Annotated in this window: 85 protein-coding genes and 2 pseudogenes; 32 read left to right on the top strand and 55 right to left on the bottom strand. The window is 47.3% G+C overall.

Annotated elements, in window-relative coordinates; all coding sequences use genetic code 11:
• Positions 1 to 44: 44 nt before the first annotated feature.
• The 3 genes from QMD03_01435 to QMD03_01425 all read left to right on the top strand — a co-directional run bounded on the left by QMD03_01435 (position 45) and on the right by QMD03_01425 (position 2,572).
• Positions 45 to 338: a 4Fe-4S binding protein gene (locus QMD03_01435; protein MDI6775900.1), complete on the top strand. Its 294-nt coding sequence runs from the start codon at positions 45 to 47 to the stop codon at positions 336 to 338.
• Complete coding sequence (locus tag QMD03_01430) at positions 331 to 1,554, top strand: transketolase C-terminal domain-containing protein (protein MDI6775899.1); 1,224 nt, start codon at positions 331 to 333, stop codon at positions 1,552 to 1,554. Before QMD03_01435 ends, QMD03_01430 begins: the two co-directional genes overlap by 8 nt.
• A 121-nt stretch (positions 1,555 to 1,675) precedes the next feature.
• Complete coding sequence (locus QMD03_01425) at positions 1,676 to 2,572, top strand: thiamine pyrophosphate-dependent enzyme (protein MDI6775898.1); 897 nt, start codon at positions 1,676 to 1,678, stop codon at positions 2,570 to 2,572.
• A gap of 54 nt (positions 2,573 to 2,626) precedes the next feature.
• On the opposite strand, the gene QMD03_01420 is transcribed toward QMD03_01425, so the two are convergent.
• The 5 genes from QMD03_01420 to lexA all read right to left on the bottom strand — a co-directional run bounded on the left by QMD03_01420 (position 2,627) and on the right by lexA (position 8,169).
• Positions 2,627 to 3,937 carry a 3-deoxy-D-manno-octulosonic acid transferase gene (locus tag QMD03_01420; GenBank protein ID MDI6775897.1) on the bottom strand — a complete coding sequence of 437 codons (1,311 nt, stop codon included), beginning with the start codon at positions 3,935 to 3,937 and terminating at the stop codon, positions 2,627 to 2,629.
• A gap of 150 nt (positions 3,938 to 4,087) precedes the next feature.
• Complete coding sequence (locus tag QMD03_01415; protein MDI6775896.1) at positions 4,088 to 4,384, bottom strand: hypothetical protein; 297 nt, start codon at positions 4,382 to 4,384, stop codon at positions 4,088 to 4,090.
• 32 nt (positions 4,385 to 4,416) lie between these two features.
• On the bottom strand, positions 4,417 to 5,796 hold the full coding sequence (locus QMD03_01410) for a DNA methyltransferase (GenBank protein ID MDI6775895.1): 1,380 nt from the start codon (positions 5,794 to 5,796) through the stop codon (positions 4,417 to 4,419).
• A gap of 13 nt (positions 5,797 to 5,809) precedes the next feature.
• Positions 5,810 to 7,525 carry a hypothetical protein gene (locus QMD03_01405; GenBank protein MDI6775894.1) on the bottom strand — a complete coding sequence of 572 codons (1,716 nt, stop codon included), beginning with the start codon at positions 7,523 to 7,525 and terminating at the stop codon, positions 5,810 to 5,812.
• Between the two features lie 26 nt (positions 7,526 to 7,551).
• Complete coding sequence (lexA, locus tag QMD03_01400) at positions 7,552 to 8,169, bottom strand: transcriptional repressor LexA (protein ID MDI6775893.1); 618 nt, start codon at positions 8,167 to 8,169, stop codon at positions 7,552 to 7,554.
• Between the two features lie 392 nt (positions 8,170 to 8,561).
• On the opposite strand from lexA, the gene rpe reads away from it, so the two are divergent.
• Positions 8,562 to 9,218, top strand: a complete 657-nt coding sequence (gene rpe, locus QMD03_01395; GenBank protein ID MDI6775892.1) for a ribulose-phosphate 3-epimerase — start codon at positions 8,562 to 8,564, stop codon at positions 9,216 to 9,218.
• A gap of 94 nt (positions 9,219 to 9,312) precedes the next feature.
• Here the strand turns inward: rpe and QMD03_01390 are convergent, their stop codons facing one another.
• Positions 9,313 to 10,455, bottom strand: coding sequence for an acyl-CoA dehydrogenase family protein (locus QMD03_01390; protein ID MDI6775891.1), 1,143 nt, complete (start codon positions 10,453 to 10,455; stop codon positions 9,313 to 9,315).
• A 42-nt stretch (positions 10,456 to 10,497) separates the two neighbouring features.
• Positions 10,498 to 11,355 carry a 3-hydroxyacyl-CoA dehydrogenase NAD-binding domain-containing protein gene (locus QMD03_01385; protein ID MDI6775890.1) on the bottom strand — a complete coding sequence of 286 codons (858 nt, stop codon included), beginning with the start codon at positions 11,353 to 11,355 and terminating at the stop codon, positions 10,498 to 10,500.
• Between the two features lie 312 nt (positions 11,356 to 11,667).
• Between QMD03_01385 and QMD03_01380 the strand changes: the two genes are divergently transcribed.
• Positions 11,668 to 12,198 carry an NYN domain-containing protein gene (locus QMD03_01380; GenBank protein ID MDI6775889.1) on the top strand — a complete coding sequence of 177 codons (531 nt, stop codon included), beginning with the start codon at positions 11,668 to 11,670 and terminating at the stop codon, positions 12,196 to 12,198.
• Between the two features lie 157 nt (positions 12,199 to 12,355).
• Here the strand turns inward: QMD03_01380 and holA are convergent, their stop codons facing one another.
• The 6 genes from holA to QMD03_01350 form a co-directional block, all read right to left on the bottom strand.
• Positions 12,356 to 13,738: a DNA polymerase III subunit delta gene (gene holA, locus QMD03_01375; GenBank protein ID MDI6775888.1), complete on the bottom strand. Its 1,383-nt coding sequence runs from the start codon at positions 13,736 to 13,738 to the stop codon at positions 12,356 to 12,358.
• Between the two features lie 364 nt (positions 13,739 to 14,102).
• Complete coding sequence (gene rpsU, locus QMD03_01370) at positions 14,103 to 14,294, bottom strand: 30S ribosomal protein S21 (protein MDI6775887.1); 192 nt, start codon at positions 14,292 to 14,294, stop codon at positions 14,103 to 14,105.
• Between the two features lie 211 nt (positions 14,295 to 14,505).
• A complete protein-coding gene (hisC, locus tag QMD03_01365; GenBank protein ID MDI6775886.1) occupies positions 14,506 to 15,588 on the bottom strand; it encodes a histidinol-phosphate transaminase in 1,083 nt (360 codons plus the stop codon).
• On the bottom strand, positions 15,578 to 16,414 hold the full coding sequence (locus QMD03_01360) for a lipoate--protein ligase family protein (GenBank protein MDI6775885.1): 837 nt from the start codon (positions 16,412 to 16,414) through the stop codon (positions 15,578 to 15,580). The genes hisC and QMD03_01360 overlap by 11 nt, the downstream gene beginning before the upstream one ends.
• 37 nt (positions 16,415 to 16,451) lie before the next feature.
• Positions 16,452 to 17,558 (bottom strand): Xaa-Pro peptidase family protein, encoded by a 1,107-nt coding sequence (locus tag QMD03_01355; protein ID MDI6775884.1) that lies wholly within the window; start codon positions 17,556 to 17,558, stop codon positions 16,452 to 16,454.
• Positions 17,530 to 18,093, bottom strand: a complete 564-nt coding sequence (locus tag QMD03_01350; protein ID MDI6775883.1) for a hypothetical protein — start codon at positions 18,091 to 18,093, stop codon at positions 17,530 to 17,532. Before QMD03_01350 ends, QMD03_01355 begins: the two co-directional genes overlap by 29 nt.
• 338 nt (positions 18,094 to 18,431) lie before the next feature.
• Between QMD03_01350 and QMD03_01345 the strand changes: the two genes are divergently transcribed.
• From QMD03_01345 to QMD03_01335, 3 genes are all read left to right on the top strand, one after another.
• On the top strand, positions 18,432 to 19,694 hold the full coding sequence (locus QMD03_01345) for a CBS domain-containing protein (GenBank protein MDI6775882.1): 1,263 nt from the start codon (positions 18,432 to 18,434) through the stop codon (positions 19,692 to 19,694).
• A 114-nt stretch (positions 19,695 to 19,808) separates the two neighbouring features.
• The gene (locus tag QMD03_01340) at positions 19,809 to 21,086 is read left to right on the top strand and encodes an Nramp family divalent metal transporter (protein MDI6775881.1); all 1,278 of its coding nucleotides are present in this window, start codon (positions 19,809 to 19,811) and stop codon (positions 21,084 to 21,086) included.
• A gap of 68 nt (positions 21,087 to 21,154) precedes the next feature.
• Complete coding sequence (locus tag QMD03_01335; protein MDI6775880.1) at positions 21,155 to 23,149, top strand: APC family permease; 1,995 nt, start codon at positions 21,155 to 21,157, stop codon at positions 23,147 to 23,149.
• A gap of 46 nt (positions 23,150 to 23,195) precedes the next feature.
• On the opposite strand, the gene lepB is transcribed toward QMD03_01335, so the two are convergent.
• The 8 genes from lepB to QMD03_01295 form a co-directional block, all read right to left on the bottom strand.
• The gene (gene lepB, locus QMD03_01330; GenBank protein MDI6775879.1) at positions 23,196 to 23,807 is read right to left on the bottom strand and encodes a signal peptidase I; all 612 of its coding nucleotides are present in this window, start codon (positions 23,805 to 23,807) and stop codon (positions 23,196 to 23,198) included.
• 201 nt (positions 23,808 to 24,008) lie between these two features.
• Complete coding sequence (locus QMD03_01325) at positions 24,009 to 24,521, bottom strand: DUF456 domain-containing protein (protein MDI6775878.1); 513 nt, start codon at positions 24,519 to 24,521, stop codon at positions 24,009 to 24,011.
• Position 24,522: 1 nt separating this feature from the next.
• Entirely contained in the window at positions 24,523 to 25,437 is a 915-nt protein-coding gene (gene secF, locus QMD03_01320; GenBank protein ID MDI6775877.1) for a protein translocase subunit SecF, read from the bottom strand.
• Positions 25,438 to 25,458: 21 nt separating this feature from the next.
• Positions 25,459 to 27,057, bottom strand: a complete 1,599-nt coding sequence (gene secD, locus QMD03_01315) for a protein translocase subunit SecD (GenBank protein ID MDI6775876.1) — start codon at positions 27,055 to 27,057, stop codon at positions 25,459 to 25,461.
• A gap of 19 nt (positions 27,058 to 27,076) precedes the next feature.
• Positions 27,077 to 27,400 (bottom strand): preprotein translocase subunit YajC, encoded by a 324-nt coding sequence (gene yajC / locus QMD03_01310; protein MDI6775875.1) that lies wholly within the window; start codon positions 27,398 to 27,400, stop codon positions 27,077 to 27,079.
• Between the two features lie 34 nt (positions 27,401 to 27,434).
• On the bottom strand, positions 27,435 to 28,592 hold the full coding sequence (gene tgt, locus QMD03_01305) for a tRNA guanosine(34) transglycosylase Tgt (GenBank protein ID MDI6775874.1): 1,158 nt from the start codon (positions 28,590 to 28,592) through the stop codon (positions 27,435 to 27,437).
• 45 nt (positions 28,593 to 28,637) lie between these two features.
• Positions 28,638 to 29,675 (bottom strand): tRNA preQ1(34) S-adenosylmethionine ribosyltransferase-isomerase QueA, encoded by a 1,038-nt coding sequence (gene queA, locus QMD03_01300; protein MDI6775873.1) that lies wholly within the window; start codon positions 29,673 to 29,675, stop codon positions 28,638 to 28,640.
• 1 nt (position 29,676) lies between these two features.
• Complete coding sequence (locus QMD03_01295) at positions 29,677 to 29,862, bottom strand: DUF2065 domain-containing protein (protein MDI6775872.1); 186 nt, start codon at positions 29,860 to 29,862, stop codon at positions 29,677 to 29,679.
• 519 nt (positions 29,863 to 30,381) lie between these two features.
• On the opposite strand from QMD03_01295, the gene QMD03_01290 reads away from it, so the two are divergent.
• Entirely contained in the window at positions 30,382 to 30,798 is a 417-nt protein-coding gene (locus tag QMD03_01290; protein ID MDI6775871.1) for a VOC family protein, read from the top strand.
• On the opposite strand, the gene QMD03_01285 is transcribed toward QMD03_01290, so the two are convergent.
• Complete coding sequence (locus tag QMD03_01285; GenBank protein ID MDI6775870.1) at positions 30,787 to 31,953, bottom strand: IS4 family transposase; 1,167 nt, start codon at positions 31,951 to 31,953, stop codon at positions 30,787 to 30,789. The two genes, QMD03_01290 and QMD03_01285, sit on opposite strands and share 12 nt — an antisense overlap.
• 271 nt (positions 31,954 to 32,224) lie before the next feature.
• Here QMD03_01285 and QMD03_01280 point away from each other — a divergent pair, with 271 nt between their 5' ends.
• The 6 genes from QMD03_01280 (at position 32,225) to QMD03_01255 (ending at position 35,787) form a co-directional block, all read left to right on the top strand.
• Complete coding sequence (locus QMD03_01280) at positions 32,225 to 32,500, top strand: BrnT family toxin (GenBank protein ID MDI6775869.1); 276 nt, start codon at positions 32,225 to 32,227, stop codon at positions 32,498 to 32,500.
• A complete protein-coding gene (locus QMD03_01275) occupies positions 32,484 to 32,732 on the top strand; it encodes a hypothetical protein (GenBank protein MDI6775868.1) in 249 nt (82 codons plus the stop codon). The genes QMD03_01280 and QMD03_01275 overlap by 17 nt, the downstream gene beginning before the upstream one ends.
• A gap of 409 nt (positions 32,733 to 33,141) precedes the next feature.
• Positions 33,142 to 33,399 carry a ribbon-helix-helix protein, CopG family gene (locus QMD03_01270; protein MDI6775867.1) on the top strand — a complete coding sequence of 86 codons (258 nt, stop codon included), beginning with the start codon at positions 33,142 to 33,144 and terminating at the stop codon, positions 33,397 to 33,399.
• Positions 33,393 to 33,746, top strand: coding sequence for a type II toxin-antitoxin system PemK/MazF family toxin (locus tag QMD03_01265; protein ID MDI6775866.1), 354 nt, complete (start codon positions 33,393 to 33,395; stop codon positions 33,744 to 33,746). The genes QMD03_01270 and QMD03_01265 overlap by 7 nt, the downstream gene beginning before the upstream one ends.
• A gap of 71 nt (positions 33,747 to 33,817) precedes the next feature.
• Entirely contained in the window at positions 33,818 to 34,219 is a 402-nt protein-coding gene (gene mce, locus QMD03_01260; protein MDI6775865.1) for a methylmalonyl-CoA epimerase, read from the top strand.
• Between the two features lie 20 nt (positions 34,220 to 34,239).
• Positions 34,240 to 35,787 carry a carboxyl transferase domain-containing protein gene (locus tag QMD03_01255; protein ID MDI6775864.1) on the top strand — a complete coding sequence of 516 codons (1,548 nt, stop codon included), beginning with the start codon at positions 34,240 to 34,242 and terminating at the stop codon, positions 35,785 to 35,787.
• A gap of 196 nt (positions 35,788 to 35,983) precedes the next feature.
• On the opposite strand, the gene ppdK is transcribed toward QMD03_01255, so the two are convergent.
• Complete coding sequence (gene ppdK, locus QMD03_01250) at positions 35,984 to 38,692, bottom strand: pyruvate, phosphate dikinase (GenBank protein ID MDI6775863.1); 2,709 nt, start codon at positions 38,690 to 38,692, stop codon at positions 35,984 to 35,986.
• A 465-nt stretch (positions 38,693 to 39,157) separates the two neighbouring features.
• Between ppdK and QMD03_01245 the strand changes: the two genes are divergently transcribed.
• Complete coding sequence (locus QMD03_01245) at positions 39,158 to 39,343, top strand: CooT family nickel-binding protein (protein MDI6775862.1); 186 nt, start codon at positions 39,158 to 39,160, stop codon at positions 39,341 to 39,343.
• A gap of 128 nt (positions 39,344 to 39,471) precedes the next feature.
• Positions 39,472 to 39,747, top strand: coding sequence for a 30S ribosomal protein S20 (gene rpsT, locus QMD03_01240; protein ID MDI6775861.1), 276 nt, complete (start codon positions 39,472 to 39,474; stop codon positions 39,745 to 39,747).
• 32 nt (positions 39,748 to 39,779) lie between these two features.
• On the opposite strand, the gene QMD03_01235 is transcribed toward rpsT, so the two are convergent.
• Both QMD03_01235 and QMD03_01230 read right to left on the bottom strand, forming a co-directional pair.
• On the bottom strand, positions 39,780 to 40,919 hold the full coding sequence (locus tag QMD03_01235; protein ID MDI6775860.1) for a hypothetical protein: 1,140 nt from the start codon (positions 40,917 to 40,919) through the stop codon (positions 39,780 to 39,782).
• 312 nt (positions 40,920 to 41,231) lie between these two features.
• On the bottom strand, positions 41,232 to 41,669 hold the full coding sequence (locus QMD03_01230; GenBank protein MDI6775859.1) for a helix-turn-helix transcriptional regulator: 438 nt from the start codon (positions 41,667 to 41,669) through the stop codon (positions 41,232 to 41,234).
• A 231-nt stretch (positions 41,670 to 41,900) separates the two neighbouring features.
• Between QMD03_01230 and QMD03_01225 the strand changes: the two genes are divergently transcribed.
• Positions 41,901 to 42,233 carry a hypothetical protein gene (locus tag QMD03_01225; GenBank protein ID MDI6775858.1) on the top strand — a complete coding sequence of 111 codons (333 nt, stop codon included), beginning with the start codon at positions 41,901 to 41,903 and terminating at the stop codon, positions 42,231 to 42,233.
• A gap of 45 nt (positions 42,234 to 42,278) precedes the next feature.
• Entirely contained in the window at positions 42,279 to 42,485 is a 207-nt protein-coding gene (locus QMD03_01220) for a hypothetical protein (GenBank protein ID MDI6775857.1), read from the top strand.
• Positions 42,486 to 42,986: 501 nt separating this feature from the next.
• Here QMD03_01220 and QMD03_01215 read toward each other — a convergent pair.
• The 12 genes from QMD03_01215 to QMD03_01160 form a co-directional block, all read right to left on the bottom strand.
• Positions 42,987 to 43,811, bottom strand: a complete 825-nt coding sequence (locus QMD03_01215; GenBank protein MDI6775856.1) for a site-2 protease family protein — start codon at positions 43,809 to 43,811, stop codon at positions 42,987 to 42,989.
• A gap of 189 nt (positions 43,812 to 44,000) precedes the next feature.
• Positions 44,001 to 44,279, bottom strand: coding sequence for an HU family DNA-binding protein (locus tag QMD03_01210; GenBank protein MDI6775855.1), 279 nt, complete (start codon positions 44,277 to 44,279; stop codon positions 44,001 to 44,003).
• Between the two features lie 118 nt (positions 44,280 to 44,397).
• Positions 44,398 to 45,126 (bottom strand): pseudouridine synthase, encoded by a 729-nt coding sequence (locus QMD03_01205; GenBank protein ID MDI6775854.1) that lies wholly within the window; start codon positions 45,124 to 45,126, stop codon positions 44,398 to 44,400.
• Positions 45,123 to 46,112 (bottom strand): tryptophan--tRNA ligase, encoded by a 990-nt coding sequence (trpS, locus tag QMD03_01200; GenBank protein ID MDI6775853.1) that lies wholly within the window; start codon positions 46,110 to 46,112, stop codon positions 45,123 to 45,125. The genes QMD03_01205 and trpS overlap by 4 nt, the downstream gene beginning before the upstream one ends.
• A gap of 84 nt (positions 46,113 to 46,196) precedes the next feature.
• Entirely contained in the window at positions 46,197 to 46,469 is a 273-nt protein-coding gene (locus tag QMD03_01195; protein MDI6775852.1) for an HU family DNA-binding protein, read from the bottom strand.
• 367 nt (positions 46,470 to 46,836) lie between these two features.
• Entirely contained in the window at positions 46,837 to 48,045 is a 1,209-nt protein-coding gene (locus QMD03_01190; GenBank protein MDI6775851.1) for an MltA domain-containing protein, read from the bottom strand.
• A 97-nt stretch (positions 48,046 to 48,142) separates the two neighbouring features.
• Positions 48,143 to 48,373 carry a type II toxin-antitoxin system HicA family toxin gene (locus tag QMD03_01185; GenBank protein ID MDI6775850.1) on the bottom strand — a complete coding sequence of 77 codons (231 nt, stop codon included), beginning with the start codon at positions 48,371 to 48,373 and terminating at the stop codon, positions 48,143 to 48,145.
• Positions 48,370 to 48,594 (bottom strand): type II toxin-antitoxin system HicB family antitoxin, encoded by a 225-nt coding sequence (locus tag QMD03_01180; protein ID MDI6775849.1) that lies wholly within the window; start codon positions 48,592 to 48,594, stop codon positions 48,370 to 48,372. Before QMD03_01180 ends, QMD03_01185 begins: the two co-directional genes overlap by 4 nt.
• A 59-nt stretch (positions 48,595 to 48,653) precedes the next feature.
• Positions 48,654 to 49,034 carry a helix-hairpin-helix domain-containing protein gene (locus QMD03_01175; GenBank protein MDI6775848.1) on the bottom strand — a complete coding sequence of 127 codons (381 nt, stop codon included), beginning with the start codon at positions 49,032 to 49,034 and terminating at the stop codon, positions 48,654 to 48,656.
• A 186-nt stretch (positions 49,035 to 49,220) separates the two neighbouring features.
• A complete protein-coding gene (locus QMD03_01170; GenBank protein MDI6775847.1) occupies positions 49,221 to 49,685 on the bottom strand; it encodes an N-acetyltransferase in 465 nt (154 codons plus the stop codon).
• Positions 49,686 to 49,851: 166 nt separating this feature from the next.
• Positions 49,852 to 51,549 carry a DNA repair protein RecN gene (gene recN / locus QMD03_01165; GenBank protein ID MDI6775846.1) on the bottom strand — a complete coding sequence of 566 codons (1,698 nt, stop codon included), beginning with the start codon at positions 51,547 to 51,549 and terminating at the stop codon, positions 49,852 to 49,854.
• Positions 51,509 to 52,432 carry an NAD(+)/NADH kinase gene (locus tag QMD03_01160; GenBank protein ID MDI6775845.1) on the bottom strand — a complete coding sequence of 308 codons (924 nt, stop codon included), beginning with the start codon at positions 52,430 to 52,432 and terminating at the stop codon, positions 51,509 to 51,511. Before QMD03_01160 ends, recN begins: the two co-directional genes overlap by 41 nt.
• Before the next feature lie 366 nt (positions 52,433 to 52,798).
• On the opposite strand from QMD03_01160, the gene QMD03_01155 reads away from it, so the two are divergent.
• Positions 52,799 to 55,147: a CHAT domain-containing protein gene (locus QMD03_01155; GenBank protein ID MDI6775844.1), complete on the top strand. Its 2,349-nt coding sequence runs from the start codon at positions 52,799 to 52,801 to the stop codon at positions 55,145 to 55,147.
• A 13-nt stretch (positions 55,148 to 55,160) separates the two neighbouring features.
• Here the strand turns inward: QMD03_01155 and QMD03_01150 are convergent, their stop codons facing one another.
• The 10 genes from QMD03_01150 to QMD03_01105 all read right to left on the bottom strand — a co-directional run bounded on the left by QMD03_01150 (position 55,161) and on the right by QMD03_01105 (position 61,963).
• Positions 55,161 to 55,790 (bottom strand): ribonuclease HII, encoded by a 630-nt coding sequence (locus tag QMD03_01150; GenBank protein ID MDI6775843.1) that lies wholly within the window; start codon positions 55,788 to 55,790, stop codon positions 55,161 to 55,163.
• 27 nt (positions 55,791 to 55,817) lie between these two features.
• Complete coding sequence (rplS, locus tag QMD03_01145) at positions 55,818 to 56,162, bottom strand: 50S ribosomal protein L19 (protein ID MDI6775842.1); 345 nt, start codon at positions 56,160 to 56,162, stop codon at positions 55,818 to 55,820.
• Positions 56,159 to 56,914 (bottom strand): tRNA (guanosine(37)-N1)-methyltransferase TrmD, encoded by a 756-nt coding sequence (trmD, locus tag QMD03_01140; protein MDI6775841.1) that lies wholly within the window; start codon positions 56,912 to 56,914, stop codon positions 56,159 to 56,161. The genes rplS and trmD overlap by 4 nt, the downstream gene beginning before the upstream one ends.
• 20 nt (positions 56,915 to 56,934) lie before the next feature.
• Positions 56,935 to 57,069 carry a hypothetical protein gene (locus QMD03_01135; GenBank protein MDI6775840.1) on the bottom strand — a complete coding sequence of 45 codons (135 nt, stop codon included), beginning with the start codon at positions 57,067 to 57,069 and terminating at the stop codon, positions 56,935 to 56,937.
• A 3-nt stretch (positions 57,070 to 57,072) separates the two neighbouring features.
• On the bottom strand, positions 57,073 to 57,303 hold the full coding sequence (locus tag QMD03_01130; GenBank protein MDI6775839.1) for a KH domain-containing protein: 231 nt from the start codon (positions 57,301 to 57,303) through the stop codon (positions 57,073 to 57,075).
• A gap of 121 nt (positions 57,304 to 57,424) precedes the next feature.
• Positions 57,425 to 57,676, bottom strand: a complete 252-nt coding sequence (rpsP, locus tag QMD03_01125; GenBank protein MDI6775838.1) for a 30S ribosomal protein S16 — start codon at positions 57,674 to 57,676, stop codon at positions 57,425 to 57,427.
• 215 nt (positions 57,677 to 57,891) lie between these two features.
• Positions 57,892 to 59,229 carry a signal recognition particle protein gene (ffh, locus tag QMD03_01120; protein MDI6775837.1) on the bottom strand — a complete coding sequence of 446 codons (1,338 nt, stop codon included), beginning with the start codon at positions 59,227 to 59,229 and terminating at the stop codon, positions 57,892 to 57,894.
• A 34-nt stretch (positions 59,230 to 59,263) separates the two neighbouring features.
• Entirely contained in the window at positions 59,264 to 59,980 is a 717-nt protein-coding gene (locus QMD03_01115) for an SPOR domain-containing protein (protein MDI6775836.1), read from the bottom strand.
• A gap of 58 nt (positions 59,981 to 60,038) precedes the next feature.
• The gene (gene argS / locus QMD03_01110; protein MDI6775835.1) at positions 60,039 to 61,703 is read right to left on the bottom strand and encodes an arginine--tRNA ligase; all 1,665 of its coding nucleotides are present in this window, start codon (positions 61,701 to 61,703) and stop codon (positions 60,039 to 60,041) included.
• 89 nt (positions 61,704 to 61,792) lie between these two features.
• Positions 61,793 to 61,963 carry a hypothetical protein gene (locus QMD03_01105; protein MDI6775834.1) on the bottom strand — a complete coding sequence of 57 codons (171 nt, stop codon included), beginning with the start codon at positions 61,961 to 61,963 and terminating at the stop codon, positions 61,793 to 61,795.
• 498 nt (positions 61,964 to 62,461) lie between these two features.
• Here QMD03_01105 and QMD03_01100 point away from each other — a divergent pair, with 498 nt between their 5' ends.
• From QMD03_01100 to QMD03_01090, 3 genes are all read left to right on the top strand, one after another.
• Positions 62,462 to 63,232 (top strand): electron transfer flavoprotein subunit beta/FixA family protein, encoded by a 771-nt coding sequence (locus QMD03_01100; GenBank protein MDI6775833.1) that lies wholly within the window; start codon positions 62,462 to 62,464, stop codon positions 63,230 to 63,232.
• Positions 63,233 to 63,316: 84 nt separating this feature from the next.
• Positions 63,317 to 64,297, top strand: a complete 981-nt coding sequence (locus QMD03_01095; GenBank protein ID MDI6775832.1) for an electron transfer flavoprotein subunit alpha/FixB family protein — start codon at positions 63,317 to 63,319, stop codon at positions 64,295 to 64,297.
• Between the two features lie 157 nt (positions 64,298 to 64,454).
• Complete coding sequence (locus QMD03_01090; GenBank protein ID MDI6775831.1) at positions 64,455 to 66,479, top strand: (Fe-S)-binding protein; 2,025 nt, start codon at positions 64,455 to 64,457, stop codon at positions 66,477 to 66,479.
• Here the strand turns inward: QMD03_01090 and QMD03_01085 are convergent.
• The 4 genes from QMD03_01085 to QMD03_01070 all read right to left on the bottom strand — a co-directional run bounded on the left by QMD03_01085 (position 66,459) and on the right by QMD03_01070 (position 71,041).
• Positions 66,459 to 67,667, bottom strand: coding sequence for a 2,3-bisphosphoglycerate-independent phosphoglycerate mutase (locus QMD03_01085; GenBank protein MDI6775830.1), 1,209 nt, complete (start codon positions 67,665 to 67,667; stop codon positions 66,459 to 66,461). The genes QMD03_01090 and QMD03_01085 overlap by 21 nt on opposite strands.
• Before the next feature lie 168 nt (positions 67,668 to 67,835).
• Positions 67,836 to 68,984 (bottom strand): acyl-CoA dehydrogenase, encoded by a 1,149-nt coding sequence (locus QMD03_01080; protein MDI6775829.1) that lies wholly within the window; start codon positions 68,982 to 68,984, stop codon positions 67,836 to 67,838.
• Positions 68,985 to 69,123: 139 nt separating this feature from the next.
• On the bottom strand, positions 69,124 to 69,465 hold the full coding sequence (locus QMD03_01075; protein MDI6775828.1) for an enoyl-CoA hydratase-related protein: 342 nt from the start codon (positions 69,463 to 69,465) through the stop codon (positions 69,124 to 69,126).
• 121 nt (positions 69,466 to 69,586) lie between these two features.
• Positions 69,587 to 71,041 (bottom strand): long-chain fatty acid--CoA ligase, encoded by a 1,455-nt coding sequence (locus QMD03_01070; GenBank protein ID MDI6775827.1) that lies wholly within the window; start codon positions 71,039 to 71,041, stop codon positions 69,587 to 69,589.
• Positions 71,042 to 71,302: 261 nt separating this feature from the next.
• On the opposite strand from QMD03_01070, the gene QMD03_01065 reads away from it, so the two are divergent.
• From QMD03_01065 to QMD03_01025, 9 genes and pseudogenes are all read left to right on the top strand, one after another.
• Complete coding sequence (locus QMD03_01065; protein ID MDI6775826.1) at positions 71,303 to 71,542, top strand: nucleoside-triphosphatase; 240 nt, start codon at positions 71,303 to 71,305, stop codon at positions 71,540 to 71,542.
• A gap of 102 nt (positions 71,543 to 71,644) precedes the next feature.
• Complete coding sequence (locus tag QMD03_01060; GenBank protein ID MDI6775825.1) at positions 71,645 to 72,400, top strand: glycosyltransferase family 2 protein; 756 nt, start codon at positions 71,645 to 71,647, stop codon at positions 72,398 to 72,400.
• Between the two features lie 121 nt (positions 72,401 to 72,521).
• The gene (locus tag QMD03_01055; GenBank protein ID MDI6775824.1) at positions 72,522 to 73,337 is read left to right on the top strand and encodes a glycosyltransferase family 2 protein; all 816 of its coding nucleotides are present in this window, start codon (positions 72,522 to 72,524) and stop codon (positions 73,335 to 73,337) included.
• A gap of 37 nt (positions 73,338 to 73,374) precedes the next feature.
• Positions 73,375 to 74,427: a glycosyltransferase family 9 protein gene (locus QMD03_01050; protein ID MDI6775823.1), complete on the top strand. Its 1,053-nt coding sequence runs from the start codon at positions 73,375 to 73,377 to the stop codon at positions 74,425 to 74,427.
• Positions 74,428 to 74,458: 31 nt separating this feature from the next.
• Positions 74,459 to 75,442 carry a glycosyltransferase family 2 protein gene (locus tag QMD03_01045; GenBank protein MDI6775822.1) on the top strand — a complete coding sequence of 328 codons (984 nt, stop codon included), beginning with the start codon at positions 74,459 to 74,461 and terminating at the stop codon, positions 75,440 to 75,442.
• A 219-nt stretch (positions 75,443 to 75,661) separates the two neighbouring features.
• On the top strand, positions 75,662 to 76,534 hold the full coding sequence (locus QMD03_01040) for a class I SAM-dependent methyltransferase (GenBank protein ID MDI6775821.1): 873 nt from the start codon (positions 75,662 to 75,664) through the stop codon (positions 76,532 to 76,534).
• 51 nt (positions 76,535 to 76,585) lie between these two features.
• Positions 76,586 to 77,362, top strand: coding sequence for a glycosyltransferase family 2 protein (locus QMD03_01035; protein MDI6775820.1), 777 nt, complete (start codon positions 76,586 to 76,588; stop codon positions 77,360 to 77,362).
• 5 nt (positions 77,363 to 77,367) lie between these two features.
• Positions 77,368 to 78,282, top strand: coding sequence for a glycosyltransferase family 2 protein (locus QMD03_01030; protein ID MDI6775819.1), 915 nt, complete (start codon positions 77,368 to 77,370; stop codon positions 78,280 to 78,282).
• Positions 78,283 to 78,421: 139 nt separating this feature from the next.
• Positions 78,422 to 78,581: pseudogene (locus QMD03_01025) on the top strand (IS3 family transposase).
• A gap of 48 nt (positions 78,582 to 78,629) precedes the next feature.
• Here the strand turns inward: QMD03_01025 and QMD03_01020 are convergent.
• From QMD03_01020 to QMD03_01005, 4 genes and pseudogenes are all read right to left on the bottom strand, one after another.
• Positions 78,630 to 79,280, bottom strand: a pseudogene (locus tag QMD03_01020) (acyl-CoA dehydratase activase).
• Positions 79,281 to 79,450: 170 nt separating this feature from the next.
• Positions 79,451 to 80,323 (bottom strand): acyl-CoA dehydratase activase, encoded by an 873-nt coding sequence (locus QMD03_01015; protein ID MDI6775818.1) that lies wholly within the window; start codon positions 80,321 to 80,323, stop codon positions 79,451 to 79,453.
• A gap of 83 nt (positions 80,324 to 80,406) precedes the next feature.
• On the bottom strand, positions 80,407 to 81,723 hold the full coding sequence (locus QMD03_01010; GenBank protein ID MDI6775817.1) for a 2-hydroxyacyl-CoA dehydratase family protein: 1,317 nt from the start codon (positions 81,721 to 81,723) through the stop codon (positions 80,407 to 80,409).
• Between the two features lie 80 nt (positions 81,724 to 81,803).
• Positions 81,804 to 82,967, bottom strand: coding sequence for a 2-hydroxyacyl-CoA dehydratase family protein (locus tag QMD03_01005; protein MDI6775816.1), 1,164 nt, complete (start codon positions 82,965 to 82,967; stop codon positions 81,804 to 81,806).
• Positions 82,968 to 83,333 lie beyond the last annotated feature (366 nt).

Below are 83,333 nucleotides of genomic sequence, written 5' to 3'. Positions count from 1 at the left end.
ATGACTGATGTTTTAATGACTGATGTTTTAATGAGGGGTTTCTGATGGAAAAAAGGGACGACAATATAACCGCCATGTGCAGGCCGGCAGTGGGAGAGGCAGGGAAAACCGGTGACTGGCGGGATATGAAACCGGTTATTGATCAATCAAAGTGCATTCCGGCAATCAAGAACAGGGCTGCCTGCCTCCTCTGCTGGCTTTACTGTCCCGATGGCGTGGTCATTCCAACGATCCCGGTAGGTATTGATCTCGAATACTGTAAGGGATGCGGTATCTGTGCAGAGGAGTGTCCTGCCAAGGCAATTACCATGGTGCATGAGGGGGCAAAAAATGAGTAATGTGCAGATTATGACCGGCAATCAGGCAGCCGCCATGGGAGTCAAACTCAGCCATGTCCAGGTGATTTCCGCCTATCCCATCACCCCCCAGACACCGCTGACGGAGACTATCTCGCAACTTGTCGAGGGGGGAGAGCTCAAGGCCGAGTATATCCGAGTGGAGAGCGAACATTCGGTCCTTGCTGTCTGTATCTCTGCCTCAGCCGTTGGTGCAAGGGTTTTTACCTCTACCAGTTCTCACGGACTCCTCTACATGCACGAACAGCTCCACTGGGCCGCGGGCTCCAGGTTGCCGATCGTGATGTGCTGTGTAAACAGAGGGGTAGGCGCCCCCTGGTCCATCTTCAACGACCAGCAGGATGCAGTGGCCCAGCGGGATACCGGATGGATTCAGATTTACTGCAGGAATAATCAGGAGATTATTGATACCGTGATCCAGGCCTACCGGATTGCCGAAGCGGTCTATGTACCGATCATGGTCTGCTATGATGGCTTTGTCCTCTCCCACACCATGACGCCCGTGGAAGTACCTGATGCCGACCTCGTCAGGGATTTTTTACCACCCTATAAGCCGCACATGATTCTTTCCCCGGAGGATCCGAGAAATATAAATCCCGTTATCTTTCCCTGGAGGCGGCAGGACCCGGAGGGTGTCCTCCGTGACGGTTATATGGAACTCCGCTACAAGCTCCAGAAGGCCATTGAGGGTGCACGTGAGGCAATCGTTACCACCAACCGTGCATACGCCGAAGTCTTCGGGCGGGACCACGGCGGGATGCTCTGGACATACAGGGCAGATGATGCCGAGGTGATCCTGACGGCAATGGGCTCCCTCGCCTCGGAGGCTACCGTGGCTGTGGATATACTGAGGGAGCAGGGAATAAAAGCGGGTGTCGTCGGCATCCGGGTTTTCAGGCCCTTCCCGAAGGAAGAGGTGAGAGAGGTCTTTGTAAATACAGGGGCCATCCTCGTCTTTGAAAAAGACATCAGTTACGGGTACGAGGGGGCACTGTGTTCCGATCTCAAGGCCGCTTTTTACGGTACCGGCAACAGGGCGCCGATCCATAATTATATCGTTGGCCTTGGTGGCAGGGACGTAAAGGCGAGGGAACTCGCCGAGGCGACCCTTTCCTCCCTTGAGGCAATTGCCTCGGGAAACACGGAACCGAAAACACAATGGCTTAACTGTGATACATACCTGCCGGAGACAGGTTAAGTGCCTAAAGTGCACTAAAGTGGGAAGTGCCTAAAGTGATCTAAAATGTAATCTTTGGTGAATTTAAAGAGTTATAGAATTTCCGAGATGGGAAGACAAAAAATAGAGTGGGGTAAAAGAGATGCCGGATAAACTATTCAAAGTAAACAGAGAGGAGTATATGCTGCCGGGGAACAGGTCCTGCCAGGGGTGTGGTCTCTCCCTGGCCTATCGTTACCTTTTGAAGGCGCTCCGGGAAAACACCATCCTCACCATACCGGCAAGTTGTCTTACGGTGCTCCACGGGTTGTATCCCACAACGTCTGTGGCCATCCCCTGTCTGAACTGCACCTTCCCCAGTACGGCGGCCTCCGCTTCCGGCATTGTTGCCGGCTTGAACGCCTTAAACAGAACCGATATCACGGTAGTCGCTGTTGCCGGCGATGGAGGAACTTACGATATCGGCATTCAGGCCTTGAGCGGCGCTGCGGAAAGGGGGACGGATTTCATCTTCGTCTGTTATGACAACGAGGCATATATGAACACGGGTACCCAGCGTTCCAGCGCCACCCCGATGGGTGCCCTGACCACCACGACACCGATCCTCACGAAACAGCAAAACAAGAAAGATATGCTGAAGATCATGGAAGCCCATGACCTCCCCTATCTGGCCAGTACCTCTGCCGCCTTCCCCCTTGACCTCTACGATAAATTCGTCAGGGCGAAGCGTATTAAAGGAACCAGATATATTGAGATATCTGCTCCATGTCCCCCGGGCTGGATATATCCCCCGAAAGATACGGTAAAGATAGGAAGACTTGCCGTAGAGACGGGGATTTTTGTCCTCTTTGAGATCGAGGACGGAAAGTTTCGCTTTACTGGACGGAGTAAGACCCTGGTGGAAAAAGGCAGCAGACTTCCCGTTATCAATTATCTGGAACGACAGGGGCGGTTTAGAAAGATGAGCATCGAACAGTTGACCCAGCTCCAGAAGTGGGTTGACACCAAGTGGAATGAGTACGTAAGACGGGCAGAATAAGGGTCGTAAGTCGGGGGTCAGGGGATAAAATTGCGGAAAAGGTCGCTCCTTAGCTCATTTCATGCCTTTCAGGCTCAATAGGGCCTTTCTTATCAATGCTGCATATCTTTCTGCGGCACCCACGTTTGCGGCCACCATCTCCTTTCCCTTCTTTCCTTTCCTGGTAAAGGTCTCGGTATCACCCATCAGTTCCAGGATGCCCTCGAGTAATTCTCTGTCACTGCGGATGGTAATCCCTGCCCCTGTCTGCTCCAGGAGGGCCTTTTCATCCCTGAAGTCTTCCATAGATGGACCGTAAAAGATAACCTTCCCCCAGGCAGCAGGTTCGAGGATGTTCTGACCGCCCCTCGGTACGAGACTGCCCCCGCAAAAGACCACCGTAGCCAAGCTGTATACCTTGAAGAGTTCGCCAATAACATCAATGATAATAACCCGCTCGTTAAAACGCTTTCTGCCCATTATGATTTCTGTCATCGTGATACTGTCCTCAAACCCCTCCTTTTTCACTAAGGCAAAGACTTCCTGAGATCTTTCCACATGGCGGGGAATGATAATCAGTTTGAAATCAGGGTAGGTCTTAAGTAGCTTCTGATAGACCCGGAGGATGATCTTTTCTTCTCCCTCATGGGTACTACCGGCCACAAAGACCTTCTCCCCCGGCGTGATCTTTAACCTGCGGGCAATGTCCGCCTGCAGATTCGGAGATACCTTTGCCGCCAAGCTATCATACTTGGCGTTACCAAGGATGTGAACCCTCGAAGGCGGCATCCCAAGGGTTTTCACCCGTCGGGCGTCAACCTCGGAGATCACCCCAATTTCTTCAATCGCATTCAGGATGCCCTTCCAGAAGAACCGCGTTATGGCGTATCCCCTGAAAGAGCGTGGAGATATCCGCCCGTTTATCACGACAATTCTCACGCCCCTCTCCTTGCAGGTCCTGATAAAATTGGGCCAGAGTTCTGTCTCCGTGGGGACAAACAAATCCGGTTTCACTAAACCGATAACCTTCTTCGTAACAAACGGAATATCGAGGGGATAGTAGATATAGGATGTGGCGGCAGGGACGAACCGGCGGGCCATTTCCTGGCCCGTTTCCGTGCTTGTGGAAAGAACGATACAGGCCTCAGGGAAAATATCCCTGAGAGAGACGATAACCGGGGCGGCAGCCGTCACCTCGCCTACCGATACGGCATGCACCCAGATCCTGGGGCTGCCTTTCATGCCAGAGATAACATCAGGTGAAATGAACCCGAATTTCTGGCCGAGGCTTTTCCTGTACTTTCCTGTCAACGTCATCTTCGCCAGATAATAGGGAACGGCGAATATGGTAACTATCCATAACAAAATATTGTATAATGCAAACATGTATCATCCCGACCAGTACAGTAACCACGGACTACGGTTCTACGGTGCCGGAAAAAGATTCAGTCATTAGTTTCTCAAGAGACTTCTGAAAAAGTATGATCCAGTGCGGATTAAGATTTTTGGTTCTTTTATAGATAAAAAGTAATCTATTTATGAACTCTTACGTTTAGTCTTAGACAAGTTCGTAATAGTGACATTCATTCCTTTTTCTTTGGCAAGGCCAACTGCCTTATCTATATCATTCTGAGGAACACGCAGTATTTTGCTCGAACTTTTCTGTGTTTTGAGCCTGTCAAGAGCTTTGTTGATAGCTAAGCTTGTGCCTCCTCGCTCTACTTCGATTGCATAATGTCCTCTTTTTGCGTCTAGTCTTTTACCGCCACCAATGGGAACCTCAGTTCTACTGGCAGACCCCTTACCTCTTTTGTGAGAACGACTCTCTACCATTTCATCCTCCTCATTCACTAAAAAAGTTTCTATCAATTCCTCTTTCTAAAAACTATCAACCATTCTACCTCTATTAATCCTGCTGTATGGTGACGTTTTGGTGCAAGTCCCCTTGCCTTTATACGGTCATACCCTACCTCAACGGTTTCAAATCCAACACTTTCAGCTATATCAATGATATATTTGTGGGTATAAACCGGAATCTTCCTAATTACATTATCGCCAACCAAGATACAGAAATGTTTGCCTGGTCTAAGAACCCCGTAGTTCTCTTCAATGTTTTTCTTTATATCTACAAAATACTTATAGACAATGTATGAACGCCTCTGATCAACTTCATAAATCTTCTTCAATGCTCTGTCAAGATCGGCAATACCGAACTGCTGTAATTTACTATATTCCTTTGCTGATACCCTTTCTGTTCCAACAAGCTGTTTTTTTAAATCTAATAGCTTTCCGTTATTTGCCAGTCCTAACCAAAAGAGCTCAAGCTTTATTGATCTAAAATATTCCTGGGCATTGGCATAAGGGGGTGAGGTAATGATTAAATCAACAGTATTATTCTCAAGTCGGATAGAACGGGCGTCTGAGTTTTTCAGCATTACTGCTTTAGGGCGCATCTTTGTTAACGATTCGATTTCCTTAATCCTGTTAGAATAATCCAAGAGACGTTTTGAGTAATCGTTCAGAGCTTCATCTAGAAATTTAAAGGTATTCAAATCCCTCTTTCCATTTGCAATAGCATCTCTCATATATTTGGATATGAAGGGCTTGCTTATTTTAGGATCTGCATTTGCCACCTTTCTGATAACAGAGGAGATACAGACCTTGAAAAATCTATAGATGGGTTCTGATAAATCGGGTTTAAGCTGTTTAAGTACAGCAAGGATTATACCAATCTCTTTCTGAACCTTCTTTTCAAACCAGTAATCCTTATTAGGGAATTCCACAGTTAATGGATCACCATTATACTCCTTTATGGCTGCCTTAAACTTTTCAATGAGCTTTGAAAATTGAAAATGGGATAAATCTATTGGAGTCGTCTTTACCTCTGTTATAAGCTGACCTAAGGGGTTGATATCTATACCATAGGAATGTCTTCCTAACAGAGATGCCTCCACAAGGGTCGTTCCTGAACCACTAAAGGGATCTAAAATATAATCTCCTGGTTGAGTAAGATTCCTAATTACATACTTAGGTATCTGAGGGATAAATTTAGCTGGATAAGAATGGATAGCATGGGTCAAATAGGTTGTGTTAGGTACTTCGGGGCAGAGTTTCCTAAAATTATATTCCTTGTCCCCATTTCTATCTTCTATAAAAATCTGGAAAGGACGTTTATCGTGAAAAAGGTCTGTCTGATATAAAACGGAAGGCTCTTTTATTAAAAGGTCTTGTCCCTCATTCTCCATTTTTCCTACCCCCTCAAATCCTTTCTATATCAGAAACCGTAACCTCTCTATCTATACTGAAGATTTCTCTGAACTTACCTTGCGAAACGGGAGATTGTTTATGCCTTTTCAACAGCCTGACAATATTTTCAGATGTAATATATGCCCCTTGAATACCTGTGAGGTTTGATATCTTTCTTACAATGTTCATTCTTCCCTTAAACCCACCAGCCAAGTATAAATAAAAGGCTAAGTCCAGAATCTTGCCTTGATGGTTGTATTTCTTATATTTCTCAATGTATTCACACATCTTAGGCCGGACAGGTAGAGAAAATTTAGGTTGTGCTTTTACATCAATAATAGCCACATACTCATCATCAATTATGGCTATTATTAAAATATCTGGTTCTCTCCCTTCATGGCTTATATTTTTAGCAATGAAACCAAAACCATCCTCTCCAAAAAGGTTTGTTGATACCTCCTGAAATTTATTCCAGCCTTTCAGTCCAGAAACGGAAAGTTCAAGAAACCGTCTTTCAAATGCCTCTAAAGAAGGAGGGAAAACTTCTTTAGAAATAATCTCCTCTACTTGTTTAAAGGGACACCCTGCTCTTTTGGATATTTCACTAAAAAGCTCTGTTGATAAATCTGTAGTTGGTTTGCGTGCCTGAATGTCTTGGTATACCCTGATTATCTTCCTCTTGGCTAATTCTCCCCTGGGAACTACAGGGACCTGCGTAAGCTTTCTTGTGTCCTTCCTTCTGAAGAGATCAAGGCCATATTGTCTCAGATAAAGCTCTTCAGATTCTAAAGGGTTTGTTCTTTCATGGATAGGGATAAATCTCTCTGGATACCTTTCAAATAACTCTTTAACAGCTTCCTTATCCTTATCCTTGATATAGAAACAGCTTTCAGTCCCCCTTTCTCTTTCAATTGATTGGGTATACTCTAAGTGGTTCACCATGGTATTAGCAATGCTTTCTCTTTCCTCAGCAGTACCAAAGTCCTTTTCAAACTTTGCTTCTTTTTCGATGACCGTTTGTATTACATCCCTTGAATATCCGATGTCTCTTGCAATGGCATCAATTATGTCTCTCTCTATCCTTTTATCTATCCCTATAATTCTTTTAACTCTTCTATCAAGTCCATACATCTCTTTACTATACTTGTAATAAAGGACTGTCACCTCCCGTAGTATAGGATTTTTTCTGAATCTAAGTATCTCTTTGACTTTAGAGAACATTTCTTTCTTGGTTTTCGTAAAAATAACGATCCTTGAAAGTTCCTCTTCTGTTAGTATATTTACTTTCTCATTTAGCAAAAGCTCCAGAATGAGCCTATAGGGATGAATACGAAAATCTGGATTTATGGTGGCCCTTCCTTCCTGAAAATAGGGAGCGGGATACTGGAAAGTAAGAACCTGCTTTGTCAATAATGGAACAGGGTCTTGTCCCCTTACCAAGGCTTCCCCGCATATGGTCAATTGGATTGTTCTGGTCTGGTGTTCTCTGAACCATAGTCCCCACATCTTTAACCAGGCTGCCCAAGTCCTTGCTCCACTCCCTCTCTTGTCTCTCTTACCCCCTGTACCCTTTAGTCCTGCTTTAACAAGTTCATCTTCAAAATCCAATTGCACTGCCGAGCCAGTCAACCATTCCTCACCTACATAATTGGCAAAGATTTTGATAGCTTCAGGGACAGGATTCAGATATCTCCTCGGTCTGGTAACCCACCATGTGTTATAAGACATACCATTTATCCTTATTGCCTGTTACTTCATATCCTGATCAAACCAATTACTTTACCCTGAATCTTAAAATCCCTTTCCACATAGATTGGCTTATAAAGAAGATTTGCGGGTTGAAGCTTGATCCTGGTTTTCTCTCTGTAGAAGCGTTTTATAGTAGCCTCATCGTCGACTACGGCAACAACAATTTCTCCATTATCTGCTGTCTCCTGAGGTCTCACGATAGCAAGGTCTCCCTCCAGGATATGATCCCCTACCATACTATCCCCTTGCACCTTTAAAAGAAAGCACCCTTCGAGCCCTTTTTTTAAATCCTTTGATAAGGATACCTCTCCTTCAATGTTTTCAACGGCCAAGATAGGCAAACCTGCCTGGATTCTTCCAACAATAGGCAGGGTAACCACATTTCCATTTCTACTAACAGAGGGTTTCTCTTCTAAGAGCTTTATTACCCTGATACCCCTGGCTATAGGGTCTCTTTCAATGTAACCCTTTCTTACAAGAGCATCTAAGTACCCCTTGACTGCATTAGGGGTTATCTTCATCACAGCCCCAATCTCTCTCAGGGAAGGAGGATACCCCAATTGCTCAATGTTTTCTACTATAAAATTGTAGACCCCTTTTTGTTTCTCTGTAACTGTTTCCATACCTTTTCCTTTCCTTCTAAAGTATACAGTTGTTATCTTTACAAATGTATACTACACATACATAACCATGTCAAGAACTTTTTTGCTACTGGTAGAATTTTTTTAAAAGTGCTAACAGATTGATATAGGAGGAGGTAGTCTTGTAAATGACACCGTTTAAGGTCTACCACTCTATTTTGAAGGGTATCGCCTGAATGCTGGTTAAAGGCTGAAGGGAGAGAATGCCTTTGAGTGCGGAGCGGAGGGAAACACTGAAGGGCATTCTGGACCCCTTGAATCCTTATAATCTTATTAACTTTTGGGGAGATGATCTACATTTTTAAAGTTGACAGGCCCAGGGCAATGGGAGTAAAAGTATCTATCCCAGATACCGAGTGAAAAAAGGGCTTACCATGGGGAAAATCGCTCCCTCTATACTTTCTGCAGATTTTAGCCGGCTGTGTGAAGAAATTGCCGCCGTGGAGGCAGGGGGAGCCGACTGGATCCACATTGATGTTATGGATGGTCACTTTGTCCCGAATATCACAATTGGTCCCGGTGTTATTACCTCACTGAGAAAGACTACCAAACTACCCTTCGATGTGCATCTGATGATAGAAAATCCCTACCGGTATGTCGAGGACTTCGCCGCTGCGGGAAGCGATATCATCACCGTTCATGTTGAAGCGACCGAGCACCTCCACCGTACCTTAACCATGATCAGGGATATGGGGATCAAGGTCGGTGTTTCCCTCAACCCCGCAACCCCCCTTATTCAGGTTGAACCGGTCCTCGCCGATCTGGATCTCCTCCTTATCATGACTGTTAACCCCGGTTTTGGTGGACAGGAGTTCATCAGCAGTATGCTGCCGAAGATCAGGAAGGCAAGGGAAATGATCAATACCATTTCTCCCGCTGTTTCTCTCGAAGTGGATGGTGGGGTAAACCTTGAAAATATTAAGACGATTGCCGAAGCTGGTGCAGATGTTGTGGTTGCCGGTACGTCCATTTTTGGAAGCAAGGATTACCGTTGTACCATCGCGGCCATGAAGACCATTTTAAATTCCTGAGTTGTCAGTTGCCAGCGATTAACTGTTCTTTCTCTCCTCCTGTTCCCCGATTCTTAACTTACTACGACTTACGACTTACGACTGATGTTTACTGTTATCTGGCCTGTAACATCCTGCCGATGGTCATTATTTCCGCTTCCTTTGTACCTTCGTAGAGCTCGAGAATCTTGGCATCGCGGTACCACTTCTGGACAGCGTACTCATCAATGTAGCCATAGCCGCCGTGGAGTTCCACAGCATAATTGGCGCAGAAAACAGCAGTTTGACCGCCAAAAAACTTCGCCATGGCAGCAAGAACATAGTCTGGCTGTCCCTGATCAATCAGGCAGGCTGATCTGTATGTGAGGCCTCTTAAGGCTTCTATCCTGATTGCCATCTCGGTCAGTTTCAACTGCGTCATCTGGAAGGAGCCAAGAGGGGCGCCGAAAGCCGTTCTCTCCTTCACATACTTGATGCTTGTCTCGAGACATGCCTCCGACAAACCGAGGGCCTGACCAGCGACTCTCACCCTGGTGGTATCAAAAAAGTGCATCAACTGGCGGAAACCATTACCCTCCTTGCCGACCAGATTGCTCCGGGGAACCCGGACATCCTCAAGGGCGATTTCGGCGGTATCACTGGCCCGGATACCCAACTTCCCGTGAATCTTATTCTTCGTTACCCCCGGGGCATCGGCGGGAACGATGATAAGGCTGAAACTGTTGTGTTTCTTCTCCTCCGGGTTGGTAATACACTGGGCTACCATGAAATCACATACGGTGCCGTTCGTGATGAACATCTTGTTTCCATTTATGACGTAGTAATCTCCGTCTTTCACAGCCCTTGCCTTGTACCCGGCCACATCGGTGCCGGCATTGGCTTCCGTAAAGGCCCCGGCGCAGACCGCCTCACCCCTGCACACAGGAGGGAAATAGGTTTTTTTCTGTTCTTCCGTTCCGTACTGAAAGATCGCCTCACAACCAAAGGGGGCAAAAGTGACATTCACCTCGATCCCCATGTCCACCCGGGCCATTTCTTCCGTAATAATGGCATCACCGAGGAAGCCCGCTCCGGCGCCACCGTACTCTTCCGGTATCCAGGCCCCGACAAGACCGTTTTCCGCCGCCTTCTTCCGGATCTCCGGCGTGTACATCTCCTTTTCGTCACATTCATGGGATACCTTGGAAAACTCGGCCACGGCAAATTTGTACGCCATCTCCTTTAACATTTTCAGTTCTTCCGTCAATTCAAAGTCCATCTTTTTTCTCCTTTTACCTTTCGGCTGCGCTCAAGGCATGCCTTATCTGTTGCTGTAATCGTAAACTCCTTTTCCGGTCTTTCTGCCATAGCATCCTGCCCTGACCAGTTTCCTCAGAAGGGGGGCGGGTCTGTACTTATCCCCCAATTCCCTGTGAAGCCCCTCCATGACGTGAAGGAGTGTATCGTTCCCCACCAGGTCGGCTAAGGCCAGCGGACCGATGGGGTGATTGCAACCCAGAACCATTCCCTTGTCAATATCCTCGGCAGTGGCGATACCCTCGTCCAGGGCATAGAACGCCTCATTGATCATCGAGCAGAGAAGCCTGTTCACCGCAAAGGCAGGGGCTTCCTTTACTACAATGACCTCCTTGCCGATCTTTGTCCCCCATTCTTTTGCTATCTCGAGGGTTTCATCGGATGTCTGGTAACCCCTGATGATCTCCAGGAGACGCATGACCGGCACGGGGTTAAAGAAATGCGTCCCGATAAAGCGATCAGGCCTTTTTGTCGCTGCAGCCATCTCCGTGATAGAGAGACCTGAAGTGTTGGTAAAAAACAGGCAATGGGCAGGCACAATTCCTTTCAGTTCGGTAAACACCTTCCTTTTGACCTCCATGACCTCAATAACCACCTCCACCACGACATCGGCGTTTCCGGCAGCCTCTTTCAGATCAAGGGTCGGCTTTATCCTGGACAGAATGCTATCCATCTCCTCCTGGGTCTTCTTTCCCTTTTCCACATCCCGGCCCAGGTTTTTCCTGATCATGTTCATCCCGTTGTCAACGAATCTCTGTTCAATATCCCGCAGGCTAACCTGATAACCTGCCTGAGCACAGACCTGCGCGATACCGTTACCCATCAGACCGGCACCCAGCACACAAATGTTCTTGATCTCCATCACTTAACTCCTCCCTGTTTCTTATTTTCTCTTTGCTGGACCTCTAACTTCAATGGCAGAATAAACTAACAAATTTGCCAAATTGAAGTCAAGCGAAAACAGGAGATACCCCGGGACGGGTAGAAATTTGAACGATTCCGTGATTTATGATATAAAAAACATATCAGCTATCAGCGAAAACAAAAAAATACCAGGGGAAGTCTACAACTCCTAAGAAATGTTCTCATACGTAGGTTTTTGTTTTGACCTGTCTTACTGATAGCTGACAGCTGAACGCTTACAAATAGGGGGCGCCAGACAAGGTTTCTGACCGTGCATATCATCATTGATGGCTACAACTTAATTAGACAATCCGACTCATTGAGGAGCTTTGAGAGGATAAACCTGGAAGAGGGACGTAAGGCTCTCGTTCGCAGCGTGTCACTCTACAGGAGACAGAGGGGACACCGGGTAACCATCGTCTTTGACGGTTGGGAGAACGGTCCTCCGGAAGAGGAAAGGGATCGGGAGGAAGGTATCCATATCATTTATTCCCGGAGGGGTGAAAAAGCCGACGAAGTTATCAAGAGGATGGTTCAGAGAAGGGGAGAGGAAATCATTGTCGTTACGTCGGACCGGGGTATTGCTGATTTTGTCAACCGGAGGGGAGGGGTTACCATCCCCTCCAGGGAGTTTGAGTCCCTCGTTAACAGAACAAAGCTACAAATGTCCGCCAATACCTGCCCTGTGGAAAATAATGAAGATGGGGATGAAAACCACAAAAAGGGAACAAAAAAGAAAGGACCATCGAAGAGGCTATCCCGGAAAGAAAGGGTTCTTCTATCTAAGGTAAAAAAATTGTAACTACTCAGGTAGGCTTGAGAGGGGCAAAGGCTTGAGAGGGGCAAAGGCTTGAGAGGCACAATGCTTAGCAGTTTAATCAGGAAGTTAAGCAGCAAATAAGCAAGACAACTTTGTGCCTCTGTACCTTTGCCCCTAATCCTGTTCCCTGACCTCTGGTTTATTCGCAGACTTTGATAAGAAACTTCTCCAGCAACAACTTCGGGTCTCTCATCGTTGACTTTAGGGCAATATCCATATCTACGAGATATTCCAGATAGTTTACCAGGGCCTTACACGAAAACCGCTCCGAATTTCTTAAGGTATTATAGATAACATAAGGGTGCTGAGCGGTAAGACCCTCTCCACTTTCTTTTTTCCCGGAGTAACCGCTTCCTTCCTTGAGAAGGGGATAAACAGCCCTCTGAAACTGGCTGTAGTCCATACCTGGATTAAAAGGGGACAGCCTACCGGAGTTAATAAATATTTTTGCATGTAGGAGAAACCTGATCTCCCGCATGATCATCGCTAAGATCAACAGGTGATGGACACCCTGATCAAGGAGATCCTTCAGAGTCAAAAGGGCCCTGTCCAGATTCTTCTCAGCAAGCGCTGCTGTTAAATCAAAAACCGTATCTTCCCTCGTTTTTCCGATAACCTCCTCAACATCCTTTTCTTCAATGGTAGCTTTCTCCCCCGTATAGCTGACCAGCTTTTCGATGGCTACCATGGAGTTCCTCAGACTCCCGCCTGTCCTTTTGCCGATGGCCACCCAGGCACTAGGTGTCAGTCTCTTCCCCCTTCTCGCGAGGAGGTCTTTCGCCGTATCCATCAGCATGTGTTTTTGTCTTGTTTCACCCTTGACCCGGGGGAAATAGAGGATTTCTCCCAGCTCGGATATAGCCTTGAAAAACCTCTTCCTCCTATCTACCACCTCGGCTGTCATGATAAGGTGATTTCCCTCTGGGAGGCCTCTTCTTAAGAGACCCTCGAGACGATCCGTATCTTCCCTGTATCGTCCCATATCCAACTCATGGCTGACGCAAAAATCAATGACTCCAGGAAGCCACGTCTCTCTGTTTTTTCCGCCATCTCCTTCAACAGTCCTATGCCAGTCTTCATCAGTGATTCTCTTCCAGCCGTCATCCTTGAGATCATCAAGGCTCCAGCCTGCGATCCTCAAGAATTGCATAAAATACATTGCTGCCCTGGCGAGATTGCTTTTATGATAGTCGCTGATTTTTTGTACCAGATCGGGCAAGGTTTTCCTCGAAGAGAAAATGCGTGTGTTTCCGAGCACAACTACTTTTCTTCCCGTGATAAGAGGGGGAGTCAGGAGGGATTCACAGAGTCTGTCAACATCTTCATTTTCCCCATCCATATAAAAGAGATGCAGAGTTCTGTCACCGGCGGGGAGGATAAGGTCCGTGATTTTCTCCAGGGCCTCCTTTATCAGGTACTCCTCTTCTCCATAGAGAAGGTAACAGGGGGCTACCCTTCCTTCTTTGAGATCACTAAGGACCTTTTTCAGGATTTCCTCGTCCTCACCTGCCTGAAAGTTCATCTGTCAATCTCGAGCTTTCCTGAGCCGATACGGGACGCATCATAATTACTTTCTATCCTGAGAGAGTTTTGGGATACTGAAAATTGGCTTCGTGAAGGGCGAATGCAAGATTTTTTCGTAACCATTCTTCGCGAAGCGAAACGTCCGCAAAGGCAAATGTTTGAGCGCGCAGCGCGAGTTGTTGCCTTTGCAGTGGAGCGAGCGTTAGAATGGTCGAAAAAAGATTTTGAGCCCTTGTGAAGTCAATTTTCAAAGGTCTCTCCTGAATCTCTGACGTGAGTTACTCCTCGCCCTCTAAGCAGGAAAGATGGCCTTGCCCTCCTTACGGCATCATCCACTACACTCTTACTGGGGATTGTGGCATTTAATAGCCTTTTCGCCGCTGAACCTTAGCATATCTCCTGCGTGCCTCAATAGCCTTCCGCTTTTTCTTAACAGAAGGTTTCTCATAGGCTCTACGTAACTTTAATTCCTTGAATAAACCGCTTTTGGACAATTTATTCTTGAGAATCTTCAAGGCCCTCTCCACATCATTATCAATTACCTTTACCTCCAAAGTACTCCTTCCCTTCTTTTATTTTCAAAAAGTTTTGTAAGCGTTCAGCTGTCAGCTATCAACGGTCAGTAAGACAGGTTTTAGCCGAAAACTGACGGCTGATAGCTGAACGCTTTTATAGTCCTGCTTTTTTCGGGACAAAAAAAGGGTAGTACGGCCTCTTAAGTACTCCTTACCCGTGCCGTAATCTACCCCTGTTGGCTCTATAATGTTAAACCACTCTCCTTACTTTGGCGATGATGCCCTTTAACGCCGCTAAAAACTCCTCATTTTCCTCGCGATTTCCAACCGTTACCCTCATGCAGTTTCTCATAATCCCGGGGGCATTGAAATTTTTGATCAGGATACCCTTTGCAAGCAGGTTATTATATACACTATCTACATCAAAATCGCAACTAAAAAAAATAAAATTCGCCTCAGAAGGATAGGGATGAACCCCTTCCATCTCTTTAAGTGCCTTGAAGAGTTCTTCCCTCATGTTGATAATCTCCTCCGCCTGCTTTAAAAAAGTTGCTTCGTTATCTAAATAGAAACCAGCGACGACCTGCGATAGGGCATTGAGGTTATAGGGAAGTCTTACCTTGTCCAGTTCGTGTATCAGGGAGGCAGGACCGATCAGGAAGCCGATCCTCATGGCGGCAAGGCCTATCTTGGACAGCGTCCTTAAGATGACTAAGTTTTCATACCTGTTTAAAAATGGCAGAAAGGTCTTCCCGGAAAATGGAAAATAGGCTTCGTCAACAACCACGATACCCGTTGATTGCTCGATAATCGCTTCTATCTTCTGCTGACTGAAGCAATTACCGGTGGGGTTGTTGGGGTAACTCAAAAATATCAATGGAGTGGTCTTTGTTGTGGCAAGGTGGCGAAGTATGGCGTCCACATCTAAGTCAAATGAGGCATCGAGGGGCACACCAATGACCCTGTGGCCGTTGTTTAAAGCAGAGATACTGTACATGGCGAAGGTGGGCACAGGAATAATAACGTCTAAGGTCTGGCCTGTTAGGGCGGTACAGAGGATATGGATGAGTTCATCCGACCCGTTACCGATCATCAGCATATCCTCTTCAACCCCGTAATACCCTGCAAATCGGGTCCTGAGCCGGTGAGAACCAGGTTCAGGATAGCGGTTCAGGTCAATCTTCTTCATCGCTTCAAAGATACTGTCCTTTAAGGGAGTGGGGAGCGTAAATGGATTCTCATTGGCATCCAGTTTGATTTTACAGGATGGGGCTTCGGCAGGATAGGCCATCTGAGAGAGTACTTCTTCTCTGATCAGATTTTTAAGATTCATTCATCATCACCTTGCCTTCCATGTTCCACCTATTAGTCAAATACTTGTTCCTCAACAGACGTGTCCTGATCTCTTTCTCAGGAGGGGTAAGGTCCTGCTCAATAAACTGGATACCCATCACCTTCTCGAAACCTTCTCGCAAAACCTCACAGAGCATAGTTAGATCAATCGGTGGACTGACATGATCGTGGATTGATGTCACTGATCTTCGCAGTTGCTCTATCTGCTTTTTCCCTTCATGATGGTGGGGCAGCATGACGGCACAGGTTTTGAAGGGATCGAAGTTTATGAGAATGGAACCGTGTTGAAGGAAAACGCCGTGGGATCTCACCTGGGCACTCCCACATATCTTCCTTCCCTCCACCAGAAGTTCATACCGTGATGGCGATGAAAAACAGAACGTCTTTAACAAACCTTCTTGAAAAGTTCTGCCCTCATCGGCAATCTCAGCCTTAATACCGAGTCTGGACAAGCCTTCGGCGATACAACCACTAATGACTCTGTACGTCCCGAGGATATCGGGGGAAAAGAAGGGGTAATTTCCCCTGGCTACAACCGCATAGGTCAACTCGCTTTCATGAAAGACTGCCTTACCCCCCGTGGGACGCCGGACAATATCAATACCATACCTGCGACAGGACTTGACATCTACTTCTTTGCAGATATCCTGGAAGTACCCTATTGATACCGTTGGCGAGAGCCATCCGTAAAACCTGAGTGTCGGTAGTATCTCCCTACGACGATTTTCTCGAAAAATGGCCTCATCAATGGCCATATTCTCAAAGGCACTAAACTGCCTGAAGGGGAGAAGCCTCCATGCCTTCACAGGAAATCAATCGTCCTCCGCTTGCTTCCTGATACTATTAAGTTAATATTCTAAAATCCTTTGCTGTCTTCGTCAGGACTTCACAACCGTCTTCTTCTACCAGCACAGTATCCTCGATCCGTATTCCCCAGAGGTCCGGTATATAGACGCCAGGTTCAATAGTTACCACCATGCCAGCCTCAAGGATACATTTTGATTTAGCCGCTATCCGTGGTGCTTCATGGATGTCTAAGCCCACACCATGACCCGTGCCATGGGGGAAATATGCACCCAGGCCTCCATCCTCGATGCAAGTTCTGGCCACACGGTCAATCTCACTGCATGGTACGCCAGCCCTGACATTATCCAGTGCCCGGTCATGGGCCTCTTTGACCAGTCTGTAGACCTCTTTTTGCCTGGGCGTTGCCTGCCCAACAACAAAGGTACAGGTCTCATCGGAGTGGTAACCATTGTATACCGCCCCACAGTCAATTACCACAATGTCCCCGTTTTCAATCTTGCGGTTTGACGGTGCGGCATGGGGCAAGGTGGTGTTTGTTCCTGAGGCTACAATCGTCGCAAAGGAGACCTGCTCTGCGCCGTTATGCCTCATCTTGAATTCAAGATCAATGGCGATATCCCTCTCTCTGACACCTGGCCTGATAAGATCCCGAACAGAAGTAAGGGCCCCGGATGAGATCTCAGCCGCTTTTCTGATCAAGGCAATTTCTCTCTCATCCTTGATAGCCCTGATGGTGCCGATCTCATCAGATATGGGCTTTAACTTCGCTCCCTTTAAGCTGTCCTTTAACCTTGCGTAGGTGTCATAGCTTATCGCTTGCGCCTCAAATCCGACAGTTTTCGCGCCGTCGTTTAGGATAGCGGTTACGATCCCGTCTATCTTATCCTGATATTCAAAGACCTTAACCTCGGGAGCTTCCTGTCTTGCCTGGGTTGCATAACGGCCATCAACTAACAATGTTGTCCACTCCTGCCCGATCAGGAGGGCTCCCTCGCTGCCTGCAAAACCAGTCAGGTAGCGAATATTTATCATATCAAGGATCAGAATGGCTTCAATACCAAGACGGGGGAGTCTGGAGCGGATGCCCGCTATCCTCTCAGGAGGTACCCCCCGCTCACGCTTTATATTCTCGTATCTTCTCAATGTTTTTCAACCACCCCGTGAGTTCCTTGATCACTTCCGAGTGTCTGCCTTGGGAATAACCATTTCCCGTCCTGTCGCTCAGCATGGCCCTGACATCGTGGAGTTTCTCCGCCGCCTTTTGATTCCCCGCATCCCTTTTAAGGATTTTCTCTAAAATATCCGCTGCTATCTCGAGGTGACCCTGCCTGATGTAAAATTCTGCCAGGGTCATGGTGTGAAAATCGGGGGCAATATACCCGATGTTATCGTAGCCTTCTTCCCCCACCGGGAAAGTGGCGTCGCCTTGAGCGTTTATGATGATGGTATTCAGTTTTTCTGATACTTCTTTTGTCAGGGGTGAGTTGGGGTTCAAGGTGATAAATCTCTGGTAACAGGCAATCGCCTCCTTACTGAACCCCTTCTTCTGATAGATGTTGCCTATGGATACATATATCCTCGACAGGTCAAGGATAATACTTTCCAGTTTACCGAAGATTCCCCTCGCCTCCGCCAGCGAAAGAAATTCTTCCCGTTTTGTGGAATTATTATCGTTCATCAGGACCTTGTCTTTCCAGGGAATTGACGAGGTTTACGAATACCGCGGCCAGGCTATGGGAAGCTAACACAGCAGGTATAGCGTGTCAAGAGAGAAATCTTCCCTCAAGCGTTCAGCGTTCAGCAATCAGCCGTCAGCGAGATAAAGAAAAATAATGAATTATCCATAAAACATTGCTTTAACAATAAGAGTGTGTCTTGTCTGAGCCTCTGTTTTTTTACTGAAAACCTGTTGATATAGGCTGATAGCTGAATGCTTAAAAAATACTTGTTTTGTAAAAAAAGCTTTTTTAATATGTCTGACGGTGTTATAGACGAAGTACCTGGAGGTGTCTTATCATGGTAATAAAGCCGGAACCTCAGGTTTTTTTGTTTTTGAGCCAGATACTGGGGGAAAAAATCGTTGATTCCGAAGGCCGGCCTCTGGGAAAGATCATGGACCTAGTGGCCAGCATGACGGAACCATATCCTTACGTTACAGATATCCTTCTGCTCTTACGAAGCGGGAAAGGGCCGTTTTTTTTGCCATGGCAGAGAATTACTGATGTTGATGGCAAGTTCGTTGTTCCTTCCCTCATGCCGGAGGATATTCGTGAGCCCGTCCTTCGTGAGGGCGAGGTCTTGCTTAAGGACACCCTGCTGGATAAGCAGGTTGTTGATACCAACGGGGCAAAGGTTCTCAGGGTAAATGACCTCCATCTTCTGAAGGCCCGTAATAGCCTTTTTCTGATGCATGTGGATGTCGGCTTTCGTGGTTTGATGCGGCGAGTAGGACTGGAAAGGCCTCTGGAAGTTTTTTTACGCTGGTTTTTTGACTATACCCTTTCTGATAAGTTGATCTCCTGGATGTTTGTCCAGGCGCTTTCTTCCCCTGATCTTCTCCGCCTGAGGGTTGCCCAGAACCGTCTCGCCCGACTCCACCCTGCAGACCTGGCCGATATCATTGAAGAACTGGATATTTATAAGAGGACTGCCGTATTTCAATCCCTGGATACAGAGACTGCGGCGGAGACCCTTGAGGAAACAAACCCGAAAATTCAGGTGAGCTTGATCGAAAACCTGGAACCGGCGGAAGCTTCCGACATTATTGAGGAGATGTCCCTTAGCGAGGCCGCCGATCTCTTGGGGGACCTGCCGAAGGAGAGGGCGGAAGATATTCTCAGGGAAATGGAAGAGGATTTTGCCGAGGATGTCAGGGAATTACTGATACATCCGGAGGAAAAAGCCGGGGGACTGATGACAACCTCTTTTTTGCGTTTTGCCCCGGAAGTTTCCGCCGGTGAGGCGATGGACTTTGTCCGTCGGGAGGCGGAAGATGTGGATTTAGTCTATTACCTTTATGTGATTGATGATGAAGAACATCTTTTAGGTGTGATCAGTCTCCGCGAGCTCCTGACGGCCCCTCCTCAAACCAGCCTTTCTGAACTAATGCATACAAGGGTTGTCTCTGTAAGCCTTAATGAGAAAAAGGGGCAGATCGCCGATCATTTTGCCAAGTATGGCCTTCTGGCTATACCGGTTGTGGACAAAATGAACAGGATCAGGGGAGTGATCATCTTTAAAAATCTCCTTGAGGTGGTTGCTCCCCAACTGGGGAAATAAGGATAAGCGTTCAGCTATCAACCGTCAGTTTTCGGCAAAAACAAAAAGATACCAGGGGTTACTGATCGCTGATAGCTGACGGCTGAACGCTCATAAATCAGGTAAAGAAAGACCATGCCCGTGAATCTTTCGAGGATGAAAACCACAATATTTCATGGCATTTCCAGGCGGGGGATCTGGAGATCGCTAGGGCTTTTCTTTGTCCTTATCGGTCCTGGTATCATTACCTCCAACGTTGATAACGATGCTGGCGGTATTACCACCTATTCTCTGGCCGGAGCTGAGTTTGGCCTGAAGCTTCTGTGGCTCCTGATTCCTATTACTCTGGCGCTGGTTATCATCCAGGAAATGTGCGCCCGCATGGGGGTAGTCTCAGGAAAGGGCCTTTCGGACCTTATTCGGGAGCGATTCGGTGCTAAGATAACCTTCTATTTAATGATTGTCCTCTTTCTTGCCAATCTGGGTAACACCATTGCTGAATTTGCAGGGGTGGCGGCGAGCATGGAAATATTCGGTGTAAGTAAGTATATTTCCGTACCCCTGGGGGCCATCCTTGTCTGGTGGCTGGTGATAAAGGGAAGCTATAAATCCGTGGAAAAGGCTTTCCTGGTCGCCTGCCTTTTCTATCTTTCTTATATTATTTCCGGCTTTATGGGTAAGCCAGACTGGGGCGAGGTCCGTTCTGCACTCCTTACACCCACCTTAAGATTCGATCCTCCTTTCCTTACCATGGCGGTGGGTGTCATCGGAACCACTATCGCGCCGTGGATGCAGTTTTATTTGCAATCTTCCGTTGTTGATAAAGGTCTCAAGGTAGATGATTACAAGTACACCAGGATAGATGTGATATTTGGCTCACTGACCGTCAACGTCGTAGCTTTTTTTATCATCATGCTCTGTGCAATTACTCTCTTTCAGGCTGGAATAAAGATAGAAAGCGCCAAAGATGCCGCCCTGGCCCTCGCTCCCCTGGCAGGAAAATATTGTTCATGGTTGTTCGCCTTCGGTCTGCTTAATGCCTCTCTGTTTGCCGCTTCCATCTTACCACTTTCCGCAGCTTATACTATCTGCGAAGCCTTTGGCTGGGAGTCAAGTTTGAACCGCAAGTTTGCCGAAGCGCCACAATTTTATGGCCTGTATTTCCTGATGATCTTTCTGGGGGCCGGTATAATCCTTTTACCCGCCATGCCTTTAATCTCTATCATGTTTTATTCTCAGGTGATCAACGGTGTACTCCTTCCCTTTATCCTGATCTTTATGCTCCTGCTGATAAACGATAAGAGGATCATGGGGCGTTATACCAATAGTTTACTTATGAACATTGTAGCCTGGCTGACAGTCGCCGCTCTCATATTCCTCTCTGGCGCCATGGTTTTTGTTTCGCTGAGATGAAAACGATGCTGAAAACTCTCATTGAGACTTGAGGAGAAGATGGCGTCCTGAGACGTGGAAGATAAGATATGGAAAAGGAAGCGGCATCAATAAAGGAACGGCTGAATAGGTTGCTCCTGGGACGTGAACGCAGTCCCACGGAACCGGGTATCTTTAGAAAACTGTCACTCGTTGCGTTTATGGCATGGATCGGCCTTGGTTCTGACGGTATCTCTTCGTCGTGTTATGGTCCACAGGAGGCATTCTTAGCGCTTGGCGGTCACTACAGCCTTGCCATCATCCTGGCCCTCCTCACAGCGCTGACCGTCTTTATCATCAGCGCCAGTTACATGCAGATTATCGAGACCTTTCCCACCGGGGGGGGGTCCTATCTGGTCGCCAGCAAACTTCTGGCCCCGCCGGTGGGTATGGTAGCGGGCTGCGCCCTCATCGTGGATTACGTACTTACCATTGCCGTTTCCATTGCCAGTGGTTCCGACGCCGTTTTCAGCTTCCTTCCCCTTATATGGCAGAACTACAAACTCCCCGCTTCTTTTGCCATCCTGATATTTATGACCGTCCTGAATTTAAGGGGAGTTAAGGAGTCCATAAGACCTCTTGTCCCCATTTTTATTATCTTTATCCTCACCCATGTCATTACCATTCTCTATGCCATCTTCTCCCACCTCTCGGATGCCCCCTTGCTAATGGAGCGGACGACAGTGGAGTTGCGGGGTTCTGTTTCTCAATTAGGTCTCGGGGGGACGCTGTTTATGATCCTCCATGCCTATAGTATGGGGGGCGGAACCTACACGGGGATAGAAGCGGTCAGTAACGGGATGCCTTTCCTGCGGGAACCACGTGTGGAAACCGGCAAAAGGACCATGCTTTATATGGCCGTCAGTCTGGCTTTCATCGCCGGTGGGCTCATTCTGAGTTATCTGTTCTTACAGGTTACCCCGCAGGCCGGGAAAACCCTTAACGCCGTCCTCTTCGAACAAGTTGCAGGGCAAGGTCTCGGTGGTTATGGATTCGTGATGGTGGCACTCATATCAGAGGCCCTGATTCTCGTTGTGGCAGCACAGACCGGTTTCCTCGGCGGCCCTACTATCCTTTCCAATATGGCCCTGGATGGTTGGATGCCGAGCCGTTTTTCCGTCCTGAGTGATCACCTCGTAACCCAGAATGGCATTCTGATTATGGGCATCGCCTCGGCGGTAATCCTCTGGGTCTCCGGGGGATCGGTGAGGTTCTTAGTGGTGCTTTACTGCATCAACGTCTTTCTGACCTTTTCCCTTTCACAATTAGGTATGGTTGTCCGGTGGTGGAAATTGCGCCGTCGCTATCCTAACTGGGGGCGCAAGATAACGATCAACGGTATCGGTCTTCTCCTCACCACGTTTCTCCTGATCTCGGTGATTATTGTAAAGTTTCATGAGGGGGGATGGCTGACGCTGGTGATTACAACCTCTCTTGTGACCCTGTCCATCTTTGTCAAGCGTCATTATAACCAGACCGGCCGTTTACTCAAGCGGCTGGAGCTTCTCCTCACAGGCGCCCTTCCCAAACGTGCCGAGGCGCTACCGGCGGTGCAAGTCAGGAAAGCTCCCCCGGCAAAGGCAACGGCCACTACCAATACGGCGATCATCATGGTGAATGGCTTCAGCGGTGTAGGTCTGCACTCATTGTTTAACATTTTGAGGATTTTTCCTGATCATTTCAAGAATTTCATATTTATCCAGATCGGGGTGATTGATGCCGGTCGTTTCAAGGGTGTAGAGGAGATCGAAAACCTTCGGCAAACAGTGATAATGGACCTGTCGAAGTATGAAGAATTGTTGCGGTCTCACGGTTACTATGCGGAAGGTTTATTTGCCCTGGGTACCGATGTGGTGCATGAAGTGGAAAAACTGGCCTCCCAGGTGGTCAAACGGTTTCCCTCCAGTGTGTTTTTTGCGGGTCAACTGGTTTTTCCCAGGGATTCAATGGTTACCCGCGCTTTACACAATTATACGTCCTTTGCCGTGCAGAGGCGGCTCTACCAGCGGGGTATCCCTGTATTCATTCTTCCGATTCGCGTATAAGTTTTATCAGCTTTCACCTTATTTCTGACTGCTGACTTCTTTTTGCTTAATGGAGGATTTGCCCTAACCTGTTCCACCGGAGATCATGGTTTTCCCGGTCCCATGACCAGTAGATAATAAAGGCCTTTCCCAGGACATCTTTCAGGTCTACAAACCCCCAGAATCTGCTATCGTAGCTCTGGTCTCTGTTATCTCCCATGACGAAAATGGAACCCCTGGGGACGGTAACCGGCCCGAAATTGTCACGGGGCTGGATCGAACCGGGGATGATGAAATCATCGGTATAAACACCGTGGGTGTCGTTACAGGGTAGGCTGTTCAGATAGATCTTCTTGTTCCTGATTTCAATGGTATCGCCTCCGACACCGATGACCCTTTTGATGAAATCCTTTGATCTATCCTCAGGATATATAAACACTACAATATCTCCCCTTTTGGGATCACCGATGGGAATAAGTGCCTTTCTGAAATAGGGTATCTTGATACCGTAAATAAATCTGTTCACCAAGATATGATCGCCAATGAGCAGGGTAGGCTTCATGGACCCGGATGGTATCTTAAAGGCCTGGACAACAAAGGATCTGATGAAAAAGGCAATCAGGATGGCAATTACGATCGCCTCTGCGTATTCCCGAACCCTGGATTTTGTTTTGCTCATATTTTCAGTCCCTAAGAATAATAACTACTCAGCAAATGACCCCAACGCTTCGCATTAGGGTTATAAATAAAAGAAACTTGCGCTTCAAGTTTCTTAGGAGGTTAATAGGGGCAAAGGTACAAAGTTGTCTTGCCTATTTGCTGCTCAACTTCCCGATTAAACTGCTAAGCATTGTGCCTCTCAAGCCTACCTGAATAGCTCCTAAGAGTATACATTTGACAAAGTAATAACGGTCATTACGAGGGCAGAAAAGCCTTTTAGTAGAATCCCGGCGCTTCTGCCCATTATAGCTCTGTAGCCAGTCCTGAATGCAGGTTTCAGCCTGTGCTGTCGGATCAGCTCCACGGTCAACATACCGGCAAAGCCACCGAGAAAGGTCCCGGCAACGGCACCAAGGCCAAGGAAAGCAGGAGTCAACAGCATGGCGCCAATGAAGCCACAGGCAACGGAAGCCCAGATCATCCCCTTTGACATTCTGAATCTCGCCGCACCCGCCATCAGCAGCGCAAAATCGAGGGTTTCCGCCAGTAGGACAATAATAAACAGAACGGCGATAATCTTAAAACCGATCCTCTCAAAACCGGTACACAGGGCATAGAGGATAACGTCAAAGAGGATGATCAGCGTTCCCGGTAAACCAAAAACAGTGGAGAAGATACCTGCGAACAGCACAAGAATAAAAACGGTCAATCCTGTAATCTCAAGGGGAGACAACTTAGCTTTTCCTCCTTATCTTCGAAGGTTTGATGTTTTCCCAGACCAGGACGATGGGGCTCGCGATAAATACGGTGGAGTACGTGCCAGTCACCAGACCCACCAGGAGGGCGAAGGCAAAGTCGTGGATAACCGCCCCGCCAAAGAAGAACAGGATAGCCACGACAACAAAGACCGTAAAAGATGTCAGGATCGTCCTGCCCAGCGTCTGATTGACACTCGCATTTATCGTATCCCTCAGGCTCTGTCTGACATTTTTCCTCACGTTTTCCCTGATCCGATCGAAGATAACGATGGTATCGTTTATAGAATATCCGACAATGGTCAACAGAGCGGCCACGATCGTCAGGGTAAACTCTTTGTTCAGCAGGGAAAAGACACCGACGGTAATAGTGACATCGTGGATAAGGGCAAGGATGCCGCCGACGGCGTAGCGAAACTCGAACCGCCAGGCGATATAGATGAGCATCCCGAGCCAGGAAAAAACGAGGGCCATGATTGCCTTATTCCTCAGATCACTGCCGACTTTGGGACCCACAACCTCAACTCTCTGCACGAGAGATGCCCCCCTGCCATAGGCTCTACCCAAAGCATCTTCGAGCCGCCGGGAGATATCCTTGAGGAGATCGGAGGAGATGCTTGCCGTCCTAACAACAACCTCATCACTACCAAACTGCTGAATGATGCTGTTTTCCAGGCCAAGGGATGTGAAAACACTTCTTATGCTCTCAATCGGCGGCTCCTTCTGAAATTTGATCTGAATCAGGGTGCCCCCGGAAAAGTCAATGCCAAGGTTGAGACCTCCCTGCCAGATAACCGAGACAATACTAATGATAATCATAAGAAGGGAACACCCAAAGGCGAACTTCATCTTCCCCACAAAATTGATATTGGTTCCTGGTTTTACAAGTTCCATTCGTTTTTCCTCTGATTTTCCTTAAATACTGACTGCCTTGATCCTTATGTTCCAGACGAAATAATCAAAGATAATCCTTGTGACAAAAATGGCGGTGAACATGCTGGTGACGAGACCGATACTCAGGGTAACCGCAAACCCTTTTACCGGTCCCGTTCCGAACTGGAAGAGGAACAGGGCGGCGATGAGTGTGGTCACATTGGTGTCTAAGATGGTGAGGAACGCCTTGGCATATCCCGCTTCCACAGCGGCCCGCGGCGTTTTTCCCAGGCGGAGTTCCTCCCTGATCCTCTCAAAGATGAGGACATTGGCATCCACAGCCATACCGATGGTAAGAACGATCCCGGCAATGCCGGGGAGGGTGAGGGTGGCCTTAAAGGCCGCCAGCGCGCCCAGGATGATGATCATGTTCATGATCAGCGCCACGTTGGCGACAATACCGGAAAGTTTGTAATAGACCATCATGAAAAGAACAACGAGGATGCCTCCGATGATCACAGAAGTGATACCCCTGTCAATGGAATCCTGTCCCAGAGACGGCCCCACTGTCCTTTCCTCAAGGATGTTGACCGGCGCAGGAAGGGCGCCTGCCCTCAGGACAATTGCCAGATCACGGGCCTCTTCCATGGTGAACGATCCTGTGATCTGGGCCTGGCCCCCGGAGATCCTCTCCTGGATCACCGGCGCGGAGTGCACCACACCGTCGAGAACAATGGCCAGTTTTCTTTTCACGTTTTCCGCCGTGATCCAGTCGAAGTCTTTCGCCCCCTGGGTGTCGAATTTTAAGGAGATGTAAGGCTCACCGAAACGATCACTTATTTTCACCTGGGCAGACTCGAGAGAGCTACCGGTCATAAGGGTCCTGTTTTTCAGCAGGTAAGGTACGATGGTTCTACGTCCCGCTTCCCTGTCCATCTGGTAACCCTCGGCGATGATGCTCCCTTCAGGGATATTTCCCCGCAGGGCTTCATCCAGGCTGTGTTCCTCATCAACGAGTTTAAATTCGAGAAGGGCCGTTTTCCCGATGAGATTTTTGGCCCGGGTGGTGTCCCTGATGCCAGGGAGCTGTATAATGATGCGATCATCACCCTCGGGGATAATTTCCGGCTCAGAGATGCCGAATTGATCAATCCTGTTTCGGATGGTTTCCAGGCTCTGTTCCACGGCAAGTTTTTGTATTTCAGAAGCGCGCTTATCCCTGATCTTTAAAGAAACCCTTTCCCTTCCCTCAATAATCTCTGATGATGTTAGTTCAAGATCGGGATAATTGTCTTTGAGGGTTTTTTCCAATCCACCCCTGGAGGCGCTATCGGGTAGTTCAAGGATGATATTCCCTTTTGTCTGTTTGAGCTGTCTGAAACGGACTTTATTGTCCATCAGGGTTTCCTTCAGGTCGTTTGAGATTCTCTCCATGGTGGCCTCCATGGCCTTTTCCGTGTCAACTTCCAGGGCAAGATGCATTCCTCCCTGAAGATCAAGACCCAGATGGATTTTGTCCCTGGGGAAATAGTTCTTCCACGGGGAGGGAAGGTTGGAGATAAGGGATGGTGTCAGATAATATAATCCCCCAAGGAAGACGATTATCGCGATAGCAGCCCTGATCCCGATACTTTTGAACATAGTTTTTTTCCTTTCGAAATTACTCCTTTCCTGCCTTTTGCAGGACAGCGCTGATAAAATTTCTTGAGACCTTTATCCTTACCTTTTCAGCGACCTCGAGCGTAACAACGGTGTCTGTGATCCCTGTGACTTTCCCATGTATCCCCCCCGAGGTGATCACCATATCGCCGTGGCTGAGATTTGCCTGCATCTGTCTGATTTCTTTCTGCCTCTTCTGTTGAGGCCTGATCAGAAGAAAATAAAAAATGGCAAACATAATGGCGATCATAATAATAAAACTCATGTCTCCTCCCTTGGCTCCCGTTCCACCTGCCCCACCCATGGCATAAGCTAGATTCATCATTACTCTTTCCCCCTTTTAATTATTATCTGCCGGCTCAAACGCACGGCTGATCGCTTTTAGACCTACTCCTGGCAAAATTACTTTTGAAATCCGCGTATTGACCATTTCTTATCGCTTCTCTGATCATCTCCAACAAATGCATGTAGTAACGGAGATTGTGGATCGTGTTCAAGATCATAGCCAGGATCTCCCTGGCCATAAACAGGTGCCTTAAGTATGCCCGTGAATAGTGTCTGCATGTGTAACAGTCGCAGGAACTATCGAGGGGTGAACTATCATCACCGTAACGGTTGTTTTTTATAACAATCTTTTCGCGATTTGTAAATAGTAATCCGTTTCTGGCACACCGGGTAGGTATCACACAGTCAAATATGTCAATGCCGTGATAAACACATGCCACAATATCTTCGGGCGTCCCCACACCCATAAGATACCTCGGCTTGTCCTCTGGAAGGAGGGGGGTAATCCCAGCAACGATTTCCATCATCATCTCTTTAGGTTCTCCTACGCTCAATCCCCCCAGGGCGTAGCCATCGAAACCGATACCGGTAATGTCCTCTACCCCTCGCTTCCTTAAGGCAGGATAAATCCCCCCCTGGACGATGCCGAAGAGGGCCTGGCAGTGGTTGTTTTTCTTTGCCTTTCTGCTCCTTCTAGCCCATTTTAGCGTCAGTGCCATGGATTTTTCCACCTCCGCGAAACTAGCGGGGTAGGATATGCACTCATCGAGACACATCATGATATCTGAACCGAGGACCTCCTGAATCTCAATAACCAGCTCCGGACTGAGGAATTGCCTGGATCCGTCAATGTGAGATTGAAACATCACCCCTTCATCAGTGATCTTTCTCAGGGCACTGAGGCTGTATATCTGGAAGCCACCACTGTCGGTGAGGATCGGACCGTTCCAGTTCATGAACCTGTGCAAACCTCCCAGATCTTTAATGATTTTATGACCGGGTCTCAGATAGAGGTGATACGCGTTGCTGAGGATCATTTCTGCCCCTAAGTCCCTCACCCATTCAGGTATGAGGGACTTTACCGTACCCTGGCTGCCTACCGGCATGAAAACAGGGGTGTTCACCTCGCCGTGGGGTGTCTGTATCTTCCCCAGCCGTGCCCCGGGGGTCGGATCCTTCTTGAGCAGTTTGAATTGATACCCATCACCCATCATACAACCCGCAATCAGCAATCACCCATCACCCATGACTTATGACTTATGACATACGACATACGCCTACAGGATCAGCATACAATCTCCGTAGCTGTAAAAGCGGTAGCGATCCTCTATTGCCCGCTGGTAGGCCTTCTGGATCAGGTCTTTACCTGCAAAGGCACAGATAAGGAGAAAGAGAGACGATCTGGGGAGATGAAAATTGGTGATCAACGCATTGACCCGCTTAAAATGGTAACCGGGATAGATGAAAAGTCCGGCGGATCCTGCTGATGGTCTTATCCTGCCCTGTTCGTCTGAGGCTGTTTCGAGTACCCTCGTGGAGGTGGTACCCACGGCAATGACCCTTTCCGCGCCACTGATCATCTCGGCGGCTTCTTCCCCTATCTCAAAGAACTCTTCCTCCATCACGTGGTCTTCCACGAGTTCCGTGGCGAGAGGAAGAAATGTCCCGTAGCCGACATGGAGTGTGACAGGAGCAATAAGAACCCCCTGATTCTTTAAGGTATTCAGGATATTCCGGGAAAAATGCAGACCGGCAGTGGGCGCCGCAACCGATCCGGGAACCCTTGCATAAACCGTTTGGTACCTTTCGCTATCCTTGCGATCAGTTACGCAATCTCCTCTTCGCTTGATATAGGGGGGCAGGGGAGCCTTCCCATATTGATTCAGGAATTGATCAAACGCAAGGGCCATGGTGAAGGTGATGAGCCATTTCCTGTCCGATACCCTGTCAATTATCCTCGCCTGACATCCTCTGCCAAACCAGATCTGGGTCCCCACACGGACTCTCTTTGCCGGCCTTAATAATGCCTCCCAGGTCTGACCAGGGGGGGTATCATCCCGCTTTCGCAAGAGAAGAATTTCAATCGTTCCTTCTGATGTCTTTTTCCCGATCAGCCGTGCCGGTATCACCTGCGAATCATTGATTACCAGGACATCCCCCTTCTGCAAAAATTCGGGAAGATCCTGAAAAACCCTATTCTCCATCATGCCGGTTTTTCTATGGACAACCATCATCCATGCCTGGTCTCTCACCTCGCAGGGTTCCTGCGCGATTAGTTCTTTGGGAAGATGGTAATCGAACCCCTCTAATTTCATTCTATCTTCTCCCGAAATAGACGAGGATCAGTCCGGCAATAATGGCCAGTAATCCAGAAATCCTCAGCGTTGCGGGAGGGAGCTCAGCCAGTCTCATCAGGTAGGTCTTAATCTTTTCCGGAAAAACGAAATGTGGAAGTCCCTCTATGATAAAAACCATTCCCAGCACGCAGAGAAGAAACTTCATCGGCCATTTATCCCTTGTCTCATTTTGACGGCTTAGTAACATATTCGTTCAATTCTTACAATGGATTCTTGTCATGAATTCCCGTAGATGCTTTTGTGATTATTCCCTATGACAGGCGGTGTCTCTGTCTGCTATCTACGAGATGGGAATCAAAACCCGAATCGAACCCCCCACCGGTAAGAAACATGGTGTTTCCGAGTGAACCTGTCCTTATCCATAGCAAAAGCTTAAGGAGGAAAACAATCATGGTTGGCAAAGTAGATCACATAGGCATTGCGGTCAGTAATCTTGAGGAGTATTGGGACGCCATACTTATTTTGCCTATTTCTGATAGGCAGATATGATAAAATAGCCACATGAATTAAGTATAGTGTCCCCAGATTTCCCACCCCAAAATTTCTCTAATGGTTGATACTGATGGCCGAGTAAAAAAATTTCTTGCTCTTAGTAGGATTTTACTATAACTTTGCCATGTTATTATGTTCAAGATAAAAAAGTTTAAAAGAAAAGAGGATAAAAATGATAAAGAAAATTGATCATGTAGGAATTGCCGTTAAAAGCGTGGATAGTGCAATATCATTTTACGAAGAAATGCTTGGTGGAAAGCTTGTTTCAAAAGATCGTGAGGAAGGTCAAAAGCTTATATCAGCCAAGGTTTCCATGGGGGATAGCATGCTGGAAATTATGGAATCACTAAGTGTTGATGGTGTAATTGCTAAATTTATAGAGTCTAAGGGAGAAGGAATCCATCATCTATCCTTAAGGGTTGAAAGCTTTGAAGGCTTCTTAAATGAACTGGAGGGAAAAGGTGTAAAAATCGTTGGGAAGGAAATTACTCCTGAAAGAAAAATTGCCTTTATTCATCCAAAGAATACCTCTGGGGTACTAATTGAAATCATAGAGAAGAACACTGCTGTCCCAACGTTAATCGAATAGATTCAATTGGTTGCTGGGAGGTTCCTCCTGGTTTGTGTAGCTGATATTTGAAAGTGCCTGAAAAATTGGAGTTTTTTCGAAAAGAGTCACACTCAAAATCTGTAGAATTGTGTAGAGACTTTGGTCCAATTTCAAGGCTTTCTTCACAATGGCCACGAGAACATAAACCGAGATGGCGATCCATATCTGAGTTTTGACTGCATTCTCGGTGGTGCCATAAAAGGCCTTGATCCTGAGATGCTGCTTGATCCACTTGAAAAACAGCTCGACCTGCCAGCGGCAGCGATAGAGGTTGGCAATCGTGATGGCCGGCAGGACGAAGTTGTTGGTCAGAAATACAAACGTTTTGTTGTTCTTTGAATCGAAGTAGCGGATGCGTCGGAGTTTTTCCGGGTAGTCCTTTTTTGCATAATGACCCTTGAGGACGACAATCTGATCGCATTGGACGCCGGTGGCTTTGTCGACAGGCTGGGAGTAGAGGCGTGTTCGGCTGAAGTTTCTTTTTGTCCGAGTGACAAAGAATGCCGTCGCTCGGTGGATCTTGTAGAGGCGGGCAAAATCCAGATAGCCGCGATCCATGATATAGATGGCCCCAAGCTCGATGATCAATTGGTCGAGGATATTGACATCGTGAACTTTCCCCGTGGTGATAATCACCACAGAAGGAATGTTTCCGTGCAGATCCAGAAGGGTATGGAGTTTGATTGCCCCTTTGCGTTTTCGGAACTCGGCCCAGGGGAAAAGTGCCAGACAGAGGTCGATGGTCGTAGAATCCAGGGCATAGACCGCTTGATCCAGTTCGATACCGAAGGAATCGGCGGCGTAAAGTTTTCTGGCTTTCGCGATGAGGATTTGAGCAAAGTCGGCATAAATCCGCCAGTCCCGGGTCTGATTGGCATGCGCGAGGGTATTGCGGGAGACCTTCCCCCGGATGCCCAAATGATAAAGTCTGGACTGGGTTGCCCGCAGGCAGACTTGGATATCCCTGAGGCTTTCCCGGTAGGTGAGTTGGGCGAATGCCATGCACAGGTACTGGTCCCAGCAGGAAAAGCTGATCACCTTGTGATTGCCGTTGTATCGATCGACGCATTTTCGGAATTCGTATGTGGGAACAAAGTCCATCAACTGGGCAAAGATCGTTTTCCCGGAATTCATGTGCTACCTCCTCATTCATTGATGAGGGAGTTTGGCACATCTGGAAAAAAAAATTCAAATCGATAAATGACATTTTACGTTAATTACGATCCAATATTATGAAGTTAGAGAGCTCTCAAAAAGCAACGTTGGGACAGCAGTGCTCTGGGGTACTAATTGAAATCATAGAGAAGAATTAAATTCAGCCATTAGCCATTAGTTAGCCCTAATTATCAGCAAAGCAATATCAAATCTTTGCATCTTTTGATAAAATAGTTATGAAATACCAAATATGAAATTTGAGTGGGATACCAGAAAAGCCGAGATAAACTTTAAAAAACATAAGGTAGCATTTACTGAGGCTGCCACAGTTTTTGCTGACACGCTCGGCATAACTATTTATGACCCTGATCACTCAAAGGATGAGGAGCGATATATTACTATCGGGCATTCACATCAAGGTCGCATCCTGATAGTTGCCCATACTGATAGAGGCGATCGGATTAGAATAATCAGCGCGAGAGAATTGACTAAAACAGAAAGAAAGGCTTATGAAGAAGGAAAATAAACAAGAGCTCGAAGATGATCTGCGTCCAGAATACGACTTAAAGTCGTTATTGAAATCTGGAATTCGGGGAAAGTATGCCCATCGTTTCCAAGAGGGTACCAATATAGTGCTCTTGGAGCCTGATGTAGCCAGCGTATTTCCAAACGGTGAAGCAGTGAATGAGGCATTACGACTGGTCATACAGTTGAGGAAGGTTCCAAAGACCAGGCAGTCTCGGACAGTTCGGGCATAAGAAACAATAATTTTATAGGGGCTAACCAATAAGGATTGAGACGACCCGAAGCGGTCGTTTCAATCCTTATTGGTTAGGGCGGACCGCTCGCTACTGCTCGCTTGGCCTTCGGCCGTTCGCCCTATCGCCGCTGTTGAGCTTCGGCTCTTCACGCCCTTGAGGCTCCGCTCACGCTCCGCCTATCAAGGGCGTTCGAGCCGACCCCGCCCTACGGGCGGTTGCGCTCCGCTTGGTTTTTGGCACGGAAATTCGCTTACGCAATTTCCGCCCCCAAAAACGGCAGCTCAACAGCGGCGTTAGCAGGTAAGAAAATAAAGTATACCAATTTAGTTATAAATAGTATTGACATAGGTATAAATAATGGGCATGATAAAGCATGTAAGCAGATTCATTAGATTGGAGGTGTTTTATGCCCGGAGTCAAAACGGCAATATCACTAGATGAAGAATTACTTATAAAAGTCAATAGATTAGCCAATGACTTGCATGTTTCCCGAAGCAAGGTTTTTACCCTGGCTGTGCAGGACTATTTAAAAATACAAGAAAATCAATCTTTGCTTGCTCAGTTGAATGAGGCGTATGAGGACTTTCCTAGCGAGGAAGAAAGTGAAATTTCAAAATCCATGCGTATCAAACACAGCAAAATTATTGAGCAAGAGTCATGGTAATTAAACAAGGTGAAATATATTGGGTTGATCTTTCTGAACCCAAAGGCTCAGAACCGGGATATCGTCATCCACATATCGTAATTCAAAACAATTTATTTAATGCCAGTCGAATAAACACTATTGTAGTTTGTTCCCTTACCTCGAACCTTAACCGGGCAAAGGCTCCTGGCAACGTCCTGTTGAACAAAGGCGAAGCAAATCTCCCCAGAAAAAGTGTTGTCAACATTTCTCAAATTTTCACAGTCAACAAAAGTGATTTGGTTGAGAAAATAGGGCAGGTTTCAACAAAAAGAATAATGGAGATTCTTGATGGCATAAAATTGCTTACCGAACCTCGAGAGATTTGAGGGGAAAAATAGGCCTAAGTGAACCTGTCCCTATCCGTATATTTAGCAAAAGCTTAAGGAGGAAAACAATCATGGTCGGTAAAGTAGATCACATAGGTATTGCGGTCAGTAATCTTGAGGAATCTGTGAAGTTTTACGAGGAAGCCCTGGGGCTTCATCTGCATGGGACTGAGGTGGTGGAAGAACAGAAGGTTAAAGTGGCCTTTCTTCCCGTTGGCGATACGGAAGTCGAACTGCTTGAAGCTACATCTGGCGACAGTCCGATTGCCAAATTTATAGAAACGAAGGGTCAAGGGGTTCAGCATCTAGCTTTCAGGGTGGACAATATAGAAGCGGCCTTAGAGTCCATGAGGGCAAAAGGGATCAGATTGATAGATGAAAAACCGAGATATGGCGCCGGCGGGGCAAAAATAGCATTCCTGCATCCCAAAAGCACCAACGGAGTATTGATCGAGCTGTGCGAAAGAAAATAAGAGAGACAGGAGGCAACTAAATGGCATCAGAGAAAATTAGTGAACTACATAAAATGAAAGAAACGATTGAGCAGGGGGGTGGAGGGTCCAAGATAAAAAAGCAGCATGAATCCGGAAAGCTCACGGCACGGGAGAGATTAAATCTTCTGCTGGATGAAGGGACCTTTGTGGAGATTGATGCCTTTGTAAAGCATAGATGCAACGAATTCGGAATGGAAACTACGGAGGCGCCGGGGGAAGGAGTTATTACGGGTTATGGATGTATTGACGGCAGGCTTGTGTATGTCTTTGCCCAGGACTTTACCGTGATCGGTGGTTCCCTGGGGGAGATGCACGCCAAGAAAATCTGCAAGGTACTGGATCTGGCGTTGAGAATGGGAGCCCCCGTCGTCGGGATTAATGACTCCGGTGGAGCGAGGATTCAGGAGGGTGTGGATGCCCTTTCGGGATATGGACAGATCTTTTACAGAAACACAATTTCTTCCGGGGTTATACCTCAAATTTCCGTCATTATGGGACCTTGCGCCGGCGGGGCTGTTTATTCACCGGCCCTGACAGATTTTATCTTTATGGTGGACAAGACAAGTCAGATGTTCATTACAGGACCCCAGGTAATTAAGGCATCTACAGGGGAAGAGGTCGAGCCGGAAAAACTGGGTGGGGCAATGACCCACAATCAAACCAGCGGAGTCGCCCACTTCCTCAGTCCAGATGAGGCCACCTGTATCAAAGATATCAAGAAGCTTTTGAGTTTCTTCCCCTCCAACAACAGGGAAACTTCCCCCGTGGTTAAATTTGAGGGCGATGTAAACGGAAGAGAAGATACGCTCAACAGCATTGTTCCCGATAACCCAAGCAAGCCCTATGATATGAAGAAAATCATCGTTGCCATCGTGGATCATGGCGATTTTATGGAAGTACATTCACGCTATGCCAAAAACATTATCACCGCTTTTGCGAGATTAAACGGCTACAGCATAGGGATTATCGCAAATCAGCCCAGCGTACTTGCCGGGTGTCTGGATATCAATGCTTCCGATAAGGGGTCAAGATTCATCAGGACATGCGATGCATTTAATATTCCACTATTGACTCTCGTTGATGTACCGGGTTTCCTGCCGGGGACCAATCAGGAGTTCGGTGGGATCATCAGGCATGGCGCAAAGATGCTTTACGCATACTCCGAGGCGACGGTACCCAAGGTGACAGTGGTGACAAGAAAAGTTTACGGGGGGGCGTATCTTGCCATGTGCGGTAAGGACGTGGGGGCAGATATGGTTTTCGCCTGGCCGGGGGCTGAAATTGCCGTGATGGGACCGGAGGGGGCATCAAACATCATATTTAAAAAGGAAATAGAATCCGCCGCCGACCCTGCCCAGGCGAGAATGGAGAAAATCCAGGAATACAGGGATAAACTTGCAACCCCCTATATAGCGGCCAGCAGGGGATACGTAGATGATGTAATGGAACCTGCCATCTCAAGAGCGAGGCTGATCAGGGTTTTTGCCATGCTAAGGGGAAAGAAAGAAACGAGACCTGATAAAAAGCACGGCATCTTCCCCGTGTAATTTGTAACTATTCAGGTAGGCTTGAGAGGGGCAAAGGCACATATTGGGGACAGATTTGAAATCTGTCCCCACGTCCTGCCTATCTGCCTGTGCGTTGCACGCAGACAGGTTCGCTGCTTAACTTCCTGATTAAACTGCTAAGCATTGCCCCTTTGCCCCTCTGTGCCTCTGCCCCTATTAACCTGAGAGGTTGCGCTTACTTCGTCGTGACACCTCTTTCTTTCAGGGCAGCCTGTGCTGCGGCCAGGCGGGCGATGGGCACGCGGAAGGGTGAGCAACTTACGTAGTTCTGGTTGATGCGGTGGCAGAATTCGATCGAGACCGGGTCGCCACCATGCTCGCCGCAGATACCAACCTCCAGATCAGGTCGGACAGCCCTGCCCCGTTCGACGGCTATTTTCATCAATTCGCCGACACCATCCTGGTCAATGGTTTGAAAGGGGTTCCGGGGTAAGATCCCTCGTGTCACATATTCAAGCAGGAAACGGGACTCTGCATCGTCACGGGAGTAACCGAAGGTCATCTGAGTCAGGTCGTTGGTGCCAAAGGAAAAAAACTGGGCAACACTGGCGATCTCACCGGCGGTGATGGCCGCCCGTGGAATCTCAATCATCGTACCAAATTTGTATCCAATTTCTACCCCCTTCTCTTTCATTACCGCTTTGGCTACACTCTCAAGCTGCGGCTGGATGGCCTTGAGTTCATTCACGTGGCCGGTAAGGGGGATCATCACCTCTGGTTTAACCACCACACCCCGCTTAGCCACGTTACATGCCGCCTCAAAGATAGCCCGCACCTGCATCTTGACAATGCCTGGCATCATAATGCTGAGACGCACACCACGCATTCCCATCATGGGGTTGCTCTCATGCATGCCCTCGATGGCGGTCAGGAGGGATTCGAGTTCGGCCAGTCCCTCGGTTTCGCCTTTGATCCGCTTCTCAATTACCTGTTCTAGCACATCCCGGTGATTGGGCATAAACTCGTGGAGCGGCGGATCAATCAGACGGATGATCACAGGCAGACCGTTCATCGCCTCGAAGAGGCCTGTAAAATCACTGCGCTGGAAGGGGAGCAACTCATTAAGGAACTTTTCACGCTCCTCTTCACTTCCGGCCAGGATCATCCTCTGCACGATGGGTAGCCGTTCCTCCTGGAAGAACATGTGTTCAGTGCGGCACAGGCCGATGCCCTGCGCACCGAAGCTACGCGCTCGTGCTGCATCTTCGGGATAGTCGGCGTTGGCCCAGACCTGCAGGCGACGGACTTCATCAGCCCAAGAGAGCATGGTGAGCAAGCTGGTTTGTTCCTCCAATTTGGGGGCGATGGTGGGAATCTGGCCGACGAAAGCTTCGCCCGTGCCGCCATCAACAGAAATCCAGTCCCCTTCTTTGACTACCGTGCCGTTTGCAGTAAGCTCCCGTTTTTCCAGGTCAATGACCACATCGCTTGCCCCGACCACACAGGGTACGCCAAATTGCCGGGCCACTACAGCCGCATGGCTCGTCGCACCCCCTTCACTGGTGAGAATCCCTTTGGCGGCGAGCATGCCATGCACATCGTCCGGCTTGGTGAAGGGACGTACCATGATCACATTTTTGCCGGACTTGCCCCACTTCTCGGCTAGATCGGCATCGAAGGCTATCACCCCCACTGCAGCGCCAGGAGAGGCGTTAACGCCCGTGGCCAACAGATTCCCTTCCCCTGATGCCACTTTCTTAGCCTTAGGATCAAACTGGGGATGGAGCAGGGTATCAACATGGGCCGGGCTGACACGCATCAAGGCATGTTCCCTGGTGATAAGTCCTTCATTTACCATATCCACGGCGATTTTGATGGCAGCCCTGGCCGTGCGTTTGCCGTCACGAGTTTGCAGCACCCATAGCTTTTTCTGCTCGATGGTAAACTCCATATCCTGCATGTCGCGGTAGTGTTTTTCCAGCTTGCGGCAGATGTCCACAAATTGAGTGTAGGCCTCGGGAAAGTCTTCCGCCATTTCGTCAATCTTTTTGGTGTTGCGGATACCGGCCACCACATCCTCACCCTGGGCGTTGATGAGGTAATCGCCAAAGAGCACCTTCTCGCCTGTGGAAGGGTCGCGGGTAAAGGCCACGCCAGTACCGGAGGTATCGCCCATATTGCCAAAGACCATGGTCACAATGTTGACCGCCGTGCCCAGGTCATGGGGGATGCCGGCGGCGTTACGATAGTCTATTGCCCTCCGGCCGTTCCAGCTTTTGAAAACGGCCTCCGTGGCCAGCTTAATCTGCTCAATCGGATCTTGTGGGAAATCTTGTCCGGTCCTGGACTTGAAGATTTTCTTGAATTCCCCTGTCACAGCCCTCCAGTGGCTGGCCTCAAGGTCGGCGTCACTTTTCACACCTGCTTCTCTGCGTGTCTCTGCGATCACCTCCTCAAATGGTTCATCGTCAATACCCATTACCACAGAGCCGAACATCTGGATGAGGCGCCGATAGGAATCGTAGGCAAAGCGTTCATCACCTGTCAGTACGGCCAAACCTTTTGCCACCTCGTCATTAAGACCGATGTTCAGAACGGTGTCCATCATGCCGGGCATCGAGAATTTAGCGCCGGAGCGGCAGGATACCAGCAGCGGCTTGGCAGGATTACCAAACTTTTTGCCGGTTTGCGCCTCCAGCCTTTTGAGCGTCTCCTGTTCCTGTTGCCACAGATCACCGGGAAACTGTCCGCCGGCAGCCTGGTAGGCATTACACGCCTCTGTAGTCACAATAAAACCGGGCGGTACGGGCAAACCAATACGCGTCATCTCAGCCAGGTTAGCGCCCTTACCTCCCAACAGGGCACGCACACCGTCCCACTTGCCGCCAACATACCTTTCAACCTCTGCAACTTCATCAAAAAAATATATCCATTTGTTTTTCACTTTCGCGGTCTTACCTCCTTTGTAAGCATTCAGCTATCAGCGAACAGCCGTCAGCAAAGTAAGAAAAAACAACACGCTATTTCCAAAGTGTTACGTTGACATAGTATAGAGGTGTTTTATCTAACCATTTGTCTTTACTGGAAGCTGACAGCGGAAAGCCGAGCACCTACCTCCCTTTTGAGTTAGCAGCGAGTATATGGGGAACAGGATGGGGTGTCAAGGGGTAAAAGAAAAAGATCAGTACAGTTGTAAATCTTTTTGTTGCATTCAACGGGATATTTTGGATATACTAAATCAAAACCTTTGAAAAACTGAAAATTGGCTTCGTGAAGGGCGAATCAAAGATTTTTTCGGGCACCATGCCATCGCAGCGAAACTAAATGATGCATGGTCGAAAAAAGATTTTGAGCACTTTCGAAGACAATTTTCAAAGTTCTCAATCAGATAAAAGAGGGGGGGGAATTTATGTGTCAGGCCAATGCATACATCGAGCGTGGTGGAGTTGAAGAAGTGGTCATGGAGAATGTGGATATTCTCGAACCTGAAGGGGGAAAGCTTTTCCTCCGTTCTATCTTTGGTGAACAGAAGATACTGCCCCTGCGGATCAAGCGTATTTCCCTGGTTAACTGCAAGATCATCCTGGAGGAATAGAGCTTACCACGCGGAAGGTTTTAACGGTGCGAGACAAAAGCCATTTTAGGCTTGACACATCTGTCCAAAATTCATATAAATAAACAATTACATCGTCAGACTAAAAACTAATGGAGGAGGATGCTTTTTTGGCTACCCATAGATCTGCAGAAAAGAGAAGCAGGCAGAATGAAAAGCGCCGTTTGAGAAATAGTGCGATAAAATCCCGCGTCAAGACAGGGATTAAGTCAGTACTCAAGGCTGTTGAAGGAAAGGACAGGGAGGGTTCAAAGACCGCCCTGGTCCATGTCATACCACTTATAGATAAGGCAACGGCTAAAGATGTGCTTCATAAAAAGACAGCATCGCGTAAAATATCAAGATTATCCAGAAAGGTAAATGCCCTTTCCGAAAACTTGCGATAAAAACAGAGACTTTACCCCCATCTTTGCTTTTTTTAGCGGGGGATCTCAAGGCCGGCCTGAGAGCAGTAAGAGAAAAATTGTTCCTTGTACCATTTAACCGCTAAGTAATATTTATACCAATTAGTATCAGAAAAGTTAGCAGCTAATATGACCCCCTCTACCTTCCTCTGGTTGAATTTCTCCTTTTCAAAATTTGCAAAGGCTTCCCTCAGCCATTCATTCTCGTCGTAGGTGCATGCAGGATCTTTCCTTTCAAAGAGTCCCTGAGCAATGATTGTTTTTTGCCAATTTTCAACCCTTTCCCAGTCTGTCTTCTCTGTGAGGAGGGTATCAAACAGGATAGCAAATTTTTGCCTCTCGCCTATAGCCTCTTGCCTATAGCCTTCATCCCGATATTGAGGATGCCTCTGCAGGTAATTTTCCAGATGCCCCTTTATTTTTTGAAAAGCCTCCCTGTATCTTACTCTGTTATCAATTTCCCCTGACGATTTGTACGCAGTGGAGAATTGATCACTGTAGTCGTACTCATAAGACCATCTTAAGAAAGGCAGGTCCGGGTATTCCATCGCCTGCCCGTGGCCGTAAGCGGGCATGGCCGAATCAAACAATTTGTCAAATTCATTCCCTGTGAACCATTTAAAGGCCTTTGTGAACTTATCCGACCAGTTCCACGGAATTTTTGACAGTGTCTTACATTCCTTGATATCATTTACTTTGCTCAAAATGCCGGAAAAACCCTGATGTGAGAAGGTGTCTGCATAGGCGTGCAACACTATTCCCAACTTAATTAGTTCGTCCTGCTCAAGCCCTTCCCTCAATATATCTGTAATAACTGGCGACTCTTCATCACAGCGGAGTTTTTTGGCAAAGTTTGGCCCCTTGCAACCGGGCACGAAGTGAAAGGCGCAGGTGTTGTTTATCATTGCCTCATAGTTGAATGTCTTCATGCGAGTGTAGGAATGGCAGGTGGCCATATTGAAAAAGGTCGGCTGATTATCAATATTATCCAGTTGGATAAGGCCCCTCCCCGGATTTCCGGCAATGACAATATGATTTATCCTGGCATCGTCTACAAACTGTGATGCGTATGCTACCTTATGGGCACTCTCCTTTTTAAAGCCACATACACGACAGAAAGCTAAGAGAGCATAATAATGGGCATCTATTTTCATTTCATTTCCCTTAGCAACGAGCAAGAGCAATGGACGATGGGCTATAGGTTATTGTCCCTTGCCCCTCTTCTTCCTTTGCTAATCTTGAGACCTTTGCAAAATTGAAAATTGGCTTCAGAAAGGGCGAATTCGCAGAATCAGTGTAGCTAATCAAAGATCGGGGAGGGGGGCTCTGCCATCGCAGCGAAGCGCCCGCCAGGGCAACTGTTTGAAGGCGAAGCCTGAGTTTTGCCCTAACAGCGAAACTAAATGATGCATAATCGTCAAAAGATTTTGAAGCCCTGATGAAGGCAATTTTCAAAGCTCTCAATCTTATCTTCCGTTCGGCTCCCCATAGTCTTCCTTATTCTCGGCCGCTTTGAGGTATTCCTCCCCTTCTTTGAGAACCTTCCGATGTTTATTCAAGATATTAATAATCTCGATAAAGAGGGGAATGTCTTCCTCATTAATATCCCTTAATGCCCTTAAGAATATCTGTTTTTTCTTATTTTTCGCAACTTCCTTCAAATCCGCGGATAGCAGTGCCAGAAATCCAGTTGTTTCTTCTTCTAAAAAGAAATAACTCAGGGGAATGGCCAAGGCATCACTAATCCTCTTCAGCACCCCGATTGAGGGAAGCTGTTTACCCCTTTCTATCTTCCCGATGTAAGTATAATCAACCTTGTCGCTTATCTTTGATGCAAGCTCTCTCTGAGTAAGCCCCCTTTCTTTTCTTACCTTTTTTAGTCTCTTGCCGATCTCGGTCCTCAATTTTGAAACTCCTTAATAATGTGTAATTATCACTCAATTTTAGAGGATAGTCAATAGATAACCGGATAGATTTCCTCTAATCCCTGCTCCCTAATCCCTAACGCAGTCCCGTAGGTTTGTCGAGTGAGCTAATTTTCTCTGAGACCAGACCAGTAAATATGACAAATAATCATTTTTATATTGACAAACAAGAATATATGTCATATTTCATAGCTGTAAGTGGTGTGATAGATGGAAAAGATAGAGATTCTGGCAAAACTGAATAAGTTAAATAGCTTCTCGGCTCTATCCACTGACGAGCTAAAACTGTATATCCTCCTCTTAATATCTGCCCGAGAATTAAACAGGAAAGAACAGATTGATCTGGAAATTATCAGAAGAGTCTTTGGAGAGTTTTTTACCATCGAACAGTTAAAGAAAATGGGAGTTAGCCTGAAAAGATATGGACTGGCCAGCTTATCCTTTTCCTGTCTGGAGAAGGATAAGAACCACCGTACATCAGACAGTAACGGTTGGAGTACCAAGTTATTCTTCGAATTGTATGATGATAGTTTTGGAGTATAACCCCGGAATTCACATAGTTCGTTGCTGTGAAGGGAGGAGAAAGGTATGGGGACGAGAGTATTAACGGAGACCTGGACAAATGATTTGCAGGAACAAGAGGTATTAATATTATCATTAAAGGAGGAGATCGTCTATCTGAAAAAAAAGACGGCAGGATTACGGCAGGAACTTGAGTACTGCAAAGAAGTCCTGGCAAAGAATGGTATTGGGTACTGTTCTTCTCCTCCTACACCTCCTGAAAACCAATGCTGAACCTTTTTAGCTGAAGTCCTCTTTCTTCACAGATTTGTCTCAACGCTTGAATCTTTTCGGAAGTAATTTTGCGGAAAGATATGATTATCTGGGAGGGGTAGTGGTTTTCAAGAAGGACAGGAAGGTTTTGGAGATTCCACCTATTATCAATGCGTGGAAGACCATTTGAAGGCGAAGCCTGAGTTTTGCCCTGGCAGCGAAACTAAATGATGCATAATCGTCAAAAGATTTTGAGCCCTTGTGAAGTCAATTTTCAAAGGTCTCTCAACCATGAATAGGTTTAGTAACATATTTAGTCAGTTGTTACAATTATTTCCTTTGAGGTACCGCCGGTACCGTATGTTCAAGAACAGTTGAAACTCAGTTTCACTTAATTCGGACAGCACCTTACGATGTAGGGTGGTGAATTGAGGTTGATGGAATGTGTTCGCCTGCGGGTCAAGGATATTGACTTTGCTGTTCGGCAGATCACCGTCCTGGTTTCCAGCAGAAGTTTCCCCTCTATCGGAAAGGTACGGGGGTAAATGTTATGACAAATAAGACTAAGGTGATCCAGCCGATGATCTTCCTTCTTTTATCGAGGGGAATCCATTCATAAATAACCGGCGGATGATCAAGTCCCATGAAAAACAGAATTACCGCCCACACAAGCCAGCCACTCCAGCCGGTCATCCCGAGGACAAGGAGAAGAACGAGAATCGCCCTGGCTAAAAGCCTCTGTCTGGAACCGAGTATCGCATAGGCCACATGTCCCCCGTCAAGTTGACCGACGGGGAGAAGATTCATGCAGGTTACCAGCAAGCCGATCCAGCCGGAAAAAGCGATGGGATGAAGGATGAGATTTGTATCTTCCGGCATGACACCACGAGCAAGCCAGTTAAGAAGGGAAAAAAAGACAGAGGCGCCCAGATTGATTCCTCCCTCTCTTGTTCCCGGAACTATTTCTGAAAGGATAAGCCCGACAAACAGAACCGGCACAGCGACTATCATCCCGGCCAGGGGACCCGCCGCACCTACATCAAGGAGAGTTCTCCTGTCCATGATGGGGGATCTCATTTTGATAAATGCCCCGAAGGTTCCAATAAACGACGGTGCCGGTATGAAATAGGGAAGGGTTGCATCTATATGATGTCTCTTAGACATGAAATAGTGACCGAATTCGTGTGCCCCCAGGATCATCATCAGGGTAAAGGAAAACGGTATCCCCTTCCACAGAGACAGGGGATTTTCGAAAGGGTTGATTCCCCGCTGGAGCGCACCGGCAATAAGGGTAGTAAGAAGTGTGATAAAAAAGAGAATGAGATTAACCGAAGGTAGTTTGCGCATCTTACTTTTATGGAAGAAAGATATATTGTGGTACCTCAGGAGCTATACCAAAACATGGGCAAGTTAAGGAGGAGAAGTGGTGGTAAGAAAAGATTGGTCAACGATATCTTTGTTTTATACTTAGAAACCAGCCGGGGAAACATCTGCCTGTCTCAAAATTGCCTTCAGAGTTTCCCGGTAAGAGAACATTTAGCTTTTATTGACCCTCTTTCTAAGTTCTTTGCCTGCCTTGAAGAACGGTAGTTTCTTGGAAGACACGGGGATACTTTTCCCCGTTTTGGGATTTCTACCTGTGTAAGCATCATAATTTCTCACTACAAAGCTCCCAAAGTCCCTGATTTCTATCCTGCCGCCCTTTTTTAGCTCTTCGGTAAAACCATCAAAGACTAATTTGATTATCTCGCTCGCCTTCTTCTCTGTCAGGCCTTCCTTTCTACTCAAAGCTTCAATGACTCCGGATTTATTCATAAACTCATAAACCCTCCTTACGATAACCGAACATACCAAACAGAACTGTTTTTATTGTGGCAGACTATTATTTATTTTCACAATGAAAGTCAAGATAATTTTTATCGTACACCGGTCATTAAGAAAGCAGCTTCTGAACCTCCCTCTTAGTTAACGACCTGTATGCTCCTGCCTTCAGATCGCCAAGATAAACGTCTGATATGGCTACCCGGATAAGTCTCACAACCGGATGACCGAGGGAAGCAAAACCCCTTCTGATCATCCTGCTTCTCCCCTCGGTAATGGTCAAATTAACCCAGCAACTCTTCCTGTTTATCTTTTCAACATGAAAAGCCTCCGGTTTGAACTTCCCGTCCTCTAATTTTAGACCCCTTTCAATAGACCTGACCTCGGCGCTGGTCAACTTTCCTCTGATCTTTACCCTGTAAATTTTGGGAATCCCGAACCGGGGGTGCAAAAGCCTCTGGGCAAAATCTCCGTCATTGGTCATCAATAAGAGTCCTTCCGACGCATAATCAAGTCTCCCTACGGGGAACACTCTTTCCGACACATCGGACAGCAGCTCTGTGACAATCGGCCTCCCCTGAGGATCATGAAGTGTCGTCACGTAACCCCTCGGTTTATTCAATATCAGGTAAATCTTTGCTACTTCAGATGATACTAAGTTTCCATCCACCCGGATCTCATCTTTTTCGACATCCGCCTTAGTTCCCAACTGCCTGACGACAACGTCATTAACACTGACCCTGCCCTCCCTGATCATTTTTTCGGCGGCCCGTCGTGAGGCAACACCGGCACGGGTAATGATTTTCTGAAGACGCTCCTCCATAACCATGACCCATATCAAATCTTCACCGCTTCCCTGACTTCTGCCATTGTCATACGGGCTATCTTTGTTGCTCTGCTATTTCCGTCTTCAATGATTTCTCTGACTTCCTCGATATGGAGCCGGTAATAGTCCTGGCGATCATGAATCGGTTGCATACCTTCCAATATCCGGGCTGCGAGCCGCTCTTTACAGTCTGTACAACCGATGCCTGCTCTTTTGCATGCAACCGCAATTTCAGCGACGTCATCTGATGGTGAATAAATCTGGTGGAAGGTAAAGACATTACAGAGGTGAGGCCTTCCCGAATCGTTTCTCTTTATGCGCTGGGGATCCGTGAACATGGCCGCTACTTTCTTTTTCAGGACATCTCCCCGATCACTGATATAAATCGAGTTTTCATAGGATTTACTCATTTTTCTCCCGTCAATCCCGAGAAGTTTAGGCACATCTGTTAACAGGGCCTCTGGAAGGGGGAAAATTTCTCTGTACAGAAAATTGAATCGCTTGGCGATCTCACGGGTGAGTTCCACATGGGGAAGCTGATCCACACCTACAGGGACACCGTAAGCTTTGTACATGATAATGTCCGCTGCCTGGAGAACCGGATAACCTAAAAAACCAAAGGTTCCGAGGTCTTTATCGGCCATTTCTGCCTTCATTTCTTTATACGTCGGATTTCTCTCCAGCCAGCCGAGCGGGGTTATCATGGAAAGGAAAACGTAGAGTTCTGCGTGTTCCTTGATGCTGGACTGGATAAACAAAGTACTTTTCGCGGGATCTAATCCTGTACTGAGCCAGTCTATGACCATATCGTCGGTATTTTCTCTGAGCTTATCTGTGTTACTATATTCACTGGTCAGCGCATGCCAGTCGGCTACAAAATAATAGCAGTCATAATCGCCTTTGTTTTGCAAAGCAAGCCAGTTTTCCAGCGCCCCATGAAGATTTCCCAGATGGAGCTTTCCCGTTGGGCGCATCCCACTCAATATACGTTTTTTCCCCAAGAGATACCCTCCTCATAAAAAAACTAAGGCCCCCATATCCTGGAAAACAGGAGGCCTTAGTTGCATCATGTTCCTTATGACTTTTTACTTTACTTTCTCGGCTAATCCCTTACCGGCCCTAAACTTCACCACTTTTTTGGCAGGTATCTTGATAGCCTTGCCGGTTTGAGGATTCCTTCCTTCTCTTGCCTTCCTCTTAACAACGGAAAACGTACCGAACCCCACCAGCCCCAGTTTTCCATTCTTTTTAAGTTCCCTGGTTACCGTGTCCACATACGACTGTAATACCTTTGCCGCTGCTGCTTTTGTAATGCTTGCTTCTCCTGCCATAGTTGCAATCAATTCTGCTTTCGTCATCCTTTAACATCCCCCTTTCCTTAGTTATTTTGGTGCAAAATTGAAATAACCACCTGGGAATGGTTCAACCCTTAACCGGGCACATACCTGGCTAATGAGCTCGCACAACCCCACCATTTCCAGGAACTCATTCCCCTGAAACAATAATCAGAAGATATTTCCCGCTTTTTGCTATTGAACACTTCTTAATGGCCGTAAACTTAACTGCTTCATTAAATTAGCTTAATGTGCTGCCAAACAGTAAAAAGAAAGAAAAGGAATTACCCCGCAAATAAAGGATTCATGGGATGCCTAACACAAAAAAAGGCGAGAAGCAAGAAAAAAGTTACATTTTTTTTAATTTTTTTTAATAAACATAGACAAGTCATCATTTCTTCTTTACCAGAAAATACAATTCACCCTTTTCCTTCAGGCTCCCCGCCAGCATTTCAGCCCCGTCACCGGTTCCGCAATACAGGTCTATCCGCCCCGGCCCTTTTATCATCCCACCGGCATCCTGAAGGAGGACAAAGCGAGAAAAAGGCATCCATCCGCCGACATTTCCGTTGTTTAATACCGGTTTTCGCGCCCTGATAAAGGCGAGGGCTCCTCTTGGAAACATCTCGGGATCGGCGGCAATTGTTCTGCCGGAAGTGATGGGGAACCCGAGTGATCCGAGGGGACCGTTTTCCACGATGCGGAAAAATACATAACTCTCATTGTGATGGAGATTATCTGAGAGTTCCTCAGGGCGCTCCCTCAAGTATCTCTTGACTGACTGGTAAGAAATTTCCCCCTTTGAGATTTTCCCTTCACTCAGTAAGAATCCTCCCACACCACGGAAAGGGTGGCCATTCGATTGGGCATAGCCAACCTGAATAAACCTGCCGTCCGGCAGTCTTATCTTACCGGAACCCTGCGTATGGAGGGAAAAAAGGTCAACGGGATCATCAACCCAGACAATCTCCAGGTTTCTGTCTTTTAGAGCACCTGCTCCATCAATCTCTGCACGGGTATAATGAGGGATTACCTCCCCATTGTGCAATCTACCGACAATACGCTCATTCCCGAACTTTTTCCTGAATTTACCGAGGTTGACCACCACAGTATCATCAGGAGTTTTGTAAATTGGGTACCTGTACCTCTCAGTTCTTTCGAGGGAGCCTTCCAGGACCGGCTCGTAATAACCGGTAAAGATGACAGTTCCCTTCTGATCAAAACCAGTGGCCCGGTAAACATCAAACGTCTCCCTGATCTTTTTCCTCTTGAGTTCGTTAGCATCCGGGCTTCGTATGATATCCCGAAATGCGAGAAGGGATTCCTTTAATTCCCGGGCGGTGTACCGCTTATCCCCGTAACGATAAAGAGAGGTCGTTGCTCTGTCGTAATATTGCAGGCTCCTCTCAATGGCCAGTTCAAGGGATGCCTGGTCAAGATCATCGTCAAAAGAGGGGAGGCGATCTTCAGGAATCAACTCCAGCGGGGATAGTGGGACCGGTGGTCTGGGTACCGGTTTCTCAATCTTTACCGCACATCCCGCCCCCAGGAGTAGAATTGATATGAAGAAAAGAGGGATAAGGACTAAAGCCTTTTTCATTTCCATATCTGAAGCTAACGTTCCCGGGCTTTGCGAAGTGCGAAGCATTTGGAGACAGCAGTCTTTTAGCCCGTGTTATCTGCTGTTGCGGCCGGAATCATTTTGAGAGTTCTTTAAATCTCTCTACTGTCAAATCAGCATCCCTGAGAATGCTTGTCAAGACTTTCGGGTGGAGAATCTTTCCTGAATGATAAGGTATTGTTGCCCTCCTGCCTTCTTTATTCTTGTATATCTTGTGGCTCCCACTCTGCCGTGAAAAGGAAAAACCTGCTCGTTCTAACACCCTGATTATATCAGCAGCAGTTACCCTCAGTAGTTTTTCACTCATAATGCTACTTCCATCATGGTGAGACTTACTGATTCTGCCTGAGGAATTTCTTCATTGCTTTCAATTCTGTCTTCTATGTGAAGGCGGATAGCGTCTTTGATATTCCCCAAAACCTCTTCATAAGTGTCACCTTGTGTGTAGCAACCCTGAAGTTCGGGACAGAGAGCAAAATAACCATCACTGTCCCTCTCAATAACAACTGAGAATTTATATATACTCATTTTCCCCTCCCATTTAAACCAACATTTATCAAACTTTCTTGACTCTACCCTATATTCAACTAATGGGATTCTACTACGGTCACAAGATCCTTTAAACAGCCATAAACCTTATCCCCCACACCTCTTACAAGTCTTAACTGCTCTAAGCTCTTATAATCTCCAATGGCTTCTCTATAAGCTACAATTGCCCTTGCCGTCTTTATTCCTATACCGGGGAGAGCTACCAATTGTTCCTCAGTTGCTTTATTGATGTCAATCTTCTTGAGGTTTGAACCAGCCCTCTCTTTGTAAAGCTGACATTCCGTCTCGAGATCACCAGCATCTACCCAACTTGCTGACTGCTGCCATATAATGATCAGACTAAAAAGTATAAAGATAATCTTTGTGAATAGGATTTCTGATCTTGATGGTCTTTCTTCACTCTTTAACACAATCTTCACACCCTCTTCCTAAAATAGGTGCTTTTAATTATTTCTCCCTATCCGCAATTGCATATAACTCATTCACAGACGACACTGACGTGTTTTCTTGAAATATGGAAGTATAGACAATAGTGTCGTCTATACCACTAATAGTAATCTGTAATAAAAAGTCAACGGAAAAAATTAGAAGAAGTCGCCATAGTATTAAAGTTCCCTGATCATGGCTACTTCATCACAGTAGTCCGGGTATTTGGAACATCTGAAGCAGTCTGACCAGATCTTTTCGGAAAGGGTTGAACGGTCAACTTCCTTAAAACCTAACCGCGCAAAAAATTCCTTCTTGTTGGTCAAGGTAAACACCCTGAACAGTTCAAGGGTAATCGCCTCGGAGGTACATGCCTCCACGAGCCTTCTGCCGATACCCCTGTTCCTGTATTCTTTATCCACGTAAAGAGACCGGACTTCCGCCAGGTTTTCCCAGAAGATACTCATGGCACAGATGCCGACGATATGAACCGGCTCCCCACCCTCATCAAGATACACAAAAAAATCTCTCAAGTTGCTATAGATATCCATCAGGGAACGGGGGAGTATCTCCCCTTTTCCTGAAGAAACATTGATCATCCCGTGGATGGTCTTCACATCACCAATCAAAGCTTTTCTCAACATTTTCCCTTCCCTATAAAACATCAGTCATACGTCATACGTCATACGTCTTACGTCATACGTCATACGTCATACGTCTTTTGACTTTTGACTTTTGACTTTTGACTTATGACTTATGACTTATGACTTACGACTTACGACTTATGACTTATGACTTATGACTTACGACTTATGACTTATGATTTCCTTTTCGAACTGTGAGAAGCATCTCACGGGCATGTTCCCGTGTCTTCTCTGTCAGCTCCACACCACCGAGCATCCTGGTAATCTCTTCCAGACGTTCCTCGGGAGAGAGAACCCTCACACAGGTGTTCGTCCTTTCCCCGGAGACAATCTTCGTAACACGGTAATGTCTGTTCCCGAAACAGGCGATCTGCGGGAGATGAGTGATGCATAATACCTGGTGATACCCTGACACATCCCTGAGCTTCTCGCCGATAATTTCCGCTGTTGCCCCGCCGATGCCACTATCTACCTCGTCAAAGATGATCGTCCCCACAGAACCTGTCCGGGCAAGTACCTTTTTCATTGCCAGGATAATTCTGGAAAGCTCCCCGCCGGAAGCGGTACGATTCAACGGTTTTAATGCCTCTCCTACGTTTGTGGAAAGAAAAAACTCAACCTCATCAATTCCTTTACGGCCAAAAAGAGGTTCACCCCCATTGTGAGACAGCTCTTTAAACACCACCTCAAATCTCGCATCTGCCATTCCCAACGTACGGATATCACCCTCCATCGTCTCTTTCAACCCAGCGGCCACTTTTCTCCTCTTTTGCGAAAGATTGCCGGCCATCTCCATCGTCTGAGACCTCAGCAGTTTCATTGCTTTTGAGGCCTGTTCAATCTCCTCGTCAACAGATGAGATGCCTTGCAGTTCTCCCTCCATCTCTGTTTTCTTCTGCAAGACATGTTCGAGTGTAGGGCCGTATTTACGCTTGAGCCGTCCTATCATCGTGAGACGTTCCTCAATCGTCTCAAGCCTTCCCACATCGAAGGCTAAATTTTTAGTGTAATCCCTGATGGTGAGAGCGACATCCTCAAGTTGATAAAACAGCGCCTCGAGATCCTCCTCAGATACGTGCAATCCTGTATCAATCTTCTTGATCTCCCGGATATTGGTAATCGCATCGCGAAGCTCTTCCAATACGGAACCTTTCTTCCCATAAAGGGTATCATAAGCCTTTCCCGCATAATCCATTAGTTTCTGCACATTTTCCAGTACCCTTTTCTCTTCGAGAAGGGATGCATCTTCCCCGGCCTTTAATGCGGCGCCCTCGATCTCCTGTAACTGAAATCTAAGTAAGTCTTCCCTTTCTCCTCTCTTCTGACGGACAGATTCGAGTTCCCTGCTCCTTGCATTTAGAGACTGGTACTGATCGTAAACAACTGTATATTCAGACCTGAGGGTGAGGAGCCCGCCAAATTCATCGAGGATATCAATGTGGTTTTCCGCATTCAGCATAACCTGATGTTCATGCTGGCTGCATATATTTAAGAGGGACTCACTAACAGACGAAAGTAGACCAAGGGGGACGAGGTTTCCATTAAGATACACCTTGTTCTTTCCTGACCGGGACACAACCCTCCTGATAACAAGGTCATCCCCCTGATAAAACCCCATCTGTTTTAACCTTTCTTTTAATGCCCCCATCCTGCCAATATCAAAAAGAGCCTCCACCACCGCCGTATCCTCAGAAGACCTTATCATGTCACCAGATGCCTTCTCACCCAGCAGGAGGCTTACAGCCCCGATGATAATTGACTTGCCTGCCCCCGTTTCACCGGAAATCACACTGAGGCCATCGCTAAAAGATACCTTCATTTCATCAATGATGGCAAAATTCTTTATGTTCAGCTCGGTCAACATCGCAGCCCTTATTGGCTCCCGTGGATAATCCTCCCCACCCCAACTTTGTGCGCAGAATCTCTAAATAATTCCTGTGGGGAGAAGAGATAAGGGTGGTCACATATTGCGATTTCCTGATGGTTATGGTGTCACCGGATTTCAAGGTAAATGAAACCTGTCCGTCGAGGGTTAATTGCGCCCCCTGCTCTTTTGTCCATAAAATCACCTTTACAACGGAACTTTCAGAAAGGATGATCGGACGGTTCGTCAGCGTATGCGGGCATATTGGATTGAGGACGATCAAATCCTGTTCGGGGAATACGATGGGACCTCCGGCAGAAAGAGAGTAAGCAGTTGAACCCGTCGGGGTGGCGATGATGAGGCCATCGGCCTTAAAGGTGGTGAGATACCGATCATCAACAGCCGTTTCCAGCTCGACAATTCTCGAAAGGTTCCCCCGATTGATGACCACGTCATTGAGAACGGTATGCCCCCTGAGCAGTTCTCCCTCTCTGTTTACCGTCGCATCGAGCATCATCCTCTTTTCTGTCTGGTATTCCCCCTGGAGGATCATTTTCAGGGCGCTGTACATTTCGTTTAAATTAACCTCTGTGAGATAACCAAACCCCCCCAGGTTGATACCGACGAGAGGAATATCGTATTCCACCACAGACCTCGCCGTTCTCAAAATCGTGCCATCACCCCCCAGGACAACAAGAAGATTTACCTGTGAAGCCAGTTCCCTCACCTCCAGACCTTTACCCTCGCCGAACTTCCCGGCAATCTCCTCTTCAAGAAAAACCTCTAACCCCTGGTCCAGGAGCCAGTCTCTCAAGCGAATGGTATATTCGGGGGATCTTTCTTTGGCAATATTGGCAATGATACCGATCTTTTTTATCTGCATGTAAGCCCTACAAGTCGTACGCATAAAGCTGATCAGGAACCATGGGTCAGGGACCAGGATTAAGGGGTATGAATAAGGGCTGTTTTAGCCAGTTTGTTCATTTCTGACCCCTGACTCCTGATATCTGACCCGCGGTTTATTTTACTACCATAAAAAAATACGTATGTCCATGAGCAATTGGACCATCAGTATCAGACGGAAAGCTCAATACTGATATCTGACCTCCGGCCCATTCACATTGGACTTGAAAAAGTTTTAAATCTGTGGTAACTACTAAAGCGTTTCGTAAATAACCGTAGGCGCAGGCTAAAGCCTGCGGCTACAAATACTTGAGGACAATACAAATTTAACGCGTAGGGAGTTTTTATGAAAAAAAGAATATTTATTTTCCTGATTGCCCTCTCTGTGATGATACCTTTCAGGCTTGCCCTTTGCCAGTCAAAAACAGAAGCAGTCAATGAGGCATTCAAACTCTATCAGCAGGGACAGGATGCGTCACAATATGGAATGTACGAGGAAGCCCTCTCCTATTTTAAAAAATCACTGAAAATAAACCGAAAACTGAATATCCTGCGGGGTGTTTCTGCCAATTTGAATGAAATCGGTATGGCTTACGACTCCCTTGGCCAGTATGATAAAGCGCTCTCTCACTACGAAGAGGCGCTCAAGATAGACAGGAAACTCAATATCCCCCAGGATATAGCTACAGGGCTGAACAACATCGCCGTAGTTTGCGAATCCCTTGGTCAATACGAGAGGGCGCTAAAACACCACGAAGAAGCACTGAAGATAAGAAGGCAACTTGATACCCCCCGGGATATAGAGAGGGCAGTAAAACACGACGAAGAAGTAGTGATAAGAAGCCCCCGGGATGATATGGCCCAAAACCTCAATAACATAGCTCTTGTTCATGTCTACCTTGGCCAGTATGATAAAGCGCTCTCTCACTACGAAGAGGCGCTCAAGATAGACAGGAAACTCAATTTTCCTTCCGAGATAGCGATGGACCTGGATAACATCGGTAGTGTTTACAATGTCCTCGGCCAGTACGATAAGGCGCTCTCCTATTACGAAGAGGCGCTCAAGATAAGGGAACAAGGTGAATCAATAGCTATAAGCCTGGATAATATCGTTTTCTTTTACCTTGCCCAGAAGAAATACAGAGAGGTGGAGGAAAGATTCCTTGACAAGGAAAATAATGGTTATAAAGGGATAAGAAGCTCCTCTCTTCCCGAGTTCTACCTTGCCACGGGAAGATACGGTGAAGCGCTCAAACTCCTCAAAGGAATAATACCTGAAGAGAAGATGAATGCCGCCTCCCGCATGCAGTTCCATATACGGTATGGTCTCGCCCTGAGAGGCAACGGGATGCTTGAAGAGGCATCGTCAGAGCTTCTCAAGGCAGTCTCCATTGCCGAGCAGATAAGGGAGAAGGTAAGGTTAAAAAGAGGCTTCGGGGAGGCAGGCTATACCGGTGGGTGTATCCGTGGATACAGAGCTCTGGTGGCAACCCTTTCCGAAAGGGCAATGCAGGGTGAAAAGACCGACAAGAGATTCTCTTCTTACGGTAAAGACCTGGCATCAAGTGCCTTTTATTTCGCCGAGGCTACAAAGGCAAGGACATTTCTTGAGGCGATGGCAAACTCTGGAAATTATTCGAGGAAAGAACTTCCCCTTAAGATAAGAAAAAAAGAAAGAGATATCTTGCATCAACTTTTTGCCATAGAAGACCAGTGGGAAGAAACATATGAAAAAAATGAAGAGGCATTTAAGAGAATGGTTAAGAGAAAAGAGAGCCTCAGAAAAAAGTTAGACTCCCTTGTCTCCATGTTAAGAAAGGAATACCCCATGTATGCAGCTCTCAATTATTCACAACCTATCCCGCCGGAAAGGCTCCCCTTAAAGGATAATGAGGTTCTACTGGAGTATGCTCTTGGTAACAATACAGGTTATCTCTTTAAGGTAAACAAGGGTGGGATTGAGAGGGTCATCAAAATTCCTCAAGGAAAAGAGGAACTAAAAGGGCAGGTCTTAGAGTTTGTCCTCCCCTTACATGATTTTAATACAAAAGAGAACTTTTCAATGACTTCAGGCAACAAGCTCTATAAACTGCTATTGGATGAGGCATTAAAGGATATACCTCCGGATAAAGATATTATCATTGTCCCTGATGGCATCCTCGGTCTACTTCCCTTTGAGGCGCTTGTGGTAACACCTGAAAAGGACGTAAAAGATGCGGTATTTGTGGGAGATAGGTGGAAGATAAGCTACTATCAATCTGCCATGGTACTGGCACTGAACAGAACCCTCCTCAAACCGTCAAAGGCAGAGAAACCATTTCTTGTTCTCTCGCAGATTGGTAATACGAGAAAAGATGATAGGATCCCTGCCTTAACTGAGGTACTTGGTATGAAGCTTGATGCAGATACTGTTGTTTTATCTGCATGTGTAAACGGAGAGGGGAAGAGAATGGAAGGTGAAGGAGTGGTAAACGTCTCCCGTGCCTTCCATTACGCAGGGGCAAGGAGTGTGGTTGTAAGTCTCTGGAAGGTGGCGCCAAAAGAAACCATAGCATATATGGAGAGTTTCTCTCGTTATCTCCAGGAGGGAAAGACCAGGATAGAAGCATTAATTCTTACCAGAAGAATGATAAAATCCAAATATCCAAACCCATTCTACTGGGCACCTTTCATCCTGCATGGAGAAAGGTATTGAGCTTCTCAAAATATCAGGAAAACAGGGGGTAAGTCATTTGAGGGGCCCTGATACCCTTAACGTTGAAAGACCTTCTGTGAATCTTGCAACAGCCGTATTTCCTTATTGCCTCCCGATGTTCCCACGTACCATACCCTTTGTTGTGCAGAAAATTATACTGAGGAAATTGACGATGATAGATCTCCATAATCCTATCTCTCGACACCTTGGCGATGATGGATGCAGAGGCCACAGAGATACTTCGGCAGTCACCTCTGACAATGGTCTCCTGTGGTATAGAAACAGCGATGCGATTCCTGCCATCAATAAGGAGATAATCTACAGGAGGGGCAAGCTCCAGCACAGCCTCCTTCATCGCCATCAGTGTGGCCCTGAGGATATTTACCGCATCAATGATATATGCTTCAACAACACCAAGACCAATAGAGAGGGCATCACGTTCGATAGTTTCGTACAACCTTTCTCTCTTTTGAGGCGAAAGCTGTTTCGAATCGTTGATCTCCGGATTTTCATAATCTGGTGGAAGGATCACGGCTGCCGCGACCACCGGACCTGCGAGGGGACCCCTGCCTGCCTCATCAATACCAGCGATAAACCTGTAACCTTTCTGATGGGCACGTTGTTCAAAATCGTTCATCATCACATATTGATGATTTTTCCCGCAAACTTTTCATGACGACAATTCCCTAATTCTCGCTTTCTTACCCCTTAGATTTCTCAGGTAGTATAACCGGGAACGCCTCACCCTGCCTTTTGTCACCACCTCGATCCTGTCTATTACCGGTGAATGGAGAGGAAATGTTCTTTCCACACCGACACCATAGGATACTTTTCTTACCGTAAAACTGGCCCGGCTCTCACCACGCCTTTTGCGGATGACAACACCTTCAAAAAGCTGAATCCTCTCCTTCTGCCCTTCAGCAATCCTCACATAAACCCTTACGGTATCACCTGCTTTAAAATCGGGAATGTCTCCCCTCATCTGTTCTTTTTCAAGCATCTCGATAGGATTCATCCTACGAACTCCTCCTTTAAACTCCCGACTTTGATATCTTTTAATATCTTTATATCTTCCTCTGAAAGCTTTGCCTTCTCCAGCAGGTCAGGCCGCCGCAAAAGAGTCCTCCTGAGTGATTCCCTGCACCGCCATGTCTGGATCTCCCGGTGATTTCCAGAGAGCAACACCTCGGGAACCTTCCAGCCTCGATACTCAGAAGGACGCGTATAATGGGGATATTCTAAAAGTCCCGTGGAAAAAGAATCGAACGAAGCCGATTCACGATTCCCCAGGACATCTGGAATCAGGCGGGATGTGGCATCAATCACAACCATAGCCGATAATTCACCTCCCGTCAGGACATAATCGCCGATGGAAATCTCCCTGTCAACCAGATAGGCCACGACCCTCTCGTCCACACCTTCGTAATGACCGCAGATGAGCACAATTTGAGAATAACCTGACAGTTCCTCTGCCACTCTCTGGTTGAATGTTTCGCCCTGTGGTGCCAGGAGGATAACGAGAGACTGCTCTCTTTTCGGAACTATACATGCCAGAGCTCTGTCAATAGGCTCCACCTTCATTACCATCCCACCGCCGCCACCATAGGGGGCATCATCAGTCATCCTGTGCTTATCCCCGGCATAGCTTCGGATATTATGAAGACGAATGTCTATCAATCCCTTTTCCCTGGCCCTCTTCAAGAGGCTGCAATTAAAAGGAGAGGCAAACATCTCAGGAAAAATAGTAAGGATATCAAACTGTATCATCGTCTTCTTCTACAACCCCTCTAATAATTTTTGCCGCTCTTACCACCTACCTTAATCGTTTGAAGCGCCTCCTCCATGTCAAGATAAGAGGCCACCTTCACACGGCCTTTAAGGCCATGGGATTTGACAATCTTGCCTATTTCAAGGAGTTCCATCGGCTATTCAATGATCTCTAAAACAGCCCTTTTACGTATCTTCGTCGAAGCTGCACTCAAGATGGTCCTCATGGCTTTTGCGGTCCTTCCCTGTTTGCCGATAACCTTACCCAGGTCTTCCTTCGCTACTCTCAGTTCAATCACCGAAGTCTGCTCACCAATCACCTCGGAAACATCAACCATATCAGGATTATCCACCAACGCTTGAGCAATGTACTTGATCAACTCTTTCATCGTCACAACCTCCACTTTTCAGATAAGCTAATTTTCCTCATAGATAGCGCATTTAACCGTAAAAACCTTTAACACTCACGACCAGAGCACTTTTCCTGCAGGTTACACTAAAATTACCTCCTCATGCCCCAACACTGATTCCTTTCTTTTTCAGCAATTGTGACACTGTCAAAGTCGGCTGGGCTCCTCTAAGAAGCCAGTCGGTGATACGATCCTCTTTCAGCACAATCGCTGCCGGATCTTTTTTGGGATCATAACTTCCCAGGATCTCTAAAAATCTACCATCTCTCGGGGAACTGGACTCAGCCGCCACAACTCTGTAAAAAGGCCTTCCTTTTCCCCCTCTCCGTGTTAATCTTATTTTAACTGCCATCCTCTTTCTTGATCACCTCCTTTAAAGAAATATAAGCGCTCAGCCATCAGCCATCAGCTTTTGGATGAAATCGGAAATTTTGCGGTAGCCTTGTAGACCGCCAAAGTTAACTGATGAGCCTTCTCCCACACTTTCAGTTCTCTGAAGTTCTTCAACCCACATCCCTCGTTCTTTCCGAGGCTGACAGCTGGTTGCTTACCATATTTTTTCTCTTTTCAAAAGGGGAAATTACCCCTCATCAATGACCTTCTCATTCCTCCTTTTTTTGTCATCCTCTTCATGATTTTTCTCATTTCCGCAAAATTTTTTAACAGCCGGTTGACATCCTGAACCGTTGTCCCACTTCCTATGGCAATTCTCTTCCTCCGCCTGCCATCTATAATCTGATAATTCAGGCGTTCCTTTTTCGTCATCGAATCAATGATCGCCGTGATCTTGATCAGTTCACCCTTATCCGGGGTCACATTCCTGAGTGCCTTAACATTGCCCAATCCAGGGATCATGCCGATAATATCCTGAAGAGGACCCATCTTTCTGATCTGGGTCAACTGATCCCGGAAATCATCGAGGGTAAATTCATTCTTCCGGATCTTCTTTTCCAGTTCCCGTGCTGCCTTTTCATCAACTGTAGCCTGTGCCTTCTCGACGAGGGTCAGGACATCACCCATACCGAGAATCCTTGAGGCCATACGCTCCGGGTGAAAAATATCGAGGGCTTCGATCTTTTCACCCACACCGATAAACTTGATCGGTTTTCCGATCACCGCCTTCAGTGACAGGGCCGCACCACCACGGGCATCACCATCCATCTTGGTCATGATCACACCATCTATACCGAGAAGCTCATTGAATTTTCCCGCCATGTTCACAGCATCCTGGCCGGTCATGGCATCCAATACAAGAAGAATCTCCGATGGATTGATCACATCTTTGACCTTTTTCAATTCTTCCATCATCTCCGTGTTGATGTGCAGCCTGCCCGCTGTATCAATGATGGCTACCTCGTAACCCATTCTTCTCGCCTCGGCGATGGCCTGTACACAAATCATGACCGGATCTTGCAAATCCTTTGCATCAAAGATCCCCGCACCGATCTTCTCACCAAGAATCCACAGTTGCCTGACGGCCGCCGGCCTGTATACATCAGCGGGAACAAGATAAACCCTTTTACCCTGCTTTATCAGATAGTGGGCAAGCTTGACTGCCGTTGTTGTTTTACCACATCCCTGGAGACCAACCAGCATGATTGGCGTCGGAAACCGGTTACCGAACCTTATCTGGCCGCTTACTCCACCCAGCAGCTCAACAAGCCTGTCATGGACGATCTTCACCACCTGCTGACCGGGTGTAATACTAGCAAAGACCTCCCTGCCTACCGCCCTTGTCCTGACATCCTCGATGAATTCCTTGACTACTTTAAAATTGACATCCGCCTCAAGAAGGGCCATCCGGATCTCCTTCAGGGCAGAGGCAATGTTTTCTTCATTGAGAGAACCTCTCCCTTTCAGTTTCTTAAAAATGCCTTCTAATCTTTCTGTGAGACTCTCAAACATACATCACTCACTTTGCAATACCTTCCTTTCGTCCTTACCACCCCTGTACCTCCCCCGACCCCTCTGGGCCGTTCGTAGAACGGATCACACAACTCAACCCGGCGATCTTCTTAGACACAACACCCACTACTTTTTGGGCTTCCTGGCGGGTCTCAAAGCCCCCGAGGATGACGCGAAACCATCTTCCCCTTCCAGGCAATTCTGTTGTTACGATCCCGGGGTTGTATCCAAGGACCTTCAATCTTTTACACAACCTGTCGGCCTTCTCTTTTTCTCTATAAGATACCACCTGGACCAGGTATTTTTCCTTGACAGGGGGTGTCTTTTCTCTGCTATGTTCAGTAACCGCCGGTAGGGGCGGCCTTTTATCTTTCCTTTGTTCAGCCTGGGGAATTGCAGGTTTTTTTTCCTTGCTCCCTTCCAGAATGACTCCTCTTCGTTCGTCCCATTTCCTGGTCAGGGTATCGTAGAAGGTAAGGTCGAAATCCTCTTCCGCAGTGGAGCCACCCATTCTTTCCCTCACCGCCGCTACTGTCTCTGTTTTATCCGGCTTGTAAGAAAAACCCAACCTTTTTTTGACCATATCAGGAATACCCCAGGATAGCTTCTCCGGATAGGTATCAATATTTTTCCCCACCATCACGCCAAATACATATACAAAAAACAGTAAAAGAGATATCCCGAAGATGAACAGGATAAATCCCCGCTTACCTAACTTGAATTCAAATGTTCTCGTGTTCCTGGGCGCCATAGGCACTTTCCTTAGTCGCCAGTTTACAATTGTAAGTTAATAACTGATCGCTTTACCCCTACATCTTCTCCGGAGCTGAAACACCTAATAATTTTAATGCATTCCTCAATACGGTACGGACGGATTTTACCAGAAACAGCCTTGCTCTGCTGAGCCCCTCATCATCAGAGAGCACCCTGTTTTTGTTATAGTAACTGTGAAAAATAGCGGCGAGGTCGTTCAGGTAAAATGTCAGACGATGGGGCTCAATGGCCAACGCCGCGCCCTCCACCACCTCAGGAAAACGGGTAACAGTTTTGATTAACTCCACCTCCTCGGGAAGTTTCAGGAGATGCAAATCCGCATCACCATAACCGGGAATTTTATCACCCTGTTCGCTGGCCCGCTTCAAAATGCTGCAAATCCGCGCATGGGCGTACTGCACATAGTATACGGGATTCTCATTGGATTGTTTCTTCGCTACCTCCAGATCAAAATCAAGGTGGCTGTCCGACCGCCTCATAAGAAAGTTGTACCGTGCCGCATCCCTTCCTACCTCATCCACCACTTCCTTCAGGGTCACAAATTCCCCGGCCCGCGTGGACATGGCCACAGGCTTACCATCCCGCATTAGATTTACCAATTGCACCAGAACAATCCTCAGAGAATCTTTTTCTCTGCCCAGGGCCTGAATACCTGCATACATCCGTGGGATATAGCCATGGTGATCCGCTCCCCAGACATCAATAACCGTATCGAAGCCCCGGATATACTTGTTTTGATGGTAGGCAATGTCGGCGGCAAAATAAGTCGGTTCACCATTTCTCCTAATGACAACCCGATCTTTCTCATCCCCGAAATCGGTTGTCCTAAACCAAAAAGTTTCCCCATTCTGATAGATAAATCCTTTTTTCTCAAGCTCCGCAAGCAATTTTGCAACCCCGTTATCTTTGTAAAGCTCTCTCTCGCTGAGGTAACTGTCGAAAACCACCCCAAAGGCCTGCAAGTCCTCTTTGATCTCTCCCATGATCACATTGGCGGCATAGTCGGTGAAGAGACGGATGACCTCCTTCCGATCCATGGCAAGATGAGCATCCCCGTCCCTTTTCAGAATCTCTACGGCAATATGCCCAATGTAGTCCCCCTGGTAGCAGCTTTCGGAAAATTCAATTTCCTCCCCCAACAACTTCAGATAACGAAACATAACGGACCTTCCCAGGTTATTCATCTGGCTGCCCGCATCATTGATGTAGTACTCCCGGGAAACAGAAAACTCTGACATCGTGAGGAGATTGGCAATGACATCACCCACCGCCGCCCCCCTCGCATGACCGATATGGAGCGGCCCCGTCGGGTTGGCGCTGACAAATTCCACAAGGACCTTTCTGCTGTTCCCCCAAATGGAATGGCCGTAACAATCTCCTAACTTATCCACGGCTTCAAGCATTGCTACCCATGCCTCTTCCCTGATGAAAAAGTTTAAAAACCCGGGACCGGCAATCTCTATTTTTTCGAGGATCCCGTCAGGATCATGGATATGACGGCAAAGGATTTCGGCAACCTTACGGGAATTCTCCCTGGTACGGGATGCCAGTACCATTGCCACATTAGATGCATAATCACCGTGGGCAATATCTTTAGTAACATCCACTTCTATAGAGGGAAGCGCCCCTCCCGGGAGTAAACCCCTATCGGCACAGTCCTTCACGGCATTTTCCAGTAATACCGTTAGTCTGTTCTTCATGGAATTTGCCAATCAATTACCCTTTCATACGAAAAAAGTTGGCCATAGGGCCAACCTTCCACGAAAGCACACGTTTGACTACTCACCGTTCATCGGGAGTCTCTCTTTTCCGCCTCGTCAATATCACTGTCCTTGATGGAAATATCCCTCGTGTAATCAGGACAACGTACATTACCCAACCTATCAGTTGACATACTGAATCTTTTTTGACAGTTTTCCCGCCATGCACATATTGAACAGTACCTTTTCTCCGTTCCCATGATGAGATGGCCCTCTCCCCAATGTGTTGCCAAATTGATTTTCGGTAATACAGTATATTGCAAACGTTCAGCCGTCAGCGATCAGTAATCAGTAAAACAAGTCAAGACAAAAACATACGTATGAAAACTCGTCTTAGAAGTTGTGAACTTCCTCCAGTATCTTTTTGTTTTCGCTGAAAACTGAAGGCTGATAGCTGAGTGCTTACAATATATTTATGTGAATTTGAAGTCAAGAAATTTTCCCGGTATCTCATTTTGGTTGTTACGGAACAGTCGGAAAATATTTCTTGACACCAAACGAATATTGAGATAGGGGAAAATGCGCTAATGTAAGAACCAGCAGGCTTATCCCCGGACCCCGCCTTTACCCTTTTACCCCCCAGGGCTCGGAAAGGGTTCGGGTAACCAGATAATGAAAAAATAAAACCATTGCTTGCCGATGTATGGCTGGATCCAATTAATGTTCCCTGCACATACATCCGAGGGAAGGAGGAAGAAGTGAACATTGTTGCATGTGTAAAACAGGTTCCGGATACGGAAGCACAGATCAAGGTGAAGCCCGATGGATCGGGAATTGACGAAAGCGGAATCAAATGGGTCATGAATCCTTATGATGAGTATGGTCTTGAAGAGGCCCTCAGATTGAAGGAGAAGTTCGGGGGAGAAGTCACCGTTGTTTCTTTAGGTCCGGCAAGGGTCATGGAGACCATCAGGACCGCCCTTGCCATGGGTGCCGACAAGGGGATTCACATCTGTGATCCGGCTTTTGATGGCGCCGATGCTTATACCACAGCAACGGCCCTCGCTGCTGCCATTGCCGGTATCCCGCATGACATCATCTTCTGTGGGCAGCGTGCTATTGACGATGACTCCGGCCAGGTTGGTTCTGTCCTCGCTGAACTTCTTGGTATCCCGCAGTTGACAATTGTTACAAAAGTTGATGTGGACGGCATGTCCATAAAGGTTATCAGGCCGATTGAGGGCGCCCAGCTTTTGATTGAAGGTACCCTGCCCTGCGTGGTTACCGCCCAGAAAGGATTGAATGAACCCCGTTATGCATCCCTGCCCGGGATCATGAAGGCTAAGAAGAAACCTCTTGATACCAAGGATGCCGCGGCGCTGGGTGTAACCGTGGATGTAAAGGCAAAAGTCGCCAGGTTCATACCGCCTCCCGCCAGAGCAGCGGGGAAAATTATCGGCGGTGATGATCCGACAACAAAGGCGGCGGAGCTGGCCAGGCTGTTAAGGGAAGAGGCAAAGGTCATCTAAGTTGAAAACTTTGAAAAGACGTGGGGACAGATTTCAAATCTGTCCCCAATATCAAATTTATAATTATCACGGAGGAAAATAGAAATGGCAAAAGGTGTATGGATAGTAGCTGAACAGAGAGACGGAACCATGCGCAAGATCAGTTTTGAGCTTGCCAGCACGGCAAGGAAGCTTGCTGACCAGTTGGGGGAAGAAGTTTGCGCTATCCTGCTTGGTTCCGGAATCGAGGGAATTGCCGGTGAGCTTTCAAAATACGGTGTTGATAAAGTTTATGTGGCGGACAATGCCGCCCTGGAACCTTACACCACGGATGCCCATGCCACGGCCATCGCCAAGGTGGTGAAGGAAAATGATCCTTCTATCCTGCTACTCGGTGCTTCCATTCAGGGGAAGGACCTCTCTTCCCGTCTGGTGGGTAAACTGGCAACCGGTATGGCTACAGACTGTACAGATGTGAAGATCGTAGATGGCAAGTTTGTCGCGATAAGACCTATGTACGCCGGTAAGTGTTACGGTGAGGTTGTCATCTCTTCAACCCCTCAGATGGCCTCTCTGAGGCCGAATGTGTTTCCCATCGTGGAAAATCCAAAGGCAGGTACGGTGGTAAAGTTTGATCCTGGCCTTGATCCGGCTCAGTTGAAGACAAAGGTACTCGAGGTTCAGAAGGATACGAGCGGGAAGGTTGACCTGACGGAGGCTAACTTTATTGTGTCCGGTGGGCGTGGGATGAAGGGACCAGAGGGGTACCAGATCCTCGAAGGGCTGGCGGATGTCATCGGTGCAACCGTGGGAGCGTCGAGGGCAGCAGTGGATGCGGGATGGAGACCCCTGTCAGACCAGGTGGGACAAACGGGGAAAGTTGTTTCTCCCAACCTCTACATCGCCTGTGGAATCTCCGGCGCCATTCAGCATCTGGCCGGTATGAGTTCTTCCAAATATATTGTAGCCATTAACAAGGACCCGGGGGCCCCGATCTTCACAAAGGCCGATTACGGTGTGGTGGACGACCTCTTCAAGGTCGTTCCGGAGCTGACAGAAGCGTGCAAGAAATTGCTCGCGGAATAAGGGATGGAAACCGGGAGTGGCGTTGGCCGCCCCCGGTTTTTTAGCCGTAGCCGCAGGCTTTAGCCTGCGTCAGGTGCGTCATACCTCATCATGCAGCAGAGATACCACCCTCTCCTCTCGGGATGGACAGTAGTAAAATTTTACAAGGAGATTGCTCATGTTACCGATTGCGGGTAAGATCTTTCTTTTATTGTTGATATGTATCACCGTTGTTGCTTTTAGTAGGAGAGCGAAATTCCTTATCGCCCTCCTTAAATTAGGAAAGGCGGAAGACAGATCTGACCAGATCGGCAAGCGGTTGAAATTCGCTCTCGGTCAGGTACTCCCTCAGCGCTGTGTTCTGAAACACGTGACAAAAGGCGACTTTGCTGGCGTAGGACACATGCTCTTATTCTACGGCTTTTCTCTTTTTGTTATCAGTTATGGCTTTCATATTGCGGAAGGATTTTACGAGAGATTATCCCCCGCCCTTTTCGGAGAAACCTTTAATAACCTGTTTTTTCTCCTCTTAGACATTGCCGGCCTGACTGTTATTACCTCGATTATCTGGGCGGCAATCAGACGTTACATCATCAGGCCTTCCCGTTTGAAACTGTCCCTGGAAGCGGGAATCATCTTGATTATGGTTTTTTCCTTGATGCTCCTGAGCTTCTTCATGGAGGGTTTTCGCCTCCTCTCAGGAGAAACACCTTTCACCGAATGGGCTTTTGTAGGCATGGCCCTGGCAAATATTTTTTTGAAAATGGGTTTGCAGGACAAGGCTTACATTCTTTTCCAGATTTTCTGGTGGGTACACATGACAGTGGTATTCGGCTTCGGGATTTACATCCTCTACTCCAAGCACCTCCATATCCTTGCCTCTCACTTCAATCTCTTTTTCCATTCCACAGGCCCCCAAGGTTCTCTCCAGCCGATCACGGACATGGAAGAGGCGGAAAGTTTCGGCATCTCAAAAATTACAGAATTCTCCTGGAAACACCTCCTCGATCTGTATGCCTGCACGGAGTGCGGACGTTGTACCGACAACTGTCCCGCCAGTAACAGCGGGAAGCATCTAAAACCGGAAGAGGTCGTTCAAAACCTCAAGAAACACCTCTTCACCTCGGCAAACTATCTGCTTGCGGAAAAGGGAGGGGAAAAGCAGGAAGGGGGAGAAGGACAGACCATGATCGGTGAGGTGGTTACCGAGGAAGAGATCTGGGACTGCACCAATTGCATGGCCTGTATGGAGATATGCCCGGTGGCTATTGAACATATAAACAAGATTGACGATATGCGGCGCTATCTGGTTTTAATGGAGAGTAAATTCCCCTCCGCACTTCAGACAGCATTCCGTAACATGGAAAATAACTCCAACCCCTGGGGTATAGGCTCTCACACGCGGGCCGATTGGGCCAAAGACTTAGGTATCAAGACTCTAACGGAAGATCCCCATGTGGAATACCTGTTCTATGTAGGGTGTGCCGGATCGTTTGATGACCGGGGGAAGAAGGTCTCCGTGGCCTTCGCCCGTATCCTTCAGGTGGCTGGTGTCAGCTTCGGTATCCTCGGGGCCGAAGAGGGGTGCTGTGGCGATTCGGCCATGAGGGGAGGTAATGAGTATCTCTACCAGATAATTGCCCAGGCAAACATTGAAACGATGAACGGTTACGGTGTAAAGAAGATCATCACCACCTGTCCCCATGGGTATAATATCATCAAGAAGGATTATCCCCAATTTGGTGGCAACTATGAAGTGTACCATCATACCGAGTTCCTCGCCGATCTCATTGCCCGTGGTAAGATCAGGGTGAAAAAACCACTGGAAGGGTTGTTCACCTATCACGATTCCTGTTTCCTCGGCAGGTACAACAATATTTATGATCAGCCGAGAGGGATTCTTGAGGCCATTCCCGGCATGAAACTGACAGAGATGGAGCGAAACCATGCGAGGAGCTTCTGCTGTGGTGCCGGCGGTGCCAGGATGTGGATGGAAGAAGATGTAGGGGAGAGGATCAACGATATGAGGACCGATCAGGCTATTGCGGCAAAAGCAGATACAATCGCCGTGGGCTGTCCCTTCTGCCTCACCATGCTGACTGACGGGATCAAGGACCGTAACAGGGAAGAAAGCATGACCTCTCTCGATATCGCCGAGATCGTCTGGAAGGCTATGGATCTGTCAGGCCCCGAATTTCGTTAACCTTTTAGCATGGGCAAGTGCCAGACCCATGAGGTAAACCATTGGCATCCGCCCGAGACCACCGTTGATGCAATCCCTTTCCCCGAATCGCTCTACCCTGTCCGGTCGGCAGGTATCCGATAACAGCAGGACCGGCAAGGGATGCCAGCTATGAGAGGCCAGGGCTGCCGGCGTGGAATGGTCCCCTGTAACCACCAGGACATGGGGATGGAGGTCGGTAATCAGGGGGATCAGAGAATCTACCTTTTCGATCACGCTGACCTTTTCCGCAAAATTTCCATCTTCCCCCCGCGAATCGGTATCCTTGACATGAATAAAGAAGAAGTCGAAATGCTGGTAGTTCTCACAGAGGATATCAAATTCATCTTCGATGGTGTTCGCCCCGGTATTAACCGTCATCCCGAGAAGCCGGGCGATCCCCCTGTACATGGGATAATTGGCAATGGCGAGGGGATTGAGGCCGAATCTCTCGCTGATACTGGGAAAGTGGCGGTACCTGGCATAGCCCCGCAGAAGGACCATGTTTGCCTTTTTCTCGTCGCCAAGGGACTCCTTTGCTTTTTCTACAAGCTCTGCGATGGCAGCGGCGGTATTTTCTGCCTCTCGTATCAAGGGTCGGGGAGGAAGAGGGAGTACCCCGATCTTCTGGGGGTCCGTTTCCTCGATCTCTTCCCGGAGTTCATCTCCCCGGAGGACAAACAATGCCCGGTGTTCCTTTTCCGTCTCAAAGAAGACCTCCATACCGGATGTCAGGCGGATCTGTTCCTGAAGCTTCCGGCAGAGCCTCCGATTGGTTTCATTATCTATGCGGCCTGCCCGTCTGTCCGTGACCCTGCCCTGATGGTCAATGGTTGCAAAGTTGACCCGCATAAAGAGGTCCCTCGCCGTCATGGGAAAATCAATCCCTGCCGCCGACAGGAGGCCGCGCCCCACATTGTTTTTGATGGGGTCATACCCAAAGAGGGCAAAGTGGGCCGGGCCGCTTCCCGGTGTGATTCCGTAGCCAATCGGGTCAAGAAGCCCGCAGATGGACTTCTTAGTTAGGGCATCGAGGTAAGGGGTCCTTGCCGCTTCCAGCTCCGTCTGATCCCTCCCTCCCATGGGCAGGCCGCCGAGGCCGTCCATAATCAGGAAAACGATCTTCGTCTCGTTTTTTACCACCAGCGTATCAATCAGTTCTGGATTCATGTGAACACCCCATATGTAAGCGTTCAGCCGTCAGCGATCAGTAAGACAGGTCAAAACAAAAACTTCAGTATGAGAACCTTTCTTGGGAGTTGTAGACTTCCCCTGGTATCTTTTTGTTTTCGCTGAAAGCTGAAAGCTGATAACTGAACGCTTACCTTTCCGCTGTCTCTATCTCAAACCGATGAGTTTTCTTGCCACGACCATTCTCTGGATCTCGTTAGTGCCTTCGTATATCTGGCATATCTTGGCATCCCGCATGTGTCTCTCCGCCGGATACTCTTTGATGTATCCGTAACCACCAAAGATCTGCACGCCTTCAATGGCAGCCCTCATGGCCACGTCTGATGCGTAATATTTAGCCATGGCGGCCTCTTTTTCAAAGTCAAGACCATTATCCTCCCGCCACGCGGCACGGAGGAGCATCAATTCTGCCGCATCGAGTTCCGTGGCCATATCGGCCAGTTTAAACTGTATCGCCTGAAAGGTAACGATCGGCTTGCCAAACTGGACCCTTTCCTTCGCGTAGACTAAGGCATCTTCGAGGGCCGCCCTGCCGATGCCGCAGGCCTGTGCACCGACGCCGATCCTTCCCGAATCAAGTCCCGTTAACATCTGTTTGAATCCCTCGCCGGGTTTACCGAGGAGGTTTTCCACTGGGATTTCCGCATCCTCAAAAACCAGCTCGGCCGTGCCGGAGGCCAGGATGCCCAGCTTTTCTTCAATCTTGCCCACACGAAAGCCCGGTGTATTCTTCATATCCACAACGAGGTTGATAACACCCTTGTAACCGAGGGAGGGATCGGTTGTGGCCGCGAGAACACAGTAATGGGCAATATTACCGCTTGTAATAAGGGCCTTGGTGCCGACGATGATATACTTATCCCCTTTTAGTTCAGCACGGCACCTCAAGGCCGCTGCATCGGAACCGGCACCGGCCTCTGTGAGGGCATAGCAACCCTCAACCTCCCCACTGGCAACAGGGGTCAGAAATTTTTTCTTCTGCTCCTCTGAACCAAAGGTCTTGAGGGGATAACCGTAAAGAGAATTGTTGACGGACACGATACAGCCGCAGCTTGCACAGGCCTTGGAAATCTCTATCATCGCCATGATATAGGTCACATTATCCATGCCAGCCCCGCCATATTCCGTGGGGACAGCAACCCCCATTATGCCCATCTCGCCTAACTTCCGGCAGATCTCTTCAGGGTGCCTGTGGGTCCTGTCCAGTTCTGCGGCAATCGGTTTAATCTCCGTCTCCGCAAATTTCCTGACCATATCTCTTACCATCTGCTGTTCTTCCGTTGGTGCAAAGTTCACGTCAGATACCTCCTTTTGCATGCATAGTTAGCGACCGGTAAAAAGGGGCTTCCTCTTTTCAAGGAAGGCATCCATTCCTTCCTTCTGGTCATCGGTACTGAAGCACTGGGCGCAGCACTGTGCCTCCAGTCTTGTGGCGTTATCGAGGGCAAGGTCGTAACCGAAATTGATGCTGTGTTTGGCCATCTTGAGGGCAAAACCGGGCATGCCCGTCAGTTTCAGGGCAAATTTCCATGAAGGCAAGCGCCTGATACGGTTTCATCTCCTGCATTTCAGATATGTCTGCACCGGCCACAAATGCCTTTTCACCGGCGCCGGTCAGGATCAGGACCCTGATACCATCATCGTTTTTACAGTGTGTCACGGCGCTGAGAAGCTCGGCCATCGTTTCGGAATTCATCGCATTTAATGCCTTTGGCCTGTTGAAGGTTACCGTGGCGACCCCGTCCTCAACGGTAAAGAGGATGTTTTTGTATTCCATACTGCCTTTTTCTCCTTTCTTTTGAAAATCTCCCCCAGCCCCCCTTTGAAAAAGGGGAGATTTTCATTGTCCTTTATGTCTCTTTGAGACATGAATGTTTCTTCTAAAAATACAACTTCGTTCAATCAAGATTTTCCACAAACTCAACCTTGCGAGGAACCTTGTAAGGGGAGAGGTAATTTCTGCAATGTCTGACGATTGATCTTTTATCAGAGTCCGCTCCCTCACTTTTTACAACAAAGGCCTTTACAATCTCTCCCCTCATCAGATCAGACATACCAACCACCCGGGAGGCTTTAACGGCGGGATGCATGTCGAGAACGATCTCGACTTCCCGGGGATAGACATTAAACCCCCAGGTGATGATCATCCGCTTTTTACGACCTGTGAGAAAGATATATCCGTCCTCGTCAATCTTAGCCAGATCGCTCGTGTAAAGCCACCCATCTCTGATGACCAAGGCTGTCGCCTCTTCGTCCCTGTAGTAGCCCTTCATCACATTTTCCCCTTTAATGATAAGCTCCCCGCTCTCACCCGCCGGCAACTCTTTACCAGAATCGTCCACAATCTTCGCCTCAACACCGGGGATAACGACGCCGATAGAACCCGGCTTCTGTACCATATCAGGTCTGCTGAATGTACAGACAGGTGATGCCTCGGTGAGGCCGTAACCCTCTAAGACTTTGACACCAAATCTTTTTTCAAAGGCGGGAGTAAATTCCGCCGGCATGGCGGCGCCCCCGGTGATGCAAAGCCTCAGGGCTCTCACGTTGTAACGCTCGGTCTCTTTATGAAACAACATGCCGAGAAACACCCCCGGGACAGAGGCGATATAGGTCACCTTATTTCTTTCGATGGCGCTGAAGATATCATCTATGCTGAACCGATCCATCAACACCATGCCGGCCCCGATGCGGACGGCACTCAGCATGTTGACTGCAGCGCCAAAGGAATGAAAGAATGGTATCACACAGAGCGCCCGATCCCTTTCCGTGCCGCCGCAAAGGTCTCTGATAAGGTCAGACTGGCCAAGGAGGTTCCTATGGGTGAGGGTAGCGCCGAGTGGTTTGCCGGTAAGGCCGGAGGTATAGATCATAACGGCGGGGTCATCTCCGACAATTTCCGACATGTCAAGCATAAAGGGGCCTTCCTCAACAATCTCCCCGAAAGGCGAAGCGGCATCCAGACCATTGGTAACAAGCAGATGCCGGCAGAGGGGGACATCCCCGCTTATTTCCTCAAATCGCTTCGTTAGCGGGGCTTCGGTAACCAATACTTTTGCCTCGCTATTGCCAATCAGGTATCGTAGTTCATAAGCCGTAGACATGGTATTGAGAGTAACGGCAACGGCACCGATCTTCTGGATGGCAAAGTAGGAGATGATAAATTCGGGACAATTGGAAAGCAACAGGGCAACCTTATCCCCTTTTTGCAGTCCCCAGCTTTTCAGCCGGTTTCCGATGGCGTTTGCCGCCCTGTTCAATTCGTTATAGGTCAAGCTTATATCGTCGTGGATAATAGCCACATTCTCTCCGTATTGCCTGCAACTCTCTTCCAGCATTTTCCCCAGACTCATAGTGATCTGCCAACCTCGTCAATTTTTGCATTATCTCTTATCACAGGAAGGGCGATTTTTTCAACAATAAAAGGTAGACGCTTATCCCCGTTGTCATTCCCCTGTGTCCTACACCAATTGAATGGTTATGGGGGAAGCTGTAAAAACGGCTTTCACAGTATCTCTGCAGAAAGTGAAAACAAGCAGTAGGTTTTTGGGCAGGATGCCCCCGAATTTTCTGTTCTCTTGACACCCATCATCCTCTGCTGATATACTTCAAATATGATTGGAAGCAAGATTCTGGGGCGTGAAGAGGAGAGAAGCCGCCCTGCGGAAAAAAGCAAATCCTTATCCGCCAAATTTCTTCTTACTGGCTTACCTGGATCGGGGAAAACCACAGTTATTACTGCACTTGCAAATTTTTTAGGAGATTGGGCAAGCGGCTTTTATACCACTGAAATTCGTGTCAGTGGCAAGCGTAAAGGTTTTGAAGTGATTATCCCTACAACGAAACTTGCTTAACTGAACACAATATACTGTTATTAAATCGTCCCAAGCATACTGTATGCTGTAGCTATTTCCCCAACTATCGTTGTAGGATGTTCGTCCACAGTGTTGTTGCTTATGAATGACAAGATACCCCTTTCCGTGGCTATTATCACCAAAAACGAGGCGGATAATCTGCCCGACTGCCTGAAAAGCGTTGCCTTTGCGGAGCAGATTGTGGTGGTTGATTCTGAGAGTGACGATAGTACGGCAAAGTTCTGTGAGGACTTTGGTGTCTGTTTTTACTGTGAGCCCTGGAAGGGATTTTCCGCACAAAAGAATAGCGCGATTGCGAAGGCCACGAACAAGTGGATATTAAGCCTTGATGCGGATGAGCGGGTTACACCGGCATTAAGGAAAGAGATCGAAGAGATTATACAGAAAGAAACCTCTAGCGACGGTTATTTCATCGCCCGAAAGAACTTTTTTTTAGGCCGGTGGATCAGGTATTGTGGTTGGTATCCCGATTATAATTTGCGTCTTTTCAAAAGAGGGAAGGGTTTATTTAGAAACCGGGAGGTGCATGAAGGGATTGATGTGGAAGGTTCAGTGGGTTACCTGAAACATCCAATGGAACATTACACGTACAGGAGCATCAGTGATTACTTACTGAGATTGGATAAGTACTCAACGCTGGCGGCTAAAGAATTGCTGAAAGAAAATAAAACTTACGGAATACAACACATTATCTTCCGGCCTTTGTACACTTTTTTAAACATGTTTATTCTAAGAGCCGGCTTTTTAGAAGGGTACTATGGATTTATCCTTTCTATTTTATATGCATTCTATACATTTTCGAAATATATCAAGTTAAGGGAACTCCAGCAGAAGTAAGTAAAGGTTAGAATGAAAAAATGACGAACCCATTCTCTAATATGAAATTCCTTTAGAATGTCTTTCTTGTCCCAGTAATCGTTTTTTTTGTTTCACTAAAAAAGTAAATGATATCCGTTCAATGAATGTAAGCATAGTCATTCCTCTATATAATCAACTCAAGTTTACGAAATTATGCCTTGAGAGTTTGTCGGCCTTTGGAAGGGGCGGAGCGGAAATTATCCTTGTTGACAATGGTTCTTCCGACGGGACGGCAGAATTCCTGGCCTCCTGTTCGGATATGACGGTGATAAGTAATCCCCAAAATTTGGGGTGTGTCGCAGCGTGGAATCAGGGGGTCAAGGCAAGTCACGGGGAGTGGGTTATCATTTTGAATAATGATGTGATTGTTCCCTCACAGTGGCTGGATGGGCTTCTTCAATTTGCCAAGCAGGAGAAGCTGGATATTGTAAGTCCTGCCATCCGGGAAGGGGAGTACAGTTATGACATTGAGATGTATGCCCGGGAATATATCTCCAAAATGCAAAACGTCAAACGCCTCGGGATTGCCGATGGTATATGTTTTATGGTTCATCGGCGGGTATTCGATAAAATCGGTTTTTTTGATGAGCATTTTCGGATCGGGCAATTTGAAGATGTGGATTTTTTCCGAAGAGCAAAGATGGCAGGCTTTCGTCCGGGGATTACGGGACGTTCTTTGATCCACCATTTTGGTTCTATAACACAGAAGGCCATACGAAAAGATAAGGTGGTAAGTCCCTATGAGGAAGAGAATAGGGCATATTATCGCCAGAAATGGCGTCTAAACAGATGGAAACGGTTTTGGGAAAGACGTCAGGAAAAGTGGGATCATTTTGTCTGGCGAATCATAGAAAAGACGTTTTACGGCCACACGCTCAAAGAGAAATGGCAGGGCGGGAGGTTGCGTTATTACTAGCATAAAAGGAAATCCAAAAAGAAAAGGGCCTTCTTTCTTGATTGTTTCTCTGCGGTACAGCGGTGACGTTCTGCTGTCCACACCCCTGGCGTTATCCATTAAAACACAGATACCGGAAGCCGTCGTAGATTATCTTGTCTTTGAAGGCACACAGGATGTTTTATGCAACAATCCTTACGTCCGAAATGTTCTGACCATTCCTCCGGAAAGTAAAAATATTCGTTTTTTTATGTCTCTTTTTAAACGATACGATTATGCCATCGGGACAAATCCGTCTGATCGCACCAATATTTACTGTGCCGGCGCCGGGCGGACTTCCATCGGGTTTTCGTATTTCTTTCCCCGTAAGGATTGGTGGAAGAAAATTATTTCAAGTCAGTGTCGTTTCTATGATGCTCAAATGCACATCGTTCCCCTTATCCTTTTGCAATTGGAAACACTAAATATTCTTCCCCGTTCTCGCGTTGTGATGGGATACGATGAGGCGGATGTTAATTTTGTGAGGGAACATTTAGGGAATAAGGATTATATCCTTTTACATCCTTACTCGCGGAAGGATTATAAATATTGGCCCGCTCCGGCATGGGGGACTCTTGCCGGGTTGATTCAGGAAAAATTGAGATTAACGCCAGTTTTTACCATCTCTCCGGATTCTGCCGATGAAACGGTTTTAAAAAACATCAAATCTTGTTCCCATTCTGAAATTTTTACGCTTCACCAACCGTATAATATGTGTCAATTGGCGGCGGCGATTAAAGGCAGCAAAGGCTTTGTGGGTGTGGATACCGTGGTGACCCATATGGCAGCGGCGCTGGATATGCCCACGGTCGCGTTATTTGGTCCTTCCCTGGTCAGGCACTGGGGGCCGTGGTCGAATGGTTCCTTTGAAAAATCGCCCTATCATGACCAGGGCGGCACGCAGCATTTTGGAAGGGTCACGGTGGTAAAAAAGGATTGGCCCTGTGTACCGTGTAACAAAGAAGTATGTGAAATGAGCCATGGGGGACGCGTTGAATGCATGGCAGCCATTACACCGGAAGAGGTTTTCACGGAACTCAGGTGCGTTTCAGGAGAAAACATGGTTGCGTAACATTTCATAATTGGCATTTCCAGGGGGTAAGATGACCAGTCCCAGGGTGAGCATTTGTGTGCCGACTTATAACTACGCTAGATTTCTGCCCGAAAATATTGAATCCATTTTGAAGCAAAGCTTCGATGATTTTGAGTTGATTATAATAGATGACTGTTCGAATGACAATACAAAGGAAGTTGTGAACAGATATGCTTCTTGCGACAACAGGATCAAGTTCAAGATCAATTCCTGCAATGTTGGCATGGTTCAAAATTGGAACTTGTGTTTGAGAGAGGCAAAGGGGACTTATATTAAATATGTTTTTGGAGATGACTTTCTAGCTGATAAAGATTCTTTAAAAAAGTTAGTAGAGGCGATAGAGTCCCATCCTGAAGTTTCACTGGTAAGTTCTGCGAGATACATAGTGGATGAAAATTCCAAGGTTGTGGGAACTTGGTCTTATTTTAAGGATAGAGACTTGATGGAAGGAACGAAAGTAATTAACAGATGTCTGCTTCGGGGAGAAAACCTTGTTGGCGAACCTTCTGTGGTGTTGTTTAAGAGAAATCAGGCCAATCGGGGATTTAATGAAAAATGTGCCCAATGGGTCGATCTGGAGATGTGGTTCCACCTTTTAGAGCAAGGGCTGTTCGCTTATAGCGATGAGCCCTTGAGCGCGTTTCGCATTCACCCTCAACAACAGACAGGGAAAAATAGAATAGCGAATACGAGACCTTTTGACGCATTTTATTTATGTGGAGAGTATTTGCATAGGCCTTATATAACAGTCAATAATTTCGTGAAAAGTTATATTCAGTTTAAATATGACTACCAGATATGGAAAGCATATAAAAAAGGGAATATCAGCAAACATCTGGCTTTCGAAAAAATTAAGTATCATTATAGCATAATAGAGTTTTACTTTCTTTTTTGCCTGTACAAAATTTGCAGACCGTGCATCAATCTTGTTGAACATTTCAGGAAGGTCCAGTCTAAAAGTAAAGGGAATAAAAGGAATAAAGGTAACGTATAATGGGGACGGTTCTATTTTATTTCCTTTTTCGCTTCCGCCCTTTCGAGAGAAAATAGAACCGTCCCCGTTATCCCTTATTTTTTATTAAGCATGGAAAAGATAACAAATTTAAACAAAATCCGGGAAATAAAATGTCAGTTCTGTAAAGCAATAGTTTTTACTATAAGTAGATAATATATTTAAAAGTTTCAATAATAATTCTTAATTTGAATAACAAAAATGTTTTTGAAAACATACTTTAGATATACTAAATACCTACTTTTTGATTTACTTGATTATTTTATCCGGGTTATTAAAAGAAAGGATTATCTGCCACCGCGTTCTCTAAGGGATAGCGTTGGCAACTACAAAGATTTCGAGGCTACAGGAATAGAATTTTTTAATTACTTTAGAAAATTTTGTGACCTTAAGCCTGATGAAAAAATTTTAGATGTAGGATGTGGTTGTGGAAGAATGGCTATTCCGCTAACAAAATATTTAGATAAAAAAGGTAGTTATGAAGGATTTGATATAGTTAGCAGAGCGATTGACTGGTGTGTAAAAAATATTTCCTCCAATTACCCAAATTTTCATTTTGAGCTATCTGACGTGTTTAACAAGAGTTATAATCCAAAGGGAAAACATAAAGCATCTGAATACAAATTTCCTTATGAGAATGAATCTTTTGATTTTGTATTTCTTACATCAATATTTACCCACATGCTTCCTCAAGATATGGAAAATTACTTTTGTGAGATTAACCGTCTATTGAAAAGAAATGGAAGATGCTTAATTACCTTCTTCTTATTGAACAAAGAATCATTGCAACTTATCAATGCCAGGAAAAGTACTTTAGATTTTAAGTATGAATTTGGAGAGTATCGTACGATAGATATCAATACACTGGAATCTGCTGTTTGTTATGATGAAGCATTCGTTTTAAGCCTTTATGAAAAAATAGGGCTAAAAATTAAGCAGCCCATCCGTTACGGATCATGGTGTAGCAGATCGAATTTCTTGAGTTATCAAGATATTATTATAGCCCTAAAGGGGGTAAACGGAAAACTTAAAGAACCACTGTACGAAAATCGGTCGCTCTGGATTCAGGTTTAATCTATACGCAATCGGTTTCGGGACGCCAAAAACTTTAGTAAACAACTGCTTATGGATGACAAGATACCCCTTTCCGTGGCCATTATCACCAAAGACGAAGCGGATAATCTACCCGCCTGCCTGAGAAGTGTTGCCTTTGCGGAACAGATTGTCGTGATTGATTCCCATAGCTCGGACAGTACCGTTCAGATAGTATCCGACTTCGGGTGCGAGGTATTTATCGAAGTCTGGCGGGGTTTCGGTCTGCAAAAGCAGTCCGCCGTCGCCCATTGCAGACACCGATGGGTGCTTATCCTCGATGCCGATGAACGGATTCCCTGTGAAACCGCCCTGAAGATAAAGGATATCGTTTTAAATCCATCAACAGCTGTTGCCGGATACAGTTTTCCGAGGAAGAATTTTTTCCAGGGCCGCCGGATCAGGCATGCGGGGTGGTGGCCGGACCGGGTTATCAGGCTTTTCCAGAAGGACCTCGGTCACATAATGCCGGCAATGGTTCATGAAGCCGTAGAAGTCAATGGCACTGTAGTTGCGTTAGATGTTCCCATAGAACATCTTACAGAAAGCCGCCTGAGTCAGATTATCCTCAAGATTGATAGCTACTCCACACTCGGTGCTAGGGAGGCCTTTGAAAGAGGCAGAAAGACAACCGTCTGGTCTGCGGCCCTCCGGGCCTTTTTCACCTTCTCCCAGGGCTATTTTTTGAGGCTCGGTATCCTTGATGGTACTCAGGGCCTGACGTTGGCGGTTACCGATGCGGTAAATAAGTTTTTCAAGTATGCCAAATTGAATGAGTTAAACAGGCAATCAGGTAATCACGATAAGTAGATTAAATGGATATTTCCATTATCATCGTCAACTGGAACACGAAGGATCTATTACGAAACTGCCTCGCTTCTATTTGTGAAACAGTGCGGGACATAACGCGTGAGATTATTGTCGTTGACAATGGCTCTGGCGATGGCAGTGTGGAGATGTTGCGGGAGAAATTTCCCCGGGTTCACGTGATAAAAAACACAGAAAACCGTGGCTTCGGGGCGGCAAACAATCAGGGACTTCGCATAATGACAGGCAGGTATGCACTGTTATTAAACAGTGATACCATCTTGACAGAGAATGCCGTTTATGAACTGTTCTCTTTTATGGAGGCCCATCCGGAGGCAGCCATGGCCTGTGGACAGCTTTTGCATGCAAACGGAAGCAAACAGAATTCCATCGCGGCTTTTCCCCGTCTCCTAACCCTTTTGACCAATGTCACACTGTTAGAATACGTCTGGCCGAAACGCTTCCCCTCTAAGAGATACGCCTGGAAAGAACCCCTTGAGGTTGATTCAGGGATCGGGGCGTGTCTTATGGTCCGCAAGAAGGCTATTGACGAGGTAGGGATGTTCGACGAACGCTACTTTTTCTTTTTTGAAGAGACCGATTGGGCCTATCAGATGCGCTCTGCCGGCTGGAAGATATTTCATGTCCCTTCTGCATTCATCTATCACCTCCAGGGTCAGAGTATCGGCAGGGACTGTGGTTTTCGGATTGAATTTTACCATTCCCGTTACCAGTTTTTCCGGAAATGGAAATCGCGCCCCTATTACCTGCTGGCTTTTTTCGTGATCGTGGTACGGTTATTCGTGAACTGGCTCTTTACATCGGGGGCAAACATCTTTACACTGGGGCTGAACAGCAAGATGCGGCATAAGTGGCTCATCTATTCCCGCATTATTCTCTGGCATATGAAAGGTGTCCTATAGTGGACCCCCAAATTTGGACAGTGTGATAAGTTACACCTGGGAGAAAAAAATAGGAGGTCCAAGTGGAACGAATGCGAAAGAGATACCCCCCCATTGTTTAAGGCCAAGGTTGCTTTGGAGGCAATCAAGGAACAGAAGACTTCATCGTGGCTTTATGTACCTGATAGCCATAATGGACTGGTGGAGCCGCGATGTTATCTCCTGGAGTCTGACGATTAGCCTGGATGTAGATTTCTGTCTGGATGCTCTGATCGGCAATGAATATGGGTTATCCTGAGATCTTCAATACCGATCAGGGCCGCGCCGAGGGCAGCGGTTATCTGTGGCTCCTCGGGAACTGAAACCTCAACTCCTATTGTCTCAGCCACGCTTTTGACCAACCCCATATCCTTTGCCCCGCCGCCCGTTATGGCACAATCCCTTTCCATCCCCAATCTATTTACCAGCGAGAATGTCTTGGCCGCCATGGCTTTGTGAACACCGGCCAGGATATCCTCCTTCGGGGTACCTTCGGCGATGCGTGATATCGTTTCCGATTCGGCAAAAACGGCGCAACCGGTGCTGAATTCGATACTTTTCTGAGCCTTAAGGGATAGTGGCCCGATATCTTTTATATCTATCCCGAGGACCCGGGCAATCACCTGCAGGAACCTGCCACTGCCCGCCGCACACTTCTCACTGACGACAAAATTAACCACCCACCCCTTATCGTCCACCTTGATGACCTTACTGGACTGCCCTCCAATATCAATAATAGTCCTCACCGAGGGAAAGAGGTGATGGATTCCCCTTGCCTGGCAGGAGACATCCGTCACCTGCTGGCCAGCGAAGGGAACCTTGGAGGCACCATAACCAGTGGCCACCACACAGGCAATATCATCGAACGATAGAGAGGCCTTGACCAGAACCTCAGCCATCACCTTCTCCGCTGTCGTCTGGTAATGCCCTCCCGAGGGAAAGAGGTACGAGGCAAGGACATTAATTTCATCAAGGAGCACTACCTTGGTAAAGGCAGCGCCAACATCAATTCCACCTACATATGCCACCTGGTGACCTCGTCGGGAGTCGTGAGTCAAGAGTCGTGAGTCAGTTTCCTTCTTTCCTCAAATTTCTCAATCTTCATCTAATGTGTTTGACTTACGACTTATGACTTACGACTGATGTTTACTTAAGTGAAGAAATGGACTTCTTCCAGCCGACGCTCTCTCCTGGGAAGAGACCCCTCTTCCCTTGCCTTCTCGGCCCGTTCCCTGCAAAGCAGGGCGGCACCCAGTGCCCCGGTGAGCAAAGGTTCAGGAGGGACCAGAACGCTTTTCCCTATTTTTCCCTCCAGCGCCCGGATCAGGCCGATATTCTTGGCCCCACCACCGGTGACCACTACATCCCTTTCCACTCCAATCCTTTCCACCATGTTGTGAATCCGGCTGGCGATGGCATCGTGAAGTCCCGCCACGATATCAGCAGTGCTTGCTCCTTCAGCAAGGTAGGATACCACCTCCTGCTCGGCAAAGACGGTGCAGGTACTGCTGATCCTTACCTTACCTTTGGCCTTCAGGGAAAGCTCCCCCATCTTCTCGAGGGGCACCTGGAGAGCCTCTGCGATCACCTCGAGGAATCTGCCGGTGCCTGCAGCGCACTTATCATTCATGACGAAGTCCACTACCTTTCCTACGTCAAGGCATGCCTTACCACTGGAAAGCTTGATCCCTTTACAATCCTGGCCGCCAATATCAATAACGGTCCTTGCTGTGGGGAAGATGCTACTTATCCCCTTAGCGTGACAGGAGATCTCTGTTATCTGCCAGTCAGCAAAAGGCACATTCACCCTTCCATAACCTGTGGCTACCACGTAGGCAATATCATCGAAGGAAAGTTTGGCTCGGGAAAGGGCGTCTGCCATTACCCTGTTGGCCAGTCGGCGGTGCTCCGCCCCTGTAGGACCAACGATCGAAGCGAGGATACTCTCCTTCTCCATAATGACCACCTTGGTCATTGTGGAACCGATATCGAGGCCAGCTACATACATCTCACACTTTCTCACCGAAATTTCTACCTCAACTAATAAGGCACATTATCGGCGATAATGTGCCTTATCAAGTTCCGGCAAGTCATTCCCCCCTCTACCTATCGAGCAGTCCGTTTCTTATGTGCATCCACTGCTTCTACAAAAGCATCAATCTGTGCCTTCCACTGGGCTTCTGAATAGTCACGGACATCAATAATATCACTGATCAACTGCATCGTGGGTATCTTTGTGTATTCATTCAACCTCCGCAGCCAGTCAATCTGCCCAACGGTCGTGGCACGGCATGACCTGGTGGCGTGGGTTACTACACCATCTATCCTGTAGTCATCTATGTATTCGAGAAGGCGCTCCACCGTCGGTATCCCACTTCTCTTTTTCGCTTTATCATACCTTTGAGTCCAGCGCAGGAAGGTTCTCCACGCCAGGTACTCCAAGGGGTCCTTGACATGGGAGGGTACCTCCACAGGATCATAGATCCGATAGGCATTCTCCATGACAAATACCGCCCCTAACGTTTCAAAGTAGTTGAAGATCCACATGGTATGCCAGGGAGGAAGACCACCACCAAACAGTATCCGGTACTTCTCTTCCGGGACCACTCCCACCTTATTATCTACCCTCTGCTTTACCTCGTCATATAGTTCCTGATAAAAGTCTACCGCTATTTGTTTGCCACAGCAGAAGAAGCCGGGAACCATGGCGTTGTAGTGGTCCTCTGTGGGCATGGGTGACGGAATGGCCTTCCGCAGTTGATCAACCTCCCACCATTTCTGCCAGGTAATATTGCTCAGCTCAATGGCCTCCCAGAGCCGATCATGGTTCAGCTTCTTCTTTGTCTGCTGTTCCAGGAAGTCCACCAATCCCCTGAACTGCTCCCTCTGGTATCTGATGTAATAGTCTCTCACCCCGTCAAGATCGGCATCCACAGGAGGCCAGAGGACGTCAAAGCTGTAAGTGGGAACATTCATATAACGCCCTAAGGCTTGATACCACTTGAAGCGAGGGTCACAGGCAGAGCCACAGCCTAACAGCATATCTGGCATGACCATGCCGCCGTCAGGGGCGTTCTCCGGAATCCCCCCCAGCTCCTTCCGCAAGGCGTCAAAGCCCATCCCTACCCTCACATAACCACAGATAACGTTGGAATAGCCGTCTGCTTCCGCCTTCAATACGAACCTTTCCGCATCCCGCTTGGCGGCAGCAAGTCCAGCATAGTTCTCTGTCCAGACGGCGACAATATCCATCGCGGCGAGGATATCTTCATACTGACAGGCTGTCATCGTATAGGCTGTAGGTTGCCCCTTTTCCTTCGCCTCACGGGCATTCTGATAAAGGCCCCTTACGATCGCCCGCACCTTCTTAACCGTTTCGGTAGCCTTCACTGATGTGGTTTTTTCCGCTGGTTTTTCTGTCATTTTAACCCCCTCGAATATTTCTTTCAACACACCGGAGCTCTCACCCCCTTAGGGTAATCCTGCCTCCTCCGCTGAGGTTTCTAAACGATCATCTCGAGGAACGCCTGGACCCTGGTCTTTAGTTGACCGAGAGTGGTGGCACTATAGTCGTCCTCAAGATAGAGGACAGGTAGACCCTTTTTCTGGAAGTAGTCCCTGAAATCAGGGGCATCAAGCTCATAGGTATCACAAAACCTTATGACGTAAAGTATTACCCCATTTACCTTGAAATCAGTGGCAAATTTGTAAACATATCCAAACCTGTTATCCAGGTCCTTCTCATGTGTCTCGGCCTGGGGCCGATAGGTACGGGGACAATATATCTTGTCTAGATAGCGATTGACAATCCCATCCAGGGGATCTGCCGTCACTTCCACATCATGCCAGAAACCTCTGCTTCCCGTAGAGAGGTCATCCATCACCACACTGGCTCCACTCTCCTCGATCAGTTGAACAAAGGAAATATCATCTATAACGCTGCCGTAGAGGAGAATCCGAGATGGTTTCTTCTGGAGACCGCTACCGCGTCCTTTGATCTCTTTGATCATACTGCGTAGCAAGTCGTTAAATTCGATAACAGGAAGGCCCATCCCTGCTACCATTGTCTTAAGAATCTCAACCCCTGAAGTTAGAGGGAAATCCGGCTTCCTCAAATCATACAGTTCCCGAACTAAGGCTCTATTTTCGTTATGAAGCTGGACTGCCCTGGTCAGGGCTTCATCAGTCATCTTTTTACCGGCAAACCTCTCCAGAGACCTGCGGAAGGTTAATAACTCCTCTTTAAAAAACTCATAAGAGGAAGGCTGGAGCATGTGAGGTACATTGATGAAGTGGGAATAGGCAGGTTTACGATAATATTTCCAGATATCATATATCCTCTGCACAGTATCACACGTATGTGGAACCACCAGCCCATCGAGAAAATCATACCTGTTCTTCAACGCCAGGTCGAAGGCACTGCGGATAAAAGGGCACATGATGGTTTCCAGGTAAGCATCGGCCTCAGTTATGGGCTCATTCACTCCCCCCTGGATACGGTAAGGCACCATCGAAAGGGCAGTGAAGAACTCTACGGGAACATAGCAACATAAGTAACCAATTACCTTTGTACCCTGGCTGCTCAGTTCCCTCGCTCTCTGCCCCCGCCTCTGGTATAGGTCCTCTACCCCTGCAAGCCCTGTTTTCTTTAGCTCCGTTGTCGTCATAATTCATCCCCCAAAAAAGTTTTTCTCTCCTCGATATCTTCCTTTCGATTAAATCTCCGGGCTCCCCGCAAGCAGGAAGGAAGGAGGCCCAGCATATTTTTTCTCTCTTTGCCTGTCAATACATTTTTTATCTTACGAATTGTCTCAAATAAAATGTTACTCAAAGGGTGGTTAAAGAGGAAAACCTCCCGTTCCCCATTCTTGGCTTCGATTGGGATAATGGAGGAAAGTTCCTGAATTATCACCTCCAAAGACATTTTACCGAAAGAAAACAATGGGTAGTATTAGGACGAAAAGGAAGGGAAAGGTTGTTAATCACCGATTTTCGCGGAGCTATAACCGTCATTTGAGGACAAGATTTTGATG

It is taken from the genome of Syntrophales bacterium (assembly GCA_030018935.1).
Lineage (GTDB): Bacteria > Desulfobacterota > Syntrophia > Syntrophales > CG2-30-49-12 > CG2-30-49-12.
Note: the sequence above shows the minus strand (reverse complement) of the source record. Positions and strands in the feature narration are given on the sequence as shown.

What these genes read in the sequence shown, in the direction of transcription:
- QMD03_01435 (MDI6775900.1), top strand. Translation starts at nt 45, where the DNA reads ATGGAAAAAAGGGACGACAATATAACCGCCATGTGCAGGCCGGCAGTG.
- QMD03_01430 (MDI6775899.1), top strand. Translation starts at nt 331, where the DNA reads ATGAGTAATGTGCAGATTATGACCGGCAATCAGGCAGCCGCCATGGGA.
- QMD03_01425 (MDI6775898.1), top strand. Translation starts at nt 1,676, where the DNA reads ATGCCGGATAAACTATTCAAAGTAAACAGAGAGGAGTATATGCTGCCG.
- QMD03_01420 (MDI6775897.1), bottom strand. Translation starts at nt 3,937, where the DNA reads ATGTTTGCATTATACAATATTTTGTTATGGATAGTTACCATATTCGCC.
- QMD03_01415 (MDI6775896.1), bottom strand. Translation starts at nt 4,384, where the DNA reads ATGGTAGAGAGTCGTTCTCACAAAAGAGGTAAGGGGTCTGCCAGTAGA.
- QMD03_01410 (MDI6775895.1), bottom strand. Translation starts at nt 5,796, where the DNA reads ATGGAGAATGAGGGACAAGACCTTTTAATAAAAGAGCCTTCCGTTTTA.
- QMD03_01405 (MDI6775894.1), bottom strand. Translation starts at nt 7,525, where the DNA reads ATGTCTTATAACACATGGTGGGTTACCAGACCGAGGAGATATCTGAAT.
- lexA (MDI6775893.1), bottom strand. Translation starts at nt 8,169, where the DNA reads ATGGAAACAGTTACAGAGAAACAAAAAGGGGTCTACAATTTTATAGTA.
- rpe (MDI6775892.1), top strand. Translation starts at nt 8,562, where the DNA reads ATGGGGAAAATCGCTCCCTCTATACTTTCTGCAGATTTTAGCCGGCTG.
- QMD03_01390 (MDI6775891.1), bottom strand. Translation starts at nt 10,455, where the DNA reads ATGGACTTTGAATTGACGGAAGAACTGAAAATGTTAAAGGAGATGGCG.
- QMD03_01385 (MDI6775890.1), bottom strand. Translation starts at nt 11,355, where the DNA reads ATGGAGATCAAGAACATTTGTGTGCTGGGTGCCGGTCTGATGGGTAAC.
- holA (MDI6775888.1), bottom strand. Translation starts at nt 13,738, where the DNA reads ATGAACTTTCAGGCAGGTGAGGACGAGGAAATCCTGAAAAAGGTCCTT.
- hisC (MDI6775886.1), bottom strand. Translation starts at nt 15,588, where the DNA reads ATGAATCTTAAAAATCTGATCAGAGAAGAAGTACTCTCTCAGATGGCC.
- QMD03_01350 (MDI6775883.1), bottom strand. Translation starts at nt 18,093, where the DNA reads ATGAACGATAATAATTCCACAAAACGGGAAGAATTTCTTTCGCTGGCG.
- QMD03_01345 (MDI6775882.1), top strand. Translation starts at nt 18,432, where the DNA reads ATGGTAATAAAGCCGGAACCTCAGGTTTTTTTGTTTTTGAGCCAGATA.
- QMD03_01340 (MDI6775881.1), top strand. Translation starts at nt 19,809, where the DNA reads ATGCCCGTGAATCTTTCGAGGATGAAAACCACAATATTTCATGGCATT.
- QMD03_01335 (MDI6775880.1), top strand. Translation starts at nt 21,155, where the DNA reads ATGGAAAAGGAAGCGGCATCAATAAAGGAACGGCTGAATAGGTTGCTC.
- lepB (MDI6775879.1), bottom strand. Translation starts at nt 23,807, where the DNA reads ATGAGCAAAACAAAATCCAGGGTTCGGGAATACGCAGAGGCGATCGTA.
- secF (MDI6775877.1), bottom strand. Translation starts at nt 25,437, where the DNA reads ATGGAACTTGTAAAACCAGGAACCAATATCAATTTTGTGGGGAAGATG.
- secD (MDI6775876.1), bottom strand. Translation starts at nt 27,057, where the DNA reads ATGTTCAAAAGTATCGGGATCAGGGCTGCTATCGCGATAATCGTCTTC.
- yajC (MDI6775875.1), bottom strand. Translation starts at nt 27,400, where the DNA reads ATGATGAATCTAGCTTATGCCATGGGTGGGGCAGGTGGAACGGGAGCC.
- queA (MDI6775873.1), bottom strand. Translation starts at nt 29,675, where the DNA reads ATGAAATTAGAGGGGTTCGATTACCATCTTCCCAAAGAACTAATCGCG.
- QMD03_01295 (MDI6775872.1), bottom strand. Translation starts at nt 29,862, where the DNA reads ATGAAGTTTCTTCTCTGCGTGCTGGGAATGGTTTTTATCATAGAGGGA.
- QMD03_01290 (MDI6775871.1), top strand. Translation starts at nt 30,382, where the DNA reads ATGATAAAGAAAATTGATCATGTAGGAATTGCCGTTAAAAGCGTGGAT.
- QMD03_01285 (MDI6775870.1), bottom strand. Translation starts at nt 31,953, where the DNA reads ATGAATTCCGGGAAAACGATCTTTGCCCAGTTGATGGACTTTGTTCCC.
- QMD03_01280 (MDI6775869.1), top strand. Translation starts at nt 32,225, where the DNA reads ATGAAATTTGAGTGGGATACCAGAAAAGCCGAGATAAACTTTAAAAAA.
- QMD03_01275 (MDI6775868.1), top strand. Translation starts at nt 32,484, where the DNA reads ATGAAGAAGGAAAATAAACAAGAGCTCGAAGATGATCTGCGTCCAGAA.
- QMD03_01270 (MDI6775867.1), top strand. Translation starts at nt 33,142, where the DNA reads ATGCCCGGAGTCAAAACGGCAATATCACTAGATGAAGAATTACTTATA.
- QMD03_01265 (MDI6775866.1), top strand. Translation starts at nt 33,393, where the DNA reads ATGGTAATTAAACAAGGTGAAATATATTGGGTTGATCTTTCTGAACCC.
- mce (MDI6775865.1), top strand. Translation starts at nt 33,818, where the DNA reads ATGGTCGGTAAAGTAGATCACATAGGTATTGCGGTCAGTAATCTTGAG.
- QMD03_01255 (MDI6775864.1), top strand. Translation starts at nt 34,240, where the DNA reads ATGGCATCAGAGAAAATTAGTGAACTACATAAAATGAAAGAAACGATT.
- QMD03_01245 (MDI6775862.1), top strand. Translation starts at nt 39,158, where the DNA reads ATGTGTCAGGCCAATGCATACATCGAGCGTGGTGGAGTTGAAGAAGTG.
- QMD03_01235 (MDI6775860.1), bottom strand. Translation starts at nt 40,919, where the DNA reads ATGAAAATAGATGCCCATTATTATGCTCTCTTAGCTTTCTGTCGTGTA.
- QMD03_01225 (MDI6775858.1), top strand. Translation starts at nt 41,901, where the DNA reads ATGGAAAAGATAGAGATTCTGGCAAAACTGAATAAGTTAAATAGCTTC.
- QMD03_01220 (MDI6775857.1), top strand. Translation starts at nt 42,279, where the DNA reads ATGGGGACGAGAGTATTAACGGAGACCTGGACAAATGATTTGCAGGAA.
- QMD03_01215 (MDI6775856.1), bottom strand. Translation starts at nt 43,811, where the DNA reads ATGCGCAAACTACCTTCGGTTAATCTCATTCTCTTTTTTATCACACTT.
- QMD03_01210 (MDI6775855.1), bottom strand. Translation starts at nt 44,279, where the DNA reads ATGAATAAATCCGGAGTCATTGAAGCTTTGAGTAGAAAGGAAGGCCTG.
- QMD03_01195 (MDI6775852.1), bottom strand. Translation starts at nt 46,469, where the DNA reads ATGACGAAAGCAGAATTGATTGCAACTATGGCAGGAGAAGCAAGCATT.
- QMD03_01190 (MDI6775851.1), bottom strand. Translation starts at nt 48,045, where the DNA reads ATGAAAAAGGCTTTAGTCCTTATCCCTCTTTTCTTCATATCAATTCTA.
- QMD03_01185 (MDI6775850.1), bottom strand. Translation starts at nt 48,373, where the DNA reads ATGAGTGAAAAACTACTGAGGGTAACTGCTGCTGATATAATCAGGGTG.
- QMD03_01180 (MDI6775849.1), bottom strand. Translation starts at nt 48,594, where the DNA reads ATGAGTATATATAAATTCTCAGTTGTTATTGAGAGGGACAGTGATGGT.
- QMD03_01170 (MDI6775847.1), bottom strand. Translation starts at nt 49,685, where the DNA reads ATGTTGAGAAAAGCTTTGATTGGTGATGTGAAGACCATCCACGGGATG.
- recN (MDI6775846.1), bottom strand. Translation starts at nt 51,549, where the DNA reads ATGTTGACCGAGCTGAACATAAAGAATTTTGCCATCATTGATGAAATG.
- QMD03_01160 (MDI6775845.1), bottom strand. Translation starts at nt 52,432, where the DNA reads ATGCAGATAAAAAAGATCGGTATCATTGCCAATATTGCCAAAGAAAGA.
- QMD03_01155 (MDI6775844.1), top strand. Translation starts at nt 52,799, where the DNA reads ATGAAAAAAAGAATATTTATTTTCCTGATTGCCCTCTCTGTGATGATA.
- rplS (MDI6775842.1), bottom strand. Translation starts at nt 56,162, where the DNA reads ATGAATCCTATCGAGATGCTTGAAAAAGAACAGATGAGGGGAGACATT.
- trmD (MDI6775841.1), bottom strand. Translation starts at nt 56,914, where the DNA reads ATGATACAGTTTGATATCCTTACTATTTTTCCTGAGATGTTTGCCTCT.
- QMD03_01135 (MDI6775840.1), bottom strand. Translation starts at nt 57,069, where the DNA reads ATGGAACTCCTTGAAATAGGCAAGATTGTCAAATCCCATGGCCTTAAA.
- QMD03_01130 (MDI6775839.1), bottom strand. Translation starts at nt 57,303, where the DNA reads ATGAAAGAGTTGATCAAGTACATTGCTCAAGCGTTGGTGGATAATCCT.
- rpsP (MDI6775838.1), bottom strand. Translation starts at nt 57,676, where the DNA reads ATGGCAGTTAAAATAAGATTAACACGGAGAGGGGGAAAAGGAAGGCCT.
- ffh (MDI6775837.1), bottom strand. Translation starts at nt 59,229, where the DNA reads ATGTTTGAGAGTCTCACAGAAAGATTAGAAGGCATTTTTAAGAAACTG.
- QMD03_01115 (MDI6775836.1), bottom strand. Translation starts at nt 59,980, where the DNA reads ATGGCGCCCAGGAACACGAGAACATTTGAATTCAAGTTAGGTAAGCGG.
- argS (MDI6775835.1), bottom strand. Translation starts at nt 61,703, where the DNA reads ATGAAGAACAGACTAACGGTATTACTGGAAAATGCCGTGAAGGACTGT.
- QMD03_01105 (MDI6775834.1), bottom strand. Translation starts at nt 61,963, where the DNA reads ATGGGAACGGAGAAAAGGTACTGTTCAATATGTGCATGGCGGGAAAAC.
- QMD03_01095 (MDI6775832.1), top strand. Translation starts at nt 63,317, where the DNA reads ATGGCAAAAGGTGTATGGATAGTAGCTGAACAGAGAGACGGAACCATG.
- QMD03_01090 (MDI6775831.1), top strand. Translation starts at nt 64,455, where the DNA reads ATGTTACCGATTGCGGGTAAGATCTTTCTTTTATTGTTGATATGTATC.
- QMD03_01085 (MDI6775830.1), bottom strand. Translation starts at nt 67,667, where the DNA reads ATGAATCCAGAACTGATTGATACGCTGGTGGTAAAAAACGAGACGAAG.
- QMD03_01075 (MDI6775828.1), bottom strand. Translation starts at nt 69,465, where the DNA reads ATGGAATACAAAAACATCCTCTTTACCGTTGAGGACGGGGTCGCCACG.
- QMD03_01070 (MDI6775827.1), bottom strand. Translation starts at nt 71,041, where the DNA reads ATGAGTCTGGGGAAAATGCTGGAAGAGAGTTGCAGGCAATACGGAGAG.
- QMD03_01065 (MDI6775826.1), top strand. Translation starts at nt 71,303, where the DNA reads ATGATTGGAAGCAAGATTCTGGGGCGTGAAGAGGAGAGAAGCCGCCCT.
- QMD03_01060 (MDI6775825.1), top strand. Translation starts at nt 71,645, where the DNA reads ATGAATGACAAGATACCCCTTTCCGTGGCTATTATCACCAAAAACGAG.
- QMD03_01055 (MDI6775824.1), top strand. Translation starts at nt 72,522, where the DNA reads ATGAATGTAAGCATAGTCATTCCTCTATATAATCAACTCAAGTTTACG.
- QMD03_01045 (MDI6775822.1), top strand. Translation starts at nt 74,459, where the DNA reads ATGACCAGTCCCAGGGTGAGCATTTGTGTGCCGACTTATAACTACGCT.
- QMD03_01040 (MDI6775821.1), top strand. Translation starts at nt 75,662, where the DNA reads ATGTTTTTGAAAACATACTTTAGATATACTAAATACCTACTTTTTGAT.
- QMD03_01035 (MDI6775820.1), top strand. Translation starts at nt 76,586, where the DNA reads ATGGATGACAAGATACCCCTTTCCGTGGCCATTATCACCAAAGACGAA.
- QMD03_01030 (MDI6775819.1), top strand. Translation starts at nt 77,368, where the DNA reads ATGGATATTTCCATTATCATCGTCAACTGGAACACGAAGGATCTATTA.
- QMD03_01010 (MDI6775817.1), bottom strand. Translation starts at nt 81,723, where the DNA reads ATGACAGAAAAACCAGCGGAAAAAACCACATCAGTGAAGGCTACCGAA.
- QMD03_01005 (MDI6775816.1), bottom strand. Translation starts at nt 82,967, where the DNA reads ATGACGACAACGGAGCTAAAGAAAACAGGGCTTGCAGGGGTAGAGGAC.